At 40.2% G+C, this 112,599-nt stretch carries 117 protein-coding genes and 2 pseudogenes (1 of these 119 running past the window's edge); 41 read left to right on the forward strand and 78 right to left on the reverse strand.

From position 1 onward, the window contains the following. The first annotated feature begins 163 nt into the window (after positions 1–163). Positions 164–802: a fasciclin domain-containing protein gene (locus BUA96_RS12080; RefSeq protein WP_072983866.1), complete on the forward strand. Its 639-nt coding sequence runs from the start codon at positions 164–166 to the stop codon at positions 800–802. 53 nt (positions 803–855) lie between these two features. Here the strand turns inward: BUA96_RS12080 and murB are convergent, their stop codons facing one another. Then, a complete protein-coding gene (gene murB / locus BUA96_RS12085) occupies positions 856–1,872 on the reverse strand; it encodes a UDP-N-acetylmuramate dehydrogenase (RefSeq protein WP_072983422.1) in 1,017 nt (338 codons plus the stop codon). Next, complete coding sequence (locus BUA96_RS12090; protein ID WP_072983424.1) at positions 1,873–3,063, reverse strand: pyridoxal phosphate-dependent aminotransferase; 1,191 nt, start codon at positions 3,061–3,063, stop codon at positions 1,873–1,875. A gap of 151 nt (positions 3,064–3,214) precedes the next feature. On the opposite strand from BUA96_RS12090, the gene BUA96_RS12095 reads away from it, so the two are divergent. Further along, positions 3,215–4,528, forward strand: a complete 1,314-nt coding sequence (locus BUA96_RS12095; RefSeq protein WP_072983868.1) for an aspartyl protease family protein — start codon at positions 3,215–3,217, stop codon at positions 4,526–4,528. 181 nt (positions 4,529–4,709) lie between these two features. On the opposite strand, the gene BUA96_RS12100 is transcribed toward BUA96_RS12095, so the two are convergent. Beyond that, entirely contained in the window at positions 4,710–5,096 is a 387-nt protein-coding gene (locus tag BUA96_RS12100; protein WP_072983427.1) for a DUF1573 domain-containing protein, read from the reverse strand. A 198-nt stretch (positions 5,097–5,294) separates the two neighbouring features. Here BUA96_RS12100 and BUA96_RS12105 point away from each other — a divergent pair, with 198 nt between their 5' ends. Continuing rightward, positions 5,295–7,928 carry a valine--tRNA ligase gene (locus BUA96_RS12105; protein ID WP_072983430.1) on the forward strand — a complete coding sequence of 878 codons (2,634 nt, stop codon included), beginning with the start codon at positions 5,295–5,297 and terminating at the stop codon, positions 7,926–7,928. 26 nt (positions 7,929–7,954) lie between these two features. Here the strand turns inward: BUA96_RS12105 and BUA96_RS12110 are convergent, their stop codons facing one another. From BUA96_RS12110 to rsfS, 6 genes are all read right to left on the reverse strand, one after another. Then, on the reverse strand, positions 7,955–8,224 hold the full coding sequence (locus BUA96_RS12110) for an acyl-CoA-binding protein (RefSeq protein ID WP_072983432.1): 270 nt from the start codon (positions 8,222–8,224) through the stop codon (positions 7,955–7,957). A gap of 6 nt (positions 8,225–8,230) precedes the next feature. Next, the gene (locus tag BUA96_RS12115) at positions 8,231–8,884 is read right to left on the reverse strand and encodes a phosphatidylserine decarboxylase family protein (protein ID WP_072983434.1); all 654 of its coding nucleotides are present in this window, start codon (positions 8,882–8,884) and stop codon (positions 8,231–8,233) included. After that, positions 8,874–9,677 (reverse strand): phosphatidate cytidylyltransferase, encoded by an 804-nt coding sequence (locus tag BUA96_RS12120; RefSeq protein WP_072983436.1) that lies wholly within the window; start codon positions 9,675–9,677, stop codon positions 8,874–8,876. The genes BUA96_RS12115 and BUA96_RS12120 overlap by 11 nt, the downstream gene beginning before the upstream one ends. 1 nt (position 9,678) lies before the next feature. After that, positions 9,679–10,293, reverse strand: a complete 615-nt coding sequence (locus BUA96_RS12125; RefSeq protein ID WP_072983438.1) for an LUD domain-containing protein — start codon at positions 10,291–10,293, stop codon at positions 9,679–9,681. Between the two features lie 107 nt (positions 10,294–10,400). After that, positions 10,401–12,374 (reverse strand): ATP-dependent zinc metalloprotease FtsH, encoded by a 1,974-nt coding sequence (gene ftsH, locus BUA96_RS12130; RefSeq protein WP_072983440.1) that lies wholly within the window; start codon positions 12,372–12,374, stop codon positions 10,401–10,403. 9 nt (positions 12,375–12,383) lie between these two features. After that, positions 12,384–12,755: a ribosome silencing factor gene (gene rsfS, locus BUA96_RS12135; protein ID WP_072983443.1), complete on the reverse strand. Its 372-nt coding sequence runs from the start codon at positions 12,753–12,755 to the stop codon at positions 12,384–12,386. An 85-nt stretch (positions 12,756–12,840) separates the two neighbouring features. On the opposite strand from rsfS, the gene BUA96_RS12140 reads away from it, so the two are divergent. After that, positions 12,841–13,569 (forward strand): biotin--[acetyl-CoA-carboxylase] ligase, encoded by a 729-nt coding sequence (locus BUA96_RS12140; RefSeq protein WP_072983445.1) that lies wholly within the window; start codon positions 12,841–12,843, stop codon positions 13,567–13,569. Here the strand turns inward: BUA96_RS12140 and BUA96_RS12145 are convergent. Then, a complete protein-coding gene (locus BUA96_RS12145; protein ID WP_072983447.1) occupies positions 13,566–13,958 on the reverse strand; it encodes an orotate phosphoribosyltransferase in 393 nt (130 codons plus the stop codon). The genes BUA96_RS12140 and BUA96_RS12145 overlap by 4 nt on opposite strands. Positions 13,959–13,999: 41 nt before the next feature. Then, a complete protein-coding gene (gene pyrE / locus BUA96_RS12150; RefSeq protein ID WP_072983449.1) occupies positions 14,000–14,653 on the reverse strand; it encodes an orotate phosphoribosyltransferase in 654 nt (217 codons plus the stop codon). A 7-nt stretch (positions 14,654–14,660) separates the two neighbouring features. On the opposite strand from pyrE, the gene BUA96_RS12155 reads away from it, so the two are divergent. Continuing rightward, a complete protein-coding gene (locus tag BUA96_RS12155; RefSeq protein ID WP_072983870.1) occupies positions 14,661–15,284 on the forward strand; it encodes an NUDIX hydrolase in 624 nt (207 codons plus the stop codon). On the opposite strand, the gene BUA96_RS12160 is transcribed toward BUA96_RS12155, so the two are convergent. From BUA96_RS12160 to BUA96_RS12170, 3 genes are all read right to left on the reverse strand, one after another. Then, entirely contained in the window at positions 15,252–17,009 is a 1,758-nt protein-coding gene (locus BUA96_RS12160) for a M14 family metallopeptidase (RefSeq protein WP_072983451.1), read from the reverse strand. The two genes, BUA96_RS12155 and BUA96_RS12160, sit on opposite strands and share 33 nt — an antisense overlap. 73 nt (positions 17,010–17,082) lie before the next feature. Beyond that, the gene (locus BUA96_RS12165; RefSeq protein ID WP_072983453.1) at positions 17,083–17,736 is read right to left on the reverse strand and encodes a uracil-DNA glycosylase family protein; all 654 of its coding nucleotides are present in this window, start codon (positions 17,734–17,736) and stop codon (positions 17,083–17,085) included. Beyond that, positions 17,737–18,309 carry a thioredoxin family protein gene (locus tag BUA96_RS12170; RefSeq protein ID WP_072983455.1) on the reverse strand — a complete coding sequence of 191 codons (573 nt, stop codon included), beginning with the start codon at positions 18,307–18,309 and terminating at the stop codon, positions 17,737–17,739. A gap of 127 nt (positions 18,310–18,436) precedes the next feature. Here BUA96_RS12170 and BUA96_RS12175 point away from each other — a divergent pair, with 127 nt between their 5' ends. Together BUA96_RS12175 and BUA96_RS12180 are read left to right on the forward strand one after the other, a co-directional pair. Next, on the forward strand, positions 18,437–18,748 hold the full coding sequence (locus BUA96_RS12175) for a phosphoribosylpyrophosphate synthetase (RefSeq protein ID WP_072983457.1): 312 nt from the start codon (positions 18,437–18,439) through the stop codon (positions 18,746–18,748). Then, positions 18,741–19,079, forward strand: a complete 339-nt coding sequence (locus BUA96_RS12180) for a tRNA-binding protein (protein ID WP_072983459.1) — start codon at positions 18,741–18,743, stop codon at positions 19,077–19,079. The genes BUA96_RS12175 and BUA96_RS12180 overlap by 8 nt, the downstream gene beginning before the upstream one ends. A gap of 70 nt (positions 19,080–19,149) precedes the next feature. Here BUA96_RS12180 and BUA96_RS12185 read toward each other — a convergent pair whose 3' ends face one another. Together BUA96_RS12185 and BUA96_RS12190 are read right to left on the reverse strand one after the other, a co-directional pair. Further along, a complete protein-coding gene (locus BUA96_RS12185; protein ID WP_128755697.1) occupies positions 19,150–19,563 on the reverse strand; it encodes a DUF779 domain-containing protein in 414 nt (137 codons plus the stop codon). Further along, complete coding sequence (locus tag BUA96_RS12190) at positions 19,535–21,058, reverse strand: aldehyde dehydrogenase family protein (RefSeq protein WP_072983460.1); 1,524 nt, start codon at positions 21,056–21,058, stop codon at positions 19,535–19,537. The genes BUA96_RS12185 and BUA96_RS12190 overlap by 29 nt, the downstream gene beginning before the upstream one ends. Positions 21,059–21,291: 233 nt before the next feature. Here BUA96_RS12190 and BUA96_RS12195 point away from each other — a divergent pair, with 233 nt between their 5' ends. Next, positions 21,292–22,200, forward strand: coding sequence for an AraC family transcriptional regulator (locus BUA96_RS12195; RefSeq protein ID WP_072983462.1), 909 nt, complete (start codon positions 21,292–21,294; stop codon positions 22,198–22,200). Here the strand turns inward: BUA96_RS12195 and BUA96_RS12200 are convergent. Both BUA96_RS12200 and BUA96_RS12205 read right to left on the reverse strand, forming a co-directional pair. After that, positions 22,197–22,688 carry a nuclear transport factor 2 family protein gene (locus BUA96_RS12200; RefSeq protein WP_072983464.1) on the reverse strand — a complete coding sequence of 164 codons (492 nt, stop codon included), beginning with the start codon at positions 22,686–22,688 and terminating at the stop codon, positions 22,197–22,199. The genes BUA96_RS12195 and BUA96_RS12200 overlap by 4 nt on opposite strands. A gap of 88 nt (positions 22,689–22,776) precedes the next feature. Further along, positions 22,777–23,157 (reverse strand): MauE/DoxX family redox-associated membrane protein, encoded by a 381-nt coding sequence (locus BUA96_RS12205; RefSeq protein WP_072983466.1) that lies wholly within the window; start codon positions 23,155–23,157, stop codon positions 22,777–22,779. A gap of 230 nt (positions 23,158–23,387) precedes the next feature. Here BUA96_RS12205 and katG point away from each other — a divergent pair, with 230 nt between their 5' ends. After that, positions 23,388–25,634 (forward strand): catalase/peroxidase HPI, encoded by a 2,247-nt coding sequence (gene katG, locus BUA96_RS12210; protein WP_072983467.1) that lies wholly within the window; start codon positions 23,388–23,390, stop codon positions 25,632–25,634. 46 nt (positions 25,635–25,680) lie between these two features. Here the strand turns inward: katG and BUA96_RS12215 are convergent, their stop codons facing one another. Then, positions 25,681–26,673, reverse strand: a complete 993-nt coding sequence (locus BUA96_RS12215; RefSeq protein ID WP_072983469.1) for a 2-hydroxyacid dehydrogenase — start codon at positions 26,671–26,673, stop codon at positions 25,681–25,683. 171 nt (positions 26,674–26,844) lie between these two features. Between BUA96_RS12215 and BUA96_RS12220 the strand changes: the two genes are divergently transcribed. Continuing rightward, on the forward strand, positions 26,845–27,582 hold the full coding sequence (locus tag BUA96_RS12220) for a DUF5995 family protein (protein ID WP_072983471.1): 738 nt from the start codon (positions 26,845–26,847) through the stop codon (positions 27,580–27,582). Between the two features lie 40 nt (positions 27,583–27,622). On the opposite strand, the gene BUA96_RS12225 is transcribed toward BUA96_RS12220, so the two are convergent. Both BUA96_RS12225 and BUA96_RS12230 read right to left on the reverse strand, forming a co-directional pair. Beyond that, positions 27,623–27,991 (reverse strand): iron chaperone, encoded by a 369-nt coding sequence (locus BUA96_RS12225; RefSeq protein WP_072983473.1) that lies wholly within the window; start codon positions 27,989–27,991, stop codon positions 27,623–27,625. Between the two features lie 47 nt (positions 27,992–28,038). Then, positions 28,039–28,665: a chloramphenicol acetyltransferase gene (locus BUA96_RS12230; protein WP_072983873.1), complete on the reverse strand. Its 627-nt coding sequence runs from the start codon at positions 28,663–28,665 to the stop codon at positions 28,039–28,041. 70 nt (positions 28,666–28,735) lie between these two features. Between BUA96_RS12230 and BUA96_RS12235 the strand changes: the two genes are divergently transcribed. Then, positions 28,736–29,299, forward strand: a complete 564-nt coding sequence (locus tag BUA96_RS12235; RefSeq protein WP_072983475.1) for a Crp/Fnr family transcriptional regulator — start codon at positions 28,736–28,738, stop codon at positions 29,297–29,299. A 12-nt stretch (positions 29,300–29,311) separates the two neighbouring features. On the opposite strand, the gene uvrA is transcribed toward BUA96_RS12235, so the two are convergent. From uvrA to BUA96_RS12280, 9 genes are all read right to left on the reverse strand, one after another. Continuing rightward, positions 29,312–31,825, reverse strand: coding sequence for an excinuclease ABC subunit UvrA (gene uvrA, locus BUA96_RS12240; RefSeq protein ID WP_072983477.1), 2,514 nt, complete (start codon positions 31,823–31,825; stop codon positions 29,312–29,314). 314 nt (positions 31,826–32,139) lie between these two features. Then, complete coding sequence (locus BUA96_RS12245) at positions 32,140–32,880, reverse strand: DJ-1/PfpI family protein (RefSeq protein ID WP_072983479.1); 741 nt, start codon at positions 32,878–32,880, stop codon at positions 32,140–32,142. A 14-nt stretch (positions 32,881–32,894) separates the two neighbouring features. After that, positions 32,895–33,725: an alpha/beta hydrolase gene (locus BUA96_RS12250; RefSeq protein ID WP_072983481.1), complete on the reverse strand. Its 831-nt coding sequence runs from the start codon at positions 33,723–33,725 to the stop codon at positions 32,895–32,897. 24 nt (positions 33,726–33,749) lie between these two features. Then, the gene (locus tag BUA96_RS12255; protein WP_072983482.1) at positions 33,750–36,134 is read right to left on the reverse strand and encodes an alpha-L-rhamnosidase-related protein; all 2,385 of its coding nucleotides are present in this window, start codon (positions 36,132–36,134) and stop codon (positions 33,750–33,752) included. Between the two features lie 293 nt (positions 36,135–36,427). Then, the gene (locus BUA96_RS12260; RefSeq protein WP_072983484.1) at positions 36,428–37,132 is read right to left on the reverse strand and encodes a hypothetical protein; all 705 of its coding nucleotides are present in this window, start codon (positions 37,130–37,132) and stop codon (positions 36,428–36,430) included. 171 nt (positions 37,133–37,303) lie between these two features. Then, positions 37,304–37,690 carry a hypothetical protein gene (locus BUA96_RS12265; RefSeq protein ID WP_072983486.1) on the reverse strand — a complete coding sequence of 129 codons (387 nt, stop codon included), beginning with the start codon at positions 37,688–37,690 and terminating at the stop codon, positions 37,304–37,306. 125 nt (positions 37,691–37,815) lie between these two features. Next, positions 37,816–38,691 carry a PD40 domain-containing protein gene (locus BUA96_RS12270; RefSeq protein WP_084673147.1) on the reverse strand — a complete coding sequence of 292 codons (876 nt, stop codon included), beginning with the start codon at positions 38,689–38,691 and terminating at the stop codon, positions 37,816–37,818. 162 nt (positions 38,692–38,853) lie between these two features. Continuing rightward, on the reverse strand, positions 38,854–39,330 hold the full coding sequence (locus tag BUA96_RS12275) for an SRPBCC family protein (protein WP_175546500.1): 477 nt from the start codon (positions 39,328–39,330) through the stop codon (positions 38,854–38,856). Between the two features lie 159 nt (positions 39,331–39,489). Beyond that, entirely contained in the window at positions 39,490–40,002 is a 513-nt protein-coding gene (locus tag BUA96_RS12280) for a lactoylglutathione lyase family protein (protein WP_072983490.1), read from the reverse strand. Between the two features lie 124 nt (positions 40,003–40,126). Here BUA96_RS12280 and BUA96_RS12285 point away from each other — a divergent pair, with 124 nt between their 5' ends. Further along, the gene (locus BUA96_RS12285) at positions 40,127–40,438 is read left to right on the forward strand and encodes a winged helix-turn-helix transcriptional regulator (RefSeq protein ID WP_072983492.1); all 312 of its coding nucleotides are present in this window, start codon (positions 40,127–40,129) and stop codon (positions 40,436–40,438) included. A 165-nt stretch (positions 40,439–40,603) separates the two neighbouring features. Here the strand turns inward: BUA96_RS12285 and BUA96_RS12290 are convergent, their stop codons facing one another. The 4 genes from BUA96_RS12290 to BUA96_RS12305 form a co-directional block, all read right to left on the reverse strand. After that, the gene (locus BUA96_RS12290) at positions 40,604–40,984 is read right to left on the reverse strand and encodes a VOC family protein (RefSeq protein ID WP_317041300.1); all 381 of its coding nucleotides are present in this window, start codon (positions 40,982–40,984) and stop codon (positions 40,604–40,606) included. A gap of 185 nt (positions 40,985–41,169) precedes the next feature. Then, complete coding sequence (locus BUA96_RS12295; RefSeq protein WP_072983495.1) at positions 41,170–41,751, reverse strand: hypothetical protein; 582 nt, start codon at positions 41,749–41,751, stop codon at positions 41,170–41,172. Between the two features lie 148 nt (positions 41,752–41,899). Beyond that, a complete protein-coding gene (locus BUA96_RS12300; RefSeq protein ID WP_072983497.1) occupies positions 41,900–42,292 on the reverse strand; it encodes a hypothetical protein in 393 nt (130 codons plus the stop codon). Between the two features lie 714 nt (positions 42,293–43,006). Continuing rightward, positions 43,007–44,164 (reverse strand): tyrosine-type recombinase/integrase, encoded by a 1,158-nt coding sequence (locus BUA96_RS12305; RefSeq protein WP_072983498.1) that lies wholly within the window; start codon positions 44,162–44,164, stop codon positions 43,007–43,009. 296 nt (positions 44,165–44,460) lie between these two features. Between BUA96_RS12305 and BUA96_RS12310 the strand changes: the two genes are divergently transcribed. After that, positions 44,461–45,093: a DUF6266 family protein gene (locus tag BUA96_RS12310; protein WP_072983500.1), complete on the forward strand. Its 633-nt coding sequence runs from the start codon at positions 44,461–44,463 to the stop codon at positions 45,091–45,093. A gap of 299 nt (positions 45,094–45,392) precedes the next feature. Here BUA96_RS12310 and BUA96_RS12315 read toward each other — a convergent pair whose 3' ends face one another. The 11 genes from BUA96_RS12315 to BUA96_RS12365 form a co-directional block, all read right to left on the reverse strand. Further along, positions 45,393–46,412 (reverse strand): alpha/beta hydrolase family protein, encoded by a 1,020-nt coding sequence (locus BUA96_RS12315; protein ID WP_084673148.1) that lies wholly within the window; start codon positions 46,410–46,412, stop codon positions 45,393–45,395. 88 nt (positions 46,413–46,500) lie between these two features. Continuing rightward, complete coding sequence (locus BUA96_RS12320; protein ID WP_072983502.1) at positions 46,501–47,361, reverse strand: helix-turn-helix domain-containing protein; 861 nt, start codon at positions 47,359–47,361, stop codon at positions 46,501–46,503. Between the two features lie 170 nt (positions 47,362–47,531). Continuing rightward, a complete protein-coding gene (locus tag BUA96_RS12325; RefSeq protein WP_072983878.1) occupies positions 47,532–48,143 on the reverse strand; it encodes a hypothetical protein in 612 nt (203 codons plus the stop codon). Positions 48,144–48,216: 73 nt separating this feature from the next. Next, complete coding sequence (locus tag BUA96_RS12330) at positions 48,217–49,074, reverse strand: RluA family pseudouridine synthase (protein ID WP_072983503.1); 858 nt, start codon at positions 49,072–49,074, stop codon at positions 48,217–48,219. Positions 49,075–49,123: 49 nt separating this feature from the next. Continuing rightward, positions 49,124–50,569 (reverse strand): serine hydrolase domain-containing protein, encoded by a 1,446-nt coding sequence (locus BUA96_RS12335; protein WP_072983505.1) that lies wholly within the window; start codon positions 50,567–50,569, stop codon positions 49,124–49,126. 194 nt (positions 50,570–50,763) lie between these two features. After that, the gene (locus BUA96_RS12340; protein WP_072983507.1) at positions 50,764–51,348 is read right to left on the reverse strand and encodes a thioredoxin family protein; all 585 of its coding nucleotides are present in this window, start codon (positions 51,346–51,348) and stop codon (positions 50,764–50,766) included. A 12-nt stretch (positions 51,349–51,360) separates the two neighbouring features. Beyond that, entirely contained in the window at positions 51,361–52,878 is a 1,518-nt protein-coding gene (gene gpmI / locus BUA96_RS12345) for a 2,3-bisphosphoglycerate-independent phosphoglycerate mutase (RefSeq protein ID WP_072983509.1), read from the reverse strand. 122 nt (positions 52,879–53,000) lie between these two features. After that, entirely contained in the window at positions 53,001–53,765 is a 765-nt protein-coding gene (locus tag BUA96_RS12350; protein ID WP_072983510.1) for a M48 family metalloprotease, read from the reverse strand. 13 nt (positions 53,766–53,778) lie between these two features. Continuing rightward, positions 53,779–54,513, reverse strand: a complete 735-nt coding sequence (locus BUA96_RS12355; RefSeq protein WP_072983512.1) for a M15 family metallopeptidase — start codon at positions 54,511–54,513, stop codon at positions 53,779–53,781. Beyond that, on the reverse strand, positions 54,510–54,971 hold the full coding sequence (locus tag BUA96_RS12360) for a GNAT family N-acetyltransferase (RefSeq protein WP_072983514.1): 462 nt from the start codon (positions 54,969–54,971) through the stop codon (positions 54,510–54,512). Before BUA96_RS12360 ends, BUA96_RS12355 begins: the two co-directional genes overlap by 4 nt. A gap of 3 nt (positions 54,972–54,974) precedes the next feature. Then, on the reverse strand, positions 54,975–55,262 hold the full coding sequence (locus BUA96_RS12365; RefSeq protein ID WP_072983515.1) for a GNAT family N-acetyltransferase: 288 nt from the start codon (positions 55,260–55,262) through the stop codon (positions 54,975–54,977). A gap of 162 nt (positions 55,263–55,424) precedes the next feature. Here BUA96_RS12365 and BUA96_RS12370 point away from each other — a divergent pair, with 162 nt between their 5' ends. Then, positions 55,425–55,853 (forward strand): GNAT family N-acetyltransferase, encoded by a 429-nt coding sequence (locus tag BUA96_RS12370; protein WP_072983517.1) that lies wholly within the window; start codon positions 55,425–55,427, stop codon positions 55,851–55,853. Here the strand turns inward: BUA96_RS12370 and pepE are convergent. Further along, positions 55,850–56,554 carry a dipeptidase PepE gene (pepE, locus tag BUA96_RS12375; RefSeq protein WP_072983519.1) on the reverse strand — a complete coding sequence of 235 codons (705 nt, stop codon included), beginning with the start codon at positions 56,552–56,554 and terminating at the stop codon, positions 55,850–55,852. The genes BUA96_RS12370 and pepE overlap by 4 nt on opposite strands. A gap of 123 nt (positions 56,555–56,677) precedes the next feature. Here pepE and BUA96_RS12380 point away from each other — a divergent pair, with 123 nt between their 5' ends. Continuing rightward, positions 56,678–57,445 (forward strand): peptidase associated/transthyretin-like domain-containing protein, encoded by a 768-nt coding sequence (locus BUA96_RS12380; protein ID WP_072983521.1) that lies wholly within the window; start codon positions 56,678–56,680, stop codon positions 57,443–57,445. A gap of 114 nt (positions 57,446–57,559) precedes the next feature. On the opposite strand, the gene BUA96_RS12385 is transcribed toward BUA96_RS12380, so the two are convergent. After that, positions 57,560–57,883: a hypothetical protein gene (locus BUA96_RS12385; RefSeq protein ID WP_072983523.1), complete on the reverse strand. Its 324-nt coding sequence runs from the start codon at positions 57,881–57,883 to the stop codon at positions 57,560–57,562. Between the two features lie 395 nt (positions 57,884–58,278). Between BUA96_RS12385 and BUA96_RS12390 the strand changes: the two genes are divergently transcribed. The 4 genes from BUA96_RS12390 (at position 58,279) to BUA96_RS12405 (ending at position 62,453) form a co-directional block, all read left to right on the forward strand. Further along, positions 58,279–59,151, forward strand: coding sequence for a hypothetical protein (locus BUA96_RS12390; RefSeq protein ID WP_084673151.1), 873 nt, complete (start codon positions 58,279–58,281; stop codon positions 59,149–59,151). 73 nt (positions 59,152–59,224) lie between these two features. Further along, positions 59,225–59,725, forward strand: coding sequence for a DUF6702 family protein (locus BUA96_RS12395; RefSeq protein ID WP_072983525.1), 501 nt, complete (start codon positions 59,225–59,227; stop codon positions 59,723–59,725). Between the two features lie 67 nt (positions 59,726–59,792). Further along, entirely contained in the window at positions 59,793–62,093 is a 2,301-nt protein-coding gene (locus BUA96_RS12400) for a M1 family metallopeptidase (protein WP_072983527.1), read from the forward strand. An 81-nt stretch (positions 62,094–62,174) separates the two neighbouring features. Then, on the forward strand, positions 62,175–62,453 hold the full coding sequence (locus BUA96_RS12405; protein WP_009781325.1) for a Sec-independent protein translocase subunit TatA/TatB: 279 nt from the start codon (positions 62,175–62,177) through the stop codon (positions 62,451–62,453). A gap of 346 nt (positions 62,454–62,799) precedes the next feature. On the opposite strand, the gene BUA96_RS12410 is transcribed toward BUA96_RS12405, so the two are convergent. Genes BUA96_RS12410 through kynU form a run of 3 tightly spaced genes read right to left on the reverse strand, consistent with a single transcriptional unit; the run spans position 62,800 to position 66,192 of the window. After that, positions 62,800–63,447 (reverse strand): O-methyltransferase, encoded by a 648-nt coding sequence (locus BUA96_RS12410; RefSeq protein WP_072983529.1) that lies wholly within the window; start codon positions 63,445–63,447, stop codon positions 62,800–62,802. Position 63,448: 1 nt separating this feature from the next. Further along, on the reverse strand, positions 63,449–64,861 hold the full coding sequence (locus BUA96_RS12415) for an FAD-dependent oxidoreductase (RefSeq protein WP_072983531.1): 1,413 nt from the start codon (positions 64,859–64,861) through the stop codon (positions 63,449–63,451). A 41-nt stretch (positions 64,862–64,902) separates the two neighbouring features. After that, entirely contained in the window at positions 64,903–66,192 is a 1,290-nt protein-coding gene (kynU, locus tag BUA96_RS12420) for a kynureninase (RefSeq protein ID WP_072983533.1), read from the reverse strand. A 138-nt stretch (positions 66,193–66,330) separates the two neighbouring features. Here kynU and BUA96_RS12425 point away from each other — a divergent pair, with 138 nt between their 5' ends. Then, entirely contained in the window at positions 66,331–67,479 is a 1,149-nt protein-coding gene (locus tag BUA96_RS12425) for an MFS transporter (RefSeq protein ID WP_072983535.1), read from the forward strand. An 84-nt stretch (positions 67,480–67,563) separates the two neighbouring features. Here BUA96_RS12425 and BUA96_RS12430 read toward each other — a convergent pair whose 3' ends face one another. After that, positions 67,564–68,283: a hypothetical protein gene (locus BUA96_RS12430; protein WP_072983536.1), complete on the reverse strand. Its 720-nt coding sequence runs from the start codon at positions 68,281–68,283 to the stop codon at positions 67,564–67,566. Positions 68,284–68,431: 148 nt separating this feature from the next. On the opposite strand from BUA96_RS12430, the gene BUA96_RS12435 reads away from it, so the two are divergent. The 4 genes from BUA96_RS12435 to porG all read left to right on the forward strand — a co-directional run bounded on the left by BUA96_RS12435 (position 68,432) and on the right by porG (position 71,796). After that, complete coding sequence (locus tag BUA96_RS12435; protein WP_072983538.1) at positions 68,432–69,145, forward strand: pirin family protein; 714 nt, start codon at positions 68,432–68,434, stop codon at positions 69,143–69,145. A gap of 129 nt (positions 69,146–69,274) precedes the next feature. Beyond that, positions 69,275–69,490: a hypothetical protein gene (locus BUA96_RS12440; RefSeq protein ID WP_072983540.1), complete on the forward strand. Its 216-nt coding sequence runs from the start codon at positions 69,275–69,277 to the stop codon at positions 69,488–69,490. 173 nt (positions 69,491–69,663) lie between these two features. After that, positions 69,664–70,881, forward strand: a complete 1,218-nt coding sequence (locus tag BUA96_RS12445) for a multidrug effflux MFS transporter (RefSeq protein ID WP_072983542.1) — start codon at positions 69,664–69,666, stop codon at positions 70,879–70,881. 177 nt (positions 70,882–71,058) lie between these two features. Continuing rightward, positions 71,059–71,796 (forward strand): type IX secretion system protein PorG, encoded by a 738-nt coding sequence (porG, locus tag BUA96_RS12450; RefSeq protein WP_072983544.1) that lies wholly within the window; start codon positions 71,059–71,061, stop codon positions 71,794–71,796. Positions 71,797–71,878: 82 nt separating this feature from the next. Here the strand turns inward: porG and BUA96_RS12455 are convergent, their stop codons facing one another. Next, positions 71,879–72,214, reverse strand: coding sequence for a winged helix-turn-helix transcriptional regulator (locus BUA96_RS12455; protein ID WP_072983881.1), 336 nt, complete (start codon positions 72,212–72,214; stop codon positions 71,879–71,881). A gap of 119 nt (positions 72,215–72,333) precedes the next feature. Between BUA96_RS12455 and nfsB the strand changes: the two genes are divergently transcribed. The 3 genes from nfsB to BUA96_RS12470 all read left to right on the forward strand — a co-directional run bounded on the left by nfsB (position 72,334) and on the right by BUA96_RS12470 (position 75,863). After that, positions 72,334–72,993 (forward strand): oxygen-insensitive NAD(P)H nitroreductase, encoded by a 660-nt coding sequence (gene nfsB / locus BUA96_RS12460; RefSeq protein ID WP_072983546.1) that lies wholly within the window; start codon positions 72,334–72,336, stop codon positions 72,991–72,993. A 10-nt stretch (positions 72,994–73,003) separates the two neighbouring features. Further along, on the forward strand, positions 73,004–73,861 hold the full coding sequence (locus BUA96_RS12465; protein ID WP_072983548.1) for a DUF4437 domain-containing protein: 858 nt from the start codon (positions 73,004–73,006) through the stop codon (positions 73,859–73,861). 169 nt (positions 73,862–74,030) lie between these two features. Next, positions 74,031–75,863 (forward strand): ABC transporter ATP-binding protein, encoded by a 1,833-nt coding sequence (locus BUA96_RS12470; RefSeq protein WP_072983550.1) that lies wholly within the window; start codon positions 74,031–74,033, stop codon positions 75,861–75,863. Between the two features lie 30 nt (positions 75,864–75,893). Here BUA96_RS12470 and BUA96_RS12475 read toward each other — a convergent pair whose 3' ends face one another. From BUA96_RS12475 to BUA96_RS12525, 13 genes and pseudogenes are all read right to left on the reverse strand, one after another. Then, positions 75,894–76,652: an SDR family oxidoreductase gene (locus BUA96_RS12475; RefSeq protein ID WP_072983551.1), complete on the reverse strand. Its 759-nt coding sequence runs from the start codon at positions 76,650–76,652 to the stop codon at positions 75,894–75,896. 175 nt (positions 76,653–76,827) lie between these two features. Then, entirely contained in the window at positions 76,828–77,682 is an 855-nt protein-coding gene (locus BUA96_RS12480) for an aldo/keto reductase (RefSeq protein ID WP_128755698.1), read from the reverse strand. A 153-nt stretch (positions 77,683–77,835) separates the two neighbouring features. Then, positions 77,836–77,973 carry a hypothetical protein gene (locus BUA96_RS17300; RefSeq protein WP_164916932.1) on the reverse strand — a complete coding sequence of 46 codons (138 nt, stop codon included), beginning with the start codon at positions 77,971–77,973 and terminating at the stop codon, positions 77,836–77,838. Between the two features lie 33 nt (positions 77,974–78,006). Continuing rightward, a complete protein-coding gene (locus BUA96_RS17205) occupies positions 78,007–78,165 on the reverse strand; it encodes a lmo0937 family membrane protein (RefSeq protein ID WP_128755699.1) in 159 nt (52 codons plus the stop codon). 85 nt (positions 78,166–78,250) lie between these two features. Further along, positions 78,251–79,789 (reverse strand): cryptochrome/photolyase family protein, encoded by a 1,539-nt coding sequence (locus BUA96_RS12485; RefSeq protein WP_072983553.1) that lies wholly within the window; start codon positions 79,787–79,789, stop codon positions 78,251–78,253. 5 nt (positions 79,790–79,794) lie between these two features. After that, a complete protein-coding gene (locus BUA96_RS12490) occupies positions 79,795–81,135 on the reverse strand; it encodes a DASH family cryptochrome (RefSeq protein WP_084673152.1) in 1,341 nt (446 codons plus the stop codon). Then, positions 81,071–81,229, reverse strand: coding sequence for a DUF2256 domain-containing protein (locus BUA96_RS12495; RefSeq protein ID WP_072983557.1), 159 nt, complete (start codon positions 81,227–81,229; stop codon positions 81,071–81,073). Before BUA96_RS12495 ends, BUA96_RS12490 begins: the two co-directional genes overlap by 65 nt. Further along, positions 81,219–81,866 carry a flavin reductase family protein gene (locus BUA96_RS12500; RefSeq protein WP_072983559.1) on the reverse strand — a complete coding sequence of 216 codons (648 nt, stop codon included), beginning with the start codon at positions 81,864–81,866 and terminating at the stop codon, positions 81,219–81,221. Before BUA96_RS12500 ends, BUA96_RS12495 begins: the two co-directional genes overlap by 11 nt. A gap of 92 nt (positions 81,867–81,958) precedes the next feature. Then, entirely contained in the window at positions 81,959–83,071 is a 1,113-nt protein-coding gene (locus BUA96_RS12505; RefSeq protein ID WP_072983561.1) for an alkene reductase, read from the reverse strand. Positions 83,072–83,266: 195 nt separating this feature from the next. Beyond that, positions 83,267–83,701 carry a DUF4174 domain-containing protein gene (locus tag BUA96_RS12510; RefSeq protein WP_072983562.1) on the reverse strand — a complete coding sequence of 145 codons (435 nt, stop codon included), beginning with the start codon at positions 83,699–83,701 and terminating at the stop codon, positions 83,267–83,269. Then, positions 83,698–84,362 (reverse strand): annotated as a pseudogene (gene msrA / locus BUA96_RS17490) (peptide-methionine (S)-S-oxide reductase MsrA). The gene BUA96_RS12510 and the pseudogene msrA overlap by 4 nt, the downstream one beginning before the upstream one ends. 124 nt (positions 84,363–84,486) lie before the next feature. Beyond that, positions 84,487–85,266 (reverse strand): zinc ribbon domain-containing protein, encoded by a 780-nt coding sequence (locus BUA96_RS12520; RefSeq protein WP_072983564.1) that lies wholly within the window; start codon positions 85,264–85,266, stop codon positions 84,487–84,489. Between the two features lies 1 nt (position 85,267). Next, positions 85,268–86,362, reverse strand: a complete 1,095-nt coding sequence (locus BUA96_RS12525) for a Nif3-like dinuclear metal center hexameric protein (RefSeq protein WP_072983566.1) — start codon at positions 86,360–86,362, stop codon at positions 85,268–85,270. 137 nt (positions 86,363–86,499) lie between these two features. On the opposite strand from BUA96_RS12525, the gene lpxK reads away from it, so the two are divergent. Continuing rightward, on the forward strand, positions 86,500–87,519 hold the full coding sequence (lpxK, locus tag BUA96_RS12530; RefSeq protein WP_072983568.1) for a tetraacyldisaccharide 4'-kinase: 1,020 nt from the start codon (positions 86,500–86,502) through the stop codon (positions 87,517–87,519). Here lpxK and BUA96_RS12535 read toward each other — a convergent pair. The 3 genes from BUA96_RS12535 to lipA form a co-directional block, all read right to left on the reverse strand. Further along, entirely contained in the window at positions 87,509–89,719 is a 2,211-nt protein-coding gene (locus tag BUA96_RS12535; RefSeq protein ID WP_072983570.1) for a hybrid sensor histidine kinase/response regulator, read from the reverse strand. The two genes, lpxK and BUA96_RS12535, sit on opposite strands and share 11 nt — an antisense overlap. A gap of 67 nt (positions 89,720–89,786) precedes the next feature. Continuing rightward, complete coding sequence (gap, locus tag BUA96_RS12540; protein WP_072983571.1) at positions 89,787–90,782, reverse strand: type I glyceraldehyde-3-phosphate dehydrogenase; 996 nt, start codon at positions 90,780–90,782, stop codon at positions 89,787–89,789. A gap of 13 nt (positions 90,783–90,795) precedes the next feature. Further along, complete coding sequence (gene lipA / locus BUA96_RS12545; RefSeq protein WP_072983573.1) at positions 90,796–91,668, reverse strand: lipoyl synthase; 873 nt, start codon at positions 91,666–91,668, stop codon at positions 90,796–90,798. Positions 91,669–91,902: 234 nt separating this feature from the next. On the opposite strand from lipA, the gene BUA96_RS12550 reads away from it, so the two are divergent. Together BUA96_RS12550 and BUA96_RS12555 are read left to right on the forward strand one after the other, a co-directional pair. Then, positions 91,903–92,100, forward strand: a complete 198-nt coding sequence (locus BUA96_RS12550; protein ID WP_072983575.1) for a DUF1328 domain-containing protein — start codon at positions 91,903–91,905, stop codon at positions 92,098–92,100. A gap of 101 nt (positions 92,101–92,201) precedes the next feature. Continuing rightward, entirely contained in the window at positions 92,202–93,602 is a 1,401-nt protein-coding gene (locus BUA96_RS12555) for a hypothetical protein (protein WP_072983577.1), read from the forward strand. Here the strand turns inward: BUA96_RS12555 and BUA96_RS12560 are convergent. Continuing rightward, on the reverse strand, positions 93,592–94,800 hold the full coding sequence (locus BUA96_RS12560) for an MDR family MFS transporter (RefSeq protein ID WP_072983579.1): 1,209 nt from the start codon (positions 94,798–94,800) through the stop codon (positions 93,592–93,594). The two genes, BUA96_RS12555 and BUA96_RS12560, sit on opposite strands and share 11 nt — an antisense overlap. Positions 94,801–95,045: 245 nt before the next feature. Then, positions 95,046–96,101, reverse strand: a complete 1,056-nt coding sequence (locus BUA96_RS12565) for an SRPBCC family protein (protein WP_072983581.1) — start codon at positions 96,099–96,101, stop codon at positions 95,046–95,048. 320 nt (positions 96,102–96,421) lie between these two features. On the opposite strand from BUA96_RS12565, the gene BUA96_RS12575 reads away from it, so the two are divergent. The 6 genes from BUA96_RS12575 to yaaA all read left to right on the forward strand — a co-directional run bounded on the left by BUA96_RS12575 (position 96,422) and on the right by yaaA (position 101,620). Further along, entirely contained in the window at positions 96,422–96,808 is a 387-nt protein-coding gene (locus BUA96_RS12575) for a pyrophosphohydrolase domain-containing protein (protein ID WP_072983585.1), read from the forward strand. Positions 96,809–96,859: 51 nt separating this feature from the next. Further along, the gene (locus tag BUA96_RS12580) at positions 96,860–98,734 is read left to right on the forward strand and encodes an ABC-F family ATP-binding cassette domain-containing protein (protein ID WP_072983883.1); all 1,875 of its coding nucleotides are present in this window, start codon (positions 96,860–96,862) and stop codon (positions 98,732–98,734) included. Between the two features lie 34 nt (positions 98,735–98,768). Continuing rightward, positions 98,769–99,539 carry an O-methyltransferase gene (locus BUA96_RS12585; RefSeq protein WP_072983587.1) on the forward strand — a complete coding sequence of 257 codons (771 nt, stop codon included), beginning with the start codon at positions 98,769–98,771 and terminating at the stop codon, positions 99,537–99,539. A 59-nt stretch (positions 99,540–99,598) separates the two neighbouring features. Then, positions 99,599–100,294 carry an ABC transporter ATP-binding protein gene (locus BUA96_RS12590; RefSeq protein ID WP_072983588.1) on the forward strand — a complete coding sequence of 232 codons (696 nt, stop codon included), beginning with the start codon at positions 99,599–99,601 and terminating at the stop codon, positions 100,292–100,294. A 26-nt stretch (positions 100,295–100,320) separates the two neighbouring features. After that, positions 100,321–100,716, forward strand: coding sequence for a hypothetical protein (locus BUA96_RS12595; protein ID WP_128755700.1), 396 nt, complete (start codon positions 100,321–100,323; stop codon positions 100,714–100,716). Between the two features lie 139 nt (positions 100,717–100,855). After that, positions 100,856–101,620, forward strand: coding sequence for a peroxide stress protein YaaA (gene yaaA / locus BUA96_RS12600; protein WP_072983592.1), 765 nt, complete (start codon positions 100,856–100,858; stop codon positions 101,618–101,620). 111 nt (positions 101,621–101,731) lie between these two features. On the opposite strand, the pseudogene BUA96_RS17405 reads toward yaaA, so the two are convergent. The 3 genes and pseudogenes from BUA96_RS17405 to BUA96_RS12615 form a co-directional block, all read right to left on the reverse strand. Further along, a pseudogene (locus BUA96_RS17405) lies at positions 101,732–101,812 on the reverse strand (30S ribosomal protein THX); the annotation flags it as partial. Between the two features lie 154 nt (positions 101,813–101,966). Further along, the gene (locus BUA96_RS12610) at positions 101,967–102,899 is read right to left on the reverse strand and encodes a peptidylprolyl isomerase (protein WP_072983594.1); all 933 of its coding nucleotides are present in this window, start codon (positions 102,897–102,899) and stop codon (positions 101,967–101,969) included. 152 nt (positions 102,900–103,051) lie between these two features. Then, on the reverse strand, positions 103,052–104,122 hold the full coding sequence (locus tag BUA96_RS12615; protein WP_072983596.1) for a branched-chain amino acid aminotransferase: 1,071 nt from the start codon (positions 104,120–104,122) through the stop codon (positions 103,052–103,054). Between the two features lie 103 nt (positions 104,123–104,225). Between BUA96_RS12615 and BUA96_RS12620 the strand changes: the two genes are divergently transcribed. Beyond that, complete coding sequence (locus BUA96_RS12620) at positions 104,226–104,735, forward strand: DUF4920 domain-containing protein (RefSeq protein ID WP_072983598.1); 510 nt, start codon at positions 104,226–104,228, stop codon at positions 104,733–104,735. Between the two features lies 1 nt (position 104,736). Continuing rightward, positions 104,737–105,414 carry a tRNA (5-methylaminomethyl-2-thiouridine)(34)-methyltransferase MnmC2 gene (gene mnmD / locus BUA96_RS12625; RefSeq protein WP_072983600.1) on the forward strand — a complete coding sequence of 226 codons (678 nt, stop codon included), beginning with the start codon at positions 104,737–104,739 and terminating at the stop codon, positions 105,412–105,414. A 12-nt stretch (positions 105,415–105,426) separates the two neighbouring features. Here mnmD and BUA96_RS12630 read toward each other — a convergent pair whose 3' ends face one another. Beyond that, complete coding sequence (locus BUA96_RS12630; protein WP_072983602.1) at positions 105,427–106,497, reverse strand: putative type IX sorting system protein PorV2; 1,071 nt, start codon at positions 106,495–106,497, stop codon at positions 105,427–105,429. Positions 106,498–106,671: 174 nt separating this feature from the next. On the opposite strand from BUA96_RS12630, the gene BUA96_RS12635 reads away from it, so the two are divergent. Together BUA96_RS12635 and BUA96_RS12640 are read left to right on the forward strand one after the other, a co-directional pair. After that, the gene (locus tag BUA96_RS12635) at positions 106,672–107,409 is read left to right on the forward strand and encodes a CDP-alcohol phosphatidyltransferase family protein (protein WP_084673154.1); all 738 of its coding nucleotides are present in this window, start codon (positions 106,672–106,674) and stop codon (positions 107,407–107,409) included. Further along, complete coding sequence (locus BUA96_RS12640) at positions 107,409–108,032, forward strand: NUDIX hydrolase N-terminal domain-containing protein (protein ID WP_072983603.1); 624 nt, start codon at positions 107,409–107,411, stop codon at positions 108,030–108,032. Before BUA96_RS12635 ends, BUA96_RS12640 begins: the two co-directional genes overlap by 1 nt. A gap of 40 nt (positions 108,033–108,072) precedes the next feature. Here the strand turns inward: BUA96_RS12640 and lptB are convergent, their stop codons facing one another. The 4 genes from lptB to BUA96_RS12660 form a co-directional block, all read right to left on the reverse strand. Further along, the gene (gene lptB, locus BUA96_RS12645) at positions 108,073–108,813 is read right to left on the reverse strand and encodes an LPS export ABC transporter ATP-binding protein (protein WP_072983605.1); all 741 of its coding nucleotides are present in this window, start codon (positions 108,811–108,813) and stop codon (positions 108,073–108,075) included. Positions 108,814–108,865: 52 nt separating this feature from the next. Further along, a complete protein-coding gene (locus BUA96_RS12650) occupies positions 108,866–109,231 on the reverse strand; it encodes a carboxymuconolactone decarboxylase family protein (RefSeq protein ID WP_072983607.1) in 366 nt (121 codons plus the stop codon). Between the two features lie 123 nt (positions 109,232–109,354). Beyond that, the gene (gene tatC, locus BUA96_RS12655; RefSeq protein WP_072983609.1) at positions 109,355–110,206 is read right to left on the reverse strand and encodes a twin-arginine translocase subunit TatC; all 852 of its coding nucleotides are present in this window, start codon (positions 110,204–110,206) and stop codon (positions 109,355–109,357) included. Next, on the reverse strand, positions 110,206–111,174 hold the full coding sequence (locus BUA96_RS12660) for a KpsF/GutQ family sugar-phosphate isomerase (protein ID WP_128755701.1): 969 nt from the start codon (positions 111,172–111,174) through the stop codon (positions 110,206–110,208). Before BUA96_RS12660 ends, tatC begins: the two co-directional genes overlap by 1 nt. Before the next feature lie 84 nt (positions 111,175–111,258). On the opposite strand from BUA96_RS12660, the gene BUA96_RS12665 reads away from it, so the two are divergent. Further along, positions 111,259–112,599, forward strand: the 5' portion of a protein-coding gene (locus BUA96_RS12665; RefSeq protein ID WP_072983610.1) for a RecQ family ATP-dependent DNA helicase. Its footprint extends 861 nt past the window's final position; only the first 1,341 of its 2,202 coding nucleotides appear in the window; it begins with the start codon at positions 111,259–111,261; its stop codon lies beyond the right edge, outside the window.

Consider the following 112,599-nt stretch of genomic DNA (forward strand, 5'->3'; position numbering starts at 1 on the left):
GATACAAAATGAAGCTTTGAGCCCCAAGTTATAGCTTTGTCGTAAAGCGTTAATATTTCTAACATATCCCCGGTTTATTTAACTAAAGATTAGTAGCGCAGCCGTTTAAGTGCTTGATATTCTGTTTAATTTGGCTTCTACATTAACCATAAATAAAATGATTATGAAATTCAATAAGTTAATTATAGCTCTTGCAGTAAGCACCGGTGTTTTAGTTTCTTGTAATGACGGAAAAAAGAATGAAGAAGAAATAAGACTAGAGGAGCAGGAGATGCAAACCGCTGAAGCTGATAAAGCCGCGAAGGAAGCAGAAGAAGCAGAAATGAAAGCACAACAGATGAAGGAAGAAGCGCGTGCAAACAGTATTGCTTCAAAAGCGATGGCGGCAGAAGAATTAGATACCTTAGTTCTTGCTTTGAAGGCAGCAGGTTTATCTGAAATGTTGATGGCAGAAGGAGAGTATACCGTTTTTGCTCCTACAGATTACGCTTTTTCTCAATTGAAAAAAGGTACGCTTGAAGATTTGACCAAAGCTGAAAACAAAGAACAGCTAGTAAGTGTGCTGCAATACCACGTAATCTCAGGAATTATGAGATCTGAAGACCTTGGTAAAGCGATAGATGCCGGCAACGGAAAGGCTAAAATTCAAACAGTAAAGGGTGAGGAACTCACCATAATGCGCGATGGAGATCAAATTGTGATCAGAGACGGAAAAGGTAAAAAAGCCCAAATCGTCCTAGGAAATATCGAAGCATCAAATGGTGTGGTACACGAAGTAAATAAAGTATTGATGTCTAAGTAAGTTGATACACTCATAAAAATAAAAACCCCGCTTTTCAGTGGGGTTTTTATTTTTTACTCAATAATATTGACTTCGGGCTGAATCTCAATTCCAAATTGCTGATGGACTTCCTTCTGAATTCGCAGCGCCAAATCCCAGATTTCGTCGCCGCTGGCATTACCATAATTTACGAGAACCAAAGCTTGATTTTTATGAACGCCGGCATCGCCAAAACGCTTTCCTTTAAAACCGGCTTGCTCAATAAGCCAACCCGCAGGAATTTTGACTTCTGCTTCAGAAACAGGGTAAAAAGGCATTTCAGGATATTTCTGCTGTATGGTCTCAAAAATAGTTTTAGGTACTACCGGGTTTTTAAAGAAACTTCCGCTGTTACCCAATTTTTTAGGATCAGGAAGTTTTGATGACCTGATGGCAATAACGGCTTGAGCGATATCTTTTATCGAAGGATCACTGATTTCCTTTTCATTCAAAACCTGTTGAATTGCTCCGTAGCCGGTATGCAATTGGTGCTTGTTTTTATCCAATTGAAAAGTTACTGAAGTAATAACATATTGATCTTTCAACTCATTCTTAAAAACCGAATCTCTATACCCAAAACAACAGTCTTTAAGCGAGAAGGTCTTTTGTTCTAAAGTCGTTCTGTGAATCGCCGTGCAACTGTAAAAATGATCTTTAAGTTCAACCCCATAAGCACCAATGTTTTGAACTGGCGCTGTACCCACATTTCCGGGAATTAATGCCATATTCTCGACCCCGCCATAACCGTGGTTCACACAATACATCACAAACTCGTGCCAGTTTTCGCCGCAGGCAACTTCCAGCCAAATATTGTCAGCAGTTTCCTTAACCGTTTTAATTCCTTTGAGCGCAACGTGGATTACTAAAGCATTTACATCACTTTTCAACAGCATATTGCTTCCGCCGCCTAAAATAAATTTTTCAGGATAAGCTTCTAAGTGCAACGCTTCTTTGAGCATTGCAATATCAGTAACCGAAATAAACGCTTTCGCCTTTGCTGAAATGCCAAAGGTGTTATACGGCTTTAAAGATGCATTATGAGTAATTTGCATTTAGTCTTTATACTGGCTTAGAGCTTCTTTTAAAAGTTCTACAGCTTCAATCAAATCTTCTTTTTTAAGTACGTAAGCGATTCGCACCTGATTTAAGCCTTCGCCGGGAGTAGAATAAAAACCTGCTGCAGGCGCTACCATTACTGTTTTTTTGTTGACCTCAAAAGACTCTAAAAGCCACTGCGCAAAATCATCAGAATTTTTTACAGGAAGCTCGGCAATACAGTAAAATGCACCTTTAGGCTTAGCAACACGCACACCGGGAATGGCTTCTAATCCTGCAACTAGGGTATCTCTACGATCAACATATTCTGAAATTACTTCGTCAAAATAAGACTGCGGAGTGTCAAGAGCAGCTTCACTCGCAATTTGAGCAAGTGTAGGCGGACTCAAACGCGCCTGAGCGAACTTCATCGCTGTAGCCATAAGTTCTTTGTTGCGGCTTACGATGCATCCTATTCGCGCACCACACATAGAAAAACGCTTAGAAACCGAGTCGATCATAATCGTATGCTCGTCAATCTCACGCTGATTTAAAACAGAATTATGTTGCAATCCGTCATAAGCAAACTCGCGGTAAACTTCGTCTGCTATTAAAAACAGGTCGTGTTTTTTTACCAATTCAGAAAGTTGGTCGAGTTCGTCTTTACTATACAGGTAACCAGTAGGATTTCCCGGGTTACAAATGATGATCGCTTTAGTTTTAGCAGTGATCTGTTTTTCAAACTCAGCGATAGGAGGTAGTGCAAAACCGCTTTCAAATGATGAAATTACCGGTTTTACAGTCACTCCAGAAGCGGTAGCAAAACCGTTGTAGTTGGCGTAAAAAGGCTCAGGAATGATAACCTCGTCTCCAGGGTCTGTAATACTTCCCATTGCAAATAAGAGGGCTTCAGATCCTCCGGTGGTAATGATGATATCATTTGCATCCATCTCGATGCCTTGTTTACCGTAATAAGCAGCTAATTTTTGGCGATAGCTTAAAAATCCTGCCGAATGACTGTAGGACAACACCTCGATATTGGCCTCTTTTACTGCATTAAGTGCAGGTTGGGGCGTTTGAATATCAGGTTGGCCAATATTGAGTTGGTGAATTTGGACCCCTCTGGCTTCTGCTGCTTCAGCAAAGGGTACAAGTTTTCTTATAGGAGATTGTGGCATTAATTGCCCTTTTTGCGATAACTGCGGCATGTCATTTAATTTAGTCTGTAAAGTTGCAAATTAAAAACGAGAAAAAAATTTAAAGAATGAACTAGCATAAATCCGTATTAATTACTAAATTAACAGTAATTGTACGTTAATTATGCGTTATGTTTATTTAATACCGGTACTGTTTATTTATATGATAAATTTTGAGGGTTTTCCTCAGGGTGCATTTCTTTTGCCTGATGGTAAAAATCATATAAAAATAAAAGCTGATGTTGTAAATAATCTAATGATCATTCCTGTGCAGGTCAATGGTGTTGAATTGTCTTTTTTGCTCGATACTGGTGTGCGTTCTACAATTCTTTTTGATGCCGAAGCAGATTACCCATTAAAGCTGAATAATAAATCTACGGTCTGGCTACGCGGTTCTGGGGATGGTGAGCCTAGTAAGGCGATAAAATCAACTCAGAATATTATAAATATTGGAGCTTCGGCGGCGATCAATCAAACGGTTTATTACATTCCGGATAGCGCCCAAAATTTCTCGCCCCGACTTGGATTTCCCGTACACGGGATCATTGGGTATGCGCTTCTAAAAGACCTTTGTGTAGAGCTCAATTATCAGCGCGGCTTCATAAAACTATATGATCCTGAATATTTTCGCTCAAAGAAATTTCGATCCTTTACTGCGTTAAATTTCGAACTTAAAGAAGGAAAACCCTATCTAAATATTGGTCTGAATCAAAATGAAAAGGATTTCAGGGCAAAGCTTTTGCTCGATTCGGGTAGTGGCGACGCGTTGTGGTTGTTTCATAATACCCACGAAGATATTGCCGTTTCGGAGAATGCTTTTAAAGATCATTTGGGTTTGGGACTTAATGGGGAGGTAACAGGATATCGATCTAGAATAAACAGACTTTCCTTAGGCGATTATGAGTTAGATAAGGTGAATGTCGCTTATCCTGATGATCAATCCTTAACGTATTTAAATGGAATGAATTTTAGGAATGGAAGCATTGGTGCATCGGTGTTGCGAAGATTTACGGTATACCTTGACTATGGTAAGAAAAAGCTGTTTTTGCGAAAAAATCGCTACTTTGATGAGCCCTTTAGATACAACCGAAGCGGGCTGGTCGTAGAGCATACAGGTTTTGAGTTGGTGGCTGATATTGATTACGGAATAGCAAAATCGAGAACCATAACCACTGCAGATGGCAGTACCCGAAGTGTTTTTCTAGAAACAAATGTCGTGCAGTTTCCGCAATTGCGATTAAAACCCAATTTTGAGATTGCAGCAATTCGGGAGGATTCTCCGGGAGCTGATGCGGGATTGGTAGTAGGCGATAAGCTACTGAAGATTAATGGTCGCGATGTGCGTAAATTAGAGCTGAGCGATATTACTAAACACTTTTTTAAAGATGAGGGAGCAGTCTTACGTCTAAGAATTGAGCGTAATGGCGTTGAATTTAATAGGAGACTGAAATTAAAAAAGCTACTAGTAGATGAGTAAATTGCTTCAAGATTTTAAATCGATTGACTTCATAAGATGCCGATTTAAGAGGCACTAAATGGAAGCAAATTTTCAATTTAGAAGTATCTTGATAGTCATTGGGACAGTGTGTTAAACCTATCTACGAGCCAATAAAAAAAGCGACCATTAGGTCGCTTTTGCTTTAATATATTTTCCGGTTTTAATTGGTTGCCGGTAATAAGGTTCCCTTGATTTTTAAGGTATACGGTTCTGCCGAAGCATTAGTATATACCGTAATGGTTTTGCGTATTGGTCCGGGAGAGCGGTTGGTGTCATATTTTACTTTGATCACGCCGGTATCGCCGGGAGCAATAGGATCTTTAGGTGGGCTAGGTACTGTACAGCCGCAAGTAGAGTAGGCTTTAGAAATTACTAGCGGGGCATCACCGGTATTTGTAAATTTAAATTCACGGGTGCCATCACCTCCGTGTGCAACGTCACCATAATCGATTACGTCAGTTTCAAAAGTAATTGCAGCTTTCTTATCCTGAGCTTGCAGGCCTAAAGTCATTAGACCAACAGCAAGAATCAAAACAATTTTTTTCATAATTCTAAGTGTTAATGAGATATAAAAGTAAGCTTATTCTCAAGTATGTGCAAAAAGTAGCTGTTATTTAATTAAATCTTAAGCTATTTCTTACAATATAACTTTTCGAAAACCCTACGTTTTAATCCGTCGGATTTTTTCAGAATACTTACTATTATAAGTACTTTTGCACTCTTAAAGACAAAAATTAGACCAATAATGGCATTAGCTTCAAAATATAGCTCTAAAGATGTGGAGCAAAAGTGGTATGACTACTGGATGGAACATAACTATTTTCATTCAGAGCCTAATGAAAAAGAGCCTTATACGATTGTAATTCCGCCACCTAACGTAACCGGAATATTGCATATGGGGCATATGCTGAACAACACGATCCAAGATGTACTCATAAGACGCGCGCGTCTTAAAGGATTTAATGCGTGCTGGGTTCCGGGAACTGACCACGCCTCTATTGCTACTGAAGCTAAGGTGGTTGCTAAACTAAAAGCCGAAGGAGTCAATAAAAGCGAACTTACTCGCGAGGAGTTTTTAAAACACGCTTGGGAGTGGACCGATAAATACGGCGGAACCATCTTAGAACAGCTTAAAAAACTAGGTGCTTCGTGCGACTGGGAACGCTTACGTTTTACGATGGATGACACCATGTCAGCGAGCGTTATTCAATCTTTTGTTGATTTATATAACAAAGGCCTTATTTATCGCGGTCATCGTATGGTAAATTGGGATCCCGAAGCGCAAACCACACTTTCTGATGAAGAAGTGATTCACGAAGAGCGTCAAGGCTTTTTGTACTATTTAAATTATAAGTTGGCTGGCAGTGATGAAACGTTAACCATTGCCACTACACGACCAGAAACTATTTTTGGGGATACGGCGATCTGTATCAATCCTTATGACGAGCGATTTACCCATTTAAAGGGTAAGAAGGCCATTGTGCCTATCGCAAACAGAGAGGTGCCTATAATCGAAGATGAATATGTAGATCTTGAGTTTGGTACCGGATGTTTAAAAGTGACACCGGCGCATGATGAAAATGATAAAATGTTAGGCGACAAGCATCAACTTGAAGTGATCGACATTTTTAACGATGATGCTTCTTTAAATGAGCACGGTCTGCATTACAAAGGTAAAGATCGTTTTGTAGTGCGTGAAGAAATTGTTGCAGAGCTCAAAGCTGCTGGGGTTTTAGTAAAAACTGAAAAGCACACGAATAAAGTTGGTACTTCAGAGCGTACTAAGGCGGTGATAGAACCTAAACTTTCTGATCAGTGGTTTTTAAAGATGAAAGAACTTGCTGCGCCAGCTATAAAGGCTGTTTTAGATACAGATGAGGTAAACTTGTTTCCGAAGAAATTTGAGAATACGTATCGCCATTGGATGGAGAACATCAGAGACTGGAATATTTCTAGACAGCTTTGGTGGGGGCAGCAAATTCCCGCGTATTACTACGGTAATGGGCGTGAGGATTTTGTAGTTGCTAAATCTCGAGAAGAAGCTCTTGAAGCGGCTAAAGTAAAAACCGGAAATGCACAACTCACTGATGCAGATTTGCGTCAGGATGAGGATGCGTTAGATACTTGGTTTTCTTCCTGGTTATGGCCTATGAGTGTGTTTGATGGGGTTGCAAATCCTGATAATACAGATTTTAAATATTACTACCCTACAAATGATTTGGTGACCGGTCCTGATATTCTATTTTTCTGGGTGGCTCGAATGATTATGGCAGGTTATGAATATACCGGTGAAAAGCCATTTACCAATGTGTACTTAACCGGACTCGTGCGTGATGCTGAGCGTCGTAAGATGTCCAAATCTTTGGGGAATTCTCCCGATGCCATGAAGCTTATTGATGATTATGGTGCAGATGGTGTGCGTGTAGGGCTTTTATTGAGTGCTTCGGCAGGAAATGATCTTCTTTTTGATGAAGATTTGTGTCAGCAAGGAAAAGGCTTTATAAATAAAATCTGGAATGCCTTTAGATTGATCAAAGGTTGGGAGGTTGATGACACTATTCCGCAGCCGGAATCGAGCAAGAAAGGATTGGCTTGGTATAACGAGCGCTTTAAGCAGGCAACGGTTGAGATCGAGGATCACTTTAGTAAATACCGTATAAGTGATGCGTTGATGGCTACTTATAAGTTGGTTTGGGATGATTTCTGTAGTTGGTTGCTAGAAATCGTAAAACCTGAGTATGGTAAGCCTATCGATAAAGTCACTTTTGATGCGGTGATTGAAGCTTTAGAAAACAATCTTAGAATTTTACATCCATTTACTCCTTTTGCTTCGGAAGAGATCTGGCAGAATATCGCTGACCGTACTCCTGAAGAAGCTTTGATCATTAATGAATGGCCAAAGATTACTGAGCCTGATGAGGCGATTTTAGCAGATTTTGATTTGGCGGCTCAGACTATTACAGGAGTGCGCGCGATTCGTAAAGAAAAGAATATTTCGTTCAAAGATGAATTAGAGCTCTTTGTTTTGAATACCGAAGGTTTTTCAGATAGTTTCGATACAGTAATTACTAAGTTATGTAACCTATCTAAAATTGAAAGTACAGACGCTAGTGTAGACGGTGCACTTTCTTTCCGTGTAAAAGCAAATGAGTATTTTATTCCGCTAACCGGAGCCATTGATGTAGAAGCTGAATTAGCTAAGATCAATGAAGAATTGAAATACACCAAAGGCTTTTTAAAGTCAGTTTCCGGGAAACTTTCTAACGAGCGTTTTGTAAACAATGCTCCAGAAAAAGTTGTAGCTATAGAGCGCCAAAAACAGGCTGATGCTGAAGCAAAGATCGAAGCACTTCAAAAGCGCTTGGCGGCGTTAAGTTAATTCTGAAATAAAATAGAAATTTTAAACTAAGGAATATGTTGAGCGACCAGCTTAATGTATTCCTTTTTTGCTTCTGTGGCAGAAAGACCTTTAATCTGTATGAGTGCGTTGTATTTAAATGCGCTTCGTAGGTCGTTTTCTTTTATATTTTCAAGAGGAATAAGTTTGCTTTTGTGATTGCCTTGTTTGTAGTAGGCATAAAGCAAAAGTTGAATGTCTTGTGGTAAGGCAACGGTTGTGGCACTTGCCTTCTCGTATGCCGCCTGAAATGCTTTATCTAACTCTTCTTTTGTCAAACCAAATTACTTAAGGGTTGCTATCACGCTTTGTGCTCCTTTTACTTTTTGGTTAAGCGTAACAGCAATTGGAGTATCTAACGGCAAAAATACGTCAACTCGAGAACCAAATTTGATAAAACCGCTATCTTCTCCCTGAAAAACTTCATCGCCCTCTTTAGCGTAGTTCACAATACGTTTTGCGAGAGCGCCGGCAATCTGGCGATAAAGCACATCACCAAAGCTTGTAGAACGAACAACCACAGTAGTGCGCTCGTTTTCTTCAGAGGCTTTAGGGTGCCAGGCAACCAGGTATTTTCCGGGATGGTATTTACTGTAAACTACTTTTCCGCCTGCGGGATAACGCGTAACGTGCACATTGAGCGGCGACATAAAAATGGAAACTTGCAGACGTTTTTCGTTGAAATACTCTTTTTCAAACACTTCTTCGATAACCACTACTTTTCCGTCAACGGGAGAAACGATCTCTTCTATATTTCCGGCAGCCTTACGGCTAGGATTTCTAAAAAACTGAAGGATCAGAATTAGAAAAATCACAAGCGCGGCATAGCATACGTATTGAAGCCAAACAGGACTTACCCAGGTTTGAGTTGAAACAAAGCCAATGGCTACCACCAGAAGCGTCACGATAATTATGGTATATCCTTCTTTATGAAACATATTCAAATACTATTAAAACCAAATAAATAAAAGGGCTGGCGAATAGTATGCTGTCAAGACGATCATACAAGCCTCCGTGGCCCGGCATTAGCGTTCCGCTGTCTTTAACCCCGGCTTCGCGTTTAAGCTTAGACTCGATCAAGTCGCCAAAGGTTCCTAAAGTGCTCATTACAACGGCGAGCGATAGCCAAATATTGAAGTTGAGGCTATGCGTAAATTTATGAATAAAATAGCTGGCGATACAAGCAAAAACGAGTCCGCCAAAAAATCCTTCTATGGTCTTTTTGGGCGAAATACTAGGAAAGAGTTTATGCCTCCCAAAACTTTTACCTACAATATATGCGAACGTGTCATTAGTCCAAATGAGTACAAAAAGTCCGGCAACGGTGTAAGGAGAAAAATCATCACCGTGGGTTGGGAGTAAGGTCAGGAACACAAAACTTGCGATGATATAAAAAACGGTAATGTGTAGCTTTTGAAGCTTATTATACTTTCTGATTTTTTCGCTGAAAAGATTTTTCATCAAATACAATCCGGTGCCTACTGTCAAGCCTAGCAATACTAAAGTAGCGGGTTTTGACAGCTTATAATAGCTAAAGAATAAAATAAAACCTATTAAAATGAGGTAAGTATACCAGAACTGAAATCCTATAAGTCTTAAGAATTCACGAAGGGTGATGATCCCGAATAATAAGAACAGGAGTATGTACCATTTTTCGGAATAAAAAATAGAAAAGAGTAGGATAATAACATATAAAAAGCCCGAGAGTGCTCTTACGCTAAGTTCACGCATACTACAAATCTTCTAGTAGTAACAAGTAAAGATTTTTTGCGCTACTTCCGTACGACATAAAATCTTTAGTACCTTCTTTAGGTTCAAAATTCTTGATGGTGGTGATGTTGGTAGGGATTTGCCCGGTATTTTTCTTTTTAATACCTCTTAGGCCTTCACCAATATTATTTACAATTTGGCTTGTTGTCGCAAAAATGACAAAATTTTGCGGTAATTCTTTTAACTTTTTCTCTTTGATCTGATTAGAAGAAACGAGTAAACTACCGTCATCAGCAATCAGATTTTCACAAGTAGATAGAAAAAAGCTAGACTCTTTGTTGTGGCCAAACTCTAGATTGTAACCGTCAAAAAGCTTTTGCAATTTATCATCCATACAATAGGCTTCTTGCTCATACCAGTCGTTTTCCAGTAAAATATTGTCAAAGCTCTCGTGAACCTCATCCATATCAATACAATACAAGAATTTACCACCATTAAGTATAAAATGTTTGGTAAAACGTTCATCTGCTGGCGCAGTAATGTCTGGCATATATTTGCCGCGTTCTGGACCTTTGTTGCTGGGGCTCTCAGAACTAGATGAACTTTTCTGTTTAAAAAGCTTATTAAAAATACTCATAAATGAGTGTGTATTCGTCTAAATTTAGGATTCTATCAAATATAAAAAATCTTAACTCAACAGCGTGTCAAGTTAAGATTTTATATTGTTTTGAGAACTAGTGTTTTCTAGCTTTCACTAACCGGAGTGTCTTTCACTTCGGCCTCTTGTGTTTTCTCAAAAGGACGTTTTCCGAAGATTTTTTCAAGGTTGTCTTTGAAAATCACTTCTTTGTCTAAAAGCACTTCAGCGAGCTCGTGCAACTTATCTTTATTGTCTTCAAGAATTTTGATCGCACGTTGATATTGCTCTTCAATTATCTTTGAAATTTCCTTATCAATAAGTTCTGCAGTTTTCTCACTATACGGCTTATTGAAATTATATTCATTCTGACCTGAAGAATCGTAATACGTTAAGTTCCCGATTTTATCATTCAGTCCGTATGTGGTTACCATCATACGTGCCTGCTTGGTCACTTTTTCTAAGTCACTCAAAGCTCCGGTTGAAATTTTATCAAAGGTCACTTTTTCAGCAGCACGACCACCCATTGCGGCGCACATTTCGTCTAGCATCTGCTCAGGGCGCACGATCAAGCGCTCTTCAGGTAAATACCAAGCAGCTCCAAGGGAACGTCCACGCGGAACGATCGTAACTTTTACTAAAGGAGCAGCGTGTTCAAGCATCCAGCTTACAGTTGCGTGACCGGCCTCATGAAAGGCAATAGCGCGTTTTTCTTCTGGAGTGATGATTTTATTTTTCTTCTCTAGACCTCCTACGATACGATCTACCGCATCTAAGAAATCTTGACGACCTACTGCAGCTTTGCCTTGACGTGCAGCGATAAGCGCCGCCTCGTTACATACATTGGCAATATCAGCACCAGAGAATCCCGGTGTTTGCTTTGCCATAAATTCTGTGTCAAGTTCGTCTGCAACTTTCTTTAAAGGACGCAAATGCACTTCAAAAATTTCCTTACGCTCACGAACATCAGGCAGGTCCACATAAATCTGTCTGTCAAAGCGACCGGCACGCATTAATGCAGTATCAAGTACATCAGCACGGTTCGTTGCGGCAAGTACAATTACATTAGTATTGGTGCCAAAACCATCCATCTCCGTAAGAAGTTGGTTTAACGTGTTCTCGCGCTCGTCGTTAGAGCCACTGAAATTAGCTTTTCCTCTTGCGCGACCAATCGCATCAATCTCGTCAATAAAAATAATCGCAGGTGATTTTTCTTTTGCTTGTTTGAATAGATCACGTACGCGTGATGCACCTACACCAACAAACATCTCCACAAAGTCAGAACCTGAAAGCGAGAAGAAAGGCACTTTAGCTTCGCCTGCTACAGCTTTCGCTAATAAGGTTTTACCGGTTCCCGGAGGTCCTACTAAAAGTGCTCCTTTTGGGATTTTACCACCAAGGTTAGTATACTTATCCGGACTTTTTAAGAAATCTACAATTTCTTGAACTTCTTCTTTTGCACCTTCTAAACCGGCAACATCTTTAAAGGATGTTTTAACATCAGTCTTTTCGTCAAAAAGTTTTGCTTTAGATTTTCCTATGTTGAAAATCTGTCCGCCAGCACCACCAGCACCACCAGATGACATTCTACGCATAATGAAAATCCAAATACCGATAATTATAACAATAGGAAGCAACATTGTGAAAAGCTGTCCAGCCCAATCATTATCGGTTGGTAAATACTTAATTTGAAAATCTTTTTCTACTTTAAGTTCTTTTAAAGTTTTTTCAAAGTTCTCTAAAGTTCCATAACGATATTCATAGTCAGCTCCTCCCGTACTGTTAAGAAAGTTCATTCCATCGTTAGCAGGTTTAGTATGCTTGTCTTTATTTTTTGCATCATCAGTGAGATAAATGTACGCAACTTTCTTACCCGGAGTGGTGCTAATGTCAATTCGTTTAACATCACCATCTGTAATGAAATTTGTTAATTGATCTTGCAAAATCTCTTTAGGACTTCCATAGTCAGAGCTATTGCTGAAGTAATTAATTGCGAAAAAAACAAGAATGATTGCTGTGTATATCCACCAAGCACTGAATTTTGGCTTATTTGGGGTGGGCTTTTTAGATTTTTCTGCCATCGAATTTTTTTAATAGTTGGATTCAATTGAAGTTACTTTGGCATCTCCCCAAAGACTTTCAATATCATAATACTCCCTGATGTGTTTTTGAAATACGTGAACCACTACATTCACATAATCCATCAAAACCCATTCTGCATTTTGCATACCTTCTACGTGCCAGGGCTTATCTTTTAATTTTTTACTTACAGTTTTTTGAATGGAATTGACAATAGCGGCAACCTGCGTGTTTGAGGTACCATTGCATACAATAAAGTAGTCACAAACCATGTTCTCTATTTCCCTAAGGTCTAATAAATCAATGTTCTGACCCTTCACTTCCTCAATCCCTTCTAGAATAGTTGTTATTAATTGATCTGTACTTACTTCCTTTTTTGCCATTAAATCTTTTTTAGTCTGACAAAGTTATTACAATTTTGTTTGATAGTGTTTCTTGTAATCACATTTAAGCCATTCTATTTGCTGTATGAAAATAGTCAAACTTAATGCCACAACTTCTACAAATAGTTATCTAAGATCTTATACTAAAGAATTGAACCCCGATACTGATGTGTTGGTGTGGACGGTAGAGCAGCGATCGGGCAGAGGGCAGCGTGGTGCTTTCTGGGAAGCTCAGCCGGGTAAAAACCTTACGTTTAGTGTGTTTAAACGCATTGAAGCCTTGTCTTTAGACCGGTCTTTTTACATCACAATGGCTACATCGCTAGCTGTTTTTGAAGTGCTAGAACAGTTAGGATTGCAACAACTTTCGGTTAAATGGCCAAACGACATATTGGCAGGCAGATCAAAAATCTGTGGTATTCTCATAGAAAGTGTAATTAGAAAGGATCTAACAGCGGTAATTATTGGCATCGGACTCAACGTTAACCAAGTGCAGTTTTCCAGAGCTCCCAGAGCGACTTCTATTGCGCTGGAGACCGGAAGGTATTTTGACCTGGAAGAAATTTTAGACTTGCTGATACAAAAGTTTTACACGTTTGTAGCCCGCATAGTTTCTGGAGATTTTGAAGCGTTGAAAGCTGAATATGAGCAGAAACTTTTTAGAAGAGATAAAGCTTCGACCTTTGAAGACCCTTCAGGAAATAGATTTACCGGGATCATTAAGGAGGTCTCAAAAACAGGAAAGCTCATCGTTCAGCTAGAAGATGAGCTTTATAAAGCATTCGATCTAAAAGAATTAAAACTTCTGTATTAAATCGTTTGTAGGTTTTCTGCCAAAGTCTGTATGAACTTGGTTATAGGCCCTTTGATCATCATAGACATCATGGCATTGAATTCTCCTTCAAATTCAAAAGAAGCTTCGCTGCTGTTTTCAGTAAGCTCTTTAATGTTTGCCGTTAGTGTAAACGGAAGTTTATCGCTCGCAGCACCTAGCACCACCTTGTTGTATGGAACGCTGTTTTTTAACTCCAAGACAATATCGGGCATTCCTTTTAAAGCAAATAAAAAGCGCTTTTCATTCAAAATTTCAAACTTACTAATGCTGTCTGGCATTAGTTTTTTGTAATTGTTTACGTCGTTCAAAAAATTGTAAATGGTTTCAGGACTTTTATCAATAGTTTTTTTAGGGCTTTCTATATGCATAGTTGTAGTACGTCTGTAAATTTAATTTTTGTGATTTTTTGTTATTTAATAGGTGCAGCCTGCCAAGTGTTTGGAGAAAGACGCCAGGTCTGCAAGGTTAGTTTTTCTTTTTCAGAAATATATTGGGTGTCCAAAGCCTGCTCAAGTAAGTGGTCATAGTCACTTAATGTATGTAGGTCAATACCATACTGTTCAAAGTTAGACTTTGAAATATCAAAACCATACGTAAAAATGGCAAGCATTCCTTTTACATTGGCTTCAGCGGCTTTTAGAGCATCTACTGCCATAAGGCTACTTTTGCCGGTACTGATCAAATCTTCAACCACCACCACAGATTGACCGGGTTCTAGCTTTCCTTCAATCTGATTTTGACGCCCGTGCTTTTTAGCTTCAGGTCTGATATAAACAAAAGGCAAGTTTAAAAAATCTGCCACGAGCATCCCTATTCCTATTGCACCGGTAGCAACCCCTGCGATAACGTCAGGTTTTCCGTAGAGCAGTTCTATTTGATTTGCAATGTTCTCTCTTAAATAATTGCGTATCGGCGGATAAGAGAGCGTTATACGGTTATCGCAATAAATGGGAGATTTCCATCCGCTGGCCCACGTGAAGGGGTTTTGTGGTTGTAATTTAATTGCATTAATTTGCAACAACAACTCAGCTGTTTTTTTAGCTGTTTCCTTTTTTAAGATCATGGTACAAATGTATAAAGTTTTTGTAAATGATGTGCCCATTATACTTTCAACTGAAAAGTATATTGGCGAAAATTACACATCCATTCCCATAAAACGTGCAAAAATTAAAAGCATTATTAAACAGGTAAATCGTGGTCAGCTCACGCACATTAATTTATATCACGCTAAGGGTAAAAAATTGCTCAAGTTTTTAAAGAAGAAGTTGCCGGTAGTAGTTGCCGGAGGCGGAATGGTATTTAACGATCACTCTGAAATTCTTTTTATAAAACGCAACGGAAAATGGGATCTCCCAAAAGGTAAACTCGAGAAAAAGGAAACTATTGAAGAATGTGCCGTACGTGAAGTAAGTGAAGAAACCGGATGTCAGGATTTAGTTTTAGGCGATCTTATCACGGTAACCTATCACGTTTTTAAGCGTAACGGTAAATTTAAGCTGAAGGAAACCTATTGGTACAAAATGACCACCTCCTACAGCGGACCGCTAGAGCCACAGCCCTCTGAGGGGATCAAAAAAGTACGTTGGAAAAATTTTGAAAAATCTCAGAAGGCATTGACAATGTCTTACGAAAACATCAAACTTCTATTTCCGAAGGAATACTTAATTAGTAATCCTAAAGATCGGGTAGCGTAAGTAGGCCTTTTCATAGTTATCAGAATGCTCGTAGATCCACTCAAGCTGGGCGTACCAGTTCTGAGCAAAACGAGCATCTTCTTGTTTTTTAGTATCAAAAGCTTCTTTAAGTTCAGGATCTGCATCCAGTAGTTCTTGGGCGCGGTCTTCCCAAACATAAGGGGAGAAGTGTTCTTTCTGCTGAAGAATCGTGTCAAAATAATTCCAGTTGAAAAACGAATCTACACCTGAAGGTTCAAGCATCTCCATAATGTAGCGCAGTCCAGACTGATTGGTTTTAACCCAGTAATCTCCCTTTCTAATTTTTATTTCTTGAGTTGAAGTTTCAACTTCTGTATTGTAATGCAGATAATGTCCTTCATACACTTGGTTGCGGGTTTTATAATCGGCAATATGATATACTTCAGCAGTTAGCATACTGTCTTTTTGAAAACGCTCAAAGTCGATTTCATTTTCTTTTAAACGTTCGATCACATGGCGCCATCCCTGCGGAATGATATATGCTGCGGGAATTGTAACATCGCTGGCCGGTTTCATATAATTGTAATACGTGACTTCTTTTTCAAAAGGTTTGTTGCGGTCATATTTTAAACGCGACATTCCGGTTACGGTACTTGTTTTTTGTTCGCCTTCATAGCCTAGGAAATTAAGTGTAGACGTTCTACTGCTGTCAATCTCAAATTGAAGCGTGTATGCTTGACCTGTAAGCGCGCCGCTTCGGTATAATGAATCTTTTGCTTTGCGCAAGGCTTGCATTTTTGCACCATCCTTTTCCGTGATCTTGATCATTGATTTCATCAACTCATAGGTTCCGGTAACGCGATCTTTATACGGTTTAAGCATATGTGTTTCTACCATCATCCCGAAGGTATTCCACAAAGTGCTGTAACCCGTAGAGTAGCGCGGGTAGTCCATAAATTGAGAAAAACCAATTTCAGGAACTTGATTAAATACATTTACATAAGGCGTAATTGGCCAGTCTTTAGCAGCAAGATCTTGCTCCAGTTGCGGTTGTAATTCTGTATGAAGATAATCGCCTAATTCGTCTCCCAGCTTGTTGTGCTGTGTAAACAAATGTGTAAGAACATATTGATAATCTGCACCATTGCTCACGTGGTTGTCGATCAAAACATCTGGATTTACCATATGATAGATCTCTGCAAAAGCACGGGCATTGTAGGTGTCAGCTTTTACAAAATCGCGATTGAGATCATAATTTTGAGCATTTCCTCTAAAACCATATTCTTCAGGACCGTTTTGATTGGCGCGCGTTCCGGTATTTCGGTTGAGCGCACCGCCAATGTTATACACAGCAATAGCACCGATCCATACATTTTCGGGTGTTTCAATCGTGCCGTTAGCCAAGTCTCGCATCATCATCATCGTCGCATCAATACCATCTGATTCTCCGGGATGAATGCCGTTATTGATCAAAATGCGCGTCACCTCTTTGGCATCAGCAAATTCTGAATCAAATGTGCGGTTGGTATTATAGGTCACTAAGGTGAGTGGTTCACCACTGTCGGTTCTGCCAATTTTATAGGTTTTGATCGAAACGTAGGCAGCATCCAAATCTTCATAATAAGCCATTACCTCATCATAGATTGGCGTTTGATTGCCGTCTCCTTTTTCAAAGGGAGTTACGAGGTCAAAATCTTCGGGCTTGGGTTTTTCGGCACAGGCAATAGTTAAAAGAAACAAGAGGCTGAGTAGGGATGCTTTCATATAAATTTTAAAAAAGTTGAATTGCTAAAATTACTAATTAATTGAAGTTTGAAGCATGGTCTTTGTTCAGAAACTAAAAGAACGGGCGGTATTGCTGAATTCTAAAATCAAAGGTTGAAAATTGTGGATCTTTCAGTTTTTGCTCTTTATAACTTTTCATACTACCTATCGCGCGATTGGCAGCTCCCGAAGGCGCAGTTAAGGAAACAGTTTTTATAGATCGCTCTCCCATTTGAAACTGATGAATACGCGGTACTTCTGAAGAAATAACGTTAAGTTTTACGTGGTGTTCCTTGAGTTGTTTCCTAAAAAAATACTCCGGGCCGTTTTTGCTAGCGCCTCCGGTAAAGATTAGCGTATGGATCTGCGGAAATCTTTCAAGATAGCCTATCAAATCACGTAGTTCTACCTCTTGCATTCCTAGATCTGAAGCATCAACTTTTTCGCGTTTTGCAGCAGCTACAATATCACAAACGCCAATGTTGCGGCTTTTGAGAAAATGGGAGCGCTGCTCAATGGCGTGAGCAGTATTTTCATAAACCAAACCCAGATCAAAAATTTGATCGAGAATGGGCCACAGCATTCCGTTTTTACTTCCGTAGCAAAAATCTACATCTTCTGGTAGCAAATCACCTGTAGTAAACCGCGGAGGCGGCAACGTGCCTACAATGAGTTTGGTTGCGTGTTCAAGATTAAAAGGAGGATAGGGATGCGTGTGCTCAAACATCTAAGAAGGATTTGCGTCCTGCTTCCACTTGATCCCACAGCCTAAACTGGGCTTTTGAAGTTCGTTTTGTTGACGATTATTAAACACATTATCAAGAGCTTCACGCAGGTCCCTTCCGTTTACAGGAATGCCGTTTCCTGGGCGAGAATCGTCTAACTGACCGCGATATATAAGTTTTAATTCCGCATCAAATAAATAAAAATCAGGGGTACACGCAGCGTCATAATCCTTAGCCGTTTGCTGCGTCTCGTCGTATAAATAAGGGAAGCTAAAATTGTATTTTCTTGCGGTCTCCCGCATCAACCACGGACTGTCTTCAGGATAATTTTCAACATCATTACTGCTTATAGCAACAAAACCAAAACCCAGCACACGGTAATCATTGGCAATGCGCACAACCTCGTCATTCACGTGTTTTACAAAAGGGCAGTGATTGCAAATAAACATCACTACCGTTCCACGTTCACCAGCAACATCAGTAAGCGTCACATGTTTATTGGTGAGTGGATTAGGAAGCGTGAAAAACGGAGCTTGAGTTCCTAACGGAAGCATATTTGAAGGTGTTCTTGCCATACTGTTGTTTCTAATTCCTAGTGTTAAATAGGTCGTATATAGGCTAAACTTGTTACAAATACTAAAGTTCTTTTAAATCTTTGGGCTCAGAAAAGAGCCTTTGTAACTTTAAATAAAACTAGCAATTATGAAAAATACATATAGTTCGCTTTCCGTAGCGATCGAAGAATTACAGAAAAAAGGATATGATACCGATTTTAATCTGGTAGACGAAGGAATCGAATCTAAAGCCCATAAAAAAACCTGGAAAGCAGGACAGATCGAAGTTGAAGAAGCTTTTAGATTTGAAGGAATGACCAATCCCGGAGATAATAGTGTACTCTATGTGATCAATACTGATAGTGGCGAGAAAGGCCTTTTAGTCGATGCGTATGGCGCATACAGTGGTCAAATCTCTCAAGAAATGATTCAAAAACTGAAGATTGAGCATAATGAATAATGATCTCAAATGGTCTGAATTTGAACGCGTAGATATGCGTGTGGGGACCATTTTAAGCGTCAGCGATTTTCCTGAAGCGCGAAAGCCCGCTTTTCAACTCAATATTGATTTTGGCGATGTAATAGGTATTAGAAAAACTTCGGCGCAAATAACAAAAAGATACCAGCGTCAGGAACTTGTGGGTAAACAAGTGATAGCAGTGGTGAATTTTCCTAAAAAGCAGATCGCAAATTTTATGAGTGAATGTCTGTTGCTCGGCGCCGTAGAAGGCGAAGAAGTCACAGTGCTCAATCCAGATTTGCCTGTGCCTAATGGTTTACGTATAGGTTAACGTTGATGCCTGAAAAATAGTAAAGCCTCCCACTTGGGAGGCTTTTTTATGCAGCAGATGTACGTGACAACTATGGTTCACCGCTGCGTGTTGGGCTGAGGTTTTTTGCTTCTTCTTCGGTGTACATTCTAGACTTAATAACAAACCGAATCCCAAGCGGAATTTCTAATGAGAAACTCGAGCCTCTTCCCGAGGTAATATCTACAGTGAGTTGCGTATGCTTCCAATATTCAAATTGGTCTTTAGACATATAAAACTCACAGTCGTGTATCGTTCCCAGATATACATCGGTTTCATTGATCATTAGATCTCCTTTTGGGAAACACATTGATGACGAGCCGTCACAGCAGCCGCCGCTCTGGTGAAACATAAGTTCGCCGTGCTCTTCCCGTAATTGATCTATAATTTTCTTTGCAGCATCTGTTGCTTCTACACGTGGTGTCATCATTTGATTTTTAGAAAAAGCCCATTGATTTTTTGTCATAAGAAATCAGCATATTCTTAGTATGGCGATAATGTGCCAACATCATTTTGTGATTCTCACGGCCAATACCAGATTTTTTATATCCGCCAAAGGGAGCGTGTGCAGGATAATTGTGATAATTATTTACCCAAACACGACCTGCTTTGATCGCTCTTGAGATTTGATAGGCTTGGTGTGTATCACGCGTCCAAACTCCGGCACCTAATCCATAAAGGGTGTCATTTGCTATTTCAATAGCATCTGCTTCATCTTTAAAAGAAGTCACGCAAAGCACCGGACCAAAGATTTCTTCTTGAAAAACGCGCATTTTATTATTCCCTTTCAAGATCGTAGGCTGAATATAATAACCTCCTTCTAAGCCTTCGTTATACGCAGCATCACCACCACAAAGTACTTCGGCACCTTCCTCTTTACCAATATTGATATAATTCAGGATTTTCTCATATTGATCATTAGAGGCTTGTGCACCCATCATGGTATCGGGACTTAGAGGATGACCTAGTTTTATAGCTTTGGTACGTTCTACTACACGCTCCACAAAATCATCAAAAATACTTTCTTGTACAAGTAAGCGCGATGGACAAGTACATACTTCACCTTGATTTAAGGCAAACAGCGTTGCTCCCTCGAGGCATTTATCAAAGAATTCATCATCAGCATCCATTACACTTTCAAAAAATACATTAGGAGATTTTCCTCCAAGTTCAAGGGTGACCGGCGTGATATTCTTAGAAGCATATTGCATTATTAATTGTCCGGTAGTGGTCTCACCGGTGAAAGCAATTTTATTGATGCGCGGACTAGAAGCAAGCGGTTTTCCCGCTTCGGCGCCAAAACCGTTTACGATATTGAGTACTCCGGCCGGTAGAATATCTTCGATCAATTCCATAAGAATTAAGATTCCAACAGGAGTTTGTTCGGCAGGTTTGAGCACTACGCAGTTTCCGGCAGCTAGTGCAGGAGCGAGTTTCCAAGTTGCCATTAAAATTGGGAAATTCCAAGGAATGATCTGCCCGACGACCCCTAGAGGCTCTGTGACATTGATACAGACCGTATTGCTGTCTAGCTCACTTACCGAACCTTCCTCAGCTCTGATCACCCCAGCAAAATATCTAAAGTGGTCTACGGCAAGCGGTAAATCTGCAGCCATCGTCTCGCGGATCGCTTTACCATTATCCCAGGTTTCGGCACGAGCAAGCGCCTCTAGATTTTGTTCCATAACATCCGCAATTTTTAATAATAAATTACTGCGGTATGCTGCAGCAGAATTGTTCCACTTTGGAGCAGCCTCCCAAGCGGCATCTATTGCTTTTTCGATATCTTCTGAAGTAGATCTCGGAATTCGTGTAAAGTTTGCACCGTCAACCGGTGAAACATTATCAAAGTATTGCCCTTTTACAGGCGACGTCCATTTACCGCCAATAAAGTTTTCATACTGATCTTTAAATTTTGGCTTCTCTACAACGTTTGCGGAAGCGGTCTGTACATCACTCATAAGATTGTTTTTTTAATTATACGTTACTTAAATTGTTGCTTAGAAATTTGAGGTAATGCTATTAGCATTTTTGCGATGTCTAAAGTTAACGAACACATATTCTTAGACTTTGACCAATTCTATCAAAAAAGTGTACGATCCTCTCAAAAATTGTTAATGTGTTAATTATAGGTGTATTAAATTGTATATTTAATACATAAACTTCGTTCGTTTAAGGATATTATAATTTAAGTATGCATTTGCCCGACACATTTTATAAAAACAGAAAGCTTGAGAATCTGGTGGAAAATCAGACTTCTTTTACTTTGAATAATGCTGCAATGCACGTTTTTGAAACGCATCAACAGGCAGAACGCGTATTGCTGCAGTTTGATAAACCGGTTTTGGCGAGTATGCTTCACGGGAAGAAAATTATGCACCTGCGCGATCATAACAGTTTTGATTTTTTACCCGGAGAATCTTTGATTTTACCTGCAGACGAACTGATGTGTATAGATTTTCCGGATGCGGAACACCGCAATCCTACGCGTTGTTTGGCTATGGCAATTTCTGAAGATAAAATCAAGAATGTGGTAACCTTGATGAATGAGAATATCGGCAAGGCTGATGGGCAGGAGTGGAGCTTGATGGATTATAATTTTCATTTTACCAACGACGCCGGCATCTTTCAGATTTTGCAACGCTTGCTGTTTCTTTTTACTGAAAATCATCCCTCAAAAGATTTTTTTGTTGATAATATGTTACAAGAATTGATCGTACGCATTCTTCAAACCAATAACCGAAAAATCTATACCGATAAGGCACTTAAATTAAGCAATGATAATAGGTTGGCCTTTATAATTCAATACATACGCGAACATCTGCACGAGTCGCTTTCCGTAGAAACATTGAGCAAAAAAGCGTGTATGAGTGAGTCTAATTTTTACAGAGTATTTAAAAATGAACTTGGTATTTCTCCTGTTGATTTTATCAATACCGAACGTATAAAACTTGCCGTCAGCTTACTTCAGGATCCTAACAAAAAAATAAAAAATGTGTATTTGGAGTGTGGTTTTGAGAGTAGATCATATTTCAACCGCGTATTCAAACGTATGAACCAGATTTCGCCCGGAGCATTTCAGGCAAAGGCAGCGCAGCATTAAAACGCTACATCAAACGACTTCATTTTGTGTAAGTAGCTAGAGAGCGCTTTACTCGTATTTTGCTGAATTTTCAATTTCATAAATTTCGTCCATCCTAGGAGGTAGCCTTTGAAACCCAGCGCTTGTTGTGACCAGCGCCAAAGATCAAAGTGATCTGTATGCTGTACGATCTTCCCGTTTTGAAAGCTGAAGGTTCCCACCACGTGATTGACCACTTTTCTTTTTTGCGGCCCATAGGTATAGGTAGCAGTCCATTTTGCACTTCCGTTATAATCATTGGCTTGAACTTCACTAAAATCAATCTGTAACGCATCGCCACCGCGCTCAATAAGCATATACCACATGGCAAAAGCGCGTTTCCCTTGAATTTTACCAAAAGCAGGATCTTCAAAGATGATGTTTTTGGCATAGCAAGTAGTCATTCCTTGTGGATCGTGATTCTTAAAAGCCAGGTAGAAATCGGTAATCAATTGTTCGTTGGGGTGCATCAAAACCAGTTTAAGACTTAAAATTACGTCAAAGCTTAGAGTTTTTCCGCAGCATACCTAATTTAAATGCTGTCTAAAAAGCATACTGTTACTTATTGAACAAGGGTTTGAGTTTATTTCGGCTTTCAAAAAGGAACCAAATATCTAAAGCAAAAAATACAATCGCCATAAGTAAACCGCTGGGTTCGTTTAGAAGGTGTAGCAGTAAAATGCCCACTAGAATCGGGAATAACATAATTGCGCCTAAAGCACGTGTAGGTTTGAACATCACCAGAATTCCTGCGATAATTTCTACAATTGCGATGAGCGGCATTAACCAGCCTATAGTTGTAAACGCGTTAAAAAGTTCAAGCATTTCGGGAGACATATCTTCAGGCAAGGGCATATAGTTGAAGAATTTATTCAAACCTGAATTGATGAATAATAAGCCAAAAAGCACACTGATGATAAATAAGATTTTTGATTTCATATGCAGAAGTTTAATAACGCTTTAGTAGAGTTTTACTAACTATTTTTTCAAATAGCATGGGTTTTCTGTTTCCTCTAAATTAAGTAAATTGAAGGAAAATATTAAGGACTCAATCGTTGTATATAGTTTTTTGTTATTGATTTATAAAAACTATAAATCAAAGTTATTGAAAAGCTAGTGAATTATTGAAGTTCTTTACACTCGAATAACATTTAAAATTCAACAGACAAATGGAAAATAAAAACGGAAAAGATCACGGTACAGACGGTAAGGTTTGGGATGTAAACGAATCTTCTAAATGTCCGTTTCTTAGTGGTGAGATGAATCACGTCACCGGTCAAGGAACGACAAATAGAGATTGGTGGCCTAACCAATTAAATCTTAATATTCTCAAGCAAAATTCTTCATTAGTTGACCCGATGGATGAAGATTTTGATTATGGCGAAGCCTTTAAAAGTCTTGATCTTGCTGCGGTAAAACAAGATTTGCACGATCTGATGACTGACAGTCAAGATTGGTGGCCTGCAGATTATGGGCACTACGGTCCGTTTTTCATTCGTATGGCTTGGCACGCAGCCGGAACCTACCGTATTCACGATGGTAGAGGAGGAGCAGGAAGTGGGCAACAACGTTTTGCACCGCTAAACAGCTGGCCGGATAACGCCAATTTAGATAAAGCGCGTTTACTTTTATGGCCTATTAAAAAGAAATACGGTAACAAATTATCTTGGGCAGATTTATTGATCTTGGCAGGAAACTGCGCCCACGAGTCTATGGGACTTAAAATGTTTGGTTTTGCCGGTGGTCGTGAAGATGTATGGGAACCTGAAGAAGTATATTGGGGAGCAGAGACCGAATGGTTAGGCAATAAAGAACGTTATGAAGGCGGCGAACTAGAGAAAGCACTAGGTGCTGCACATATGGGATTGATCTATGTAAATCCTGAAGGGCACAACGCAAATCCAGATCCGGTTGAGTCTGCACATTTTATTAGAGAGACTTTTGGGCGTATGGCGATGAATGATTATGAGACTGTAGCTTTAATCGCCGGTGGTCATACCTTCGGAAAAACACACGGTGCAGCAGATCCTGAAGAGCACGTGGATGCAGAACCTGCGGCAGCAGGAATGGAAGCTATGGGAACCGGTTGGAAAAACAACTATGGTTCTGGTAAAGGAGCAGATACAATCACCAGTGGATTAGAAGGAGCTTGGACGGATACGCCTACACAATGGAGTAATAAGTATTTTGAAAATTTATTTGGTTATGAGTGGGAACTCACTAAAAGTCCTGCAGGAGCACACCAATGGAAACCAAAAGATAATGCCGGTGCCGGTACCGTGCCTGATGCGCACAGACCCGATGTAAAACACGCACCGTTTATGCTGACTACAGATTTATCGCTGCGTTTTGATCCTGAATACGAGAAGATCTCCAGACATTTTATGGAAAACCCAGAGGAGTTTGCAGATGCTTATTCTCGCGCGTGGTTTAAATTAACGCATCGTGATATGGGACCAAAGGAGCGCTATCTAGGTCCTGAAGTACCTCAGGAAGAATTGATTTGGCAAGACCCAATTCCGGCAGTAGATCACGAGTTGGTTTCAGATGCAGATGTAGCGCATCTTAAAAAGAATATTCTAGAATCAGGTCATTCAATTTCAGAATTGGTATCTGTAGCTTGGGCTTCTGCATCAACCTTTAGAGGTTCTGACAAGCGTGGAGGAGCTAACGGAGCACGTATACGTTTTGCACCACAACGTACTTGGGAAGTAAACAATCCTGAGCAGTTAGACGCTGTTTTGAAAACCTTAGAAGGGATTCAAAAATCTTTCAATGATTCGCAAAGCGGAAATAAGAAAGTTTCATTAGCAGACCTTATTGTGCTTGCAGGTAGTGCTGCAGTAGAGAAAGCGGCTCAAGATGCCGGTCACAACATCAATGTGCCTTTCACCCCTGGTCGCGCAGATGCTTTAGAAGAAAAAACCGATGCTTCAGCCTTTGATGCGCTAGAGCCGGTAGCAGACGGTTTCAGAAATTATATGAAAGATCGTTTTGCAATTAAAGCAGAAGAATTCTTGGTAGATCGCGCACAGCTTTTAACCTTGACACCACCAGAAATGACGGTATTAGTAGGAGGTTTACGCGTATTAAATACCAATTTTGACGGTTCTGATTACGGAGTATTCACTGATAAACCACAAACCTTAACCAATGATTTCTTTGTAAATCTATTGGATATGAATACGACGTGGAAAGCAGTTTCTGAAGAAGATGAACTCTTTGAAGGAAGTGACCGCAACACCGGAGAGAAAAAATGGACCGGTACCCGTGTAGATTTGATCTTTGGTTCAAATTCAGAATTAAGAGCGCTAGCAGAAGCCTATGCGCTTGAGGATTCTGGCGAGCGTTTTGTAAAACACTTCGTGAAAACTTGGGTTAAAGTAATGAACTTAGATCGTTACGATCTTCAATAATGGTAAGATTAGAATAATGAGAAAGGCGACTATGGGTCGCCTTTTTTTATGTACTGACTTTATTTTCTAATTCTTTTCCCTGTTCAAAATCGGTTAGATTTTTTAGCGTTACGTGTGCGATCTGTTCAAGCGCTTCTACAGTGAAAAAACCTTGATGTCCTGTGATCAAGACGTTAGGAAAAGACATCAGTCTTAAAAAATCATCGTCTTTGTTTACTGTTTCAGAAAGGTCGTTGAAAAACAAACCCGATTCCTGCTCATAAACGTCGATTCCTAAATACCCTAGTTTCTCGCTTTTTAGAGCTTCAACCACGGCAGTGGTGTCAATCAAAGCGCCGCGCCCGGTATTGATGAGCATAGCACTTTCTTTCATTTTCTCAAAAGCTTCAGCATTCATCAAATGATGTGTATGTTCATTAAGCGGGCAATGCAGTGAGATAATATCAGCTTCTTTTAGAAGTTTATCAAGGTCAACGTAAGTGACGCCAGACTCTTTTAATTCCGCATTCGGTTTGATATCATAAGCCAAAACTTTACAGCCAAACCCCAACATAATTTTAGCAAAACATTGCCCGATAATCCCGGTGCCAATTACACCTACAGTCTTTCCGTAGAGATTAAAACCGGTAAGTTTTTCTAATGAAAAGTTGTTTTCACGCACGCGATTATAGGCTTTATGCGTTTTGCGATTGAGCGTGAGAATAAGCGCGACTGCGTGCTCGGCAACCGCTTGCGGTGAGTAAGCAGGCACGCGCACTACCGGAATATTTTGAGCTTCAGTTGCTTTTAGGTCAACATTATTAAACCCTGCACAGCGTAGGGCAATAATTTTTACGCCGGCATCGGCTAATTTATTAATGGTCTCAGCGTTAAGGTCGTCGTTCACAAAAACACATACTGCGTCAAAATCTTTGGCCAAAGAAGCCGTGTGCGCATTCAGAGCAGTTTCAAAAAAGGTAAGTTGGTGATTAAAATCGGTATTGATGCTTTCAAAAAATTCTTGATCGTATTTTTTTGTACTGAAGAAGGCTACTTTCATAAAATGAAGATTTAAGCACTCTAAGTTATTTTATTTCGCCTTTAAACCAAAGTTTTAAACGTTGGTAGAATATAAGTGTTTGTTAAAGTGTGGTTTATGAATATTTTAGAACTTTAGCGGTCTAACAACTAATTCCTGGTTGCCAAAGCAGGAAACCACATTCTCCATCTTATGAAAGCAACAACCATCGATCAAGTCATTGAGCAACTGGACGCCATTATTCTTACCGAAAAACAAAACAACAGCTCCTTGGCTTTTTTTCCAATTCTTTATAATCGGGTAACTAAACGCATTAAAGCCGGAATAGAAGCTGAAGAATTTTATGATAACGCCCGGATGGAACAATTGGATGTCATTTTTGCCAATCGTTATATCGAAGCTTATCAACACTACAAAGCAGGAAATCCTCCTACTGAAAGCTGGTTCAATGCCTTTAAAATTTCTGAAGCGCTGGTGATGCAACATTTACTTTTAGGTATAAACGCACACATCAATCTCGACTTGGGTATTGCAGCTGCAGAAACCACGGGAGCTCACGCTTTAGCCGATTTTGAACAAGATTTTAATAAGATCAACGAAGTTCTAGCAGCGATGGTTGCTGATGTAAAAGCTGCGATTGGTAAAGTGTCACCGCTGTTCAAATTACTGGAATTGGTAGGTAAAGGAAAGGAAGATAAGTTGGTCTCTTTTAGCATTAATATAGCTCGGGATGGCGCTTGGCTGTTTGCTAATCAATATGCTGCAGCGGTAGAAAAAGAGGAAGCGATTGCTGACCGTGATCAGGTAATTGCAGCTTTAGCCGTGCAACTTGTAAACCCAAAGAGTAAGCTGTTACAAGTGGTCGCAAAGGTGGTGCGCTTTTTTGAGGTGAAAGATGTGCAGAGCGTTGCAGCGATTTTAGAACGTTGATTTATTCGAAAATCCTAATTAAAGACTTCGAGACTTACCTCTAGAGTTTTAACGATTTTGATAGCTCACTTACTTTAAACTGGATCATAGCTAAAATGAGCTGCTCCGGGAGTGGTTCACTATGCGGAAACTGCACTGATCCTTTACCATTTTTATAACCTGATAATTGATCCTTAAAATGCTCGTGTGTCACCGGAGTGGCATAGAAACCTATGTGATTTACAAATCCGCCAAAATAAACCAACGGCTTTTTATTCAATTTGTACGCCGGCATGTGATACGAAATACCTTCAGTCGCCTCAGGCGCAGCCTTTTTGATAAGGCTGCGTATCAACTTCATTTTTTCTTGAACCGGCTCAGGAAATTCGGCAATATATTGAGATACAGTGGTTGCTTCTGTGGTATTCATAATTCAAAGATTATCCTCCTAAAGCTAGTGAAAAATTCAATTGTAAATTACTGGCGGTCAAGAGTGTTTTGCATCGCTTCCATTAAAAGTCCTACGTGATATCCATCAACTAAAGCGTGGTGCGCGTGCACAGAAACGGGTAAAGTCACCTGTCCTGCTTCCTGCTGAATTTTACCAAATGTGATCTTCGGACAACTGTCATTAATAGAAAACTTACGGGCGTGAGAAACCGCACTAAACGTAAACCACGGCAATGCAGAATAATGAACCACCTGATCTGTCATTCCATCAGGCATCAGTTGGGTTGTGTTTTGAACGCGTTCTTTTTCAGCAGAAAAATTGGTTTTAAAAAGATTAAAATCAGCTGCGTGTTTGATCATTGAGAAGCCAAAAGTATGATTTGGTCGGGCTATTGTCGTAGAGACATCAATACGATCGTAAGCGATGATTTTGTTTTTGTGAATACGCTGCTTAAAATTAGGAATCGCATTTACAGCCGTATTCGCCGCATGCAAATAATAAGCAAAAATGGGTAATGCGTTGGCTTTGCAATAGGCGTAAGCTCTGGTGAGATCTACGGTTGTGGTTATTCCAAAAAAAGGTTCTTCAAAATCTTTAAAAAAATTAAATTGTTCTTTTCGGGTATAGGTTTCTAGGGCTATTTCTTCTATCATGCTTAATTTTGTTTGTGCAAATTTCAAAAGCCCACAAATCTTAAACAAGGACATGTGTCCTACCTAAACTATGTTTCAAGAAGCTTCTAATTTTCTGGATTTTGTAGAAGAGCTCTATGCGCAGGATACAGCGGGAGTATCGCTAATAGAATTTAATGCGAAAGAGATGCTGATGCATCAAGGATCTGCTGCACAACATGTTTTTATTCTGAAAAGTGGTCTGTGTAAAATAGGTCTAGAGGAAGAAAACGGGAAAGAATATATTCTGGCTTTTTTGAGCACAGGGGAAATTTTAGGAGAATTAGAATTGATTCGTGACGAACCACGGTTATGTTCGGTACAGGCATTGAATAAAGTGGAAGCTTATAAACTCACTAAAGCGTGTTTTCTCAACTTGTTGAATACTGATCTTAAGCTGAATCGCCTCATCATAAATGCCTATGCAGAACGCATTACCAACACCAGTAAAAAGGCTTCTTTTCAGAAATTATATACCACTGAAAACGGACTGCAACGCATTCTAAAACTTCAAGAGACTGAAAAAATCGAGATATCAAAAGCAGACCTATCTGCTTACCTGGGAATTTCGGTGCGTAGTCTTAATCGCTTATTAAAGCAACGCGAAAATTCCTAAAATACTTCATAATCAGGAATTCAAAACCTCTTTTAAATAAGGTGCTGTCTTACTCGTACTGCTTACAGCAACTTCTTCGGGAGTGCCGGCTACAACAATATTACCTCCCTCATCACCTGCGCCGGGTCCCATATCGATCACCCAATCACTTGCTGCGATCACTTGCATATCATGCTCAACAAGAACTACGGTATTTCCTGCTTCCACCAAATGATTGAGTTGCAATTGTAATTTTTCAACATCGGTAGGGTGCAGGCCGGTTGTAGGTTCGTCAAGTACGTACAGCGTTTTACCGTTATTTTGGCGTTGTAATTCTTTAGCCAACTTGATACGTTGCGCTTCTCCACCCGAAAGTTCGGTGGCAGGTTGTCCCAGACGTAAATACCCCAAACCAACATCCTCTAGCAATTGAAGCAGTTGATGCACCCGAGCTTCGGCTTTAAAGAAATCGGTTGCCTCAGTCACGGTCATATTCAGTACTTCGGCAATGTTTTTATCGTTATAGGTAACTTCTAAAGTTTCGGCATTGTAGCGGGTGCCTTCACATACGGGGCAAGGAGCATAGACGCTGGGTAAAAACAATAATTCTACCATTACTGCACCTTCTCCTTCACAATTGGGGCAACGGCCTTTGCCTACATTAAACGAAAAGCGTCCGGCTTTGTATTTTCTCGATTTTGCCAGATCGGTCTTAGCAAAAAGCTTGCGTACGGTATCAAAAAGTCCGGTGTACGTAGCAAGGTTAGAACGCGGCGTTCTACCTATGGGTTTTTGATTTACGAGTACCATACGTTTGAGATGCTCGCTTCCTGCGGTAATACTTCCTGAAGGAGGTTGTTCAGTTTCCTGTTGCAAAAGTTCATCCGACTCTTCGTTTTCTTCAGAAGTCGGGTTTCCTAAGTGAATCTTCATCAATTCCACCAGCGCCTGACTAACCAAGCTACTTTTCCCGGAACCGGAAACTCCGGTAACTGAGGTCAGCGCCCCAATAGGAAAAGCTGCATCGAGTTGGTTAAGATTATTACGTGTGATACCTTCAAGTTTCAGCCAATGTTGAGGTTGCTTGCGTGAAGGCTTTTGAAAAGGATTCTCGTTAAATAGATGCGCTCTGGTCTTTGAAGTAGCACAGTCTTTTAAACCTTCCGGTGGACCGCTATATAAAATTCTGCCACCACCTTCGCCGGCATCGGGACCTACATCAACGATCCAGTCGGCTTGGCGTACCACATCGAGTTCGTGTTCTACCACAAAAATTGAATTTCCGCCATCCTTCAGCATCGCTAGGGTGCGTAATAAAGCAGCCGTATCTGCCGGATGTAAACCTGCCGAAGGTTCATCTAAAACATAAACGACACCAAATAAATTACTTCGCACTTGCGTGGCAAGCCGCAGGCGTTGATGTTCTCCGGGAGAAAGCGTTGGGGTATTTCGGTCCAGTGCTAAATAGCCTAAGCCCAGATCGAGCAAAACTTCAATACGGCTTACAAAATCTTCGGCGATGCGTTGGGTTACCAATACTTTTTCCTGATTGGTTTTTGCCAGTTTTTTTAATGCAGCAGCCGAACCTTCGCTGTACGGTTTAAAAATCTCAAGCAACTTTTTCAGCGGAAGCTGTGCGATCTCGGCAATATCATAACCTGCAAAAGTTACCGAAAGTGATTCCGGGCGCAGGCGTTTACCGTAACACGTCGGGCAGGTGCTGCCCACCATATACTCAGACACTCGCTTTTTCATCGATGCGCTCGGCGAATTGGCATAGGTTTGTAAAATGTAATTTTTTGCGCTGGTGTAGGTGCCTTTATAGCTGGGTTGCTCGTTGTTCTTTAGCGCTTGCTGTACTTCTTGTGGACTGCGATCACGGAAGACCGGTACGGTAGGAGTTTCTTCAGTAAATAGAATCCAGTCTTTTTCTTCCTGCGGAAGTTCTTTCCACGGGATATCTACATCATACCCCAAAGTCACCAGAATGTCCCTTAGGTTTTTGCCTTGCCAGGCTTTGGGCCAGGCAGCAATCGCCCGCTCTCTAATGGTTAAGCTGTCGTCAGGAACCAAGCTTTTTTCGGTTACGGAATACACTTTTCCTAAACCGTGACATTCCGGGCAGGCTCCTTCTGGCGTATTGGTAGAGAAGGCATCGGCGTATAAAAGTTCTTGACCTTCTGGATAGTTTCCTGCGCGGGAATATAACATACGCAGCAAGTTAGAAAGCGTGGTCACTGAACCCACCGTAGATCGGGTAGAACCCGAACTGCGCTGCTGCTGTAACGCCACGGCAGGCGGTAGGCCATCAATAGCATCTACTTCAGGAATGGGCATTTGATTGAACAACCTGCGCGCATAGGGTGAAACCGATTCTAAATAACGGCGTTGTGCTTCGGCATATAAGGTGCCAAAGGCTAAGGATGATTTTCCGGAACCCGAAATACCAGTAAACACCACGAGGGCATCCCGCGGAATTTCAACAGAAACATTCTTGAGATTATTCTGGCGGGCGCCTTGCACGACCACATATCCTTCTTTAGCCATTAGGTTGTTTTATGGGCAAAACAGGGTTTAGACCCCGTCCCGATACCTATCGGAATGCCTAGCAATTGATATTTTTTAACGCCTACCTCACGATCTTGGCACGGGGTAGTTTACGTATGGCGTCGAATATAACAAGAACTGTTTAGCTGACCTTCCGGATTTGGAAGTTTATTGGCGCCGCCAAAGGGTTTAATACTCGTCCCGAAAGCTTTCGGGATGCATCGAAATTGAAAATTCGTTTTCAACCAATGCCTTATAGGTTTGTCCTGAGGGAGTTGACGAGAATGCTAACGTTAAGCAAGGCGATCCCTGCACTACCTTTCCCAATTTTGAAGTCGGTCTAAGTACAGATAGCTTTCTACGAATTCCCGATGATGTGCATCGGTCATTTTTTCTAACAGTTCTAAGGCCGAAATATAACTCGCTAAATTTCCGTTAGAAGATAAAAACTTACCGTCTTCTGCAAAAGTGACTAAGCTGTCATTTTGCACGAGCAGTTCAGGATAGTCTTTTTGTAGTTGTGTTCCGCCGCCAATATAGGTAACGATCTTATGTCCTTTTGCAATGCCAGAGGCGCCTATAAGTTGAGCTCCCGCACAGTTGCTCACCGTATATTGGGTTTCTTCATTTTTCTGCTTAATGAAATTCACAAGCGCTTCATTATGCACCTGCGCATACATATCATACGCGCTGGGTACAAAAAGCGCGGTTAGCTTTGGGCAATTTTCAACAGTATAGTCGGGAACGAGATGCAAGCCTTCTTCGGTAGTGATTGGGTTGGTGGTTTCAGCAATAGTAATTACGTTGAAGAGTTGCTCACCTGCTTCCGTAGGCTTTGCAAACACATCTGATGTTGCGACTACCTCACTTTGTAAAACGCCATTATACATCAGCAAACCAATTGTGGGTAATTCGGTGTTGAAAGGCTTTAGATGTTTGGTAAGCGTGTCTGTGCTTGTCGTATTTTCTTGAGTAGCGACTTCTGTCTTTTTACTTTGAGTGTTGCAACTTGTTAGGAGAAGGGCAATACTGAGAATGGATAGGATTTTGAGCATACAATGGAATTGTTTTATTGGGTGTTTTTCTGCGAACCAAAAATCTTTTCAAACGCGTGATATACCGCAATGTGCAAAGCGTCACCGTGATCTTTATCTTCAAGGAATTCATAGAAGACGCGCGTCTTTTCATCTTGTTGTTGATTCAGTCTGTTGTATAGTGTTTTTGCCGTACGTTCCATCACTTCACCTTCTTTACCACCGGCGATATAAATAGATTTTGAAGAAGTAAAGGAAGGCGTTGGCGCATTCAAAAGTTTCTCATCATCCCACCACAAACTCGGACTCACGATAATATACTTATCAAAAAGCTCCGGTTTCTTAAAGAGGATCTCTGTGGCTAGAAGTCCGCCTAAAGATTGACCAATAAGCGTTTTTTCTTCTGAAGTTTTAAAATTGGCCGCTATAAAGGGCTGTAATTCTTCCTCTAAAAATTGAATAAAATGTGCCGATTTGCCCGAAGTGGTAAATTCCTCTTGATCCAAGCTATTTTGAGAAGGGTAGGTGAAATCTCGTTTTCGGTCTACATTGGCGATGCCTACGACAATCGTTTCTGGAAGCATATTGATCCAAGAGAACGAACCAAACTGAACGATCCCGGCTATATGTATAAAGTCTTCGTCTTTAGAACCGTCGAGTAAATAAATAACCGGATAGGTTTTGGTGCTATCAGCCGAATAATGCTGCGGAAGATACACGTTGAGCACACGTTCTCCCTTTAAAATTTTAGACTGAATACTTATAGTTTTTCCGATAGTAAAATCAGTTTCACTGAGTCTTTCAGGAAGCTTTTGACCTAGAAGGCTAAAGCTGCAGAAGAGTAGGAGTACTAGGCTAGCTTTCATTGTGCACTGTTTTAAATACATCATCTATTCTTCCTCTAAAATTAATTCAAGTTCTCCTTTACCGGAAAGTATAAAATTATTTTCGTCGGTTGTAACTTGACTCGAAGAAGAACTACTGCGGAATGACTTTCCGTCTAGTTCTTTAGGCAAAATAAGCTTTAGCGTCCAATCTGATTGCGTTTGCGTGACACGTAATTTTATTTGGTTATTTGTTTTAGTATAGAAGACCGAAACGGCATTATCGCCAATTTTTACATGTTCCAGAGCGACATCGTTCCAATCTTTGGGCATTTGTGGCTTTATCGTTATGGTGTGGTTTGCAGCATCAGGAGCGATACCAAAAAACTGCTGCACGATAGGAATCGCAAAGCCATAAATATTCCAGGCCTGGCTGATCATCCCATAATCTGGCGAGACTTCGTACATACTGCCCGGAAATGCAAAGCTAAATGAGCGAGTCATACGCTTGATGTAATCTAGCGCAGCATCGGGATTTCCGTAGTTGTTTTCAGCAATTGCTTGTACGCTTGTGGGCAAGGTCATTACGGCGCCTGTATAACTAAAACTCGAACTGCCTTTAAAAGAACCCTCATCACTTCCTGCGGAATCGTCACGGTCAATACCCGTCACAAAAACTCCGAAGGGATTTACAAATTGCTCCGCTGTTTTTAATGCTTTTTTTGCTTTTTCGGGAGGAGCGATCCCCATTTCCATAGGTGTATTTACCACCCAATTATGATACAACACAAAAGGTCGTGCTGCTGCTGAAGGATTATTCTTGATGTAGTCGCGCGTCTCTTTCAATTCGGTCACTGCCCAGGGTTTCTCAAGCGTGTCTGCACGTACGATCGCATCTTCAATAAGGTGTAAAGCTTGCGCATCGGTGCCTATAAAATCTGCATACGAGTTAAATGCTTCAGACCAGAATTGCGTGTTTATTTGTTCTTTTAGCACGGCTGCCTTCGCCTTATAATTTTCCGCAGTTGCGGTATCCTTTAAAACTTCAGCGATCTTAGCAGCATCTACTAGTGCGTGTTGCGTATAGCTCGCCACATCAATCATCTCGCTGTCGAGGCCGTGAATTTCCATCATTCCGTAACCGTCAGGAAACAAATTTTGATCAGTATCTTTTTCGCTCAGTAGCCATTGCATACCTTTTTTGATGGAAGGGTAATAGGTTTCTAAAAACTTTCGGTCGCCATTCCAGCGATATACTTCCCAGATAAGTGACGCAAACTGTGGGGTTTCATTGATGTTCCCGGGATTAAATACCGCACCATTTGTAGAAACTTCGTGTACAATGCGGCCGTTGCCATTAGTAGCTTCTGAAAGGCTATCGAGCAGACGAATGCTTGAATATACAGTTTTGGTCTGACCAATGGCCATAAGTCCTTTTAAGGCATACTCGCTGTCTACCCCAAACCACCATGGATAATCAGGAATCCCCGCCGAAATACCGGTACCAACCTCCGGCACGCGGCGCACCAGCCAATCGCTATTGTATTTTAACCACTCAAAAGCTTGAGCGATAGATTTATCAGGGATACTGAGCTTTGAATGTGAAGCCAATTGCTCGTAGCGCTCTTTTTTAGCTTGAAATAAGTCGGTTGATCGCGCTTGCATTTTTTTATAGGTCGCCAGTGCTGCAGCTTCCGATTGGTATGAGCCTGCGATGTAATAGGTGAAAACTGTAGTAGAAGCAGCAGGAAGCTGTAGCGTGTGACTTAAGCTGCTTTGTGTAGTAGCATCCTGAGTTGAGGTCTGTGCCGTCGCAGTAGGTTTTACCGAAGATCCAAAAAGTACGTACCACGGGTTATTCTGATCTTTTACCTTCCATAGTTTATTTTGCTCGTCAAAAACAGCTTGGTCTTTACTGTCTATCATTCCCGTGCGATCTCCCAGCCAAGTAGGGCGCAGATCGCTTATTCCGGTGAAATCGAGTTGAACTTTTTTGGCTTCACCGGTATTTTCAAAAGCCAGTTGAATGATGAGCCCTTCGGTATCATCGGGTACAAATTGCCAGCGTTGTATGTTGAGGTTTTTTTCAGCCCAAGCGAACTCGTGCATATTGGTAAACGGATAGTTTACAAAGCGATCGGCATTATTCAACGTTAAGGTATCGTTTTCGTGTAGTACAGCAAGATCAAAGCCATCCATAAGTTTGATGGGGTGATCCCAGATGCCACCCATTTCGCCTTTAATATGCCATCCCAGATCAGGAAAAGAGCCATCTTGATGTCCTACCATATATATGCGATTTCCGGCAGTCACAAAAGGCGAAGCAAGGTATGCTGTCTTTCCGGCAATGGAAGAGCTTTTTGCAGCAAGACTTTTAAAAGAGGAGGGAGGTGTTGAGGTTTTGGTACAACCTAAAACCAGCATCAACACAGCAATCAGAATAATACGCATAGGGCTAAGTATCTAAAAATTGTAATTGCTAAATATAGGAATTCTTATACAAGTGCCTACGGTGGTGTGCGGGACGGAAAAATTGTAACTGTAAAAGCGGAGCAGGAATTTTCGCTTCCTTTTTTTGCTGAAAAACAGACTAACAAACAGCGATACATCGGTTTTAAGAGTTCTGAATTTGATCTAAAACAAGTTGATCCAAAAAAGAAAAACAGCTTAGAGTGGCTTATTTATGTTTATAATATTGCGTTTTACATTCTTGTGCAACGGTTACCATTGTTGTGTGCAGTTTTTTATATTCCATTTCTACTTTTCCAATTACTCATTGTTGTCGGATGTTCATTGTCTATTGGATAATTCCGATTTACAAAGTCCAACTGTTTTGGTGTTAGTAAGACGAACATTCCATCATTTCCGCAATTTATGGGATAAAACTGCTCGTCCGAATTTTGTCTTCTCAATTCAGCGTTCAACATTTCTATAAAATTCACATAGGCAATTCCCCAATCCAAGTCGGAAAATTGTCCGTCAAATGCGGTGTATTCGATTCCGTTCAATTCAATTGTGTGTTTCCAACTATTTTGGTCTTGTTCGCTTTTTTCGTTTGCAAATTTTAATTCAAGTCCAAGTTTGTCAAAAGTCGGTTTGACTTGGTTCAAATATTCAGTCAATCCGCCAATCTCGAATAGTTCCTCGCAGTCTACCCAATGATAGCGATTGTCCATAAAATTCAGAGTTTCACCACGCATTGGTCCTTGAAAGAAATTCAAGTCCGTATAAGCCTTTTGAAAGTCGGTTTTAACGGTATCCGATTCAGATTCGTTGGTCAGATTGAAATAACCTAATTTTTCCAATTCCGCAACGACTTCTTTTCCGCTTAATTTTTTCTGAATTACTTTCTCTGGGTTTGGGTTTTTGATTTTAGAAACCGCATTGTCCTTTTTGTAATTGCAAGCCCAAAAAGAGGAAAGAATTATGATTAGAAAAATATGTTTCATTGGTTTGGTCAAATTGCACACAACGGTCTAGGCTCTGATTTCGTTGCGGAAAATGTCCGCGAGTCCCGATAGCTATCGGGATTTCACCAGACTTAAAGATAGTAAAGTTGCCTAAATAAACTTTGTGGATTACCGCAGCAATGAACTATGGCTGGTGTTGTAAAAAGCCTTTTATTTAATAAATTCCGAAATGATAAATACCATTGTTATAGTTTCAGCATTAAAGTCGGTTTTATTATCCATATACTTCTTAAATTCCGAAAATTTTAAAATTAGTTTTCCATCTTTTAGTTCATAATTTCCTTTTCCTTTAGCACCAGAAACATAACCGATTGTTCCGCGGGTTGGATTTTCATTTTTTTCAGCTTTTCGTTTTTCCTCAATGGTCAAAGGTGACCAATTATAATACTTTAGATACTCGAACTCGTTGTTTGCGTTTAAGGAAATGAAAGTAAGTTTGTCTTTATAAATATGCTGTCCAATTTCTAACTTTTCTTGAGCAGAAAGGCTAAAGGATTTAATTAGAAGTAGAAATATGATTAATGTGCTAAAATTCATTTCTTGAATGTTTTACAACAGTCTTGGGTATGGTTACGTTCTGATGGTTTTCTGTATTGTTCCGCAACGGATTAAAGATGGTAAATTTTACAGCAATGAGCTATACACGTAGTTAGCCTGTTATTCTAATTCGGTTTAAATATTGCTATTTCGTCTCTAAATTCGGTAGTGATAATAGGCTTTACTCTTTTGCCATCTTTAGAAATAAAATAGATATCGGAATTATTATCGATCGTTTTGGTAAAAGAGATCCATTTCCCATCTGGTGACCATCGAGGCCATCGGTTGTCATCTTTTCCATTCGTTAAGTTAACCAGATTCAAACCGTCGAATTCCATCATCATGATATCGCATTTACCATTGTCACAATGATGAAAGGTTATTAATTCTCCATTAGGTGAATATTCAGGTAGTGCATTAAATCCTTCTAAATCAGTTAATCTATTAAGTGACAGATCGGATAATTTTATTTCAAAAATTTCCGCAGTACCAGAATAATTTATTGAATCACTTACTTTAGTCTGAATACTAACTACGACCGTTTTTTCATCAGGCGAAAATTTAGCACCAGCTTCATAAAATTCGTTGTTTGTTATGCGTATTTTGGAATTAGTTTCAATATCATATAGATAGAGTTCACCTTTTTTGTGATGTTCACTCGATGAAATTATCATTCGTTCATTGTCCTTTGAAACATCGTTAACAGATTGGATTATTGAATCATTAATGATAACTTTAATAGACTTATCTAAAACATTTACACTCTTGACCTTTCGTCCAGTTTTTTCATAGCTTGTATAAAAGATTTCCGTACCATCTTTGGACCAAGTTAGGTTGTATTCAGTGATATCAGAATTGGTTAAATTAATTATTTCTTTGTTTTCAGAACTTGTAATACAAATATCCAATGTATTGTCTCGGTCAGTTACATACGCTAAATCGTAATTTTTACTTTGGCAACCCATTAAAGTCAGTAACATTAAGACTAATAGTATTTTCATAAGAAAGGTTAACGGGTTTGTGTATAGTTTCTTTGTGGAAAACGTCTGCGAGTCCCGATAGCGATCGGGATTTCATCAGACTTAAAGATAGTAAAGCTGCCCAAATAAATTGTGAAGATTACCGCAGCAATTAACTATGGCCGGTGTTGCCATACGTACTTTTCATACGGTCAATATTCTTTTCCACTTGTCCGATTCCGCAAACTCTTTTACGATTCGATTTCTCTCGGTTAGCAAATCAGTCATATATTTTACCAGAAAAATTTTATCTGCTATCTTCCCTAAAATTCCAATGGGTGATTTATAGTCAAAATAGTCGATCATCAAAGTTCCGCCATTCAAATCCGTAAAATGATGTTCGTGTTTAAATTTTGAAAATGCTCCGCTAACCATTTCATCGGCAAAGTAATTTGGTCGGTCAAATTCCGTTATTTTAGAAGTCAGTCGTTGATAAATACCAAAATGTTTAGCACGCCAAGTGACACTTTCATTCAGTGCGATTAATCCGCTTATTTTTCCAGCGATTGCAGTTTCATTTGTGTGTTCGGTCGATATTTTATGCAAATCTATACTCCGAGAAAGATCAAAAACTATTTCTTTATCAGCTTTAATTTCAGTTCGTAATTCAATTCTCGGCATTCAGTTTCGGTATGTATGGCAACGATCTCGGTTATTGTAAGTTGGCGGATAAATCCGTTAGGATTTGTCCGCCATTTGCTTTCTATTTTGAGATTCTAAGTTACCGAATTTTGTTCAGCTACAGACTATTTGCGATTAACAGTTGTTTTCTACTGGTGCCTACTCTTCATAAGCTCCTGAAGAATATGTAAGCTCATAACTGTGTGTGTAAATCTCAAATACAATTCCAAAAGGATCTTCAACATAACACATTTTATACGGCTTATCATTTGGGTAATATTCTCTTATTGGCATTCTTTGTTTACCACCAGAAGAAACTATCTTTTCTATTAAATTTTCGATGTGCGGGTCTTGCACACAGAAATGGAATAATCCTGTATTAAAAGGATTGAATTCTGGAGCTTCTTTTTTTCCATTTGGGAAAGAAAATAATTCAATTCCGATTCCATCTGATGTTGACATATGTGCTATTTCAAATTCCTCCCAACCTTCTCCAAATACATCTATACACATTTGTCCTATAGCAGTTTCTCTTTCTTTTTTAACTTTTGAAGGCTCCATTATCGTGTACCATCCCATCACTTCTGAATAGAACTTGACAGCCTCTTTAATATTTGGAACAGTTATACCAATGTGTGAAAATGATCGTGGATAAGTTTCTTCTTTTTTCATATCTATTTTATTTTTAAGGCTACAAAATAAGAATATATTTGACTGTTAAACAATAAGTTACCTAAATGTGATATAGGTAACTAAAAGAGTTATTTGTTGTTAATCAGTTATTTATGTTTTTAAAATGAATAAAATTTATTGTCCTCTTAACTATACGATGAAATTAATTGGTACGAAATGGAAACCTCTTGTTCTATTTCATTTATTAGAAGGACCGGTTCGTTCTGGAAAACTTCAAAATAAAGTTCCCCATATTTCTAATAAAATGTTTACTCAAACCGTTCGCGAACTTGAAAAGGATAATCTTATTACACGAAAAGTATATCCGGTAGTTCCTCCAAAAGTGGAATATGAATTAACTGAAAAAGGGAAGTCATTAGAATCTATCTTAAAAAGTTTAGATTCTTGGGGTAAAGAAATGTCTGCTTTTAGTTAAGCAAAATCTTTATGGCACTTGCAGCTAAAGGTTTTGTATAACCGTCAGTTAAGGATTTAAGGATAATGTTTTAGGTTAAGAACTCACATTAGCAATTATGAGTGGATTCGGAAGTAGTCGAATCCGCCGTAATAGTGGTTATACATTGTTGCCATTAGTTTTTTATCAGACATCATCATTTAATTCAATCCAATATCCATTTGGGTCTTGAAAGTAAATCTGTTTAATCCCATCTTTTCGAACATAAACTTTATTCGGAATATCTTTCCAATCAGAAAATTCAATTTTTAAATTCTCCAAATTCGATATTGCGTTTTCTAAATCGGGTGTAGATAAAGCAAAATGTACAGCTTTATCAATTTTTATTTCAGAATTCGGACGAGGAATAAGGTGTAGTTGTTTTCCCTGATTAAGAGATAACCATCTCGTTTTAGAATTAGAAGCGGTATTCTCAATTTCTTCAAGTTGAAGCACTTTCTGGTAAAACTGTATAGATTCATTTACATCTTTAACAGAAAGCGCTAAATGATTAAAAGTAAATGTCATTATTTGTTAGGAGATTGTAGTGGTTAATAAGATTATTTTTTGGCTTGCGTACAACGGTTTTTGTATGGCTCGTTGCGGAAAATCAGCTATGATTTACCACCATAACCGAAAAATAGCAAATTGCAATTAATTCCGATTAAGGAATTCAGCAGCAATGAGCTATACACGGTGTTGTGAGCAGTATTTTATTCACAGTATTTTGTCAGTTTTATAGTTTTCAATGCTCTAAAAAATTCCATTTGAGTTGAGTCTGACAAATTGTTTCCGTAAAAGCTTAATCTAGTTTTGTTAGAATTCGGTCCACCACCTTTCAAGCTGTCAATATAAATTCCGCTTGCTCCAAATCCCTTGTTTTTTGGTTTTATAAATTTAGCTACAAAGCAGTCAATACTGTCTGTTTGGAATTCGTACTTTAAATAATCTTTTGCGTCATATTCAGCGGTTAGAAAATCCTCAATAACCAAATGCTTTACTTTTTTTAATTGCTTTTTTTGCTTATCGCTAAATTCTTCATATTCGGATTGCTCAAATACCAAGACCTCTGGGTTTTTAGTCAAATCAGGTGAGTACCAACCCAAATCAAAAATCAGCGTGTCTCCTTTGTCCGTTATCAATCCGCTAACATAGCTGTCAATTCCATTTATTTCATATTCCGACCAATTTTTCGGAACTGTTATTTCAAACGCTTCGTAGTCAATCGTTTCATAGTCCGACTTTTCACAAGATGAAATCAGAATCAAGATTAATATAGATAGCGTTTTTCCCATATTGCTTACAACGGTCTCGTATAACCGTCAGTTACGGGATTAAAGTTAATGATTTTCGGTTAAGTACTGACGTTAGCAATTCCGAGTGGATTCGGACGCAGTCGAATCCGCCGTAATTGCGGTTATACATTGTTGTGCCTAGTTTTTTTTATCCATATATTAATTCAGAGTGATTTTTGGCTTTTTTCAGTTGAGTTTTCCACTTTTCAGTCTGCTCGTTAGTTTTTAATTCCGAAACTCGATTCAACAGATAATTCCTTAATTCCTCAACAGTCCAATTTTCCCCTGTCGGTTGGAAAATTATTTCTCTTTTCCAGATATTAGGTATAAACTTCAACCAATTCCGCCATTTTTCAGTCAGTTCTGCTTTTTTTACAGCTTTAAATATTTTTCCATTACAATCGCAGAATAATTTGTCCTTATATAATTCCATAAAAACCGAATCCTTGTCCGTATAAATAAATTCATCAAAGATTACACAGTCGATTAGATTTTCATAAGTCCAACATTCAGGTGTTATATTTAATAGAGGAAATGTCATTTTTCAAATTAGGCACAACGGTTTTGGGTATGGACAGTTGCGGGTTGATTAACCAGGTTTTGTCCGCTTAAAATAAATATAGCTAAAAAGATCGAATATCGATTAAGTATTTAGCCGCAATTGGCTATACGCATTGTTACCTTTCTGTTGCGACACGTTCTGCCATATGTTTATTCTTTTAAAATTATAGTGGAATTTATCGAAAATCGGCTTAGATGAGATTTTAGTTTTTACTGAATTTTCAGAGTGGGAGAGGAAATTTTTAATGATAAAATGTATAGTGAAATTATTCAATTTTAGGTTTTCCAGTGTTGCTTTTAAAAGTTTTACCTGAATTTTTCATTTTAAATTTTGAGAGAGATTGGTTCCGCGCACCAATTGTATTTTTTAATTCTTATTTTGAATTTAAACTCAATTTCCGGCAAGAATCTTTATCCGTATTTTCAGAGTCAAAAAAATAGAGTTTTATTTTATATAATTTCACTACTAATTTTTCTGATTTCTTGTCCGCGTTGTTGCTAATGCATTAACTTCCAATTTTGTTTTAAAGAATTTGAGGGCGTGATTTTGTCAGTTTATCATTGAAAAAATTTGTTCTTATTTTATCGAATTTTGATATTATTTTTCTGCGCTTAGTTCGGTTTTTGGGAGTGATTGGGTCAGGAGCAATTGAAGGTAACTCGTTATATCAGGATAAATATACCTATTATCCCTTTATAATTTTCGGGATAACAGGAACTTTTGTTCCTGTTTATCCAGTTTAAATTTGGCGATTACCGAGTCCAATGGACTTTTAATAGCGCTCAGATCTTTTTGGGTTACGTGGGTGTAGATCATTGTGGTTTCAGGTTTTGAATGGCCTAAAAGCTCTTGTATATGCCGTATGCCTACGCCTTGTTCGAGTAAGTGCGTGGCGTAGCTGTGCCGCAATATGTGTGGCGTAATGCGTTGCGCAATCCCTGCTTTTTGAGCATATACCACTAGAAATTTTCGCACACTGCTCGCACTATACGCTTTTCCGTTAGGCCCCTCTATAAAATACCGCTGCGGCTTGTAGGTGTTTAGATAATTAAACAAAAGAGGTTTCAAATAAGCCGACAGTTGAGCATAGCGGTCTTTTCTGCCTTTGGCATTTCGTATAAAGAGTTGATTTCGGTCTGGGTCCAGATCTTTCAGCTCTAAGTTTAAAAGTTCGCTTATGCGCAAACCACTGCCATAAAGCACGCAAATAATCGTACGGTGCTTGAGATTCTTTGCTGCCTGAACCAGTGAAAGAAATTGCTCTTGTGAGATGACTTCCGGTAATTTTTTAGATTTTTTGGGTCGCGTTAGGCGCAATGCTGAGATTTGTGTATGCGGAAAATAGGTAGTAAAAAGTTTGAGTGCACTTATAAATTGGCGCTGACTGCTAATGCTATACTTACGCTCAATAAACACCTGCTCGATAAAAAGTTCAACCTGGCGGTTGGTATAATCTTCAAAGGCGATCTTATACTGAAATTTCACAAATTCTGAAACAAAGAAAGTATAGGTTTTGATCGTGCTCTGGCTGTAACGTTTTCCTTGCAAATACCGGTAATATCCATTTAGCACCGAACGCTGCATGGCTGTAAGGGGTTGTGTTTCTTTATTTGACGCTTGCCGCGCCTCATAACCGGAAGTATCTATAGTACATAACGCTGCTAAAACAGAATAGATGCGCTTCAGATTTTTTGGGGTATCTAAAACATACCAAAGGCGATGGGTTTGACTCCATTGTGCTTGGAGTTCATATTTGATGACGGCTTTGAGCCCATCGTGATAGGCAAACTGTAAACCTATGTGGTTCACATTGCGATGGCGCAGATTCAAAAGCTTTATGATAGGTTTCATACTACTAAAATACATTTTTCTTTAACGCATAATCTTAAATTATTGATTTTGCGTGAGATAGTTGTTTCTGGTTAGGTGGCGTGATTCTAAAACAGCAACATCAACGTGCATCTTCAACCAGTGTTTAACCATAGTTTAACCGTTGTTTTAGCGTTAAACCCCAGTGTTTATGGGCAAACAATACTTAATTAACGGTCATTCTATGCTTAAAGAGCGAATAAAATCAATTGAAAACTTGGTTGTTAGTGGCACTATTTTTATTTTAGAATACTGAAAATCAATAAATTACTTGTGTTATGGGGTTGATGATAGATACTAATAAAGGAATGTTGACCGGGCTGGTGGGTTCAGTAGTGTTTGTAAAAGGTAAAAATGGGGAGGCTATCGTACGTAGCAGGCCCATGCGTAATACGGCCAAACCAACACCTAAAAAGCAACAGAGCTGTGACCGGTTTGCGGTGGTGGGTGCGTTTATAAAACCCATGTATCCCTTTTTAAAAGGGAGTTTTACAGATTGGCTTGAAAAGCGAACCGCTCGGGATGCCGTGCGCAGTTATACCCTTAAAAATGCAGTGAAACTAGAGCAGGGAAAGCCGGTGATCGACTATCCCAAATTCCTGATCAGTACCGGGAAGCAGAGGGTCTATAATCCTATACTACAGCAACGGGAGAAAACCGAATTACTTTTAGAATGGCAGCCCGATAGTACCCAAGCCTTCGCCCATTCTGACGATTTACTTAGCGTTGTGGGGTATGCGCCACAAACTAGCGAGTATGTGTTTTTTGAAGCTTGTGCCACACGCGCTGCCGCACAGTTACAATTAGAGCTTCCGGAAGCGCTCGCAGCGGCACCGGTGCATTTCTGGGTAACCTTCAGCACTCCTACCGGCGATAGCTATGCGTACAGCACTTATTTGGGTTTGCTCTAAGGATTTAAGAAACTACGACTTAACTTGTATGCGCTTAAGTAATTGCTAGATATACACTTTACGAGCAGCAAGATCCTCTAACGAGGCTTCATACGTCTGCGCTTTACCTAGGTTTTGGGTCGGGGGTTATAGCCTAAACGTGCCGTGGTGCGTTGATTTATGATATATGTCGTTTAGCGTAGTATAGATAGTTGTTCTATTTCCACATAGCTTGCTAATAAATACAAAAGCGGTTTGAGTCAGTACTCAAACCGCTGGTTGATAGTTGCACTGTAATGCGTGTTTTTATGCATTTACAGTTAACTCATATATTTGTCTAAGAAAGCAAGTACTTTTTCCGGGTGTCTTCCAAAGTAGTTATAACCATCTTTAAAGCGTAAGGGTGTATTTTCAATCCAATGGATTTCTTTTTCCCTACTTCCTAAAAGGTCAAAAGTCTTTTGACCATCTTCAGGGTTTTTAGTCCAGGCATCATCTTTCACCTGAATCATAAACACAGGCATTTTAACATCGGGTGCAGCCGTATGTGGAGTCATTTCGTCCATCAGCCATCCGCCCATTTTCATGAGTTCAAAATCAACTAGGTCAAGGTATTGACTAACGCCTTGTAATTCTGAAAACGCTTCATAAATAGCGCGCATAGAAACAACCATTGGGCTCACCATACAAGTCACATTTTCAAATAATTCTGGTCTGCGGCTAATAGCTTCATATTGTGAGTTTCCACCCATACATTGGCTATAAAGCGCTACTTTCATTTTGCTTAACCTTGGGTGATTGTCCACATAGGTTTTAACCCCGGCACAATCACGCCATTCTAATTGTCCTATACCGCTTACCCCATTATTAGAAGTGCCACTTCTTCCGTGGTTTCTTATGTCATAAGCTAATACATTGTAACCCGCATCAGTTAAATGTTTCATTTGGATTACAAAATCAATTTCAACATTGTCATACCCGCTAAAAGGCAATCCAAAATGGCCTTGAAAGCCGGAGCGACACATAGGTAATGCGTGATTAAAAATAACCAGTTTGTTACTTTCGCCACCTTTTGCAGGAATGTACCAGCCGTCTAAAGGCACACCATCTATACCGTGAAGAAATACATCTTCCCACTGAGTCATTCCATAATCATCTGGAGTTTTGTGTAAAACGCTTCTAAAAGGTTTACAAACATTGGCTAAGCCTAGCACTTTTTCATAATCTGATTCAGATATCTCATTCAATTGCTTAACAGCATTCTCAATACGTTCTTTAGACATTCTTGACGTATGCGTAGCTGCTCTTTCGGCTCCTTTAAGATTCACTTGATTTTCCATAGTAGTAGATTTTTAATTATTACTATAGCAAAATTAGAAGGTGACCCGTGCTCCTTACTAAAACAGATTACTTAAAGACTGAAACAAATTACTGATTGCGATAAACACTAGGGGTGACACCAACTTCTTTCTTAAAGAATCTTGAGAAATAGGTGGGGTAATCGTATCCCAAACTATACGCAATTTGGCTTATTGGGAGTGAAGTCTCCCTTAATTTTAATTTGGCAAGTTGAATCACGTAATGTTGAATATGGCTTTGAGCAGATTCTCCGGTGAAGTGTTTTATGACATCTCCGAAGTAGTTGGATGAGAGATTAGATCGCTGGGCAAAATAACCTACAGATGGAAGCTCCTTAATGGTATCACCGCTGCTAAAAAAGTGTTCCAGGTTCTTGCGAAAATCAGTCACAACTTGATTGTAAAGTAAACTTCGGGTATCAAACTGGCGCTTATAATATTTTTCTATATAGGTCAATATTAGATTTGCATAAGAAGTAACTATAGCCTTTGAAAATTGGGTCGACTGATATTCAGTATAAGCTTTTGTAAAAAGATCTAATAAGATTTGTTTTTCATCATCCTTTACAAATAAGGCTTCATGATCATTATAATGCATAAAGCTATACCGCTTCGCATAGGTGTCAAAAAAATCAGCGCTAATGAGGAGGTTATAGCCTGTCATAGGTTTATCAAGATCCCAAGCAATGTGGTTGTTCGGGGCATCAAAATAAAGAAGTGATTCGGTGTGGTCAAAATCGGTTTGACCATAATCAACGGTATTGTCAAAATCTAATTTTAAAGCTAACAGATAGAAATCAATGACTACCGGTTCTGATTTTAAAGGAATTTTACTCTTATCATCATAAAGAATCATCAAGAGATCATCATCTTTGGAATCGGTGATATTTAAGTACTTCGCAAAATCTGGTATGTTGAATTTTTGACTCAAAGGATATGTGATTCTTAAATTAGATTGATGTTTGCTCTAAAGATAGGAAAAGCATAGACAACTTGATTTTATAAGTGCTCTTTAAACCGAAAATATAGCGTTGGGAATTCTTCTGAATTATTGATGGAATGCTTACGCGCCAACTACTACCATACTACAATGATCTGGGTCTACTGTACACGCTTAAGCAATTGCTTGATGTAGGCCTTGCGGGCAATAAGATCATCTAGAGCGGCTTCATAAGTTTGGGTTGCACTTAATTTTGGAAAGCTCAGTTTGCCCTTTGCCAGCGAGTTACTCACTAAGAGGTTTCCATAGTTAAAGGCTAGAATCAACTGCTGCAATCCGTCTTTAGGTTGGGGTTTAAAGCCTAAACGGGCCGCGGTGCTTTGATTCACGATATAGCTCGTCCAGCGGAGTTTAAGCGGTGTTTCCTGCTGCTCATAGGTTGCTATAAGATGCAAAAGCCCTTCTAAGTAGTGTTGTAGAATAAATGCAGTCCGTGCTTTGCCCGACTGTTTAAAGTCTAACACATACACATAGTCAAACAAGGTGCCGCCGTGCAGGATGAGCACGCCGTCTTTTGGCGCTTCAGCTAAAAGGAAAACGGAATGATAGGTAAGCTTTCCGGCTTTGACCATTCTGGGGACGTCTACAAAAGGTGCCAGAAGCGTGATGAGTATAAAACAGATCAAAATCCCCACAAACAAAAGGTGCAACCACCAGGACAGCAATACAGCTAAAAAACCAAGCATAACGGTAATGCCTATGGCATACAGCATAGCGCGGTTTTGTTCAGCAGAAGTTTTAGCGAAAAAAGGATGGTTAAAAGTATGGAGCGACAAAACTGTTTGTTTAAGGAAACAATTTTAAAAATTTCTGCGGAATCGGGTCTGCTATTTCTAAATACTTTTGCGTTGCAGGATGTGTAAACCGAAGCTTATGCGCGTGTAGATACATGCCTTTTCCCTGAAGCAGGAGTTCTTTGGGGCAATAATCCCGATCGCCTAAAATAGGATGGCCTATTCCGGCGAGATGTTTTCGCAGTTGATGGCGTCGCCCGGTTTGGGGTTCCAGACGCACGAGGTTCAGTTGTTTAAAACGGGGTGAAGCTACCGAGACTTCTACAGTATAGGTTGAAACGGATTCTTTGTCATCAACAGGTGTATTGATCGTTCCTGAAGTCGGCATTACTCCAATAGTCACCGCATAATAGGTTTTACTGATTGCTTTGTTCTCAAAAAGCTGATTGAGCTGGCGGATGCTTTCTCGGGTTTTACCTACTAAAACAGCACCGGTGGTTGCATAATCCAGACGATGTGCCGGTTGCGGCGTGCAGGCATCAGCTAAGCTGCTTTCGTTTAAATTTTGAGGAAGCGCGCGCGCCAATGTTTTAAAACTGTTGCCGCTTACTAAAATTCCGGCAGGTTTGTGTACCACGGCCAGAAATTCATCCTCATACAACACATCTAAGGCTAACCGAAGCTTTTTTTGGTTCTTGTGCTGTTGCGGAATTTCCAAGGTTAGTACTTCGCCGCCTTTGATCCAGGTCCCCGTACTGGCCGGTGCACCGTTAATCTTAATGTAGCCTTTCTTCAGTAGTTTCTTTAATGCCGATTTGGTTGCTGCAGCCTTAAAAATACCTACGCCGTATTCTTGCAAACGCAAGGGGTTTTCCTGAGGAGGGACGGTATGGGTTTCGGTAAGGCTCATCATAAAAAGCTATAAAGTACCTTAAGCAATGTACTTTATAGAAGTAAAATTATTTTGCGTGAGGATCAAATTTCACCGAGTAGTTACCGTGCTGCTTGTAACGCACGATCTTTCCGGCGGCATCTCGCTCAAAGGTCAAGGTCTCTCCAAGTTCTTTATCCTCACGAATTTTTCTAAAGGTATCTCCGGAGATGTGCTTATACATGGTCATCGCCTCAGCAGGATCATCTGCAGGTAGATTTAAAGTGACCAACTTGTCGCCCCAAGTGCCTATGTAAAGTTCGCTCCACCAAGGTTTGGTATTGTAGTATCCGGTATACTCTGAAAGGTCAATAGGCTGTTCGCTTTCATCTGTTTTTTCGGTTTCTTTTACTTTGCTGATGATGCCATTGATACCGTTAATATACTTGCCGGGATTGGTTGCGCTAGCATTGATCATTACCGAAAATGCAAGCTTGCGCTTCAGGTCAATTTGTAAAGCGGTGCGATACCCGGGACAGCTGCCGCCGTGACCTACCCAAGTGTTTCCATTGCTGCCTTTATAAACTACAAAACCTAATCCCCAAGTGGTTTTCCAGTTAGGATCTGTAAAGTGCACTTGCTGCATCAGTTTTAAAGTTGAAGGTTTTAGAACTTCGGTAGTTGTAGTATCGCGCAGACGCAATTGCCACGAAGCGAATTTACCCAGATCGGTGACGTTAGATGAAAAGCCTGCCGCAGGCATAATCCCGTTAGCTTGAAAAAAGTTAAGCTTATCTCTGTTTCCACTGCGGTCTAGCGCATTGTAACCAAAGGCGAGTTCACTGCCATAGAGCGCTTCGGGAAGTTCGGTGCGGGTGTCAGCAAGTCCTAAAGGTTTAAGAATGTTTTCAGCAACATAGGTTTCATACGGCATCCCAGACACTTCGGCCACGATCTCTCCTAAAAGGGTCAGTCCTAAATTGCTGTATTGAAAGTACGTTGACGCAGGATAGAGCGTCTCCTGATTTTTTAAACCTGCATCTACCTCTTCAGTAGTTGGGAAATCAAACTCGGGAGCCGTCCAGTAGGGAGCATCGGCCTCTCGTGGTAAACCAGAAGAGTGTGTTAATAACGAGCGTACCGTGATAGGGCCGCTGGCAGCATACTGTTGCTTAAGATTATATTGAGGTAAGAGATCGCTTATACGATCGTCTAAGCGCAATTTACCTTCATCATACAGCTTCATAATGGCTACGGAAGTAAACAACTTAGAGATCGAGCAAATGCTGCACAAGGTTGAGGGCTGAGTGCTTACCTTATCGGCTACATTGGCAAGTCCTACAGCTCCAGACCATAGCACATCTTGATCTTCTACAACAATAGCACTTAAACCGGGGAGTTGATCAAAGTCTTTTTGGGCATCAAGCCATACTTCTACCAGTTGTAAAGCTTCTGTATAATCTTTTTTAGCATCTTGAGCGAATGTAGTTCCTAAACAGAAAGAAAAGAGTAGGGTAATGTAAAGGTATTTCATAGGTAGTGACGATTTTTTAGTTGGAATTTTAATTGGTAAACTACTTGCCTAAAAATACGTCATTGGGAATTAAGATACCCCCTTGTAGCAATTGTATACGTGCACTAATCACAAACAACCGATTTACTAAACAATAAAAAAGCGACAGCTTCTAAAGAACTGTCGCTTTTAAATAAAATTTGTTCCGCCCAAGCCTAGTCCGCGTAGGCGTGTTTATAGGGCTTGTTTTGTAAGATCTTCAGCATATCTTTTTCAAGACTTTCAATAGGATATTCTACAATACGGCCCAACTCAGTACCGTTTTTACTAAAGATCAACGTAGGTACACGCTTGATGTCTTTCCCTTCTTCCAATCCTTCAGGTGTGGTTTTAGAACGATCTACTGTGATGAGTTCGACGTCTTGTGTTTTACCAGCCGCATCTAAGATCTTATAGAAGCGAGGCGTTTCTCGTTTACTATCGCTGCACCAGGTTCCCATAAAAACGGTAACATCTACATCTTCTAACAGCGGCTTGAGTTGCATGACCACGTCTTTATCGATGTCATACTCGGCATAGCGTGGGTTAAACCACGAACCAAAAGTACCGGTTTGCAGTTCCATACGCTCGGTCTCACCGGTAAGCATTTCCGGTTGTTGAGGCGTTGCCGGTTTAGCCGGAGCTTCTGGTGCTTCGGGAGCCTCGGGAGCTTTAGAAGCAGTACTTGTGGTGGTTGTGGTCTTGCAGCTCACGAGTGCACCCAGTGCAAGGGCTAAAAGGCCTGTTTTATACGTTTTCATAGTTTGTATGTTTTAGCTTACCAGACTTTCCTGGTCCATTTCTTCAGGTTTGTCAACACCCATCATAGCTAAGATGGTAGGAGAGACGTTTCCTAAGATTCCGTCTTTTACGCTCTTGATGTCGTTGTCTACCACGATGATCGGCACAGGGTTAGTTGTGTGCGCGGTGTTTGGCGAACCGTCTTCATTTTTCATCGTTTCGCAGTTTCCGTGGTCAGCGATCACGATGGTGCTGTAGCCGTGCTCCAGACCGGTCTCGATTACATCCTTAGCACAGCTGTCTACTGCTTCGCAGGCAGCGATGGCTGCTTCGATCACTCCGGTGTGTCCAACCATATCGGGATTGGCAAAGTTGAGACAAACAAAGTCTACTTCTTCTTTTTTCAACTCGGCTGTGATCTTATCACGCACTTCATACGCGCTCATTTCAGGCTTCAGGTCGTAAGTCGCTACATCTGGAGATTTTGCGATCAAACGGGTTTCGCCTTCAAATTCTTTTTCACGTCCTCCCGAAAAGAAGAAGGTCACGTGTGGGTATTTTTCAGTCTCTGCAATACGGATCTGTTTTTTACCTGCTTTAGAAACCACCTCACCAATCGTATTGGTCAGGTTGTCTTTGTCAAAAATGATATGGATGTTTTCAAACGTCTGATCGTAATTGGTCATCGTCACGTAGTACAGGTCGAGTTTCTTGGTATCCTGCTCGGGGAAGTCCTCCTGAGAAAGCATACGGGTCAATTCGCGTCCACGGTCAGTACGGTAGTTAAAGAATAAAACCACATCGCATTCATTGATTGTGGCAACCGGTGCATCATTTTTGGTGATCACCAAAGGTTCTAGGAATTCGTCAGTAGTACCGTCTGCATAGGATTGTTTGATCGCAGCAACAGGATCTGTAGTTTTGGTCCCGATTCCTTTTACCGCAGCGTCATAGGCTTTCTTTACGCGCTCCCAACGGGTATCGCGGTCCATCGCAAAGTAACGGCCGGTGATGCTCGCCAGTTTAGCGCCATTCTCTTTAGCATAACCGTCAAGGTCTTCGATAAAGCCGGCCCCGCTTTGCGGATCAACGTCACGACCATCTGTAAATGCGTGTACGTAAACTTCTTCAACACCTACTTCGTTCGCTGCTTTGATCAGTCCTTTAACGTGGTCAATGTGCGCGTGCACGCCACCGTCTGAAACCAGACCTAAGAGGTGAATAGGCTTCTTATTTTCTTTCGCGTAAGCAAAAGCATCTTTAAGCTCCTTTTGCTCGCGTAATTTATCTTCTTTAAGCGCTTTGTTGATCTTAGCAAAATCCTGGTATACAATGCGGCCGGCGCCCAGGTTCATATGGCCTACTTCGCTGTTTCCCATTTGTCCGTCAGGCAAGCCTACATTACCGCCGTGGGTAAGCAATTGTGCGTGTGGGTATTTGGTATATAACGAATCAATAAACGGAGTTTCAGCAAGGTCTACTGCAGAAACGTCCTTATTAGGTGCAAATCCCCATCCATCGAGGATCATTAAAATGACTTTCTTATTCATGGTTTTTCTAGTTGTACTACAAAGATAATCACTCTTAACGCGAATTACGAAAACTTTGCGTTTTAATAACTTTAGCGTTTTCTAGAACTAGAAGGGGCAATCACGCTAGAAATGTTACGGGTTTAAGCGCGGTACTTGTCAATCGCGGCACGTATTTTTTCAATACGATTGTCAGGATCGGGGTGACTGCTTTGAAATTCCGGTACGCGCTGCCCGCCACTAGCTTCTTTAAGAATCTGCATCACCTCAATAAGCGCTTCTGGATCATAACCGGCCTCAATCATAAACTTTACACCCAGATCATCACTTTCCAGTTCGTCGCCGCGACCATTTTTAAGCAAGATGGTTTGGCCTAACTGACTGGCGAGCATTCCAGCATCTGCGCCTACTTGCGCTCCGGTGGCCACCGTATTGGCGAGTTCGCTTTCTGCAATACGCTCCGCCGAATGTCGCCCCACCACGTGACCGATCTCGTGCCCTAGAATACCGGCTAATTGATCTTCGCTGCTCAGCCGTTTATAAAGCGCGTATGTGATAAAAATCTGCCCGCCCGGTAATGCAAAAGCATTCACCGTATTGGGATCGCTGAGTAAATGAAATTCGTATTGATAAGGTGTTTCTTGAGCGATGGTGTTGTCTACGAGCTTTTTTCCTACAGCGTCAATCTGATTTTGTAAACGTTGGTCGGGATACAGGCCGCCGTGTTGCTCAGCCATTATGGGCGCATTCTGTAAACCGATAGCGATCTCTTCTTCGGTAGAAAGGCTAATGGCTTGCGTTCTTCCGGTATACGGATTTTCTTCCTGACTGCCGCAATACCGGATAACACCAAAGGCTACAATGGCTACCCCTAAAAATAATTTGAGTGCTCTTCCGCCTAGTTTCATAGCATGAGGATTTTTAGCTCAAAAGAGCGGGGTTAATGTCTAAAATGTTCTCTGTACGGTATTGATTGATAAATGCTGAAGTAAAAGCTTCGCTACCCAATAAGTGTTCCTGCTGAAGGATTTCGGCTACATCTAACTTTTTGTACTGTTGAAGATAGCCAACCGAAAGCGGCGCGTAGCTAAAATGCCAAGGTTCATAGTTGAAGCCTTTGCGACCATAATTATTAGTGTACACCTCATAAAATCCGAAGGATTCTGCGTGTTGATCCAGCCAGGCTTTGAGTTCGCAAAACGGACCTGTTCCGTGAAATTTGTCAGGATCCAATACATTGCTGGTCACTCCGGTTCCTGATTGAATGATGTCAAGGTCTGTTGCCCAATGGTGACGCGAAGTTCCGGGGATGGTGCTGTACTCGATGATCTTTTTGATCGCATCAAGGTCGCTCATTCCATTAGCGGTATAGCTTTTGAATTTACGTTCCCAGATGCGGTTTTGATGTGCATAATCGCGATAACTAGACACTACCTGAATACCAATGCCGTCTTGTTGCGCAGCCGCTGCCATGTTATCAAACGCTGCAGACACGGCAGGGCGCAAGCGGTAGCCGTTTTTCTCAATAAGCTCAGGATTGCCTTTGCCTATAAGTTGGTCTGTACTCAAGGTCTCCTGAGTAAGAGCCCAGTTCGGGAAGCTGCTTAGTGCGGCGGTCGCCAGAGCTGTGGTTTGTATAAAGCGTCTTCGTTTCATTCTAAATTTTTATAAAGCAGGTAATGCGTGCCTATGGGTTCGATCTCAAAAGGTTCGCCTTCAATTTTAAAACCTTTACGGGTATAAAAGTTAAGGGCTTTGATACGAGCGTTACACCAAAGAAGCTTGTAACCTGCAGCTTTAAGCCGTGCTTCACCGGCAGCGACCAATAGATTTCCCAAGCCTTTACCTTGATAGCCATCAAGAACCGCCATCCCGCGTAGCTGATATTGCTTCCCTTTAAATTGCGGTTTGGTAGCGTTCATAAAGGTGACCACGCCAATAAGCTTGTCTTCATCAAAAAGTCCTAAGTGAAACGTATCTTCGGCATCGTCACCGGGCATTGCACAGGTTTCTAAAGGTCTGCCTGCGCGTAGCACCGGGTGGCGTACCGCATAGGTTTCTGCCGAAGTGATCTCGTGAATGGTAAACGGATTTGTTTTCAAAACGCCTTGCATAAATTAAGCACGCACGTCTGCGTACTCAGGTTTCTCATCAAATTTAACTTCGGCAAAAGGACAAAGTGGTTCTATTTTGATGTTTTTTGAACGTGCCCACGCTACCGTATGATCCAGGAGTTTGCTTGCGTAACCTTGATGTTCGTGTTCCATTTTTGTCTCGGTATGGTCTACAATGATGGTGTTTTCATCCTGAACGGTATAAGTAAGTTCAGAGATTTTTCCGTGTTCACCTTCTATCCAGAACATCCCTCTTTTGTCATTTTCTCTATGTTGAATTGTATAATCCATTACTTTTGTGTGTTTTTATTGGCACCACCAAAGGGTTTAATATTCCGAGGCTAGCCGCTGAATTGAAATTTTGTTTCTAACAAACACCTCTAGGTCTTGCCTTGAGCGCGTTTAGTTCCTTTCTAATACAACTGAAAGGATATACATTTAAAAATAGCAATTATGTCCAAAATTACGGTCACCCGTTTGTATAAAGAAGACATTAACACCTTTTTACCACTGGTTCAGGAATTGATGGAGCACACGGTGGAAGAAAACCTATTAAAAGTACGTTTTACCGAAATGTTTGAGCATCGGTATCAATGTCGCGGTATTTATATTGAAGGCGAACTCGCCGGTGTTTTTGGGTTGTGGTTTGCCGTACGGCATTATGCCGGAAAAACCTGCGAGGTGGATCACGTGTATATCAAACCTGAATTCCGCAATCGAGGTTTAGGAAAACAGGTTTTTCAGTGGATTTACGACTATGCGCGGGCGGAAGGCTGTGAAACTTCAGAATTAAATACGTACGTGCATAACTTTCCCAGTCACAAGTTTTATATGAATGAAAACTATGTGATCAAAGGCTATCACTTTTTAAAGAAGCTTTAGTTTACGGTAATTTCAGAATCAGTAGGCAATTCATACGGTGCCTTATCAGCTTCAAAAATTCGGGCGCTGTGCGGACCGCGTAAGGTGTATACGCGTTTTTTAACTTCAATCCAGCTGCCTTCACGCAGACCGACTACAGGAAGCGCATTGAACTGATGAAATTCTTTAATACGGGTTTCGCGGGTTTCGCCCATATGCGTACTGCCTTCTACAGGATCCAGATAATGCGGATTGATATTAAACGGAACCGCACCCAGCGTTTTAAAGCTAGGAGGGTAAACGATAGGCATGTCGTTTGTGGTTTGCATACTTACTCCTGCAATATTGGTTCCTGCACTGGTGCCTAAGTACGGCATGTTTTCATACAAACGGTCGCGTAAAACTTCAAGAACTTTATACTCGTACAATTGCTTGACCAACAAAAACGTGTTGCCACCACCGGTAAATACACCTTCAGCTTTTTTAAGCGCTTCCGCCGGATCTTTAAATTGATGCAGGCCTACCACTTCAATATTCAATTGTTTAAAAAACTCCTGAGCTTTGGCAGTGTACAATTCGTGCGAAATTCCACCGGGACGCGCATACGGAATAAAAATAATGCGCTTGGCTGCCTTAAAATGTTCGCTAAGCTGAGGTTTTAAATAATCTAAGTAACTGCCTCCGTGAACGGTGGAGGTACTGGCAAGAATTAAGTTTTTCAAAGGGTTTAGGTTTTGTTTTTCAAAGGTACGTGCCAGAAGGTATTTAACAAAAATTTACGCGGAAATATCGGGTACTTTAAAATACATGTCGTTACTTCATAGTAGAATTTTAAACGTGATATCATGAAGCTGGTTACTACACTATTGTTATGCTTAAGTATAGGTTTTTCATTACAGGCGCAAGTTGCCCGGGTTATGATCGACGGGCAAATTATTGTTCCCGCAGGCGATGATGTAGCAGGAATTGTAGTGTATAATAAAACCGCGCAACGCGGAACCATAACCTCAGAAGAAGGGACTTTTGATATTGCCGTAGCGCGTAATGATGAAGTCGTGATCCAGTCGGTTCAATTTGCGCCAATAACTGTAGTGGTTGACCAGGGCGTGGTAAGCAGTAAACAAATGAATGTGACGCTGAGAGAGACGGTAAATGTGCTAGACGAAATTATCGTAACGCCTTATGATCTTACCGGAGATATTGTAGCCGATGTAAACCGGGTGCGCACTGTAGACCCTGTGCCTTTTGATGGAAGCGACATTCGTATTGAAGATAGCCAGTATGACAAGAACTCTCCGGCTGATAATATTGCAATAGATGATCAACGCTGGCGGTACGGCCTCAACTTTGTAAATATCTTTAAAGCAATATTTCAAAAGTCTGATGGGGAAGAGGAGGAAGCTGCAGAAGATGAACTTGCTGAAATGTATTCCAATACATTTTTTCAGAATAATCTGGATATCAAAAAAGAACACATAGGCCTGTATATGGATTATGTAGCCGCCAATGGACTAACTAAAGAAATGCTTGAGCAAGGGAACGAACTTGCCCTAATTCAGTTTTTGATAGATAAGCGGGAAGACTTTAAAAAAGAATTGGCTGCAAGCAAATAAGCGGAAACTTAATGTGCTCCATGTAAAAAAGCAGCCCCAACAACAAGACTGCTTTTTCGAATTAACTAACCAAAAATCAAACTAACACTATTTATTTTAGGGGTGAAAGACGCGTTAAAATCCTCTAGTTGCATAGGCCAAATATGGGCTGTGTTTTAGAGAATCCAAGGCTCTTTTTTGCTCAGGCAAAATGGCCTTTTTGCTTTGTTGTTTTATAGGGGTTGCGTAAAAACCACGTGAGCAGTTAGGGGCACTGTACGTGTGTTGCATCGCCGTGGTTTTATCCGCAGTATTTTTAATTTTCTCTTCATTAGTTTGATCGCTTTGTTGCGATACTTCTTGTGCAACTCGTTCTGGAGTCGTAGTTATTGATTTAGAGTTTTGAGCAAACCCAATCATTGAACAAAATAAAAAAGCAAGAGGTAAAAAAGTCTTCATAACTAAACCGTTTAAATTCTTTACAAATGTAGGTTTGTTATGAGATTACGATATCGTTTTCACCGTGAGCTGCCTGCTTCTGTCGATGAATGGTTTTTTGCTGTCGATGAATGGTTTAAATGTCTGATTAATAGTATTTTAAATGTTAGTTGTACCGTTATTGCGTGTTGAGTTTAATCGATTTAGTTTTGTTGAGGTTTTAAGTCGCTTATTTTCAGTAGAATATATTTTTTAGGTTTGCGATTTGTAACAGGTTTTACTTTCGGTTGACAAACAAGGAGGTTCTAAATGTTCTGTTGTACCCAGAGTTCAAAAAATACCTTGAGGTGAATTACAGCGGCCTTTGCAACTAAAATTATTTTTCTGCGTATTTAGGTCAGAAGCAATTCTTATAAATGAATAACAATATTCCGTTTCCTTCTAATAGTTTAGGTTCAATTTTGGGTGGCGCAGCTCACTTTAAAGTGCAACTGTGCATCTTGAGTTTTTTTGTTTGTACGTTTTGCATTCAGGCTCAAGAAGTGCAAATGCTAGAAGGGCGCGTGATCAATGACTCTATTGAGCACGAGTACCTACATATTCTAAATCTTACCTTACAAAAGGGAACCATCACTACGCAGAGCGGAAATTTTACAATACCGGTGCGTCAAAACGATACCCTCTACATTTCAGCTTTACAGTTTAAACATCAAGAGATCGTGATCACACCTCAAATCTTTGAGCGGCGCTATATAGAGATCAAATTAGAGACCGAAGTAACCGAACTCGAAGATGTAAACATTAGTGATACTGATCTCAGTGGACGACTGGGAGATGATATGAATCTGCCTAAATTAGAAAAGCCTTTTGATCCTGCGGCTGCCGGTTTACCGGTTTACACAGGACCTGTGCGCACGCAGGAAGAACGACGTTTATATACGGCAACCCATTCGGCAGGCGGTATCATACCCGTAGATGCCGTTATTAATGCCATAAGTGGTCGTACCGCGTATCTAAAGAGGATCGTAAAATTGTCTAATATGGAACTGAAAGTACAAGAGGCGCGAAACTTAGTTTCAGACAGCACCTACATTTATAGACTTCGTATAGGGCCGCGCTACATTGACGATTTTGTGCATTATGTGTATATGGATCAGCAAGAGCATTTAGCGATAGCTTCAAGCAATAATCCATTAGCACTGATGGAAATGCTACTGGAACAAGCCCCACTATACATCCGCTCAAAAGAGCAGGAAGGCGTAGCGGTTCAAAGCGATTTAGAAAATTAAGCTGAAGTTGTGGAATGCATTTTGATTGGGTAGCGCCGCAATGCATTTTAAAAGACGTATTTTTACAGGACTTATGAGAAAAACAATTTTGCTTTTACTTGTGGCGCTCCCCTTGTTAGGAGCCGCAGCGCACAAATATTATTTTAGTGTCACACAAGCAGATTATGATGCTAAAGATCACGCGCTAAAAATGGTAACCCGAGTGTTTTATGACGATCTTCAAAAGGTATTTCAAGAACGTTACGATAAGTCGATCAAGGTTGATGCTTCCTACGATCAGAAGAAATTAGATGGCTATATTGAGCGGTATTTCAATCAAAAATTCATTGTCAAGATCAACGGAAAAGAACGCCGGTTAAATTACATAGGGCACAAAGATGAGATGGATTATGTAGTTTGTTTTATTGAAGTGACTGATGTTCAAAATCCTAAAAGCATTTCAATAGAAAACACCTTACTGATGGATCTTTTTCAAGATCAAAAAAATGTGGTGCATCTCAATACCGGAACCACTAAAAAAAGCTTTTTACTTACCCGAGATAATGATAAAGCGGTGTTAAACTTTTCTGAATAATTTACTAAGATTAGGTTAATCTTTATTTTTATAAAATTCTTAAGCACTTAAAATAGATTACATTTTTATGAAACAACTAAAGCACACGTTTTTTGCCGTGCTACTTCTGGTTGGGGCAACAGCAGTTGCACAGGAGGAACAAGCACCTAAAGAAAAACAAGCAGGTCACACAAACACAAACAAGTTTAGACAACTTTATAATGAGTTTGCGACTCCTAATCAATACCGTACTGCTTCTGGAGCACCCGGTCCTGCTTACTACCAAAATGAGGCAGATTACGAAATGAAAATAACCCTTAATGATGAAAATCAGACGATAAGCGGTTATGAGACCATTACCTATCAAAACAACAGCCCAGATCAGTTAGAATACTTATGGGTTCAGCTAGATCAAAACATTCGTAAAAAAGATTCTCCTGCTCGTGAGCGCAACGGTAGTGGGATGTCTCCTGTAGCACAGCCTGCCGGGATTGTTTCAGAATATATGCAAGAGCCTTTTGATGGTGGCTTCAACATTAGCGAGGTTACTCAAGACGGTAAGCCATTAAAATATATGATCAACTACACGATGATGCGTGTAGAAATGCCTGAGCCTTTAGCTTCAGGAGATTCTTTTGAATTCAGCATTCGATGGAATTATAACATTCCTGAGCACACGGTAGATCGTGCGCGTTCAGGATATGAGAGCTTTCCTGACGGAAATAAAAACTATGTGATCGCACAGTTCTTTCCTAGAATGTGTGTTTACAATGATGTAGAAGGATGGCAAAACTACCAATTCTGGGGAAGCGGAGAGTTTGCACTTCCATTTGGAGATTATGATGTAGAGATCACAGTGCCTGCAGATCACTTGCTAGACGGAACCGGAAACTTGGTAAACCGTAAGGATGTTTACAGCAAGGAAGAGTATAAGCGTTGGGAACAAGCTACTAAAAGCTATGACAAGCCGGTAATTATTAGAACTCAGGCCGAAGCAGAAAACATTGAAAAAGGCCATAGCACAAAAACTAAAACCTGGAAACTTCAGGCAGAAAACGTGCGTGACTTTGCTTTTACGTCTTCTCGTAAATACATCATGGATGCTCAAGCGGTTAAGTTTCCAAAGGGAGACGTGATGGCGATCTCAATCTATCCTAAAGAAGGAAATCCGCTTTGGGAAGAATATTCGACTAAAGCAGTAGTACAAACTTTAGAGTCGTACTCAAGAATGACTTTTGATTATCCTTATCCTAAAGCGATCTCTGTTCACGGTAAGAATCAAGGTATGGAATACCCAATGATCTGCTGGAACTACGGGCGTCCTAATGAAGATGGAAGCTATAGCGACCGTACTAAATTTGGAATGATCAGTGTAATTATTCACGAGGTTGGACACAACTTTTTCCCAATGATCGTAAACAGTGACGAGCGTCAATGGGGATGGATGGATGAAGGAATCAACACCTTTGTACAATACGTAGCAGAGCAGGATTTTGGTGAAAATTACCCGGAAGCTATTGCTCCTAATGCAAAATACCCATCACGTCGTGGTGCTCCATCAGCAATCACTGGATATATGGGAGGGAATCAAGATTTTATCGCTCCTATAATGTCTAATCCTGAGAATGTTTATCAGTTAGGAAACAATGCCTACGGAAAGCCTGCAACTGCTTTGAACATCTTGAGAGAGACTGTTATGGGCCGTGAGCTTTTTGATTATTCATTCAAAACATACGCGCAGCGCTGGATGTTTAAACACCCAACTCCTGAAGACTTCTTCCGTACTATGGAAGATGCTTCTGCAATTGATTTAGATTGGTACTGGAGAGGTTGGTTCTATACTACAGAAAATGTAGATATGGGCGTAGAAGAAGTAAAATCATATTACTTGACCGACAAACCCACCCAAGCCGGAAAAGCTTTAATGGAGCGTTATGGTGTAGATCCTGCAGGTAGAGATCTTGTTTATGTAGTTGAAGAGGATGGTGAAGATTATGATCCTGCGATGAAGAGTAAATCAAGTTTAGAAAATGCACCAAACCTACAAGAATTCTTGATGGACAACTTTAGTGCTGCCGAGCGTGCAAAACTAAAAGCGCCAAAGCATTTTTACGCGATTAAATTCAACAAGCCGGGCGGTATCCCAATGCCTATTATTGTGGAGTACAGCTATGCAGATGGTACCAAAGAAAAAGTTACCTATCCGGTACAGGTATGGCGTATGAATGACGCTGAGGTAACTAAAGTTCTAGCTACTGATAAAGAGCTTACCGGTGTACTTTTAGATCCGGATCTAGAGACTGCTGATGTTGATGTAAGTAACAACAGCTGGCCAAAACAAGCTCAGGAAAGTGAGTTCGATAGCTTTAAAGAAGGTGCAGAAGACTAAGCCTCTTTAAGACATATTTAGTATATTAAAAGCCGATGTTTCTTACATCGGCTTTTATTTTTCCTATATATTTGCAGTGTTATGAGTATACCACTTTTTATTAGCGGAGGCGAGATTGCTTTTGTGATTTTTATTGTGATAATGGTTTTTGGAGCTGATAAAGTGCCTGATATTGCCAGAGGTTTAGGTAAGGGTATGCGCACCTTAAAGAATGCTACAGAAGACATCAAATCTGAAATCACTAAAAGCGCAGATAAGCAAGGCATCAATACAGATATCGCAAAGGATATGAAGAAGGAAATTGATGACGCTAAGAAGAATATTGAAGAAATTACAGGTTCCGTAAAACGGAAATTCTAATACTGAAAAGCTATTTTTAAAATACAATTATAAGCCTTTGAGCCTCCTAGTGTTCAAAGGCTTTTTTATTGCACAGATGACCCTGAAACCGGCCTTGTTAAATTTTATTACTTTATAATAAATTTCACCTCTAAAATGAGAATTAAGTAATATCTTAAACAAGAAATTACAAATCTGTGGTTTTAACCTAAAATGCTTTAAAAGCCTTCATTCTTTATAGCATTTTAGTTCAATGATTGTATTTATTCTAAGTGTTAATTAGGAATCCCGACTTCAAAATGGAGTCGGGATTTTTGTTTGAGAGCTTATAGTAGGCGTAGCTTTTAAAATGTCGCGGCATTACGAGCTACTCTTGTCTTTTACGGCTTATAGTCAGGCCATCTCTAATGGTAAGTAAAACCGTCTCTAGGCGATCATCTTCAGCAAGTAGCCGATTGTATTCTAAGAGCGCTTTTGTTGAGGTGTCTTTTGGATTGAGCGGTTCTACCACTTTACCACTCCATAACACGTTATCAGATAGAAGGAGTCCGCCGGGTCTGAGGCGGTCAATAATAAGATCAAAATAAGCCGGATAATTGGGCTTATCAGCATCCATAAAAATAAGGTCAAAGTCTTCTTCGATCTTTGGGATGATGTCAAGAGCCGGCCCTAAATGTTGCTTTATATTTTTGGCGTACGCCGAAGCATCAAAGTATTTTTTTTGAAGATCTACTAATTCTTCATTGACATCAATGGTGTGTAAAATACCGTCTGGTTGTAAGCCTTCTGCTAAACAAAGCGCAGAATAACCTGTATAGGTTCCTACTTCAAGAATGACTTTAGGGTTGGCAAGTTTTGCGATCATACTTAATATGCGCCCTTGATAATGACCACTTAGCATTCTGGGTTGAACTACTTTCTGGTAGGTTTCGCGTGTAAGCTTACGTAACAACTCCGGTTCTTTTTCAGAGTGGGCTACGGCATAATCGTCAAGATCTTCAGAGATAAAATGCATATTAATCTTCGCTTTCAAGGCCTTCTAAAACCTCCTCGTCATGTAACATTTTTCGGGTTTCCTGCTTCATCAGATCAAGCTTGGTCCGCAGGCTCATATCTTTGGTGAATTTTCCGTCGTAGATAAGATTTAAGATGGCTTTGTCTTGCACACGACCGCGGCGCATCGCTTCAGAATAGCGTAGATCTTCTCTAAAGGTGACCAGCGCATATTTTGAAAAATATTCAGTAGGAAACGCTTCTTCAAAGGCTATTTCTAGTTTTCTCTTTTCCTGAAAAATAGGACGGGCGGTATGTGCTTTCATTTCGTGAAAATTATCTACCGCAAGGTCTGCAATGGCATCAGTATCTTCTTTACGCTCTTCTTGATAGGCTTTAAAAACAGTCTTCCAATCACCCGCATACTGGTCTAAATATTGATCCAATACATAAATATCTTCAAAAGCAGAATTCATTCCCTGGCCATAAAAGGGTACAATTCCGTGCGCAGCATCTCCCAGTAACAATACCTTGCCGTAAGCGTGCCACGGCGAACATTTAATGGTGCCTAAAGGTGAAGTAGGGTTTTCTTTAAACTCGGTGAGAAGATCAGGCATCAGAGCGAGTGCATCTGGATACTCGCGTTTAAAATAGTCAAGTACGGCTTCATCTGTATTTAAGCTGTCAAAGCTGTCTTTACCTTCCTCCCAAGAAAGGAATAGGGTGACGGTAAAACTTCCGTCGAGGTTGGGTAAGGCAATCATCATATCTTTTCCTCGGGGCCAGATGTGTAAGGCGTTTTTTTCTACTAAAAATTCGCCATCTGCTTTGGGAGGAAAGCTCAATTCTTTATAGCCGTGTGTTAAGAAATCCTGCCCGTAGCTGAATAAAAACTTGCGGTGCTCCAGCATACTTTTACGCAGGGCAGAGCCCACACCATCAGCACCCATTACCACATCGGCTTGATAGGTTATGGTTTCACCGGTTTTGTGATCTTCAAAAGTCGCCTGTGCAGTTTCGATATTTACGCCGGTGCATTTTTGATTGAATTGCATTTTTATGGCAGGCATCTTGTCACATTCGTCAAGCAACATGATGTTGAGGTCTTCCCGGGAAATAGAATTGATATATTCATTTCTACCGCTATACGGACTCATAAAAAGTTGTCCTTCGGCATTGTGAATCATACGCCCATTCATTGGGATACACAGCGGTAAGACTTTGTCTTCAAGTCCGGCCAGGCGAAGGCCTTTCATTCCTCGATCTGAAAAAGCTAAATTGATAGATCTGCCGCTATCTACGATTTCTTTACGTAAATCAGGGCGCTTTTCCATCAGCGTGACTTTATATCCGCGTTGCGCCATGCGCAATGCTAAAAGCGAACCGCAAAGTCCGGCGCCAATGATTAAAATATGTTCTTGTTCTTGCGTTTTCAAAAATGGTTTGTTAGTTGAAAATCCTCGAGGATCTTAAATGGTTATAAGGTTGCTAATAGCTCTTTTAGGCGTTGTGTCATTTCATACACATCTTCAAAACTGTTGTACAATGGTGCTGGAGCCACACGTATAACATCAGGCTCACGCCAATCGCATATAATGCCTGCTTGCATAAAGCCGTCATGCATGCTTCGGTCTGCGTTTTTAACTTGAATAGATAGTTGGCACCCGCGTTCTTCTGCATTTTTAGGGGTAAGAAGAGCTATGCGGTCATCATCAAGTTCATTTATGAGGAATTCTAGATATCCGGTAAGCTTTTTAGATTTGGCCCGAATATTTTGAAATCCGGCTTCTGCAAAAAGCTCTAGCGACGCACGAATAGGTGCCATGGACAAAATTGGCGGATTGCTCAGTTGCCAGCCTTCTGCTCCCGGGATAGGATCAAAATCGACGCGCATATTAAAACGGCTGTCCATTTTATGGCCCCACCAACCTGTAAAGCGAGGGATATCTTTATCATCAGCGTGACGCTCATGTACAAAACAACCTCCAATGGCTCCGGGGCCACTGTTTAAATATTTATAAGTGCACCATACGGCAAAGTCGGGCCCATTATCGTGCAAATCTGCATCAATATTTCCCACACCGTGCGCAAGGTCAAAGCCTACTTTACAACCATATCGGTGTCCTAGCTGGGTGATTTCTTTTATAGGGTATTTTTGGCCGGTGTAGTAATTAGAATTTCCGATCATCACAAGGGCGATTTCTTCACCGTGTTCTGCCATTAGCGCTTCCAGATCCTTAAAGCGGTTAAGATGCTCTCCCTCGCGCGGTTGCCAAAGCAAAAGCGCATCATCTGGATTATAACCTTTTTCTTTGATCTGAGATTTTACCGCATAACTGTCTGATGGGAAAGCGTCGCTTTCGATCAAGATCTTATAGCGCTTGGCAGTAGGCCGGTAAAAGGACACCATCATCAGGTGCAGGTTGGTAGAAAGTGTGTTCATCAACACAACTTCGCCCGGCTTTGCACCTACGATATCAGCCATAGACTTGGTCATCACTTCGTGATACGTTGTCCAGGGAATTTTAGCTTTGAAATGACCTTCAACGGCAAGTTCGGCCCAATTGCTGAGCTCTTGAGCTACATATTCTTTGGCTTTTTTGGGTTGAAGTCCTAGCGAGTTTCCGCAGAGGTAAATTAAATTATTGCCTGCTTCGTCTTTGGGAAAGTTAAATTCATCGCGAAATCTAGCAAGTGTATCGTCTGCATCTGCTTGTTTAGCAAAGGCTAAGGTGTTTTTATAATGGGTGCTTGATTGTTCTGACATAGATGGTAAAAATAACACATCGGCTCACGAGCGACAAACTTAGGTTTGCTATTCCTTCTAGGTATTTAGAATTGCAGCATTGTGCACGCTCGCCCAATTATTTTATGTTATTTTGGAGTTGATTTCAATTGAGGTTTTATGAATTCGTTGCGTCTGGTTTTTAGTAATCTACGGTATTTTACTCCGGTTTTTTTGTTTGCCACCCTGAATATTCTTTACGGGACTTGGGCGATCTATATTCCTAAAATAACAGCCAAGTTGCAGTTGTCTGAAGGCGAACTCGGCTTTGCGGTGTTTTTTATGGCTTTAGGAACCTTATGTACCATCCCTTTTGTACCCCGATTTATCAAAAACATAGGTCTAGGAAAAGCGGTTTTGTTTGCGGTAATCGGCTTTTGTGTGTTGATCATACAGCCATTTTTAGCGAGCACCTATGTGCTTTTGTGTGCCTCATTGTTTGGAGTAGGTATTTTTTCCGGATTGCTTGATGTGACAATAAATACTTTAGTCACCGAAATCGAGCGTCGCGACGAAGTGCATTTTATGTCGGTTTCTCACGGGTTTTTCAGTTTAGGCGGAATGCTGGGTGCCGGATTAGGCAGTTTGCTGATGCCGTACATCGCTTTACCAAAGTGGCACATAGCCGGTGTAAGCGCCCTGTTGATTCTAATCAATTTGCTTTTATGCAAACACTATTTTTCGATCAAAGCAGCAGCACACGAAGAGACCTCAAGCTTTAAACTGAAGAATTTGCGACCCTTAGTAGGTTTAGCATTAATAGGCTTTTTAGTAATGGCCGCAGAGGGAGCGATCGTAGATTGGAGCGCATTGTATATGGAGCAGGTAACTTTGGCAAGCGCAGCATTGGCGGGCTTAGGATATACTATTTTTAACGGAACAATGGCTATTGGCCGTTTTTTTGGAGATGCGATCAGCGCATCTTACGGATCGCGTCTGATCATCATTGTAGGTTCTTTTATAGCAGCAATAGGTTTTGGAATTATCCTCAGCGGAAGTACTATTTACGCATTACTGGGTTTTGGAGCTGTAGGGCTTGGACTTTCAATTGTGGTGCCGGAGTTGTTTAGATACAGCGGAAATTTAAAAGGAATACGTGCAGAAGAAGGCATAAGTTTTATCGCTGGTACCGGCTTTGTAGGCCTGCTTTTAGGTCCGGTTTTTCTTGGGTTTCTGGCGGAAACCTTCAGCTTAAAAGGCAGTTTTAGTGCTTTGCTTTGTTTTACCGCATTAGCCGGGCTCATTGCTGTACGCTTAAAACGCAATTAAAAAAGCCCGTACAGCACGGGCTTGGTATTTAGTAAAACTATCTAAAGAAAGTCTGCGTCTTGGAATTTCTAACACTTAATTCTATTACTCTTCGGTTTTTACAGCGATATCTGTAAAATACAGATGAACTGCATCTTCGGGCGCTTTATGATCTGCAGCGATCTTGATTCCTTTGTAATCTTTATAATCTTCCCAAGTGGTTACCATAGAATATTCTGAAACGTTTCCGCGGCGGTAAATCCATTCTCTAACCATAAACTCATCATCATAAAAGAAATCGTAAGCATCACCCGGCGTATAACCGCCTTTTTCGCCATTGTAGGTAAGTGTGATCTTACTTAATTTTTGTTGGCTCATAGGAGCGGTCGCCGTATCCTGAACTGTTAGTGTTGTGCCTTCATCCCAAACCAAATGCATAGGAGCGAGTAACCAATAGGCATCGTTGATAAAGCCTTTGTCTGCATCCATAGAGAGGCTATCTACTTCTTTTCGATTGAAAGAAACCGTGTCCTTATCACTGCGCATCGTTACATCCATAGTTTGCGGATTCCATTTCCAAGCGCGTTCAAAATGGCTGTCACCACGATCTACATTGAAGGTGAATTGTACTTCAGTAACTGATTTCCAGTTTTTCAAGCCGTTTGCTTCGGCGATTTTATAAGCGATCTCCTCTTCAGGAGTGCGGTCTTTTTCGGCAAGCTCTTCTGTATTCACTACCGGCGGCTGCGCTGTGGTTTCTTGAGATTCGTTTTTACAGGCAAACAGACTTAGGCTTAAACCGGTAAGGAATAGAATTTTTTTCATGGATTAGTCTTAATAGGATTGTTCATCGTTTTAAAAGTACAAAGCTTATTGTTTAGAGCGCGCATTTTAGAAAGATTTTATGATTGTCTGGGGCTTGCAAAGTGTAAGTCTGAGTGTATTTTACGACTGTTAAAACAAATGAATTTGTATGAAAAAAATACTGCATAGATCTGAAACTCGAGGAGATGCTAACCACGGTTGGTTGCATAGTAAACACACATTTAGCTTTGCAAATTATTATGATCCGCAGCGTATGAACTTTGGTGTACTGCGCGTGTTGAATGATGATAAAGTAAGCGGCGGTATGGGCTTTGGAACGCATCCGCATCAAAATATGGAAATCATTTCGATTCCTTTATCGGGTGACTTGGAGCATCAAGATAGTATGGGGAATACTACCGTGATCAAAGAAGGAGATATTCAGGTTATGAGCGCCGGGACCGGCGTGCAACATTCAGAATATAACAAAAATAAGGACGAGGAAGTTCGTTTTTTACAGATTTGGGTCATTCCGCATACGCAAAATGTTGAGCCACGATATGATCAAATAACCTTGAAAAAAGAGGATCGTAAAAATAAACTGCAGCAAGTGCTTTCGCCCAACAAAGAGGATGCAGGTGTGTGGATTCATCAAGACGCTTGGTTTAATATGGTAGATCTTGATGCTGATAAAGCGGTTACTTATGATTTCAATCTAGTGTCAAACGGACTATATCTATTCGTTTTAGAAGGAAGCGTTGAAGTAGCAGACGAAAAGTTAGAACGCCGTGACGGCTTGGGGATTTTTGAAACGCAGTCGATCACCCTTAAAGCAAGCGAGCAGGCTTCGGTGCTTTTAATGGAAGTGCCTTTACGCGTTTAGATAAAAAATGCCTGCATTGACCGTGTGATTAAGACTGATATTTTGTTGGTACTGCCAATGTCTCATGGTCTTGACCTGAGCGGATTTACTTATTAATTTTGTTGAAACTATTAATTAAACCTTTAATCTATGGAAACACCAATTAAGTTAGAGTTAGTAGGACAAAAAGGAGAACTGTTTGCCTTGAAATATCCGGGACTACAAATTCCTATTCACGTCAACCAAGAGTTGCTTGAAAAATTTAAAGCCAGTGATGAATATGTGGTCATTGAGCATCAGTCTCCACCGGAGTATACTAATGAGCTTTGGGCTTCTTCAGATACAAAAAGTCAGATCAATACTTGATTTTCTAAAAGTGCGATACAAAACAGTATCGCACTTTTTTATTGGCACTGTTAGAGCCTTAAAAAAATACATCGTTACCTTAAGAAATCCGCAAGGGATTTACAATTTTAATAACACAAGCGTGCCGGTTTTTTGCTTTTACATAGGTTAATTTTGCACTTTAGAATCAGGTTATGACAAAACGCTTTACAACTTCTTCCCGCAATTTAATCATACTCATTCTTGGAACGCTAATAGCTATTGGTCCGTTTTCTATTGATATGTATCTGCCCGGTTTTGGAAACGTAGCCGATGATTTTGGGGTAGACATCAGCAAAGTAGGTCTTACGCTTACCAGCTATCTCATCGGGATCGCATTGGGGCAATTAGCCTATGGACCTTTAATGGATCGTTTTGGTAGAAGAAGACCGCTAATAGGTGGTTTGATTTTATTTACGGTTACTGCATTGCTGTGTGCCTTCAGCTGGAATCTCAACATTTTGATCGCTGCCCGCTTTTTTATGGCCTTGGGAGGCTGCGCCGGAATGGTTGCTTCTAAAGCGATCGTAAGAGATTTGTTTGAGAAAAAACAAGTTGCAGATGTGCTTTCGACCCTGATGTTGATTATGGGAGTTGCGCCTATAATTGCGCCTACGGTAGGAGGTATCGTCATTGGTGCTTTTGACTGGGAAGCTGTGTTTTATATTCTTGCGGTATTTGCCATTTTGATGCTGCTGCTTATCACATTTGTACTTCCTGAAAGCGCAGCGCCTAACCGCAGTACCAGCTTACGTCCTAAGAATATTATTCTAGAATACCTTTCTATTTTACGCAACAGAGAGTTCTTTATTTTTGCGATCACACGAGGCTTTACTATGGGATGTTTACTGAGCTATGTGAGCAGCGCTCCCTTTATTTTTATCGAATTTTTTGAACTGAGTGAGCAGCAGTTTGGGTGGGTCTTTGGGAGTAATGCCTTAGGTTTAATTCTGGGAAGTCAGATCAACCGTTTGGCCTTAAAACGCTTTTCACTATTGCAAATTACCGTCACTACCTGTGTAGCCTTGAGTATACTCACAGCCTGTGGTTTGGGGATAAGTTTTCTAAACTTAATCAATTTTTGGGTGGTGTATCCTTTCCTGTTTATGATGCTCTTTTTGATCGGTTTTCAAAACCCTAACGTGACCGCTTTATCTTTAGATCCTTTCACGAAACAAGCCGGAAGCGCTTCGGCATTAATAGGAAGTATTGGGATGATCTTTGGTTCTGTAGCCAGTATTTTAGTTGCTCAACTAGTGACCGAAAGCGTCAAGCCGTTACTCTACATTTTATTCGGAAGTGCGTTATGCAGTTTGGCGTTGGTGCTATATTATCTCAACAGACGTAAAACTTATGCTTTGCAAACTTCTTAATTCATAAACCGAAGCATTTTAAGAATTACCGAAGCGCTTGTCTGAAATTCTGCTCCTCTCAACTATTAAGAAAGTTTTGGTTTCGCTAGAAACTTATTTGTTAGTATTTTAAAACCTAAAATTAAAAGTCTGCTAAAAAGGCTCTTTAGGTAGCTCACCCATTTTAAAAACTAACTTATGAATTCAAAAAAAGCACTTCCTCTAATTCTCATTTTACTTTTTGTGACATTGCCTGTGCTTGCGCAAGAAAAAAGTTATGATTTCGGTCTTTATTTGGGTGGAGTGAATTATTATGGGGAGGTGGGCAAAAAGAAAGCGATTGCGCCTAATCGCGCGTTTTTTGGACTTATAGGAAAAATGAACTTTAATGAAAAGCTGAGTGCTCGTGCTACGTTGACCTATATGACGCTGTATGCAGATGATCGCAATGCCGGCGATGAATACCGAGCTAATGGAAGAGGGCAATCCCTATTTTACTCCTTTGAGAACAGTCATATAGAGCTTACCGCAGGTATAGAGTATACACCGTTTTCATTCTTTAATAATTCAAGAAACCCCATTGATTTTTATGTTTTTGGAGGTATAGGAGCAGCTTATGGCGATGAATTGTATTACCCGCTTTCGGCGGGATTTGAAGATGTAGCTGCTGAAAAATACGGTACAAGTACGCGTCTGGTAGTGCCTTTTGGCGCCGGATTAAAAACGTTTGTGGGTAGTAAATTTATGTTGGGCTTAGAGTTAGCTCCTCGCTATACCACTTCAGATAATTTTGATGGAAGTCATCCTGATGAACCGCGTTTAGAGCCTAACCAACTTCCTAATTTTGCAAATAATGATTGGTACACCTACATAGGCATTACCCTGACGTATCGCATAGGTAAAGGTAGTGACGCGTATTGTGATTGTACATTGTAATCGGTTAATGACTTCTTCAAAAGCTAAAAATAACCAGAGTAGTTATAGTGTTCTAGTGTTTGCAATTAGCTAATCTAAACCACTACTTGGCGTATTCTTCAATTACAAAATCGCCCCAGTCAGCAATAGATTGTATTAAAGGAATTAGAGTTTTACCAAAATCAGTTAAGGAATATTCGACTTTTAAAGGTGGTTTTGATGTATAAACTTTTCTTTTGATCAGGCCATCTTCCTCTAACGCTTTTAGTTGTAGACTCAAGGTTCTTTCGGTAACCGTAGGCATTGATTTTCTCAATTCGTTATACCTTAATTTTTTATTTATTAGATGGAAGAGGATCACCGTTTTCCATTTTCCACCAATAATTCCCATCGTTAAGCTTGCACAACAAGGGTATTCGTTACCTCTGAAAGTAATCATTTTTGCATCTGCTTTTTCCATATAATTAGTACTATCATTTTTGACCGTTATTGCAAAGATATTATGCTATACATAATTTTGCAACTATAAAAATTATAGTATAATCTAAACATTAGAAAATGAACTTAAAAGAAACACTAGACTGGAGATACACAACCAAGGAATTTGACCCAAATAAAACTATATCTGAATCAGATATGAGGCAGGTGAAAAATCTATTACGAATGAGTCCTTCAAGCGTCAACTTACAACCTTGGCATTTTATAATTGCTGAATCGAAAGAGGGAAAAGAACGAATAGCAACAGGGACACAAGGCTTTTTTCATTTTAATGAACCAAAAATTGTAAACGCATCGGCAGTTATACTGTTTTGTTCAAAAATTGATGCTGATGATAAATATTATCAACATATCGCTGATACAGATGATAAAAGCGGGAGGTTTCCAAATGAAGATATAAAAAATGGATTTTTAGGTGCTGTAAAGACATTTGCAGGAATTCATAAATATGACTTGAAAGACTTAAATCATTGGATGGAAAAGCAAGTTTATCTAAACATAGGAAGCTTTTTATTAGGCGTAGCTGCACTTGGAATAGATGCTACTCCCATGGAAGGTATTGATGTAAAAGCCTTAGATGAAGAATTTGGTTTAAGAGAAAAAGGATATACTTCTTTAGTTGCGGTATCCATAGGTTATAGAGCTGAATCTGATTTTAATGCTACTGAAAAGACACCAAAATCAAGATTGCCTGAAAGTGAAATTATCACTGTAATCTAAACTTCTAATAATGATTCAGTCAAACTTCTATTTAATTCTTTTTGTAGGATTAATTTTCTCTTGTGACAATCCAAAATCAGAAGAAAAAACGACAGAAAATACTATTTCTGAAATTATAAAAAACCCAACAAATAAAGTTGGTTTAAGTTCTGATATTCTATGGGAGAAGATGAATCCTGCACGAGGTGATCAAAGCCCTCTGGCCGGAACAATTTGGGGAGATAGAAAAGCTGAGGTCTCAACTGGATATATTGGGAAATTTATAGATGGATTTTCATCACCCGCACACATTCATAATGTAACATATCGTGCCATTGTGATGAAAGGATTAATACACAATGATGACCCAAAAGCAGAAAATATGTGGATGCCTGTTGGCTCATTCTGGACACAACCGGCTGGTGAACCACATATTACGTCTGCTAAAGGAGAAGAAACCATGGCGTATATCGAGATCGATAACGGTCCATACTTAGTAAAACCAACAAATGAGTCTTTTGATAACGGGGAACGCCCAGTTAATATTGATGCCTCTAATATGGTATGGCTTGACAATACCCAAACAAATTGGATTTCAGGCGATAACCAATCAAAAATTAGTTTTTTATGGAAAAATGCAGAAGATATTTGTGGCGTTCTAGTGAAACTACCTGAACATTTTAGAGGAAAAATTTATAGTAGAGGTACTATTTTTTATGGAGTAATTATAGGTGGAAATGTTGATTATAAAATGCCTGATACAGATTCTGTAATAAATTTAGACGCTGGAAGTTATTTTGAATCAACAGGAAATAGTGTTCACGATATTTCAACACCTGAAGACACTTTAATTTACATAAGGTCTAGCGACAAAATTAAAATTGAATAAAGTCAGATTCCCATAAGCAACGAATGGAACATATAGCGGATAAGAGCAAAATTAAGGTTTAGTTCTTACCCGCTATTTTTTCATTCTAACTGAAATTGTTACCATTAAATATACCGCTTTTTAAGTATGAGACCACGACCCTCAATAACTAAGAAAGTATCTTTGCGTAATGGCAAGACGGTTAGACAGCATTAACGACTCAAAAAAAACTAACGTACGCGCATCCTTTCAGGCGTTACGTTTTATTCCCAGATTTTTTAAAGAAATAGGGCAGGTGAGTCCGCTGCTATTTACGCTTAATCTTTTAAGCAGACTCATCAATGCTTTTGCGCCTGTGGTGATTTTGTGGGTGGGCAAGTTGATTATAGATGAGATCATCGCACAGGTCGCTGCAACTTCGCCAGACTATACCACGCTCTGGAATTATGTTTTGATCGAATTTGGTGTAACGATTATTGCAGATATTATCAACCGAGTCATAGCCATCACAGACGGATTACTGGGAGATCAGTACAACATCGTTTCTTCAGAAAAAATGATACGTAAAACCAGCAAGATCGATATGGTGCATCTTGAAGATTCTGAGTTTTACGACAAATTAGAGCGTGCACGCCAGCAAACACAAGGGCGCGTGGGTTTAATGAGTTTAGCCCTAGGACAGCTGCAAAGTTTGATCTCGATCGCCACATTAATCGCAGGTCTTATTTATTTTCAGCCGTTATTGATCATTTTATTGGCGCTAAGCATTATTCCGTTATTTATTAATGAAATTAGGTTCAGCGGTCAACAATATTCGCTATCCAGAAGTTGGACGACCGAACGCCGCGAACTAGACTATTTGCGCTATATAGGTGCTAATGATAAAACCGCCAAAGAGATCAAGCTCTTTGGGTTGACAGATTTTATTGCCAACAGATTTAAAACGCTTAGCCAGCAGTATTATCAGATCAATAAAAAGCTTACCGTCAAACGCAGTATTTACAGCGCCATTTTTAACGTGCTGGGTGTGGTGTGTTATTACGCGGCTTATTTAGTGATCATCAAAAGTGTTTTAGAAGGGACGATTACCGTGGGTGAGCTTACCTTTTTATCGGCTTCTTTTAATCGCTTGAGGAATACGTTGCAATCCTTTTTTACCAGTTTTACGCGCATCACCCAAAGCGCTTTATACCTCAAGGATTATTTTGATTTCATAGATTTAGAGATTCCTGATGAGCACAAAAACGCTCTTCCGTTGCCCAAAGTCGTACGCGAAGGTTTTGAAATACAAGATGTACATTTTTCCTATCCGGGTAGTGAGCATCAGGTTTTAAAAGGCGTAAGTTTTCAACTGAAAGCTGGAGAGAAAATGGCGTTTGTGGGTCAAAACGGGGCGGGTAAAACCACTTTGATCAAATTACTATTGCGCTTTTATGAGCCCACTCAGGGTGCGATCTTGTTAGATGGAGTCAACATCAATCGCTATAATAAAGCCGAATATCAGCAAATGTTTGGTGTGATTTTTCAAGATTTTTTCAGGTATGAGTTTACGCTGCGCGAAAATATCGCTGTTGGAGATATCGGTTCGGTAACTGATGATAATCGCATTCAGGAAGCAGCACGCTTGAGCCTGGCAAATGAAGTGATCGAAGGTCTAAGCCTAGGTTATGACACCCAACTGGGAAAACGCTTTAAAGACGGACAAGAATTATCTGGCGGGCAATGGCAAAAAGTAGCACTTGCCCGTGCGTATATGAAAGATGCCCAAGTGATGGTACTTGATGAGCCTATTTCGGCTTTAGACGCGCGCGCAGAATACGAGGTTTTTGAACGTTTTATTGCACTTACCGAAGGCAAGACGAGTATTATTATTTCGCACCGCTTTAGTACCGTGCGTATGGCAGATCGCATTCTGGTACTTAAAGATGGTAAAATACTAGAATTAGGAACACACGACCAACTGATGCAAACCCCTAGCTTGTATGCAGAATTGTTTGAGTTGCAGGCACAAGGTTATAAATAAAAGCTTGTGCTAGTCTAAAAAACTTTCGGCTTAAAGCGCATTAGCACTTAAACCACCATCTGCGGTGATGTTCTGACCAGTAATGTAAGAAGCTTTATCCATTGCCAAAAAAGCAATGGCACTGGCGATTTCTTCGGGTTGAGCAAAACGGTTTAATGGCGTTCGTTCTACGATTTTTGCATAGCGCTCTTTTTGATCAATAATGGGTTTTACCAGAGGAGTTTCGGTATACCACGGGGAAATCGCATTGACTCTGATATTTTTATCGGCCCATTCTGAGGCTAAACTTCGGGTTTGTTGAAGAATTCCCGCTTTAGCCATCGCATAAGGCGCACCGCTCTTTACATCTTGCAAAGCTGCTACCGAAGCCACATTGATTACTGAAGCTTTCCCTGATCGTTTAAGAAGTGCAAAGAATTTTCTAGTTAATTCAAACGGAGCGATCAGGTTGGTGTTAATCACTTGCTCGTATTCTTCAACCTCATACATTATCGCTTCTTTGCGAATATTCATTCCGGCGTTGTTGACTAAAATATCTAAGGAACCGCTACGCTGAAAAACAAAATCGGTAAGCTTGTCTTGATCGTCTTCAGAAGTTACGTCACCTTGCATCCCGGAAGCGATATAACCCATTTCTCCCAGTTCTTGCTGAAAAGCCGTAACTGCGGCTCCATCACGCGCTGTAAAAATGACTTTTGCTCCTAGTTTGGCAAATTCTAAAACGGTAGCTCTACCTATTCCTTTAGTGCCTCCTGTGATCAAGGCAGTTTTTCCTTCTAAATTCCACATAACTTCAAACTCAATTTGCCGGCAAAACTACAAAGACTCTAAAGTCTATACCCAAATTTTAGATGGAAATACAGATTATGCATAAATACATAAATTAAAAAACCTCGCAGTTGCGAGGTTTTCAATTTTTAGGAGTAACGCCAAAGCGTTTAATTCTATTAGGTCTATTCTCTAATTAAAAATCAAAATTATCAGGATCCGGACCAATACGCTCGTGCTTGTCTAGCGCATTAATGGTCTGCATATCTTCTTCGGTTAATTCAAAATCAAATATGGCTGCGTTGCTTTCAATATGGTCTTTTGAAGTAGATTTAGGAATAGTAATTACACCATTTTGTAAATCCCAACGCAAGACGATATGAGCCGGAGATTTACTGTATTTTTCACCCAATTGTTTCAAGGTTTCATTTTTAAAAGCCTTTCCTTGCATTAGCGGAGACCAAGCTTCGTATTGAATTCCGTTTTCCTTACAGAACTTCTGAAGATCTTTTTGTACTAGCCAAGGATGAAATTCTAATTGATCTACCATAGGTTTGATTTCTGCATCTTGCATAAGATCTTTAAGATGGTGCTCTAAAAAATTACTTACTCCGATCGCTTTAATCTTTCCATCTTTATATAATTTTTCTAGCGCGCGCCAGGTATCTTTATATTTACCTTCAACCGGCCAATGAATTAAGTAGAGATCAAGATAATCTGTATCTAAACGGCTTAATGTTTTTTCGAAAGCTTCTAATGTGGCTTCATAGCCCTGATCACTATTCCATAATTTACTGGTAAGGAAAATATCTTCACGTGGAATGCCACTTTCTTTTATCGCTTTCCCTACACCTTCCTCATTGTCATAAGCTTTTGCGGTGTCTATATGTCTATAGCCGGCAGCTAAAGCCCATTTTACCGCGTTGATCACTTCTTTGCCATCTTCGGCCTTCCAAACTCCAAGCCCAAAATATGGCATACGCACGCCATTACTTAATTCCCAAGTTCCTTGTAGGTTGGTGATTTCCTTATTTACAGTTGTAATACTCATAATTTCAATTTTACTTTAAAACTAATAAATAGCCTGTTGTGTAAAGAAGCTTTTAACCCTTCTTAACTGCTGTATGTTAAGGGTTTTTAGAAGATCAAGCATAAAAAAAAGCCACACCAAAAGGTGCGGCTTTCAACTTGTTAATGCAACAGATTAATCTACTGCATCTTCAGCAGCATCACCAATGTCATCTGCTGCATCTTCAATTTTATCTCCGGTAGATTCTCTACAACTTTGTAAGGTTGTACCCATAACTCCGGCTAGAAATAGAAATAAAAAAATACGTTTCATACTTTGAATTTTAAGGTTAGAAATTTTGGTTGTTTATAAGCGTCGGCCTGTTGCTAGTCTGTACAAGATCGCGATGACCGCAAGCACTAGTAAAATGTGAATCAAGCTACCTACAGATTCGGCAAAGCCGAAATAACCTACAAGCCAGCCAATGATTAAAATCACTACAATAAGCCAAATAATATCTCTCATCGTTATATAAGTATTGGTTAGAGATATGAAATTAGCAGATTCAAGGTGAACTTGTTTTTTGATTAACAGTGAATTAACGCCGAGATTAGAAATTTTGTGGGTTCTTTATGATTTCTTGGGCGCGTTTAACAAGTTGTTCTAATTCATCAGGATCTTTTTTCTCCAGCATACCCATCATCATATTCATACGTTGGTTATTCTCAAAATGTTCTTTCTTTTCCAGAAGGAAGTTCCAATATAAACTATTAAAAGGACACGCCTTTTCTCCGGTTTTTTTTGAAACGCTGTAATGGCAAGAGCTGCAATAGTTACTCATTTTATTGATGTAGCTTCCGCTGGAAACATAGGGTTTTGTCGCAACAATGCCGCCGTCTGCAAATTGACTCATGCCGCGTGTATTGGTGATTTCTACCCACTCCAAAGCGTCTATATAAATCCCAAGATACCAAGCGTCAACTTCGTCTGGATGAGTTTGGGTAAGTAAAGCATAATTACCAGTGATCATCAAGCGCTGAATGTGATGCGCATACGCGTGCTCTAAACTTTGCTTAATGGCGTGATGTAGGCAATTCATTTTCGTTTTTGCCGTCCAGTAAAATTCAGGTAGTTCGTTCTGATTATCGAGTTTGTTGCTTCGGCGGTAACCGGGCATTTTCATCCAATAAATTCCACGCATATACTCGCGCCAGCCTAAGATTTGGCGTACAAACCCTTCAACTTGGCTGATGTCAATTTCCTCTTTATGCTCACGCCAATGGCTGATTACTTTTTCGATCACTTCAAGGGGATGAAGCATTTTGCTGTTCATCGCAAAGCTCAGTCTGCTATGAAATAAATAAGCCTGATCAGGATCCATCGCATCTTGATAATCTCCAAAATGTTTCAGTAGATTGCTGCAAAAATAATTGAGCACACTTAACGCGTCAGGGCGGGAGGTAGGCCAGTTGAAATTTTCAGCATCAACGCTGCCTATGGTTTTAATCCCGGCATCTTTGACCATTTTATGTATTTCTGAAAGATCTGTGCGAAAACCTCGCTCAGGCGGAATTTCAGGTTCTCCTTTCCACTTTTTGCGATTGCTGTGGTCAAAATTCCATTTTCCTCCTTCGGGATCTTTGTCGTTGACCATCATGATATTGTATTTCTTCCGCATATGACGATAGAAATACTCCATAGTCAAGGTCTTCTTTCCTTCAAAAAAGTCAGCAAGATCTGTGCGACTGGTTAAAAAATGTTCGGTGTCAACTGCCTGAGTTTGGAGGCTTATATCGTTACAGAAATTTTTGAGTTGTTCATCAAGGCGATACTCGTCAGGAAGTTGATATTCAAAACGATCAATGTGATGCGCTTTAAAAAGTTGGTTTAAGTTTTTGGTCAGGTCCTGCGTGTTATCAGGATGATCTAATTTGTAGTAAATCACGCTATGCCCGCGATCTTCAAGCCATTGCGAAAAATTCCGCATTGCGGAAAAAAATCCTAGAATTTTTTGAATATGATGGGTGACATAATCTGTTTCCTGGCGCATTTCGGCCATAAAATAAAGTACGTCGTCATCCACTTGATCATACCAAGAATGCTTTTGATTGAGTTGGTCTCCTAAAATTAAACGTAGTGTTTTTGCCATAATGATCACTCAAATAAAGAAGGTTCTAGCCAAAGGCGTTGGTATTTACCTGAGCTGTCATAACGCTCAGCCTGACTTTGAATATTGAATTTTCGATCTCGCGGATCGTTGCCCACACCGCTGTTGTACATCCAATTTCCATAATTGCTGTGCACGTCATAATCAATGAGCATACTTTCAAAATATGCTGCACCAACGCGCCAATCTTGCTGAAGTTCTTTCGCCCAAAAGCTGGCAACATTTTGTCGCCCCCGATTGCTCATCCAGCCCGTTGCAGCAATTTCTTTCATATTGGCATTTACAAAATCATATTTCGTGTTTCCAGTGATCCATTCTTTTTGAGCTGCTTTGTTGCTATGCCAATCGTAGTCTTTGTTGAGAATACCACCGATCTTGAAAATCGAATTACCGTATTTAAGCGAAATATATTTGAAAAAATCCCGCCACATCAGTTCAAAAAACAACCAATAGGTACTGTCATTCTTGGCCTCGTCGCGTTCAAACTTTTTGATTTCCCAATAAATAATTCTTGCCGAAACACTGCCGTTAGCAAGCCACGCCGAAAGTTTTGAACTATAATCAGTACCCACCAGACCATTTCTGGTCTTCTTATACACCTGAAGTTTTTTTGATTCCCAGAAATACTGTTGAATGCGCTGTGAAGCTTGTTGTGTTCCGCCATTAAAAGGGAATGCTGTGCGATTATCTATTTTAAAATCTTCTAGTCCCAGGTCGCTAAGACTAGGGATCTCAGTTGGCTCGTCAATCAGATTTGTTTTAGGCTGCTGTTGCGGTTCAACACATTTTCTGATATGGAGGGATTTTTCGCAGGTTTTGCGCCAGTGCGTAAACACGTTGGGGATTGCCTCAAAAGAGTCATAAGGGAGATCTTCAGGATGGATTAAGAATTGGTCATAATTTGCGGTGAAAGTCACAGAAGCTTCGCAGGCCTCCTTCACATTATGTTGAACCTCTACTTCTTCAGCGGTCCATTCTTTTTGATAATAGATCTGACTTGCCTTATATTTTGCAGCCAGCTTCGGTATTACGTCTTCCGGTTTTTCTAAATAAACCAATAAGGTAATATTCAGCTTTCTGAGATCCTCGTGCAGTTCTTGAATGGTTTCAATCAAAAATTGAGCACGAAAGCGTTCGGTTTTTTTAAATCCAAACGGACCCATTTTAAAATGTCTGGGATCAAAACAATACACAGCAACGACGCCTGCGTCATTAGAGCAAGCCTGTTGTAAACTGATATTGTCTAAGGTGCGTAAGTCGTTTCTAAACCAAACTAGATTCATTAGTATTTTTATTTCGTCTGCAGCGTTCACTGCAGTATTTGACATCTTCCCAGTTTTTTGCCCACTTTTTGCGCCAAGCGAAAGGTTTTCCGCAGGTTGCGCAAATTTTCTCAGGAAGATTTACCTTTTTATGAGCCAAGATCGGTAATTGATTTCACGGCTTGATCAGGCTGCGCATAGGTAAACCTGTTCAAAATCTGGGGTAGCGCGTAACCATCTAAGCCATCAATGCAAACTGTTTGAGCACGCTCAAGATTGAGCCAGCCATCTTCAGCTTGAATTTCGCGATCTACATAAATGTGCTTGATGGCGCCAATTATGAAATGACAGTTGTTCTCTTTAATGAAATACTCATTCTCAAATTCGCATCCCAATTTGATCCTGCTTTGCTTTACGTATGGTGCTTTAAAATCGTCAAGATATTCTTCGTTAAGTAAGGTTTTGTCAAATTCAGAAACATTACCGGCATATTTAGCTGAAGTTTTATGTGCTTCTTTAATGAAATTTTGATTGACATGGTTTACCGTAAAAACACCAGACTTCTTGAGGTTGTCATACGTGTTACGCTCTACGGAAGTAGGACGCAATACAAAACCCAGAAGCGGTGGATTGCTCCCAAGGTGCGTAACCGAACTGAAAATGGCAACATTAGAAACGCCATCTTCTGAAATACTTCCTAAGAGATTAGCCGATTTAAAGCCAGTGCAACTGTTTATAAAATGTGCACGATATCGGGACGGCATATCAGCTATCTGTTCTGCTGTGTAATGTCTCATAAAAAAAGGGTAAGTTTTAACCTACCCTCAATTTACTGTGTGTTCAAGCGTTAAGCTGTTAACATTAAACAAAATAACAAAACTTTAAATGTCTAAGCTTCTTGCGCTTGCAGGTTATACTTAGGATAATCAGTATATCCTTTTTCTCCCTGTGTGTAGAATGTATCTTGATCCCATTCGGCTGTTGGAGCTTTGATTGCAAAGCGTTCTACAAGATCTGGATTGGAAATATAAAGTTTCCCGTAGGCTACAAGATCTGCATTTCCTTCTTTGATCACTGCATTACCGCTCTCTTGATCAAAATTTGCATTGATCATTAAATTTCCGTGGTATTTTGGGCGATAGTGCTTCGCGATTTCTGTTTCAAGAAAGTCGATATCACTAACATCTGTGAACGGTTCAGAAAGGTGCAGATAGGCCAGGTCGTAATTATTAAGACGCTCTACGATATAGTCAAAAGTAGGAATGGTTTCTTCTGTAGCATCAATACCAAACACACCGTTTAGTGACGGATTAAAACGCACGCCTATTTTGTTTTCGGGCATCACCGCTTTGACTTTATCTAAAGTTTCAAAGAAGAAACGGGCTTTATTTTCAATGCTTCCACCGTAGTTATCTGTACGCACATTAGAATTTTTATTAAAAAACTGATGGAATAAATAACCGTTAGAACTATGGATTTCAACGCCATCAAAGCCGGCTTCCATTGCATTTTTAGCAGCGGTTACAAAGTCTTCTTGCGTTTGTTGAATCTCTTCAAGTGTCATCGCTTTAGGTTCAACTGTGTCTTTGAAACCTTCAGAAGTAAAAGCTTTGGCATTAGGGTTTACTGCAGATGGAGCGAGTGGCTTGTCGCCATTGTGAAAATCAGGGTGCGACATACGACCTACGTGCCATAATTGAATAAAGATCTTACCATCTTCGGCGTGTACAGCATCAACCACTTTTTTCCAACCGGCAACCTGCGCTGCAGAATGAATCCCCGGCGTATGAATGTAACCTACAGCCTGAGGTGAAACTTGTGAGCCTTCAGTAATGATAAGACCGGCACTAGCGCGTTGCGTATAATATTCTACGTGCATGTCAGTAGGCGCATTCTCAGGATTATCAGCGCGACTACGCGTCATAGGTGCCATTACGACACGATTTTTTAAGGTAGTTGCACCTAGTTTAAAAGATTGTAATAGAGGTTGATCAGTTTTCATAATTTTTCTTTTTCTGCGGAAGCAACAATTATAAGTGCTGCAATTCCTAGTTTATTTTTAATTGCTTTTTTGGTCTAATCGGAGTAAAAGCCCTAACAGTTTGGGCTGTTAAACCTTTGATAAAATCTATTTTGATTTGGAATAAGCGATGGGTAATGTGAACCATAAAGGCCGTATAAGGTTTGGAGTAGCTATTTAATCGTCAATGTTTTCGCGCATTTCACTTTTGCGCATAGGCATCTGATCTATGGTCTCAAAAATGATTTTTACATCAAGCGGAAAGGTTTTTTGAAACTTCACTCCGCCATCTTTTCCTATAAGAGTAATGCCTTCGTAAGTGTTTGGAATCTGATATTTTTGGCGTAACGGCCCAACTTGAAAGCCCGAAACCACCTTTAGGTCTTTATCGTACAAACGTCCTTTAGCTAAAACAAAAAGCAGAATATTGCGATCCTCTATTTTTTTGGTCGAATTTTTCATGTGTTGCCAGTGGTTGACAAAACTTTCCGTCTCGAGGCTGGTGGTAGAAAAAACCACAATGCGGTTGCGCCATTTGTATTTAGAAAAGTCGTTTTGTGCAGAAGCGGTCAGCGCAAATAAAACTAAAGAGGTATTGGTGAGGGTTTTCATAAATGTGCTTGGTCTTTTAAAAGGTCAGGAAATTGTTTTTTAAATCGGTTAAGTCTAGGTACGGAAACTCCAATTATATAGGGATCGTTAGGGTGCTTCTGTTCATAATTCTGATGATAGGTTTCTGCCTCCCAGAATTTTTGAAAAGGCAATATTTGAGTTACGATTTCACCATCATAAACGGTTTCATTGAGCTGTGTGACAATGCTATCAATAATGCGCTTTTCTTTTTCATTTTGATAGAAGGCTATAGATCGATACTGTTTGCCGCGATCAGGACCTTGGCGATACAGTGCCGTGGATCGTGTGATCCAAAAAAGGCTATGACTAAATTGCGATAACTTACGGTGTCAGGATTATAAAATACTTCTACGGCTTCGGCGTGGTTGGTTTTTCCGTAACTTACCTCTTTGTAGGTAGGGTGTTCTTCAAACCCGCCGCTATAGCCGCTTACGGCCTCCTTAACTCCTTTGATGCTCTCGAAAATCACTTCTACGCACCAAAAGCAACCGCTTGCAAAATAAGCACGTTCATAACCCTCCACAGGTTGCGTTTGCACCGGAGGTAGCTTAGCCATCTTTTGATCACTTTCTAAAGAAGTAGTGTTTTTACAGCTTAGGCATAGCGTTATTAATACAATGTAGCTCGTTATAAAGCGCATAGCGTGATTTTCTACTTAAATATAACGAGAAGGGTCGCGCTGGGCTGCTAAGGTCCTGTTAAACTCTTAAAATAAAAAAGCCCCGATAGGATCGGGGCTTAGTCTGTATTATGATGTGAAGCGATTAAAGTTTCGCAAAAATAGCTTCCATTTTTTCTGATTCTTCTTTTGCAAGTTCCTCGTCTACTAAGATACGACCACTATGCTCATCAGTAATGATCTTCTTACGACCTGCGATTTCCACTTGTACTTGTGGTGGGATCGTAAAGAAAGATCCACCAGATGCACCACGCTCAATAGCAACAACGGCAAGGCCATTGCGTACATTAGAGCGAATACGCTTGTAAGCTTTTACAAGACGCTCATCAATTTGCTCTTCATAGCTTTCTCCTTTTTCAAGAAGTGCTTGTTCTTCTTTTTCCGTTTCAGCTAAGATCTCATCAAGCTCGTCTTTTTTGTGCTTCAAGTGCTTTTTGCGCTCGTCAAGACGTTCTTTAGTAGAATCGATCACTTCGTTTTTCTGCTCGATCTGCGCACGGAATTCTCTGATATTTTTTTCAGCAAGCTGAATTTCTAACTCTTGAAATTCAATTTCCTTACTTAGCGAGTTGTACTCTCTGTTGTTACGCACATTTTTTTGCTGTTCAGTATATTTCTTGATAGCAGCTTTTGCGTCTTCAATAAGAATTTTTTTAGCTTTAATCTGATCGTCGATTAAGCTTAACTCACCACCTAATTTGTCAAGTCGGGTATTTAATCCTGCAACTTCATCTTCAAGATCTTCTACTTCTAAAGGAAGCTCACCACGCACGTTGCGTATGGTATCAACGCGAGAGTGTATCAGCTGTAGGTCATACAATGCTCTGAGTTTCTCTTCTACAGTTGCTTCGGTCTTTTTTGCCATATTATAAATACTTAATAGGATTGGTGTTTTCGTCTGATAAAACGACTGCAAAATTAGTAAATTTTTTCGTAAGAAAGTCGGTCAAAATATTTTTTGTGTATTGCTCGCTTTCATAATGCCCAATATCAGCTAAAACGATTTGACCTTCAGCTTCATAAAACTGATGGTATTTAAGATCTGCGGTGATCAGCGCATCTGCTCCGGCAGCTTTAGCGGCGTCAATTGCAAAACTTCCGCTTCCTCCTAAAACAGCGACCTTTTTTACAGGTTGACCGCGCAAAGCAGAATACCGAATTCCTTCGGCCTGAAATGCTTTTTTGACCTGATTTAAAAAGTCTAATTCCTCAAGGGCTTCGGGTAGTTCTCCTATCATCCCCATTCCAATATTTTGATTGGCATTGTCTAAAGTGGTGATTTCATAGGCTACTTCTTCGTATGAATGCGCTGCAAAAAGTGCGCTTAAGATGGGTGATTGCAGGCGCGCTTCAAACGTAATATTGAGTTGCACTTCTTTTTCAATATGCAGTTCGCCGCGATTTCCAACGCTCGGATTGCTATGTTCATTGCCTTTAAAGGTGCCTTTGCCTTTGGTGCTAAAACTACACTCTTCATAATTGCCAATGTTTCCGGCTCCTGCTTTAAAAAGTGCTTCTCTCACAGTGATCACCTCATTTTTGGGCACATAGGTCGTAAGTTTTTTAATAGCGCCTTTTTTAGGGATTAAGATCTTGCGTTGTTCCAGATTTAGCGCATCGCACATCCCTTTACTCACACCGTGTGGCATATTGTCAAGCGCGGTATGAATGGCGTAAATAGCAATATCATTTTGGATCGCTTTAAGCACCACACGTTCTACATAATTTTTACCGGTGATCTTCTTGAGTCCGCTAAAAATTATGGGATGAAAACTTATGATCAAGTTGCAGTTTTTAGCAATGGCTTCATCTACAGTTTGTTCAAGTGTATCAAGAGTAACCAGAATACCGGTAATTTGTGTTTGATAGTTTCCTAGCAGAAGACCTACATTGTCAAAGTCTTCAGCATTGGCGAGGGGAGCAAATTCTTCAAGGGTTTGTGCGACGTCTTTAATTGTCATAACTCGTAATTCTAATAAGTGGTAAAGGTAAAGATTGCGATAAGTGAAGCTACTTATTTTATTGCTAAATCTTGTTTTGTCAGGGTTAACAAATAAGTCACGCGTTCAAAAGTTTAAAAAGTAATACCTTCGGCGTTGTGAAAGACTTGCGAAAAATACTCTGGCCTTTTTCGGTGCCTTACGACGGGGTTACCCGAGTGCGTAATTACCTATTTGAAAAGGGAATATTCGAACAAAAATCGTATGATTTTCCAGTGATTGGTATTGGCAACTTAAGCGTTGGCGGTACCGGAAAAACACCAATGACTGAGTATGTGCTGCATCTTTTAAAAGAGGAGTATCATCTGGCGACCTTAAGTAGAGGATATGGCAGGTCTACCAAAGGTTTTTTGCCCGTCACCCCGGAGGATCACGCTAGCGAAGTAGGGGATGAACCTTTGCAGTTTGCTATAAAATTTGAGCAGGTAGCTGTTGCTGTTTGCGAAGATCGTCAAACCGGTATTGCCAAGTTGATGCAGCAAACTCCAAAACCTGAGGTAGTGGTTTTAGATGATGTTTTTCAGCACAGAAAGGTACAGCCTGGATACCTGATTATGCTTACGGCGTATAATGATTTGTTTTACAAAGATCTTGTGCTTCCGGCAGGGAATTTAAGAGAGTCAAGACAAGGAGCTTCCCGAGCGCATTGTATTGTTGTTACTAAATGCCCTTCAAGTTTAGGAGAAAGGGAGATGCAAGCGATACAAATGAAGATTGGAGCTTATAGTAATGCTTCGGTATATTTTAGTAGCATTGGTTATGGTGAAATTCAAGGAAACCCAGCTTTTACAGACTATAGTACCTTGCGTAATAAGAAAATTACAGTGGTAACCGGTATCGCGAAACCAGAGCCTTTTTTTGACTTTTTAAAAGGGAAAAACTTGAACTTTGAAGCGCTTCGGTTTAAGGATCATCATAATTTTACTCCTAAAGAACTACAAGCTTTAGATCAACACGAAGTCATACTTACCACCGAAAAAGACTATATGCGCTTAAACGGCAAATTGCATAAAGCTACGTTGCTGTACGTGCCTATTGAAATGCAGTTTTTAAAAGAAACGGAACGTTTCAACAATGATCTGCTAAATTTTGTGAAGCAGCACGTCCCTAAAGAATAACGTTTTTACGTTTTAAGGCATTATGGATTTTAAAGAAGAATTCCTCTACCTTATAAGGTTTTGGGATGATGTCGTTGAAACCGGCCAGATAAAAATCGTCTATATTTTCTTCAATGGTTACCGCTGTTAAGGCTAGAATAGGCAGGTCTTTATTGAATTCGCGTATTTTCTGAGTCGCTTCAATACCGCTTATTCCCGGCATATGAATATCCATTAAAACTAAGTCAAAGTTCTCAAAGCGTACTTTTTCAATAGCGATTTCACCGTTGTCTGCCACTTCGCACATCATCTCATTTTTTTCAAGAATTTTGCGGGTGATCATCTGGTTGATCTTGTTGTCTTCAACTACCAACAGCTTTTTGCCTTTTAAGGCCTCGTAATCTATTTCATACACGCGCTCTTCGGTTTCGTTAGTTTTGCTTTTTGCCAGGCCATACTTGATGTCAAAGAAGAATTTAGAGCCTTTTCCAAGCGTACTTTCCAGTTCAATTTTACTTTTTTGAAGGGTGAGCAAGCGCTTAACAATAGAAAGTCCTAAACCGGTACCACCAAATTTTCGATTGATCTGTACCGAACCTTGAGTGAAATTTTGGAAGATATCTTTCTGTTTTTTCTTGCTGATTCCTTCACCGGTATCTTCAACTTCAAAATGAAGATAGGTTTGACTTTCATTACTGCTCAATTGCTTGATACGAATAAAAATATCCCCGTCTCTGGTAAATTTATTTCCGTTACCGATCAAATTGATGAGGATCTGCGAAATCATTAATGGGTCACCAATGATCTGATCAGGAATTTCTTCATCATATTCCAGGTTGAGCTTGTTGCCTTTTTCTTGCGCCGAACGCTCCAAAGCAAACAGTACATCATCTACACGTTTACGTAGATTAAAGGTTGCTTGTTCAACTTCAACCTTATCGGCCTCAAGCTTGTTGAGGTCAAGAATGTTATTGATGAGCGAGAGTAAATATTCTCCTGAAAATTTTAAGGAGTCAAGATGCTTCTTTTGCTCTTCGGTAGGATTTTCACTTAAAAGTAAATGCGTGAGTCCGGTTACTGCATACATCGGAGTACGAAGTTCGTGCGTGATCGTAGATAAAAACTGCGCCTTAACCACAGAAGCCTTCTCGGCATTTTCTTTGGCGATCATCAGTTCGGCGTTTTTAGCTTGCAGAAGCTCGTTTGCCTTAGCACGTAAATTATTATTCTTATAAAGAGAAAGTGCTAAAAGACACAAAATAGTAAACAGCGCAATAATGAGTACAGTTGTGATCTTATTAGCCTGAACGCGTTTTGCAGGGTCGTAATCATCAGCATTGATGTTGGCGAGCAACGCATTGCGAATCGCGACATTTTTAGCAGTTGAATTGTTTTCGCCAAAATAACTGCTGCGTTTTTGATTGTATAAAGAAAGGTAGCTGAAAGCCTCCTCAAATTCTTGTCGCGCCGAATAAATAGTACTCAATAAATTGAGTCCGTCAACTTCAAGCTGCGGGTAATTATTATTTAAACTGAGTTCGTGTGCTTTGTTAGCGTAGGACAATGCAGTATCTAGCTGATTGAGCAGGAAATTCATTCTGCCCTGTTGTAAAAAAGCGCGGCAAAGCAAATAACTGTGTTTGCCCTTTGTTTTGTTTAAAATCGCTTCGGCTTGCTGATATTTTAATAGGGCTTCTTCATTATTTTTGAGTTCCTGCAAAATGTTGCCCTCATACAAATAGGTCGTGGCCAACTGAACTCTGGAGTCCTCATCGCGCGTGCTTTCAAAAATTAATGCGGCATTTTCTAAAAAGGGTAGTGCACGCTCGTAATTTCCGGTTTTAGATAGGATTTGACTGTAAATCAGATAGTCTTGCCCCAGGTTGTCTAATTCCAGTAGTTCTTGGTGTAGTTTAATGGCATTAAGAATAAGCGGAGTAGCGAGCTTAGGATCGCCGCGCTCAAAATAAATTTTAGAAAGCAATTGGTTGCTAATCGCTTCGCCACTTTGATTCAATGATTTTATCGAAAGGGCTTCGGCTTTTTTGATATTGACGATCGCTGATTCAAAATCTGCCTGCTCCATTGCGTAGATTCCACCTAGTAAAAGCGAATCAATCTGAATGTTCTGTACGTTTTCAGATCTGCTTGATTGTTGACCAAAACAGACCACGGAAATTAGGGTAAATAAGACGACAAGTAGTTTTCTGTCGATCAGCATTTTTTGACGCATTAAGTCACTAATATAGACACTTTGATAGAATATCTACAGAAAACTTTAAGAATTTTTAAGAGATTTTAAGAATGAGATCAATCAATCTCGAAGAGTAACCGGTCTCATTATCGTACCAACCTATGAGTTTCACCAAGTTACCAATCACAGAGGTCATTTGAGCGTCTACAATCACCGAATGGGTATTCCCTACAATATCAATAGAAACCAAAGGAACATTTGTAAACTCTAAAATACCTTTGAGTTCATGTGAAGCGGCGTGTTCAAAAGCAGCATTAATTTCCTCAATTGTAGTTTCGCGAGCGACATTTAGGGTAAGGTCAGTTAGAGATCCGTTAGGCACCGGTACCCGAATTCCGCAGCCACCAATTACTTCGCTTAAATCTGGAAAAATTTTAGTGAGCGCTTTTGCGGCACCTGTGGTGGTGGGTACGATAGATTGCCCTGCAGCTCGCGCGCGTCTTAAGTCTGCGTGCGGCTGATCGTGCAAACTTTGATCTGTAGTGTACGAATGTACCGTTGTGATATACGCCTGCTTAATTCCGCATAAATCATTGACCACTTTAATCATTGGGGCGGCATTGTTGGTGGTGCAACTCGCATTAGAAATGATACGCTCACTACCATCAAGCAAGGTGTCATTTACACCGAGCACAATCGTTTTGATATGGTCATCTGCCGGTGGAACACTTAGAATGACTTTGGGAGCACCAGCCTCAAGATGTGGAAGAAGCGCTTCTTCGGTTTTAAACTTGCCGGTGGCTTCAACGATGAGGTCCAGATCGTGATTTTTCCAAGGAATGCGTCCCGGATCAGACTCCTGATAAAGTTGAACTACTTGTTGATCGACATAGAGGGCAGCATCCTGATAACTAATTTCCGGCGGAAAAATGCCGTGAATACTGTCGTATTTAAGAAGATGCGCTAAAGTTGCACCATTGGCTTTATCGTTTATGGCGACTACTTCAATTTGTGGATGCTCGTGCAAGAGTCGAAAGAGTCTCCGACCGATGCGTCCAAAACCGTTGATCCCGATTTTGATAGTTCTCATGCGCAATACGTGTCTAGTTAAGGTGCTTTTGAGCTTTATATGAAGAGCGCACGAGTGCACTACTTTCTACGTGACGGAAGCCCATTTCTAAACCTATAGTCTCGTATTTTTTAAATTGATCTGGCGTGATGAATTGTTTCACCGCAAGATGTTTTTTAGAAGGCTGAAGATACTGACCAATGGTCACCACGTCAACATCAGCTTCGCGCAAATCCTTTAAGCTTTGTATTACTTCATCTTCAGTCTCTCCAAGACCTAGCATAATGCCTGATTTGGTACGTCTGATGCCTTGCTCTTTTAAATATTTAAGTACGCCTAAACTACGCTCATATTGCGCTTGTATACGCACTTCTCGGGTGAGGCGTTTTACGGTTTCCATATTATGAGAGACCACTTCAGGTGCCACTTCAACGATACGATCAATATTGCGCTCGTTTCCTTGAAAGTCGGGGATGAGGGTTTCTAAGGTAGTGTCAGGGTTCATGCGTCTAATGGCTTTAACCGTTTCAGCCCACATTATAGAACCCATATCTTTTAGATCATCGCGGTCTACAGAAGTAATTACCGCGTGCTTAATTTTCATAAGCTTTATAGAACGAGCCACTTTTTCTGGTTCTTCCCAATCTAAGGTGTCTGGCCTTCCGGTTTTAACACCACAGAATCCGCAAGAACGGGTGCATACGTTACCTAAGATCATAAAGGTCGCCGTTCCCTCGCTCCAGCATTCTCCCATATTTGGGCAGCTTCCGGAGGTGCAGATGGTGTGTAAATCATACTTATCTACGAGGCTCCTGAGTTCTGTGTATTTCTTGCCGGTGGGCAATTTTACACGCAACCATTTAGGTTTTGGTTTATGAACCGGTGCTGCTAATGTTTCAGTATTCATCACAATTCTTTTAGGTTCGCAAAGATACAAACTGTACTTCAAATAACAGGTACTGCTGCGTTTTGTGTTGGTGGTCTCTTCTATGCGTGAAAGCTTACATTTTGGGCTGGGTAATTTGCTTGTTAAGAGAGTTTTAGTACTTGCGTTAAAATTTAGGTAATTAGGAAATCGTTGTGATAAGAAGCAAGACTACCGCACTACTTTTACATCAGTATTAAACAAAAACACTCTATTATGAAACGATTTACACTTCCTTTTTTGATAATTGCGATTGTAACAGGAATCTATGGTTTTGGAGGGTTTGATCTTTGGGCAACCGAAGCTGCACGTATCTTATTTCTGATTTCAGCAGATTTATTTGTAGTTTCTTTATTTGCTAAATTTTTATTTAAGAAGAATCCTAAGCCTATTGCGCAACAGGTAAAATCATAAATCAGCCTTTTCATTCCTGAATTTAGAACTGCTTTAATACAAAGCAGTTTTTTTATGTCTAAATTGTAGCATAATTATTGATAAAAATAGTAAAAAACTTTATGCGTAATCTTTCTTTGGCTCTACTTCTTTTGATCTCTGTTTACGGTTTAAAAGCACAAGAGCAAGTTTTACATCGTGGAGCAGTAACCGAAACTGTGACCGCTAACGATTCTATAAGCATTCCATATTCTATTTATTTGCCGCCAACCTACGATGTGAACAATCCGTCTAATGCGTTGTTTATTTTTGACTCAGAAGGGGAGGGTACTAAAGCAACCCGACTTTTTGTATCTGCATTACAGGGCGAAAATTATATCATCGTTGCTAATAATAAACCCCTGCCGCAAGCATTAGACAGTCTTGATGCCAATGCAAAAATGGGGCTGCATATTATGCAAGATGTGTTTAGAAAGGTTTCTCTGGATATGAATAATGTGTATCTGGCGGGGCATAAGAGTGGTGCAAAGGTGGCAAGTGCCTTATCCTACATCGTAAGAGGAAAAGCTAACTTACTTTTAATTGATGACGTGTACTTTGCAAACAGGTTTGCAGATCAGGCGCAAGAAAACCTTGCGATTGGAGTGGTTGGTGAAGCTTCACCTAATTATTATCAGATGGAAGATTATTTCTATATGATGAAAGCCTACAATAATGACAATACGCTCTATTTTGTTGAAGAAACCAAAACTTGGCCGTCGGCAGCGTTAATGGGCACGCTGATCAATAGATTGTATCACCTCAATAATGAGCGGTTAAATAAAAAGCTTTCTGATACGGTATGGCAGCGTCAATATCAAACAGATCTCAACACCATTAAACAATTGACTTTGGCAGATGAATACGTCAATGCCTATGAGTTGGCCACAGATTTAAAAGGAGAATACCGTGGAAATGTTGATCTTGATCCGTTGCGCGATCTGCAGCGTGGGTTGAGAAGATCTGATGCGTACAAACAAGAAAAACGCTATATGCGTTCTGATGATATAGAAGAAGGGTTGCTGCTGGATGATATTAGTTACTTTTTAGATGAAGATCTTGCGCTGGGTAGTTTTTCTAATCTGGGTTATTGGGATGAACGTATACAGCAATTTAGAGCTGCGGCACAAAATTCGGCGAAGCCTAAAGAACAAAAAGTAGCTAAACGCATGCTAGGTTATATCGATTATGTTGTCACCGATTTTCTGACCTTAAACCGGGTAGCACTTTTTGATCAACGCATTTTTGCTAATGTACTGCGTACGTTACTGGATCCCGAAAATGATAAGGCATACTTAGACATAATTAGTTTAGCAGCCATTGATGGGGATGACAATACTGCTTATTTTTATCTAGAAGAATTGCTGAAGCAAGGCTACGATGATTATGAGGCGCTGTATTCAATCCCAAAAACCGAATTGCTGCGTATTAAGCCAACCTACAACGAACTCGTAGAAAGTTATTTGGGCAAATCTAAATTTTAGAGAAATCCTTATTTCTTTTAACGTAGATCAATAAAAGCAAAGCTACCACTGTTATTGCAGCCATAATGGCCCAAGTGCTTTTGTAACCTAAGCGGTCCACAAGTTGCATCCCACTGTTATGGCCAAAAATATGCGCAAGCGAAAAAGACATACTATACAATCCCATATATGCTCCTTGTCTGCCCAGTTTAGCTCGGCGTAAGGCAAAGGCATTTCCAAAGGGAAACGCGATCATCTCGCCTAAAGTGGCAACTGCCATACCCAGTATTAAAACCCCATTCCAACCGCTGAAATAGAAAAACCCAAAACTCAGTCCGGTCAAAACTAGTCCGCCGATTACATTAGAAATGTGATTCCAGTTTTTAGCTTCCATAAAAGCGATCAATGGCATCTCAAATAAAAAGATCATCAGTCCGTTCATCCCAAGCAAAAGTCCAATTTGCGATTCCGTAAGTAAACGAACCTCTTTATAATAAACCGGCACAGTAGAAAAGTATTGAACAAATACAACTCCGAATAAAGCAAGTGCGATCAGGAATATAACATATAGACGGTCTTTGTGAGGCGCTAAGGGATTTTCGATCATTTTTTCTTGATCTGTTTCTTTAGCTTTTTTAGGGTTCAATGTTTGAATGAGTAGCAAGCCGGCGAGAATACAAGTAATGCCGTCTGCTAGGAATAAACCAAAGTATCCAATACTTGCAATGATAATTCCGCCCAAAGCCGGGCCTGCTGAGAATCCTAAATTGATCGCAAGACGAATTAAGGTTAAAGACCGCGTTTTGTTCTCCGGTTTGCTGTATGCACTAAGGGCAACGAAAAAAGCAGGACGAGACATATCTGCTACCGTGATCAAGGCAAAAAAGCCAATACATACCGCCCAAAAGCTAGTGATGAACTGCAAGCCTAAAAATCCAATTCCGGTAGCGATAAGACTTAAAAGGATGGTTTTATAATATCCTAGTTTATCAGATAGAATTCCGCCTAGCCAAGAGCCAAAAAGTGAACCAAACCCAAAACACGTCATTACCCAACCTACACGGCTTAGACTAAATCCTAAGTCATCTCTGAGGTATAGTGATAAAAACGGGATCACCATTGCGCCTGCCCGATTTACCAGCGTGATCAATGCAAGCCACCAGATTTCTTTTGATAGTCCTTTAAAGGTATTGAGGTAAGAAGTAAAAATGCGTTTCACAATGGGTGTAAATAAAAAAAGTCTGGCGATAAGACCAGACTTTTTGCGTTTATAAAATAGGTTTATGTATCAACACAGCACGTCTGGAAGAGAGGGATATTCCTTTACTAGGCGATATGATGTGTTTTTAAATTTCATTTTAAGCGAATTTATGGTCGACCATCTGTGTTAATTGCATCAAGGTCGTTTGATAAGTTAAAGCTACTAAAACTTTTTCAGTAGAAGCTTTTGTTTTTTAATTAAAGTTAAAGACTTCCGCTTGGCAGTTCTTCTACTTGTACCGGGAGGTAGAGTTCGGTTACCCATTCAGCCGGATTAGGGGTGTCCTCAGGGCCTACTATGTAAAATTCAAATTTGCTGCTTTCGGGAGCGGCCACATAATTGTATTCCTGCATATAAGCTTCGGTTTTTTTCCAAGCTTCATCAAGATTACTGGTGTTTCCGGTTAGTCGTGTTTTTATAACGGTGTAAGCCGGTAAAAATCCACAAAGAATAGCGCTGTCTTCAGGTACTACTATTCTTGAAGTTGTAGGAATTCCACTTGAAATGATTGCGCTATTGTTTACAGGGTCTTTGGAGTTGTAAATAGTAAGCGGTTTACCCAGAATGGTGATGTTATTACCTTCCATAAAAGATTTCACCTGTGGAATAAGCTCCATAACTTTTTCATCAATATGTTCAATCGAGGTGGCTGTTGTGGCATACATATAAAAACCACCGCTATATTGTGTGATGCCGCTTACATCAATGCTGTACACTTTCATATCAGCATTGATCAATTGGTCTAATGCAGTCAGACCTTTGTCATACATCGTGCGCATTTCGCCATCAAAATCATAACCACCAAGAGTGAAATAGGCTTTGTCCATTAAGGTGTGTTCACCTCTAATTCCCCAGGTTACTTTAGTACCTTCTTCAACTTCTTCAAATTGCCAAAATACATTTGCATCGCGCTCTCCTCCCGGAGTGATAAAAGTGATGTCTTGCTCAATACGTTGATCTTCGATAACCGAAGTGGTTCGCATAGCACCATCTACTTCTTCACCATTCCACGAATAGCTCGCGCCCTCGCCGCTGGTTTTTTCAGGATAATTAAAAACCATTGTAGGATCTTCTTGTTTCCAAGGCCCCCAGGTTTCCCAAGTTTTATATTCATTAACCTTATCAAAAACCACACTTACAGGAGCGTCAATAATTTTTGATTCTTCAATTTCATAAGTGCCGTCTTTGGTAGCAAAATAAATAGCACCTGCTATAAAAACAATGAGCAGTAGAAAGAAGAGGTATTTTAATATTTTCATTTAGGAATGGGTTTAACAGCTAAGTTAGCAATTTAAAACGGATTGTAGGAGATTCCCACAAAAGAAGAATTAAGAAAAGTAACTTACTTGTTAAGCGTTAATTTAATAAGAAAAAGAAGCGCCACAAAAACGATAAAACCTATCAAAATCCAAAAAGATCCTCGGTATTCTTTTTTGTGAAGTTTGCGGTCTTTGCGATAGCTGCGTGATACAAAAAACACGAAAGCTATAAAGAACAAGGCCGCAAAAACCCATTGACCGGTAGTGAACATTTTAATGTATTTTTAGTCAAAATTAAGTCTTTAAAACAGAATATTACGATGAAAAAACGATTAGCTGCGGTACACGAATTTCATAGCACCTTTGGATTAGGAATTGAAGAAGCCCCAAAGGCCGACTTGGGAGAGGCTAAAAATTTGTTGCGTTTCAATTTGATGAAAGAAGAGAATGAAGAATATCTAGACGCTGCTAACAATAATGATCTTACCGAAGTAGCCGATGCATTAGGCGATATGCTTTACATCTTATGCGGAACCATTTTAGAACACGGGATGCAACATAAAATAGAAGAAGTATTTGATGAGATTCAGCGCAGCAATATGAGCAAGCTAGGAGCTGATGGTAAACCAGTGTATCGCGAGGACGGGAAAGTCTTAAAGGGCCCGGCTTATTTCAAGCCGAATATTAAAAAGATTCTAGACAATTAATCTAGTTTTTTTCTCCACTTATTAAGGCTAAATTCGCAGCCTATGAGCGCAATCAATTATGTTTCGGTAGAGTCTATCGCTAAAGCTTTTGGCGAGCGGGTATTGTTTAAAGATTTGTCTTTTGGTATTAACGAAGGACAAAAAATTGGCTTAGTGGCCAAAAACGGTACCGGTAAAACGTCGATGCTTGATATTTTGGCAGGAGCCGAAAATCCAGACAGTGGGCAAGTGGTATACCGCAAAGGAATCAAGATTTCCTTTCTTCCTCAGGAACCCGATCTTGATCCTAATCTTAGCGTAGAACAAACTATTTTTGATAGTGATAATGAGATCTTAAACGTAATCTCGGCCTATGAGCACGCGCTGCAAAATATGGAAGATACCGAAGCATATCAGAAAGCTTTTGATCAGATGGAAGCCCATCAAGCCTGGGATTTTGAGACACAGTACAAGCAGATATTATTTCAGCTGAAGCTGGATGACCTTGATCGTAAGGTTGAAAAGTTAAGCGGTGGACAGAAAAAGCGTTTGGCACTCGCCAATATGCTGCTCAGTAAACCAGACTTGCTGATTCTTGATGAGCCTACGAACCATTTGGATCTCGAGATGATCGAGTGGTTAGAGCAGTTTTTTGCTAAAGAGAATTTCACGCTGTTTATGGTAACGCACGACCGTTACTTTTTAGAGCGGGTGTGTAATGAGATCATCGAATTGGATGAAGGTAAACTGTATAGTTATAAAGGGAATTATGCCTATTACCTAGAAAAACGAGATGCCCGAATTACCAACGAAGAAGTAGAGACCGGAAAGGCAAAACAGCTTTTTAAAAAGGAACTGGAGTGGATGCGTCGCCAGCCCAAAGCGCGTACTACAAAGTCTAAATCGCGTATCGATGACTTTGCTGAAATAAAAGAACGCGCACACAAACGTCGCAACGATCACGAGGTGCAACTCGAACTTAATATGGAGCGCCTGGGGAGTAAGATCGTAGAGCTGCACAAAGTTTCAAAGTCGTTTAAAGATCGTGTGATCCTCGATAAGTTTGACTACAATTTTCAGCGGGCAGATCGCATTGGGATTATCGGTAAGAATGGAACGGGAAAATCTACATTCCTCAATATCCTTACAGGAAAAATGCCGCCTGACGGAGGGAAGATCGTGATCGGGGAGACCATCCAATTCGGCTATTATACACAGAAGGGAATCGAGATCAAGCACGGACAAAAAGTGATTGATGTCATCAAAGAATTCGGGGATTATATTCCGCTGAAGAAGGGGCGTCAGATTTCTGCAGGTCAGCTTTTAGAGCGTTTTCTTTTTGATCGAAAAAAACAATATGACTTCGTTGAAAAATTGAGTGGAGGCGAGCGTAAGCGTTTATATTTATGTACGGTGCTTATTCAGAATCCTAACTTTTTAATTCTGGATGAGCCTACTAACGATCTGGATATTGTGACGCTCAATGTGCTTGAGAGTTTCTTGCTGGATTATCCGGGATGTTTGATCGTTGTTTCGCACGATCGTTATTTTATGGATAAAATTGTTGACCACCTTTTTGTATTTAGAGGACAAGGTGTGGTTGAAGATTTTCCGGGGAATTACTCTGATTTTCGCGCCTATGATTCTGGTCCGGCAGTTATTCAGGAGGAAGATCCACAGCCTAAAGTGGAAAAGGAAACCAATAAAGACAATTGGAAAACAGCCGGAAGCGCACTTTCTTATAACGAGCAAAAGGAATACAACCGACTGGAACGCGATATCGCCAAGCTTGAAAAGGAAAAGGAAAAGAAGGAAGCCGAATTTCTAAATCCTGATTTGTCAGGAGATGAGATCAATCAAGCTTCTGTCGAGCTGCAGCAGATTCAGGATAAAATAGACGAATTTACCGAGCGTTGGTTTGATCTAAGTGCCAAGATGGAAGGTTAGGCTAAATTAGAAATTTGAAAACCGAAACCTGAGAATGTGGTACATTATTAAAGCTTATTCACAATTTCTGCGGAAAGCAACCAATCAACACGGGGTGCATTCTCCTTTTGTATACACATTTGTTACTAAATGCCTTTACCGAAAAACTCCAGAGGAAGCTAAAAAGCAACTTAAAGCGTATCGAAATAGTCTTCGTCAATCCAATGAGGTTATTGAAGTAACCGACTTTGGTGCGGGATCGCGTGTTTTTAAAAGCAATAGACGTGCGGTTAAAGATATCGCCAAATACGCCGGAGCACGTTTCTCCAGAATGAAACTGCTTTATCGTGTAGTGACCTATTTTAAACCAAAAGCTATTTTAGAATTAGGAACCTCTGTAGGTTTAGCTTCAGTTTCTTTGGCTTTGCCTAAAACCGGAAAAGTAACTTCGCTGGAGGGCTGCCCGCAAACCGCTACCGTTGCACAGAGGCATTTAAAAAGTGCAGAAATTTCAAATGTTGAGGTTGTTGTAGGTGATTTTAAGCAAACGCTTCCGCAGGTGATTTCAGAAAAATTTGATCTTATTTATTTCGACGGAAATCACAGTAAGGAGGCGACGTTAAAATATTTCGAGCAATTACTGCCTACTGCGCATAACGACAGTGTATGGATCTTTGATGATATCTATTGGTCACCAGAAATGACTCAAGCCTGGGAGTTGATCAAGCAACACCCTCGGGTGAGCGTTACGGTAGATTGCTTTTGGCTGGGTTTTGTATTCTTTAGAACCGAGCAGGTTGAAGAGCATTTTAAAATTAGAATATAAATTTTGTAACTCCGTTCTCAATTTATCTACTTATATTCAAAATATAGAGTAGTCATCCTATGAGCAGCTTAATAGATATTACAGATATTCGTCGAGATTTTCCATTGGGAAATGAAATCGTTCACGTTTTAAAAGGCATCGATTTACAAATTGATAAAGGTGAGTATGTGGCGATTATGGGACCTTCGGGTTCTGGGAAATCTACCTTGATGAATCTTTTGGGCTGTCTTGATACACCGACTTCCGGGACGTATATTTTAAATAATCGGGATGTGAGTGCCATGACTGATGACGAACTCGCTGAGGTGCGTAATAAAGAGATCGGTTTTGTATTTCAGACCTTTAATTTGTTGCCACGTACTACGGCACTCGACAATGTCGCTTTGCCCATGGTGTACGCGGGGTATTCTAAACCGGAGCGTCATAAACGCGCTGAAGAAGTACTTCAAGATGTAGGTCTCGCAGATCGAATGGATCATAAACCCAACCAACTCTCAGGAGGGCAGCGACAGCGTGTTGCTGTAGGTCGGGCTTTGGTTAATAAGCCTTCGATCATTCTTGCCGATGAGCCTACCGGAAACCTAGACTCTAAAACTTCAGTAGAAATTATGAGCCTTTTTGATGCGATTCACGCTGCCGGAAATACCGTGATCTTGGTTACACACGAAGAGGATATCGCAGAGCATGCGCATCGTGTAATTCGTTTACGAGACGGACTGATCGAGAGCGATGTACGCAGGTCTGTTGAGGTATAGATTATGGACTTTTACCACAGTAATTTTTGATTAGAAATAAATTTGTAGTTGGGGGTATTTTGATTCTAATGATTGCTTTAGCTTTATTAGTTAAAGGTATAGATCAATATAGGCTAACAACAAGAAACCAAACTGTTGTTGTAAAAGTTGTTGACTGTTATAAGCAAACTAGTCATAGATCTCGTTATTTTTTGAAATTTAAATATGACAATCAGATCTATACAAAAAGAATCAAGGGGGTTCAATTTCAGAATCTAAAAAAGGTTGACTCTCTAAAACTTTTGACAAATCGAGAGCGAAATGAATTTATCTTCGTTGATGAAATAAAACGCGATAATGGTTTTGTTTATAGTTTTATCTTTTTTGTAGCAGGTGTTTTAATTATTCGCTATGGTTATAATCTCAGAAGAAATAATGAATGAGAGTTTTGAATATCAATTGATGACTTTTAGATAGTTTAACGGAGACTATTTTGTATTCAAATCCTATTATTTTTAAAACTTATCAAAACTGACTGAGAACGTTTTCGCGAATGCGTATTTTTGGCGAAAATTAAACGATATGAAAGCAGTTGTTTCTCCGGCTAAGTCACTGGATTTTGAATCAAAATTGCCAACTACCAGAAGTTCGCAGCCTCAGTTTTTAGAGGAAGCCGAAACGTTGAATAAAAAGCTAGAGCGTAAGACCAAAGATGAAATTTCAGATTTGATGAGTATCAGCGATAAATTGGCTGATCTCAATTACCAGCGTTATAAAGAATTTTCCACTCCATTTACTAAAGAAAATGCGCGCCCTGCGGTTTATGCTTTTGATGGGGATGTGTATACTGGTCTTGATGCGTACACGATTCCGACTGAAAAACTAGATAAATTAGAAGATACGTTACGTATTCTTTCTGGTCTCTATGGGGTGTTGAAGCCATTTGATTTGATGCAAGCCTATCGCCTGGAGATGGGAACCAAATTGAAATCTGGTCGCAATGATGACTTGTACGAATTTTGGGACGATAAAATCACTGAAGCTTTGAATGCTGAATTAAAAGAAGACGAACTGTTTTTAAATCTTGCGAGTAACGAATATTTCAAATCGGTGAAGCCGGAAAAATTGAAAGTTCCTGTCATTACTCCTGTGTTTAAAGATTACAAAAACGGAAAACTCAAGATCATCTCTTTTTATGCAAAAAAAGCCCGGGGTTCTATGGTGCGCTACATTATAGATAAGGATGTGCAAACCATAGATCAACTCAAGGGCTTTGATTACGGCGGGTATGGCTTCAGCGAGCAATACTCTGATCTAGATAAAAACGAATTGGTATTCGTTAGATAATTAGTTCTAAGGCTTTTTGTCTGCTAAACTTTTATCAGAGGTCGCTTTGTCGGCCTCTTTTGTTTTGGTAGCCGTTTGCTTCGTGGGGACGTCAGCGGTAGTCGCGCTGCTTTTTTTCTTCCGCGGTCTTAGTTTACCGTAAGTGCCGCGATGAATTTTTCCACGTTTAGTTTTTTGATCTCCTTTTCCCATTTTAATTTGTTTTGGTTATTAGTTATTTGGAATATAAGCAATCATAAGCGGAAGACCAAACTGCATATTTTCAGCGCATTAATTTCAAATTTGAGCAAAAAAAAGGCTGCCCAAAAAAGGCAGCCTTTGCTATTCTTAAGAAAATGTATCTTATTTATTTAACATCCATCAATTCTACGTCAAAAACTAAAATCGCATCTGGTGGAATCACACCGCCGGCACCGCGGCTACCATATCCTAAATCTGAAGGAATCACAAAACGCGCTTTGTCGCCTACTTGAAGTAAGCCAATACCTTCATCCCAGCCAGAAATCACCTGACCTACACCTACTTGAAAATCCAGAGGTTGATTTCTCTTATATGAAGAGTCGAATACCGTACCGTCAGCTAGCTGACCTTTGTAATGCACAGAAACCATTTTTCCTTTTTCAGCTTTCTTGCCATCACCTTTTTGAATGATCTGGTAACGCAATCCACTTTCTGTTTCTTTAAAACCTTCGCTTAATTTATCAAGTTCGGCTTTACGTTTTTCGCGTTCTTCAGCGATGCGTTTTTCACGTGCTCCTTCAAAAGTTCTAAATGCTTCAACAGCATTAAAGCCTTCTGCTTCTGCGCCTTGACGAATGATCTCTACTTTGTCCATAATATCACCTTGGGCGATCGCATCTACGACATCTTGACCTTCTACTACGCTACCAAAAACGGTGTGTTTTCCGTCTAACCAAGGAGTGGCAGTGTGAGTGATAAAAAACTGACTTCCGTTTGTTCCCGGTCCGGCATTTGCCATAGAAAGTTTTCCGGGAGCATCGTGCTTTAAGCTTGAGTCAAACTCATCATCAAACTGGTAACCCGGATTTCCGGTTCCGGTTCCTTGAGGGCATCCCCCTTGAATCATAAAATCTGGAATTACACGGTGAAATTTCAGTCCGTCGTAATACGGGTTTCCTTGTTTTTTAGCTGAATTTTCAAGGTTTCCTTCGGCTAAAGCAACAAAGTTTCCTACCGTTCCCGGTGTTTTTTCGTGTTCTAATTTCACTAGAATTTCGCCTTTTGGCGTGTGAAACTTAGCATATATTCCCTCTTGCATCGTATCAATTTAAAAATGAGGTGCAAAAATACGTCTAAAGTAGGCAAACACAAAACCTTAGTGCGCCTGATTATTGCGTAAAAAAAAGCTCCTTGCAACAGTTTGCAAGGAGCTTTTTAGTTTCATTTTCGCGAAAGCGAAATCAAAACGGTTTATACCTCAATAGCAGGCACCTCGTAACGCCATCCAAATGGATCTTCAGAACGGTTTGCCTGTAATTCGGTTAATTGTTTCTTTAACTTGGTAGCGTATGCGTCTTCCATTGTAGGAAGATCAAAAGCTTTCTCTTTATGCGTGAATCCTGAAATTGGAGAGATTACCGCAGCAGTACCTGCACCAAACATTTCTTTAAGCGAGCCATTTTCGGCAGCTTCTACAATTTCAGCAACTTTTACCGGACGTACTTCTACATTGATGCCTTGGCTTTTTGCCAGTTCGATCAAACTCTTACGCGTAATTCCGTCAAGAATACGATCGTTTGTAGGCGCCGTCAGAAGTGTGTCGTTTACTCTAAAAAACACATTCATCGTACCTGCTTCTTCCAGGTATTCGTGTGTATTAGCATCCGTCCAAACTACTTGGTTGTAGCCTTTAGCTTTTGCTAATTCCGTTGGGTAAAATTGCGCTGCGTAGTTTCCGGCAGCTTTAGCAAAACCTACACCGCCATCTGCAGAACGGCTATAATGATCAGCAAACAATACGCGAACTTCACCGCTGTAATATGCTTGTGCCGGTGCGCAAATGATCACAAATTTATATTCACTTGAAGGTGAGGCAGAAACCCCATTTTCTGTAGCAATAACAAACGGACGAATATAAAGCGAGTTACCCTCTCCTGGTTTAATCCAATCTTTGTCGAGATTTAAAAGTGTATTTAGACCGTCAAAAAAGTAGTCTTTTTCAAAAGCAGGCATTGCCAATCTCTCACCAGACTTATTAATGCGGTTAAAATTTTCTTCAGGACGAAACATATACACATCTCCCTTATCATCTTTATAGGCTTTCATGCCTTCAAACACGGCTTGCCCATAGTGAAAAACCTTTGCAGAAGGATCCATTTGCAGCGGACCGTAAGGAAGGATTTCAGGCGTTTGCCATTTTCCGTTTTTGTATTCACAAACAAACATATGGTCTGTAAAGACGGTACCAAAAGCGAGATTACTAAAGTCAACCTGATTGATTTTAGACTCGGCGATCTTGGTTACTTTTAATGTATCTGTCATTATTGTTGAATTTTATCCTACAAATTTATCATTTTCTCAAAGTCCGGGTGCGCAAGAATTCATTAAATTTACAGGCTATCCTATTTTTAATAAAATATACACGATGAAAAAGTATTTAGTATTTGCATTTTTAGGTATTGGTCTGATTTCTTGTAAAGAAGGCGCTTCAAATCAAGAAGATGTAGCAGTTGCTGAAGCTGTTGCAACCTCTGAATTGGCTGTTTATGGTGATGATTTTAAAAATGAAACCACGCTATCTGCTTTTGAACTGGGGGATATCTACAATAACTTAAAGCCTGGGGATACGATCAATGTAACTTTTGAAGGTCCTGTGGAAGATGTATGTCAGAAAAAAGGATGTTGGATGCAGGTAGATGTTGGGGCAACTGATCCTGTGTTTATCAAGTTTAAAGATTATGGCTTTTTTGTGCCAAAAGATATTAAAGACAAGAAAGTAGTTGTACACGGGCAGGCTTTTGTGAGTGAGACTTCGGTAGAAGAATTACAACATTATGCTAAAGATGGCGGTAAATCTGAAGAAGAGATTGCGGCGATCACTATGCCTAAGAAAACACTTGGTTTTACTGCAACAGGTGTGAAAATCAACCAATAATTTGGAGCGAAAAATCGTTAAAACCGGTGACGGTTCTACTACCATTCAATTTACTGAATGGAACGAGCAGTACCACTCGATGCACGGTGCTGTGCAAGAAGCGAAACACGTATTTTTAAAAATGGGTTTTGACTTCTGGAAAGAACTTCATCCGGAGACTACGCTATTACATATTCTAGAGATTGGCTTCGGGACGGGGCTTAATGCTTTACTTACGTTAATTCACGCGGAAAAAATTCAGCAAAACATTCACTATGAAGGTGTGGAAGCGTATCCCGTACTTGCTGAAGAAATTGCACAACTCAACTATTTAGAAGCAGCTCAAGCCGAAACCTATGCTTCTGTTTTTGAAAAAATGCATCAAACTTCATGGGAGCAAACAGAAACAATCACGGAAGCATTTCAGCTTAAAAAACGGAAACAGCGCTTTGAAACTATTACCGATGTTGATCAACATGATTTGATCTATTTTGATGCGTTTGGTGCGCGCGTGCAACCAGAACTTTGGGGAGAATCTATTTTCGAAAAAATGTATACGGCGCTCAAAACAGGCGGAGTACTTGTGACATATGCCGCCAAAGGAAGCGTGCGTCGCGCGATGCAGGCCGTCGGTTTTACCGTAGAGCGCTTGCCGGGGCCTCCGGGAAAACGCGAAATGCTTCGGGCGGTAAAGGGTTAAGAATATAAGTTGCTATCGAAACAACTCCCAGTCTAATTTCAGTGAAAAAATATTAGAATAGATCGCAGCGCTTTGATCACCAATATCGGTTAGCGCATAATCAATATGAATCCCTTTGTATTGAAAACCTACACCAATGTTAGGTTGAAATCCAATACGATTGCTGCCATCCAGTTGGGTGATTTCTTGAAAATTGCCCACACCGGCTCTGATGAACACAATTCCAGTATAACCAAATTCGACTCCTGCTGCGGGTGTAGCACTTATCGCTGAACTTGAGATCAGGTCATTGGTTTGAGCGAAGCGCATCATAAGATCAATTTCAGCTTTTATGGAATAATCATAATTAATAAGCCAATTGCGGGCCACGCCCAACTGTAATTTTGGGATGGTCACCTCTAAAGTTTCGGGTAGTTCTTGATTTTGACCTTCAACCGCATCACTAATCGTCGCAAATTGTTCTTCGTCAATCGCCCAGCTATTTACCGAGGTCGTGATGTCACGGGCCATTGCACCAAAATACCAATCCTCCGTTTGATATTGTATACCGAGATCAATTCCAAAGCCCCAACTCGACGCAAAATCGCCAATAATACGACGGATGATCTTTGCGTTAGCGCCTATATTCAATCCTTGCACAGGCATTTCTCTAGCAAACGAAACGGTAAAAGCATAATCTGCGGTAGAAAATAAACTGATGCGGTTATAATCTATATTTCCGTCGGCATCGATAAGTTGGGTGGTGTTTAAAATATCATCAACGCCAAACCTGATGAGTGAAACCTCTAGCGCTGTACGATCGTCTAAAGGCTTTGCGAAAGCGGCATAATCATATAGCGCAATATTTGCAAAATAGCTAGCGTGCATCAACGACAACTGATTGTCTTCAAGATTTACAAGACCTGCAGGATTCCAATATCCGCTATTAACGTCGTTTGTGTTGGCGGTCACCGCGTTCGCCATCGCAAGCGCAGCAGCATCGACACCGATATTGAGAAATTCGTTAGAGTATTTACGCACCGCCTGTGCTGAAGTCTCAGAACCAAAAGCAAGAAGAAGAATAAGGGTAATGAAGTGCTTCAATACAGCTAAAATTTTGTCGTAAAGTTGCTTAAATGAATTGAGAATCTAAACATTATTTTTTTGCTGGTTTTGGTAATGCAAAAACGTTAGGAGTTTCATAAGCTTTCTTGTAGCCCATTGTTTTTCGCTATTTTTATCCGCAGCAGCTTAAATCTAATAATACCAATTTAATCAATGAATATAAAAAGCTATATACCCAACGCATTCACAATGGCCAATCTTTTTTGCGGAATGCTCGGCGTGTTTTTTGCCGCTACCGGTCATTTAGATTATGCAGCCTATGCCGTGGTAGCCGGAGTGTTTTTTGATTTTTTTGATGGTTTTTTCGCCAGAATGTTTAAGGTAGAAGGTGAACTTGGGCTACAACTAGATTCCCTGGCCGATGTAGTTACCAGTGGGGTAGTGCCGGGAATGGTGATGTTTCAAATGCTGCATAAATTAGAGCATTGGAACACTGGAGAGCGCTGGGTAGAAGCAGGGTTATCATGGGAGAGTTTATCGCTGCTTCCGTTTTTGGGTTTTGCGATCACCTTAGCTTCAGCATTCAGGCTCGCCAAATTTAATATTGATACCCGCCAGACTACTTCTTTTATTGGTTTGCCAACACCGGCCAATGCGCTTTTGATCTTGAGTTTGCCGCTTATTGTACAGTTTCAGGATTACGCCATCGCCGAAACTCTGATCACTAATACTTGGTTTTTACTGGCTTTAACTGCGTTGAGCTGCTATATGCTCAATGCGGAAATTCCACTTTTTGCTCTAAAATTTAAAAGTTGGGGCTTAGCAGAAAATAAGATTAGATACGGCTTTTTACTCTTGGCGATCATTCTTTTATTCTGGTTGACTTTTGCGGCGATACCTTTGATTATCATCGCTTACGTTTTAATTTCAATCGCTACACGTAATACCTAATGAACATTTCAGAAAATCTACTCAACCAAATAAAACAAGTAAAATCCTTAGCAGAAGCCGGCCTTGTGTACAACAAAGAGAATTATGACGCAGAGCGTTATGAAGAACTTCGGGAGCTTGCTTTGCAGATGATGAGTATTTTGAGTGATAAGCCTGTTGATCAGCTTCACGATTTTTTTCTGCCGGAAGGAGATTACCCTACGGCCAAAGTTGATGTACGCGGACTGATCCTAAATGCTCAAGACGAGATTCTATTGGTTAAAGAAACTGTTGATGATAAATGGACGCTGCCCGGCGGTTGGGCAGACGTAGGGCTTACACCTACTGAAAATGTCCTGAAAGAAATAGCAGAAGAAACCGGATTTAAGGCCGAAGTCAAACGCCTACTTGCTGTATTAGATAAACGAAATTACCCACATCCGCCACAACCGCATTATGTGTATAAACTGTGCTATTTATGCGAAATAGTCGAAGGGGATTTTGATCCTAATTTTGATATTGGAGGGGTGAATTGGTTTTCGCTCGAGGCGTTGCCTGAGTTGTCAGAAGATCGAATTCTAGAAGAGCAATTGGTTAAGCTAGTCGCAATTGCTAAAGGCGATGCCGCTGTGTTTTCAGATTAAATTGTATTGGCGCTGCTAAAGGTTGGTTTTACCTGCGTGTTTACTGAAACAATTTCTTTTTACGCAGTTCAAAGTTTTGGCCTAAATAGACTTTGCGCACCATTTCGTCTGCCGCTAATTCTTCAGGGACACCGTGTTTTAAAATGTTTCCTTCAAACATGAGGTAGGTGTGATCAGTAATCGCCAAAGTTTCTTGAACATTATGATCTGTTATCAAAATACCTATGTTTTTCTGTTTTAGCTGTGCAACGATACGCTGAATATCTTCAACCGCTACCGGGTCAACTCCGGCAAAAGGTTCGTCTAAGAGAATGAAATTCGGGTTGGTGGCTAAAGCGCGAGCGATTTCGGTACGGCGGCGTTCGCCTCCAGAAAGTAAGTCTCCACGGTTTTTGCGAATGTGACCCAGACTAAATTCATCAATCAACTCTTCCATCTTGGCGAGTTGCTCTTTCTTGCTCATTTTGGTCATCTGCAAAACGCTCAGAATATTCTCTTCAATACTCAATTTTCTAAATACCGAAGCTTCTTGAGCCAGATACCCAATGCCGTTTTGTGCACGTTTATACATCGGGTATTTGGTAATGTCTTTATTGTCTAGATAAATCGTTCCGCCGTTAGGCTTAACGAGTCCTACGATCATATAAAATGAAGTGGTTTTACCGGCGCCATTAGGGCCTAATAGTCCCACGATTTCGCCCTGCGCAACCTCAACAGTAATGCTTTTTACTACTTTTCGGCCTTTGTAGGACTTCATTAAATTTTCTGCTCGTAGTTTCATAAACTCATATTTTAGATATGCATCATAAAACGCTGATTTTTACGTCAACGTATTATTTTGAAGCGTTTTCTTCAAGAACTTCCCAGTACTCATAAGCGCGTCGCAAATGCGGAATCACGATGGTACCACCAATCAATGTGCCAATACTTAGCGTTTCCATTACTTGTTCTTTGGTAACACCTTCTTTAAAACAGCTTTCTAAGTGATAGCGCACGCAATCGTCACATCGAAGCACGGTAGAAGCTACCAGCCCCAGCAATTCTTTAGTTTTAACATCTAAAGCACCAGGAGCAAAAGCGTTAGTGTCTAAATTAAAAATACGGTTGATAATCTTGTTTTTATCAGCTAGTATTTTATCATTCATTTTTGCGCGATACGCATTGAATTCTTCAACTTGATTTAAGGTCTTTTCTGACATATATTTTAGGGATTTTTCGGCTCTGCCAAAAGGTTTATACTCTGTCCCGATAGCTATCGGGATGCTACGAATTTGATAATTTGTTTTTATGTGCGTTCTTTGGGCTTCCCCAAATGAAAATGACTATTGTTTTTTTGCAGCGCGTTGTTGTGCGCGTTTTAATTCACGAGCTTCCTGGCGCGTTACAAAGGCCGAAATTAAAATACTCGCTTCATATAAAATCAAAATAGGAATAGATACAATGACCTGTGTTGAAATATCCGGAGGCGTGATTACCGCCGAGACTACTAAAACAATGATCAATGCATATTTTCTATATTTTCTTAAAAATTGCGGCGTTACCAAGCCTATTTTGGTAAAGAAATAGATGATGATCGGTAATTCAAAAATGAGTCCGGCTGCAAGTGCACTGGCACGCACCAAACCAATATAGGAATCAATATCAAACTCATTGTCTACCATATCGCCAACGGTAAAATTGGCTAAGAAGTTAATAGAGAGTGGAGCGATAATGTAATAGCCAAAAAGTACTCCCATAAAAAAGAGTAGCGAGGAGATCACGATAAAACCTCTGGAGTTTTTGCGTTCTTTTTCATACAATCCGGGAGAAATAAATTTCCAGAATTCATAGATCACATACGGGAAGGCGACCACAATACCCACTATGATCGACGTCCAGATCGCGGCATTAAACTGCCCACCCATCGTACGGTTTTGAATTGTAAAGTTCATCTCATTTACGCAACCTTTGTCAGAGCCCACCATCTGGGCCAATTGGCAAAGCAAGTCATAAGAAATGAAATCGGCATTTGCCGGAGCGAAAATGATCGCGTCAAAGATGAAATCCTTAAACACAAAAGCAACAACACCCACAATCACAATTGCCAGGGTAGCGCGTATAAGGTGCCATCTTAATTCTTCAAGATGATCTAAAAAGGACATTTCGTCCGGGTTTGCATTTTTATTTTTTGCCATTATAGAATTCCTTCTTTAATTAAATCGTGCAAATGTACCACACCTGCATAATTATTAGCGCTATCTACCGCTAAGAGTTGTGTGATGCTATTGCTTTCTAGCAGTTCTAAAGCTTCGGTTGCTAAAGCATCAGTTGTGATGCGTTTGGGGTTTTTGCTCATAATGCTTGCTGCGGTGAGACCGGTGAGCACTTCATTAGTCTCAAGCATACGGCGTATATCGCCATCGGTTATAATTCCTACGATTTTAGAGCCTTCGGTAACAGCGGTAACGCCGAGTCTTTTATGCGAAATTTCTACAATTACCTTTTTTATAGGAGTATCCGGAGTGACTTCAGGTTTGTCGTGAAGTGCCACAAGTTCGTTAACGCGAAGGTACATGCGCTTCCCTAGCGCGCCTCCGGGATGGTATTTGGCAAAATCTTCTTTTGAAAATCCGCGAAGGTCTAAAAGAGCTAAAGCCAAAGCGTCGCCCATTACCAATTGCACGGTGGTGCTTGTGGTAGGCGCCAAGTTGTGCGGGCACGCCTCTTTTTCGGCGTAAGCCAAAATCAACGCATCTGCCTGTTTTGCGAGAAACGAATCTTTATTAGAAGTCATTGCAATGACCGTATTCTCCTGATTTTTGATCAAAGGGATCAGCACTTTGATCTCAGCCGTATTTCCGCTGTTTGATAAGCAGATCACCACATCATCTTTCTGAATCGTGCCCAGATCTCCATGTATTGCATCGGCCGCATGCATAAAAACCGAAGGTGTTCCTGTAGAATTTAAGGTAGCTACTATTTTTTGCGCTATAATTGCACTTTTGCCAACGCCCGAAATAATTACCCGGCCTTTGGCGTTATAAATACAAGAAACAGCTTTAGCAAAGTCTTGGTCAATAAGCGTGTGGAGATTAGCGACAGCTTCGAGTTCCATCGCGATGGTTCGCTTGGCGCTGTCTAAAATCTGCTCGTAAGTGTTCAAAAGATATAAGATTAAGCCGTTTGTTAGTGCTGTAGAAATTACTATATTTAGAATACAAATGTATGCAAATTTGAATAAGCTTTAATGAGTTCAGAAGAAATAGACTTATACGCGTCCCTTAAAAAATATTTTGGTTTCAGCCAGTTTAAGGGCTTACAGGAAGATGTTATAAAAAGCATTATTGAAGGAAAACATACTTTTGTTATAATGCCTACCGGGGGTGGTAAATCACTTTGTTACCAGCTTCCGGCCTTGATCAAAGACGGTACTGCAATCGTTGTCAGTCCGTTAATCGCATTGATGAAAAATCAGGTTGATGCGCTGCGCGGCATTTCAAAAGAAAACGGAATCGCTCACGTGTTGAATTCTTCTTTAAACAAAGGAGAGGTCAAACAAGTGAAAGAAGATATCACCAACGGAGTAACTAAATTACTTTACGTCGCCCCGGAATCCCTTACTAAAGAAGAGAATGTTGAGTTTTTGCGTTCGCAAAAAATAAGTTTTGTCGCGATCGATGAGGCGCATTGTATTAGTGAATGGGGACACGATTTTAGACCCGAATACCGAAATCTTCGTCAGATCATAAAACGTATAGGCGATGATATCCCGATCATAGCGGTGACTGCTACGGCGACGCCCAAGGTGCAGGAAGATATTATGAAAAACCTTGGCATGTCTGGAGCAAATGCGTTTAAGGCTTCTTTTAACAGGCCGAATTTATACTACGAAATTCGCCCGAAGACTAAAAATGTTGATGCTGATATCATTCGGTTTGTGAAACAAAATCAAGGGAAAAGCGGAATCATTTATTGTCTTAGCCGAAAACGCGTAGAAGAGCTCGCGCAAGTATTGCAAGTAAACGGAATCTCTGCTGTTCCCTATCACGCGGGGCTAGATGCTAAAAGCCGCGTTAAGCATCAGGATATGTTCTTGATGGAAGATGTAGACGTGGTAGTAGCAACCATCGCCTTTGGGATGGGGATTGATAAACCTGATGTGCGTTTTGTGATTCATCACGATATCCCAAAGAGTATAGAAAGTTATTATCAAGAAACCGGTCGCGCCGGAAGAGACGGTGGCGAAGGGCATTGTTTGGCGTATTACAGCTATAAGGACATCGAAAAACTTGAGAAATTTATGAGCGGTAAGCCGGTTGCGGAACAAGAAATCGGTCATGCTTTATTGCAAGAAGTGGTCGCCTATGCCGAAACATCCATGTCGCGTAGAAAATTTATTCTTCATTATTTTGGAGAAGAATTTGATAATGAGACGGGAGAAGGAGGTGACCTGGATGATAATGTGCGTAACCCTAAGAAAAAGCACGAGGCTCAGGATGATGTAGTTAAACTTTTAGAAGTGGTTGATAAAACAGGCGCGATCTACAAAGGCAAAGAATTAGTATTTACTCTGGTTGGAAAATCAAAC

Source organism: Leeuwenhoekiella palythoae (genome assembly GCF_900130045.1).
GTDB classification, from domain to species: Bacteria; Bacteroidota; Bacteroidia; order Flavobacteriales; family Flavobacteriaceae; genus Leeuwenhoekiella; species Leeuwenhoekiella palythoae.

What these genes read in the sequence shown, in the direction of transcription:
- BUA96_RS12080 (WP_072983866.1), top strand. Translation starts at nt 164, where the DNA reads ATGAAATTCAATAAGTTAATTATAGCTCTTGCAGTAAGCACCGGTGTT.
- murB (WP_072983422.1), bottom strand. Translation starts at nt 1,872, where the DNA reads ATGCAAATTACTCATAATGCATCTTTAAAGCCGTATAACACCTTTGGC.
- BUA96_RS12090 (WP_072983424.1), bottom strand. Translation starts at nt 3,063, where the DNA reads ATGCCGCAGTTATCGCAAAAAGGGCAATTAATGCCACAATCTCCTATA.
- BUA96_RS12095 (WP_072983868.1), top strand. Translation starts at nt 3,215, where the DNA reads ATGATAAATTTTGAGGGTTTTCCTCAGGGTGCATTTCTTTTGCCTGAT.
- BUA96_RS12100 (WP_072983427.1), bottom strand. Translation starts at nt 5,096, where the DNA reads ATGAAAAAAATTGTTTTGATTCTTGCTGTTGGTCTAATGACTTTAGGC.
- BUA96_RS12105 (WP_072983430.1), top strand. Translation starts at nt 5,295, where the DNA reads ATGGCATTAGCTTCAAAATATAGCTCTAAAGATGTGGAGCAAAAGTGG.
- BUA96_RS12115 (WP_072983434.1), bottom strand. Translation starts at nt 8,884, where the DNA reads ATGTTTCATAAAGAAGGATATACCATAATTATCGTGACGCTTCTGGTG.
- BUA96_RS12120 (WP_072983436.1), bottom strand. Translation starts at nt 9,677, where the DNA reads ATGCGTGAACTTAGCGTAAGAGCACTCTCGGGCTTTTTATATGTTATT.
- BUA96_RS12125 (WP_072983438.1), bottom strand. Translation starts at nt 10,293, where the DNA reads ATGAGTATTTTTAATAAGCTTTTTAAACAGAAAAGTTCATCTAGTTCT.
- ftsH (WP_072983440.1), bottom strand. Translation starts at nt 12,374, where the DNA reads ATGGCAGAAAAATCTAAAAAGCCCACCCCAAATAAGCCAAAATTCAGT.
- rsfS (WP_072983443.1), bottom strand. Translation starts at nt 12,755, where the DNA reads ATGGCAAAAAAGGAAGTAAGTACAGATCAATTAATAACAACTATTCTA.
- BUA96_RS12140 (WP_072983445.1), top strand. Translation starts at nt 12,841, where the DNA reads ATGAAAATAGTCAAACTTAATGCCACAACTTCTACAAATAGTTATCTA.
- BUA96_RS12145 (WP_072983447.1), bottom strand. Translation starts at nt 13,958, where the DNA reads ATGCATATAGAAAGCCCTAAAAAAACTATTGATAAAAGTCCTGAAACC.
- pyrE (WP_072983449.1), bottom strand. Translation starts at nt 14,653, where the DNA reads ATGATCTTAAAAAAGGAAACAGCTAAAAAAACAGCTGAGTTGTTGTTG.
- BUA96_RS12155 (WP_072983870.1), top strand. Translation starts at nt 14,661, where the DNA reads ATGTATAAAGTTTTTGTAAATGATGTGCCCATTATACTTTCAACTGAA.
- BUA96_RS12160 (WP_072983451.1), bottom strand. Translation starts at nt 17,009, where the DNA reads ATGAAAGCATCCCTACTCAGCCTCTTGTTTCTTTTAACTATTGCCTGT.
- BUA96_RS12165 (WP_072983453.1), bottom strand. Translation starts at nt 17,736, where the DNA reads ATGTTTGAGCACACGCATCCCTATCCTCCTTTTAATCTTGAACACGCA.
- BUA96_RS12170 (WP_072983455.1), bottom strand. Translation starts at nt 18,309, where the DNA reads ATGGCAAGAACACCTTCAAATATGCTTCCGTTAGGAACTCAAGCTCCG.
- BUA96_RS12175 (WP_072983457.1), top strand. Translation starts at nt 18,437, where the DNA reads ATGAAAAATACATATAGTTCGCTTTCCGTAGCGATCGAAGAATTACAG.
- BUA96_RS12180 (WP_072983459.1), top strand. Translation starts at nt 18,741, where the DNA reads ATGAATAATGATCTCAAATGGTCTGAATTTGAACGCGTAGATATGCGT.
- BUA96_RS12185 (WP_128755697.1), bottom strand. Translation starts at nt 19,563, where the DNA reads ATGACAAAAAATCAATGGGCTTTTTCTAAAAATCAAATGATGACACCA.
- BUA96_RS12190 (WP_072983460.1), bottom strand. Translation starts at nt 21,058, where the DNA reads ATGAGTGATGTACAGACCGCTTCCGCAAACGTTGTAGAGAAGCCAAAA.
- BUA96_RS12195 (WP_072983462.1), top strand. Translation starts at nt 21,292, where the DNA reads ATGCATTTGCCCGACACATTTTATAAAAACAGAAAGCTTGAGAATCTG.
- BUA96_RS12200 (WP_072983464.1), bottom strand. Translation starts at nt 22,688, where the DNA reads ATGCACCCCAACGAACAATTGATTACCGATTTCTACCTGGCTTTTAAG.
- BUA96_RS12205 (WP_072983466.1), bottom strand. Translation starts at nt 23,157, where the DNA reads ATGAAATCAAAAATCTTATTTATCATCAGTGTGCTTTTTGGCTTATTA.
- katG (WP_072983467.1), top strand. Translation starts at nt 23,388, where the DNA reads ATGGAAAATAAAAACGGAAAAGATCACGGTACAGACGGTAAGGTTTGG.
- BUA96_RS12215 (WP_072983469.1), bottom strand. Translation starts at nt 26,673, where the DNA reads ATGAAAGTAGCCTTCTTCAGTACAAAAAAATACGATCAAGAATTTTTT.
- BUA96_RS12220 (WP_072983471.1), top strand. Translation starts at nt 26,845, where the DNA reads ATGAAAGCAACAACCATCGATCAAGTCATTGAGCAACTGGACGCCATT.
- BUA96_RS12225 (WP_072983473.1), bottom strand. Translation starts at nt 27,991, where the DNA reads ATGAATACCACAGAAGCAACCACTGTATCTCAATATATTGCCGAATTT.
- BUA96_RS12230 (WP_072983873.1), bottom strand. Translation starts at nt 28,665, where the DNA reads ATGATAGAAGAAATAGCCCTAGAAACCTATACCCGAAAAGAACAATTT.
- BUA96_RS12235 (WP_072983475.1), top strand. Translation starts at nt 28,736, where the DNA reads ATGTTTCAAGAAGCTTCTAATTTTCTGGATTTTGTAGAAGAGCTCTAT.
- uvrA (WP_072983477.1), bottom strand. Translation starts at nt 31,825, where the DNA reads ATGGCTAAAGAAGGATATGTGGTCGTGCAAGGCGCCCGCCAGAATAAT.
- BUA96_RS12245 (WP_072983479.1), bottom strand. Translation starts at nt 32,880, where the DNA reads ATGCTCAAAATCCTATCCATTCTCAGTATTGCCCTTCTCCTAACAAGT.
- BUA96_RS12250 (WP_072983481.1), bottom strand. Translation starts at nt 33,725, where the DNA reads ATGAAAGCTAGCCTAGTACTCCTACTCTTCTGCAGCTTTAGCCTTCTA.
- BUA96_RS12255 (WP_072983482.1), bottom strand. Translation starts at nt 36,134, where the DNA reads ATGCGTATTATTCTGATTGCTGTGTTGATGCTGGTTTTAGGTTGTACC.
- BUA96_RS12260 (WP_072983484.1), bottom strand. Translation starts at nt 37,132, where the DNA reads ATGAAACATATTTTTCTAATCATAATTCTTTCCTCTTTTTGGGCTTGC.
- BUA96_RS12265 (WP_072983486.1), bottom strand. Translation starts at nt 37,690, where the DNA reads ATGAATTTTAGCACATTAATCATATTTCTACTTCTAATTAAATCCTTT.
- BUA96_RS12270 (WP_084673147.1), bottom strand. Translation starts at nt 38,691, where the DNA reads ATGAAAATACTATTAGTCTTAATGTTACTGACTTTAATGGGTTGCCAA.
- BUA96_RS12275 (WP_175546500.1), bottom strand. Translation starts at nt 39,330, where the DNA reads ATGCCGAGAATTGAATTACGAACTGAAATTAAAGCTGATAAAGAAATA.
- BUA96_RS12280 (WP_072983490.1), bottom strand. Translation starts at nt 40,002, where the DNA reads ATGAAAAAAGAAGAAACTTATCCACGATCATTTTCACACATTGGTATA.
- BUA96_RS12285 (WP_072983492.1), top strand. Translation starts at nt 40,127, where the DNA reads ATGAATAAAATTTATTGTCCTCTTAACTATACGATGAAATTAATTGGT.
- BUA96_RS12290 (WP_317041300.1), bottom strand. Translation starts at nt 40,984, where the DNA reads ATGACATTTACTTTTAATCATTTAGCGCTTTCTGTTAAAGATGTAAAT.
- BUA96_RS12295 (WP_072983495.1), bottom strand. Translation starts at nt 41,751, where the DNA reads ATGGGAAAAACGCTATCTATATTAATCTTGATTCTGATTTCATCTTGT.
- BUA96_RS12300 (WP_072983497.1), bottom strand. Translation starts at nt 42,292, where the DNA reads ATGACATTTCCTCTATTAAATATAACACCTGAATGTTGGACTTATGAA.
- BUA96_RS12305 (WP_072983498.1), bottom strand. Translation starts at nt 44,164, where the DNA reads ATGAAACCTATCATAAAGCTTTTGAATCTGCGCCATCGCAATGTGAAC.
- BUA96_RS12310 (WP_072983500.1), top strand. Translation starts at nt 44,461, where the DNA reads ATGGGGTTGATGATAGATACTAATAAAGGAATGTTGACCGGGCTGGTG.
- BUA96_RS12315 (WP_084673148.1), bottom strand. Translation starts at nt 46,412, where the DNA reads ATGGAAAATCAAGTGAATCTTAAAGGAGCCGAAAGAGCAGCTACGCAT.
- BUA96_RS12325 (WP_072983878.1), bottom strand. Translation starts at nt 48,143, where the DNA reads ATGCTGTATGCCATAGGCATTACCGTTATGCTTGGTTTTTTAGCTGTA.
- BUA96_RS12330 (WP_072983503.1), bottom strand. Translation starts at nt 49,074, where the DNA reads ATGAGCCTTACCGAAACCCATACCGTCCCTCCTCAGGAAAACCCCTTG.
- BUA96_RS12335 (WP_072983505.1), bottom strand. Translation starts at nt 50,569, where the DNA reads ATGAAATACCTTTACATTACCCTACTCTTTTCTTTCTGTTTAGGAACT.
- BUA96_RS12340 (WP_072983507.1), bottom strand. Translation starts at nt 51,348, where the DNA reads ATGAAAACGTATAAAACAGGCCTTTTAGCCCTTGCACTGGGTGCACTC.
- gpmI (WP_072983509.1), bottom strand. Translation starts at nt 52,878, where the DNA reads ATGAATAAGAAAGTCATTTTAATGATCCTCGATGGATGGGGATTTGCA.
- BUA96_RS12350 (WP_072983510.1), bottom strand. Translation starts at nt 53,765, where the DNA reads ATGAAACTAGGCGGAAGAGCACTCAAATTATTTTTAGGGGTAGCCATT.
- BUA96_RS12355 (WP_072983512.1), bottom strand. Translation starts at nt 54,513, where the DNA reads ATGAAACGAAGACGCTTTATACAAACCACAGCTCTGGCGACCGCCGCA.
- BUA96_RS12360 (WP_072983514.1), bottom strand. Translation starts at nt 54,971, where the DNA reads ATGCAAGGCGTTTTGAAAACAAATCCGTTTACCATTCACGAGATCACT.
- BUA96_RS12365 (WP_072983515.1), bottom strand. Translation starts at nt 55,262, where the DNA reads ATGGATTATACAATTCAACATAGAGAAAATGACAAAAGAGGGATGTTC.
- BUA96_RS12370 (WP_072983517.1), top strand. Translation starts at nt 55,425, where the DNA reads ATGTCCAAAATTACGGTCACCCGTTTGTATAAAGAAGACATTAACACC.
- BUA96_RS12380 (WP_072983521.1), top strand. Translation starts at nt 56,678, where the DNA reads ATGAAGCTGGTTACTACACTATTGTTATGCTTAAGTATAGGTTTTTCA.
- BUA96_RS12385 (WP_072983523.1), bottom strand. Translation starts at nt 57,883, where the DNA reads ATGAAGACTTTTTTACCTCTTGCTTTTTTATTTTGTTCAATGATTGGG.
- BUA96_RS12390 (WP_084673151.1), top strand. Translation starts at nt 58,279, where the DNA reads ATGAATAACAATATTCCGTTTCCTTCTAATAGTTTAGGTTCAATTTTG.
- BUA96_RS12395 (WP_072983525.1), top strand. Translation starts at nt 59,225, where the DNA reads ATGAGAAAAACAATTTTGCTTTTACTTGTGGCGCTCCCCTTGTTAGGA.
- BUA96_RS12400 (WP_072983527.1), top strand. Translation starts at nt 59,793, where the DNA reads ATGAAACAACTAAAGCACACGTTTTTTGCCGTGCTACTTCTGGTTGGG.
- BUA96_RS12405 (WP_009781325.1), top strand. Translation starts at nt 62,175, where the DNA reads ATGAGTATACCACTTTTTATTAGCGGAGGCGAGATTGCTTTTGTGATT.
- BUA96_RS12410 (WP_072983529.1), bottom strand. Translation starts at nt 63,447, where the DNA reads ATGCATTTTATCTCTGAAGATCTTGACGATTATGCCGTAGCCCACTCT.
- kynU (WP_072983533.1), bottom strand. Translation starts at nt 66,192, where the DNA reads ATGTCAGAACAATCAAGCACCCATTATAAAAACACCTTAGCCTTTGCT.
- BUA96_RS12425 (WP_072983535.1), top strand. Translation starts at nt 66,331, where the DNA reads ATGAATTCGTTGCGTCTGGTTTTTAGTAATCTACGGTATTTTACTCCG.
- BUA96_RS12430 (WP_072983536.1), bottom strand. Translation starts at nt 68,283, where the DNA reads ATGAAAAAAATTCTATTCCTTACCGGTTTAAGCCTAAGTCTGTTTGCC.
- BUA96_RS12435 (WP_072983538.1), top strand. Translation starts at nt 68,432, where the DNA reads ATGAAAAAAATACTGCATAGATCTGAAACTCGAGGAGATGCTAACCAC.
- BUA96_RS12440 (WP_072983540.1), top strand. Translation starts at nt 69,275, where the DNA reads ATGGAAACACCAATTAAGTTAGAGTTAGTAGGACAAAAAGGAGAACTG.
- BUA96_RS12445 (WP_072983542.1), top strand. Translation starts at nt 69,664, where the DNA reads ATGACAAAACGCTTTACAACTTCTTCCCGCAATTTAATCATACTCATT.
- porG (WP_072983544.1), top strand. Translation starts at nt 71,059, where the DNA reads ATGAATTCAAAAAAAGCACTTCCTCTAATTCTCATTTTACTTTTTGTG.
- BUA96_RS12455 (WP_072983881.1), bottom strand. Translation starts at nt 72,214, where the DNA reads ATGATTACTTTCAGAGGTAACGAATACCCTTGTTGTGCAAGCTTAACG.
- nfsB (WP_072983546.1), top strand. Translation starts at nt 72,334, where the DNA reads ATGAACTTAAAAGAAACACTAGACTGGAGATACACAACCAAGGAATTT.
- BUA96_RS12465 (WP_072983548.1), top strand. Translation starts at nt 73,004, where the DNA reads ATGATTCAGTCAAACTTCTATTTAATTCTTTTTGTAGGATTAATTTTC.
- BUA96_RS12470 (WP_072983550.1), top strand. Translation starts at nt 74,031, where the DNA reads ATGGCAAGACGGTTAGACAGCATTAACGACTCAAAAAAAACTAACGTA.
- BUA96_RS12475 (WP_072983551.1), bottom strand. Translation starts at nt 76,652, where the DNA reads ATGTGGAATTTAGAAGGAAAAACTGCCTTGATCACAGGAGGCACTAAA.
- BUA96_RS12480 (WP_128755698.1), bottom strand. Translation starts at nt 77,682, where the DNA reads ATGAGTATTACAACTGTAAATAAGGAAATCACCAACCTACAAGGAACT.
- BUA96_RS17300 (WP_164916932.1), bottom strand. Translation starts at nt 77,973, where the DNA reads ATGAAACGTATTTTTTTATTTCTATTTCTAGCCGGAGTTATGGGTACA.
- BUA96_RS17205 (WP_128755699.1), bottom strand. Translation starts at nt 78,165, where the DNA reads ATGAGAGATATTATTTGGCTTATTGTAGTGATTTTAATCATTGGCTGG.
- BUA96_RS12485 (WP_072983553.1), bottom strand. Translation starts at nt 79,789, where the DNA reads ATGGCAAAAACACTACGTTTAATTTTAGGAGACCAACTCAATCAAAAG.
- BUA96_RS12490 (WP_084673152.1), bottom strand. Translation starts at nt 81,135, where the DNA reads ATGTCAAATACTGCAGTGAACGCTGCAGACGAAATAAAAATACTAATG.
- BUA96_RS12500 (WP_072983559.1), bottom strand. Translation starts at nt 81,866, where the DNA reads ATGAGACATTACACAGCAGAACAGATAGCTGATATGCCGTCCCGATAT.
- BUA96_RS12505 (WP_072983561.1), bottom strand. Translation starts at nt 83,071, where the DNA reads ATGAAAACTGATCAACCTCTATTACAATCTTTTAAACTAGGTGCAACT.
- BUA96_RS12510 (WP_072983562.1), bottom strand. Translation starts at nt 83,701, where the DNA reads ATGAAAACCCTCACCAATACCTCTTTAGTTTTATTTGCGCTGACCGCT.
- BUA96_RS12520 (WP_072983564.1), bottom strand. Translation starts at nt 85,266, where the DNA reads ATGGCAAAAAAGACCGAAGCAACTGTAGAAGAGAAACTCAGAGCATTG.
- BUA96_RS12525 (WP_072983566.1), bottom strand. Translation starts at nt 86,362, where the DNA reads ATGACAATTAAAGACGTCGCACAAACCCTTGAAGAATTTGCTCCCCTC.
- BUA96_RS12535 (WP_072983570.1), bottom strand. Translation starts at nt 89,719, where the DNA reads ATGCTGATCGACAGAAAACTACTTGTCGTCTTATTTACCCTAATTTCC.
- gap (WP_072983571.1), bottom strand. Translation starts at nt 90,782, where the DNA reads ATGAGAACTATCAAAATCGGGATCAACGGTTTTGGACGCATCGGTCGG.
- lipA (WP_072983573.1), bottom strand. Translation starts at nt 91,668, where the DNA reads ATGAATACTGAAACATTAGCAGCACCGGTTCATAAACCAAAACCTAAA.
- BUA96_RS12550 (WP_072983575.1), top strand. Translation starts at nt 91,903, where the DNA reads ATGAAACGATTTACACTTCCTTTTTTGATAATTGCGATTGTAACAGGA.
- BUA96_RS12555 (WP_072983577.1), top strand. Translation starts at nt 92,202, where the DNA reads ATGCGTAATCTTTCTTTGGCTCTACTTCTTTTGATCTCTGTTTACGGT.
- BUA96_RS12565 (WP_072983581.1), bottom strand. Translation starts at nt 96,101, where the DNA reads ATGAAAATATTAAAATACCTCTTCTTTCTACTGCTCATTGTTTTTATA.
- BUA96_RS12575 (WP_072983585.1), top strand. Translation starts at nt 96,422, where the DNA reads ATGAAAAAACGATTAGCTGCGGTACACGAATTTCATAGCACCTTTGGA.
- BUA96_RS12585 (WP_072983587.1), top strand. Translation starts at nt 98,769, where the DNA reads ATGTGGTACATTATTAAAGCTTATTCACAATTTCTGCGGAAAGCAACC.
- BUA96_RS12590 (WP_072983588.1), top strand. Translation starts at nt 99,599, where the DNA reads ATGAGCAGCTTAATAGATATTACAGATATTCGTCGAGATTTTCCATTG.
- yaaA (WP_072983592.1), top strand. Translation starts at nt 100,856, where the DNA reads ATGAAAGCAGTTGTTTCTCCGGCTAAGTCACTGGATTTTGAATCAAAA.
- BUA96_RS12610 (WP_072983594.1), bottom strand. Translation starts at nt 102,899, where the DNA reads ATGCAAGAGGGAATATATGCTAAGTTTCACACGCCAAAAGGCGAAATT.
- BUA96_RS12615 (WP_072983596.1), bottom strand. Translation starts at nt 104,122, where the DNA reads ATGACAGATACATTAAAAGTAACCAAGATCGCCGAGTCTAAAATCAAT.
- BUA96_RS12620 (WP_072983598.1), top strand. Translation starts at nt 104,226, where the DNA reads ATGAAAAAGTATTTAGTATTTGCATTTTTAGGTATTGGTCTGATTTCT.
- BUA96_RS12635 (WP_084673154.1), top strand. Translation starts at nt 106,672, where the DNA reads ATGAATATAAAAAGCTATATACCCAACGCATTCACAATGGCCAATCTT.
- BUA96_RS12640 (WP_072983603.1), top strand. Translation starts at nt 107,409, where the DNA reads ATGAACATTTCAGAAAATCTACTCAACCAAATAAAACAAGTAAAATCC.
- lptB (WP_072983605.1), bottom strand. Translation starts at nt 108,813, where the DNA reads ATGAAACTACGAGCAGAAAATTTAATGAAGTCCTACAAAGGCCGAAAA.
- BUA96_RS12650 (WP_072983607.1), bottom strand. Translation starts at nt 109,231, where the DNA reads ATGTCAGAAAAGACCTTAAATCAAGTTGAAGAATTCAATGCGTATCGC.
- tatC (WP_072983609.1), bottom strand. Translation starts at nt 110,206, where the DNA reads ATGGCAAAAAATAAAAATGCAAACCCGGACGAAATGTCCTTTTTAGAT.